General features: G+C 71.8%; 85 protein-coding genes and 1 riboswitch (1 of these 86 only partly in view). Of the genes, 21 read left to right on the top strand and 64 right to left on the bottom strand.

Annotated elements, in window-relative coordinates; genetic code table 11:
- Window positions 1-212: 212 nt before the first annotated feature.
- The 7 genes from hemB to J2X46_RS19450 all read right to left on the bottom strand — a co-directional run bounded on the left by hemB (window position 213) and on the right by J2X46_RS19450 (window position 7,926).
- Window positions 213-1,208, bottom strand: a complete 996-nt coding sequence (gene hemB, locus J2X46_RS19480; protein ID WP_397215296.1) for a porphobilinogen synthase — start codon at window positions 1,206-1,208, stop codon at window positions 213-215.
- A 187-nt stretch (window positions 1,209-1,395) separates the two neighbouring features.
- The gene (locus J2X46_RS19475; RefSeq protein WP_310253494.1) at window positions 1,396-3,030 is read right to left on the bottom strand and encodes a uroporphyrinogen-III synthase; all 1,635 of its coding nucleotides are present in this window, start codon (window positions 3,028-3,030) and stop codon (window positions 1,396-1,398) included.
- Window positions 3,027-3,974 carry a hydroxymethylbilane synthase gene (hemC, locus tag J2X46_RS19470; protein WP_310253492.1) on the bottom strand — a complete coding sequence of 316 codons (948 nt, stop codon included), beginning with the start codon at window positions 3,972-3,974 and terminating at the stop codon, window positions 3,027-3,029. The genes J2X46_RS19475 and hemC overlap by 4 nt, the downstream gene beginning before the upstream one ends.
- On the bottom strand, window positions 3,971-5,257 hold the full coding sequence (locus J2X46_RS19465; protein WP_310253490.1) for a glutamyl-tRNA reductase: 1,287 nt from the start codon (window positions 5,255-5,257) through the stop codon (window positions 3,971-3,973). Before J2X46_RS19465 ends, hemC begins: the two co-directional genes overlap by 4 nt.
- Window positions 5,254-5,928: a redox-sensing transcriptional repressor Rex gene (locus J2X46_RS19460; RefSeq protein ID WP_310253488.1), complete on the bottom strand. Its 675-nt coding sequence runs from the start codon at window positions 5,926-5,928 to the stop codon at window positions 5,254-5,256. The genes J2X46_RS19465 and J2X46_RS19460 overlap by 4 nt, the downstream gene beginning before the upstream one ends.
- Before the next feature lie 173 nt (window positions 5,929-6,101).
- On the bottom strand, window positions 6,102-6,344 hold the full coding sequence (locus tag J2X46_RS19455; protein WP_310253486.1) for a glutaredoxin family protein: 243 nt from the start codon (window positions 6,342-6,344) through the stop codon (window positions 6,102-6,104).
- A 7-nt stretch (window positions 6,345-6,351) separates the two neighbouring features.
- Window positions 6,352-7,926 (bottom strand): AMP-binding protein, encoded by a 1,575-nt coding sequence (locus J2X46_RS19450; RefSeq protein ID WP_310253484.1) that lies wholly within the window; start codon window positions 7,924-7,926, stop codon window positions 6,352-6,354.
- 86 nt (window positions 7,927-8,012) lie between these two features.
- Here J2X46_RS19450 and J2X46_RS19445 point away from each other — a divergent pair, with 86 nt between their 5' ends.
- The 3 genes from J2X46_RS19445 to J2X46_RS19435 all read left to right on the top strand — a co-directional run bounded on the left by J2X46_RS19445 (window position 8,013) and on the right by J2X46_RS19435 (window position 11,041).
- The gene (locus J2X46_RS19445) at window positions 8,013-8,900 is read left to right on the top strand and encodes an HAD-IB family hydrolase (RefSeq protein ID WP_310253482.1); all 888 of its coding nucleotides are present in this window, start codon (window positions 8,013-8,015) and stop codon (window positions 8,898-8,900) included.
- Window positions 8,901-8,988: 88 nt separating this feature from the next.
- On the top strand, window positions 8,989-9,741 hold the full coding sequence (locus J2X46_RS19440; protein WP_310253480.1) for a sigma-70 family RNA polymerase sigma factor: 753 nt from the start codon (window positions 8,989-8,991) through the stop codon (window positions 9,739-9,741).
- Between the two features lie 79 nt (window positions 9,742-9,820).
- On the top strand, window positions 9,821-11,041 hold the full coding sequence (locus J2X46_RS19435) for a DUF5667 domain-containing protein (RefSeq protein ID WP_310253478.1): 1,221 nt from the start codon (window positions 9,821-9,823) through the stop codon (window positions 11,039-11,041).
- Between the two features lie 6 nt (window positions 11,042-11,047).
- Here the strand turns inward: J2X46_RS19435 and J2X46_RS19430 are convergent, their stop codons facing one another.
- The 5 genes from J2X46_RS19430 to J2X46_RS19410 form a co-directional block, all read right to left on the bottom strand.
- The gene (locus J2X46_RS19430; protein ID WP_310253476.1) at window positions 11,048-12,205 is read right to left on the bottom strand and encodes a lysophospholipid acyltransferase family protein; all 1,158 of its coding nucleotides are present in this window, start codon (window positions 12,203-12,205) and stop codon (window positions 11,048-11,050) included.
- Window positions 12,198-13,175, bottom strand: coding sequence for an SDR family oxidoreductase (locus J2X46_RS19425; protein WP_310253474.1), 978 nt, complete (start codon window positions 13,173-13,175; stop codon window positions 12,198-12,200). Before J2X46_RS19425 ends, J2X46_RS19430 begins: the two co-directional genes overlap by 8 nt.
- 12 nt (window positions 13,176-13,187) lie before the next feature.
- Window positions 13,188-13,289, bottom strand: a complete 102-nt coding sequence (locus J2X46_RS19420) for a 30S ribosomal protein bS22 (protein ID WP_008356322.1) — start codon at window positions 13,287-13,289, stop codon at window positions 13,188-13,190.
- A 93-nt stretch (window positions 13,290-13,382) separates the two neighbouring features.
- Window positions 13,383-13,589, bottom strand: a complete 207-nt coding sequence (locus J2X46_RS19415) for a helix-turn-helix domain-containing protein (RefSeq protein ID WP_156385092.1) — start codon at window positions 13,587-13,589, stop codon at window positions 13,383-13,385.
- A 183-nt stretch (window positions 13,590-13,772) separates the two neighbouring features.
- Window positions 13,773-14,954 carry an acetoin utilization protein AcuC gene (locus tag J2X46_RS19410; protein WP_397215285.1) on the bottom strand — a complete coding sequence of 394 codons (1,182 nt, stop codon included), beginning with the start codon at window positions 14,952-14,954 and terminating at the stop codon, window positions 13,773-13,775.
- 114 nt (window positions 14,955-15,068) lie between these two features.
- Here J2X46_RS19410 and J2X46_RS19405 point away from each other — a divergent pair, with 114 nt between their 5' ends.
- Window positions 15,069-15,554 carry a hypothetical protein gene (locus tag J2X46_RS19405; RefSeq protein WP_310253469.1) on the top strand — a complete coding sequence of 162 codons (486 nt, stop codon included), beginning with the start codon at window positions 15,069-15,071 and terminating at the stop codon, window positions 15,552-15,554.
- A 10-nt stretch (window positions 15,555-15,564) separates the two neighbouring features.
- Window positions 15,565-16,233, top strand: coding sequence for a TetR family transcriptional regulator (locus J2X46_RS19400; protein ID WP_310253468.1), 669 nt, complete (start codon window positions 15,565-15,567; stop codon window positions 16,231-16,233).
- 2 nt (window positions 16,234-16,235) lie between these two features.
- On the opposite strand, the gene J2X46_RS19395 is transcribed toward J2X46_RS19400, so the two are convergent.
- The 9 genes from J2X46_RS19395 to J2X46_RS19355 all read right to left on the bottom strand — a co-directional run bounded on the left by J2X46_RS19395 (window position 16,236) and on the right by J2X46_RS19355 (window position 25,015).
- Complete coding sequence (locus tag J2X46_RS19395) at window positions 16,236-17,402, bottom strand: hypothetical protein (protein ID WP_310253466.1); 1,167 nt, start codon at window positions 17,400-17,402, stop codon at window positions 16,236-16,238.
- Window positions 17,403-17,450: 48 nt separating this feature from the next.
- The gene (proC, locus tag J2X46_RS19390) at window positions 17,451-18,251 is read right to left on the bottom strand and encodes a pyrroline-5-carboxylate reductase (protein WP_310253464.1); all 801 of its coding nucleotides are present in this window, start codon (window positions 18,249-18,251) and stop codon (window positions 17,451-17,453) included.
- 116 nt (window positions 18,252-18,367) lie between these two features.
- Window positions 18,368-19,297, bottom strand: a complete 930-nt coding sequence (locus J2X46_RS19385; RefSeq protein ID WP_310253506.1) for a proline dehydrogenase family protein — start codon at window positions 19,295-19,297, stop codon at window positions 18,368-18,370.
- A 108-nt stretch (window positions 19,298-19,405) separates the two neighbouring features.
- A complete protein-coding gene (locus J2X46_RS19380) occupies window positions 19,406-20,143 on the bottom strand; it encodes an ABC transporter permease (RefSeq protein ID WP_310253463.1) in 738 nt (245 codons plus the stop codon).
- Window positions 20,140-20,859 (bottom strand): ABC transporter ATP-binding protein, encoded by a 720-nt coding sequence (locus J2X46_RS19375; RefSeq protein ID WP_310253461.1) that lies wholly within the window; start codon window positions 20,857-20,859, stop codon window positions 20,140-20,142. Before J2X46_RS19375 ends, J2X46_RS19380 begins: the two co-directional genes overlap by 4 nt.
- Before the next feature lie 114 nt (window positions 20,860-20,973).
- A complete protein-coding gene (locus tag J2X46_RS19370) occupies window positions 20,974-22,599 on the bottom strand; it encodes a heme peroxidase family protein (protein ID WP_310253459.1) in 1,626 nt (541 codons plus the stop codon).
- 65 nt (window positions 22,600-22,664) lie between these two features.
- Window positions 22,665-23,279 carry a TetR family transcriptional regulator gene (locus J2X46_RS19365; protein WP_310253458.1) on the bottom strand — a complete coding sequence of 205 codons (615 nt, stop codon included), beginning with the start codon at window positions 23,277-23,279 and terminating at the stop codon, window positions 22,665-22,667.
- Complete coding sequence (locus J2X46_RS19360; protein ID WP_310253457.1) at window positions 23,276-24,067, bottom strand: sugar phosphate isomerase/epimerase; 792 nt, start codon at window positions 24,065-24,067, stop codon at window positions 23,276-23,278. The genes J2X46_RS19365 and J2X46_RS19360 overlap by 4 nt, the downstream gene beginning before the upstream one ends.
- Window positions 24,068-24,070: 3 nt before the next feature.
- The gene (locus J2X46_RS19355; protein WP_310253455.1) at window positions 24,071-25,015 is read right to left on the bottom strand and encodes a Ppx/GppA phosphatase family protein; all 945 of its coding nucleotides are present in this window, start codon (window positions 25,013-25,015) and stop codon (window positions 24,071-24,073) included.
- Between the two features lie 26 nt (window positions 25,016-25,041).
- On the opposite strand from J2X46_RS19355, the gene J2X46_RS19350 reads away from it, so the two are divergent.
- From J2X46_RS19350 to J2X46_RS19340, 3 genes are all read left to right on the top strand, one after another.
- Window positions 25,042-25,803, top strand: coding sequence for a hypothetical protein (locus J2X46_RS19350; protein ID WP_310253452.1), 762 nt, complete (start codon window positions 25,042-25,044; stop codon window positions 25,801-25,803).
- A gap of 80 nt (window positions 25,804-25,883) precedes the next feature.
- Window positions 25,884-26,522: a VOC family protein gene (locus J2X46_RS19345; RefSeq protein WP_310253450.1), complete on the top strand. Its 639-nt coding sequence runs from the start codon at window positions 25,884-25,886 to the stop codon at window positions 26,520-26,522.
- Between the two features lie 107 nt (window positions 26,523-26,629).
- Entirely contained in the window at window positions 26,630-27,313 is a 684-nt protein-coding gene (locus J2X46_RS19340) for a class I SAM-dependent methyltransferase (protein ID WP_310253448.1), read from the top strand.
- Here J2X46_RS19340 and J2X46_RS19335 read toward each other — a convergent pair.
- The 3 genes from J2X46_RS19335 to J2X46_RS19325 form a co-directional block, all read right to left on the bottom strand.
- Window positions 27,310-28,575: a hypothetical protein gene (locus J2X46_RS19335; protein ID WP_310253446.1), complete on the bottom strand. Its 1,266-nt coding sequence runs from the start codon at window positions 28,573-28,575 to the stop codon at window positions 27,310-27,312. The genes J2X46_RS19340 and J2X46_RS19335 overlap by 4 nt on opposite strands.
- Window positions 28,572-29,078 carry a SigE family RNA polymerase sigma factor gene (locus tag J2X46_RS19330; RefSeq protein ID WP_310253444.1) on the bottom strand — a complete coding sequence of 169 codons (507 nt, stop codon included), beginning with the start codon at window positions 29,076-29,078 and terminating at the stop codon, window positions 28,572-28,574. The genes J2X46_RS19335 and J2X46_RS19330 overlap by 4 nt, the downstream gene beginning before the upstream one ends.
- 68 nt (window positions 29,079-29,146) lie before the next feature.
- Window positions 29,147-30,187: a LacI family DNA-binding transcriptional regulator gene (locus tag J2X46_RS19325; protein WP_310253442.1), complete on the bottom strand. Its 1,041-nt coding sequence runs from the start codon at window positions 30,185-30,187 to the stop codon at window positions 29,147-29,149.
- Between the two features lie 683 nt (window positions 30,188-30,870).
- Between J2X46_RS19325 and radA the strand changes: the two genes are divergently transcribed.
- On the top strand, window positions 30,871-32,265 hold the full coding sequence (radA, locus tag J2X46_RS19320) for a DNA repair protein RadA (RefSeq protein ID WP_310253441.1): 1,395 nt from the start codon (window positions 30,871-30,873) through the stop codon (window positions 32,263-32,265).
- A gap of 67 nt (window positions 32,266-32,332) precedes the next feature.
- Window positions 32,333-33,415, top strand: coding sequence for a DNA integrity scanning diadenylate cyclase DisA (gene disA, locus J2X46_RS19315; protein ID WP_310253440.1), 1,083 nt, complete (start codon window positions 32,333-32,335; stop codon window positions 33,413-33,415).
- Window positions 33,416-33,756: 341 nt separating this feature from the next.
- Here disA and J2X46_RS19310 read toward each other — a convergent pair whose 3' ends face one another.
- On the bottom strand, window positions 33,757-34,560 hold the full coding sequence (locus tag J2X46_RS19310; RefSeq protein ID WP_310253438.1) for a hypothetical protein: 804 nt from the start codon (window positions 34,558-34,560) through the stop codon (window positions 33,757-33,759).
- Between the two features lie 227 nt (window positions 34,561-34,787).
- Between J2X46_RS19310 and J2X46_RS19305 the strand changes: the two genes are divergently transcribed.
- Window positions 34,788-35,669 (top strand): A/G-specific adenine glycosylase, encoded by an 882-nt coding sequence (locus tag J2X46_RS19305; protein ID WP_310253437.1) that lies wholly within the window; start codon window positions 34,788-34,790, stop codon window positions 35,667-35,669.
- Window positions 35,670-35,868: 199 nt separating this feature from the next.
- Here J2X46_RS19305 and J2X46_RS19300 read toward each other — a convergent pair whose 3' ends face one another.
- From J2X46_RS19300 to J2X46_RS19255, 10 genes are all read right to left on the bottom strand, one after another.
- On the bottom strand, window positions 35,869-38,466 hold the full coding sequence (locus J2X46_RS19300; RefSeq protein WP_310253436.1) for an ATP-dependent Clp protease ATP-binding subunit: 2,598 nt from the start codon (window positions 38,464-38,466) through the stop codon (window positions 35,869-35,871).
- A gap of 249 nt (window positions 38,467-38,715) precedes the next feature.
- Window positions 38,716-39,039, bottom strand: a complete 324-nt coding sequence (locus tag J2X46_RS19295) for an Lsr2 family protein (RefSeq protein ID WP_310253434.1) — start codon at window positions 39,037-39,039, stop codon at window positions 38,716-38,718.
- Window positions 39,040-39,147: 108 nt separating this feature from the next.
- Complete coding sequence (locus tag J2X46_RS19290) at window positions 39,148-39,921, bottom strand: type III pantothenate kinase (protein WP_310253432.1); 774 nt, start codon at window positions 39,919-39,921, stop codon at window positions 39,148-39,150.
- A complete protein-coding gene (gene nadC / locus J2X46_RS19285; protein WP_310253430.1) occupies window positions 39,918-40,826 on the bottom strand; it encodes a carboxylating nicotinate-nucleotide diphosphorylase in 909 nt (302 codons plus the stop codon). Before nadC ends, J2X46_RS19290 begins: the two co-directional genes overlap by 4 nt.
- The gene (locus tag J2X46_RS19280) at window positions 40,823-42,556 is read right to left on the bottom strand and encodes an L-aspartate oxidase (protein ID WP_310253428.1); all 1,734 of its coding nucleotides are present in this window, start codon (window positions 42,554-42,556) and stop codon (window positions 40,823-40,825) included. Before J2X46_RS19280 ends, nadC begins: the two co-directional genes overlap by 4 nt.
- 9 nt (window positions 42,557-42,565) lie before the next feature.
- On the bottom strand, window positions 42,566-42,982 hold the full coding sequence (gene panD / locus J2X46_RS19275) for an aspartate 1-decarboxylase (protein WP_310253427.1): 417 nt from the start codon (window positions 42,980-42,982) through the stop codon (window positions 42,566-42,568).
- A 12-nt stretch (window positions 42,983-42,994) separates the two neighbouring features.
- Complete coding sequence (gene panC / locus J2X46_RS19270; protein WP_310253425.1) at window positions 42,995-43,912, bottom strand: pantoate--beta-alanine ligase; 918 nt, start codon at window positions 43,910-43,912, stop codon at window positions 42,995-42,997.
- Window positions 43,909-44,817: a DUF2520 domain-containing protein gene (locus J2X46_RS19265; RefSeq protein ID WP_310253424.1), complete on the bottom strand. Its 909-nt coding sequence runs from the start codon at window positions 44,815-44,817 to the stop codon at window positions 43,909-43,911. Before J2X46_RS19265 ends, panC begins: the two co-directional genes overlap by 4 nt.
- Before the next feature lie 146 nt (window positions 44,818-44,963).
- Window positions 44,964-45,914 carry a glycosyltransferase gene (locus tag J2X46_RS19260; protein WP_310253422.1) on the bottom strand — a complete coding sequence of 317 codons (951 nt, stop codon included), beginning with the start codon at window positions 45,912-45,914 and terminating at the stop codon, window positions 44,964-44,966.
- Window positions 45,911-47,005, bottom strand: a complete 1,095-nt coding sequence (locus tag J2X46_RS19255; protein WP_310253420.1) for a sulfotransferase family protein — start codon at window positions 47,003-47,005, stop codon at window positions 45,911-45,913. Before J2X46_RS19255 ends, J2X46_RS19260 begins: the two co-directional genes overlap by 4 nt.
- 35 nt (window positions 47,006-47,040) lie before the next feature.
- On the opposite strand from J2X46_RS19255, the gene J2X46_RS19250 reads away from it, so the two are divergent.
- A complete protein-coding gene (locus J2X46_RS19250; protein WP_310253418.1) occupies window positions 47,041-48,174 on the top strand; it encodes a glycosyltransferase family 2 protein in 1,134 nt (377 codons plus the stop codon).
- Between the two features lie 130 nt (window positions 48,175-48,304).
- On the opposite strand, the gene J2X46_RS19245 is transcribed toward J2X46_RS19250, so the two are convergent.
- From J2X46_RS19245 to J2X46_RS19235, 3 genes are read right to left on the bottom strand one after another with little or no spacing between them, the layout of a single operon-like run.
- Window positions 48,305-49,255, bottom strand: a complete 951-nt coding sequence (locus tag J2X46_RS19245; RefSeq protein ID WP_310253416.1) for an ABC transporter substrate-binding protein — start codon at window positions 49,253-49,255, stop codon at window positions 48,305-48,307.
- A gap of 53 nt (window positions 49,256-49,308) precedes the next feature.
- Window positions 49,309-50,073: an ABC transporter permease gene (locus tag J2X46_RS19240; protein ID WP_310253415.1), complete on the bottom strand. Its 765-nt coding sequence runs from the start codon at window positions 50,071-50,073 to the stop codon at window positions 49,309-49,311.
- Window positions 50,070-50,768, bottom strand: coding sequence for an ABC transporter permease (locus J2X46_RS19235; protein ID WP_310253413.1), 699 nt, complete (start codon window positions 50,766-50,768; stop codon window positions 50,070-50,072). The genes J2X46_RS19240 and J2X46_RS19235 overlap by 4 nt, the downstream gene beginning before the upstream one ends.
- 4 nt (window positions 50,769-50,772) lie before the next feature.
- On the opposite strand from J2X46_RS19235, the gene J2X46_RS19230 reads away from it, so the two are divergent.
- Window positions 50,773-51,756, top strand: coding sequence for an ATP-binding cassette domain-containing protein (locus tag J2X46_RS19230; protein WP_310253411.1), 984 nt, complete (start codon window positions 50,773-50,775; stop codon window positions 51,754-51,756).
- Between the two features lie 108 nt (window positions 51,757-51,864).
- Here J2X46_RS19230 and J2X46_RS19225 read toward each other — a convergent pair whose 3' ends face one another.
- From J2X46_RS19225 to dacB, 14 genes are all read right to left on the bottom strand, one after another.
- Window positions 51,865-52,947 carry a GNAT family N-acetyltransferase gene (locus J2X46_RS19225; protein ID WP_310253410.1) on the bottom strand — a complete coding sequence of 361 codons (1,083 nt, stop codon included), beginning with the start codon at window positions 52,945-52,947 and terminating at the stop codon, window positions 51,865-51,867.
- Window positions 52,948-53,125: 178 nt separating this feature from the next.
- On the bottom strand, window positions 53,126-53,722 hold the full coding sequence (locus tag J2X46_RS19220) for a hypothetical protein (RefSeq protein ID WP_310253409.1): 597 nt from the start codon (window positions 53,720-53,722) through the stop codon (window positions 53,126-53,128).
- Window positions 53,723-53,732: 10 nt separating this feature from the next.
- The gene (locus J2X46_RS19215; protein WP_310253408.1) at window positions 53,733-54,224 is read right to left on the bottom strand and encodes a DUF3180 domain-containing protein; all 492 of its coding nucleotides are present in this window, start codon (window positions 54,222-54,224) and stop codon (window positions 53,733-53,735) included.
- Between the two features lie 10 nt (window positions 54,225-54,234).
- Window positions 54,235-54,804 carry a 2-amino-4-hydroxy-6-hydroxymethyldihydropteridine diphosphokinase gene (gene folK, locus J2X46_RS19210; RefSeq protein WP_310253407.1) on the bottom strand — a complete coding sequence of 190 codons (570 nt, stop codon included), beginning with the start codon at window positions 54,802-54,804 and terminating at the stop codon, window positions 54,235-54,237.
- The gene (gene folB / locus J2X46_RS19205; RefSeq protein WP_310253406.1) at window positions 54,797-55,171 is read right to left on the bottom strand and encodes a dihydroneopterin aldolase; all 375 of its coding nucleotides are present in this window, start codon (window positions 55,169-55,171) and stop codon (window positions 54,797-54,799) included. Before folB ends, folK begins: the two co-directional genes overlap by 8 nt.
- Window positions 55,168-55,968, bottom strand: coding sequence for a dihydropteroate synthase (folP, locus tag J2X46_RS19200; protein WP_310253504.1), 801 nt, complete (start codon window positions 55,966-55,968; stop codon window positions 55,168-55,170). Before folP ends, folB begins: the two co-directional genes overlap by 4 nt.
- Before the next feature lie 32 nt (window positions 55,969-56,000).
- Window positions 56,001-56,609, bottom strand: coding sequence for a GTP cyclohydrolase I FolE (folE, locus tag J2X46_RS19195; protein WP_397215301.1), 609 nt, complete (start codon window positions 56,607-56,609; stop codon window positions 56,001-56,003).
- Window positions 56,610-56,617: 8 nt separating this feature from the next.
- Window positions 56,618-58,675 carry an ATP-dependent zinc metalloprotease FtsH gene (gene ftsH / locus J2X46_RS19190; RefSeq protein WP_397215253.1) on the bottom strand — a complete coding sequence of 686 codons (2,058 nt, stop codon included), beginning with the start codon at window positions 58,673-58,675 and terminating at the stop codon, window positions 56,618-56,620.
- 102 nt (window positions 58,676-58,777) lie between these two features.
- Window positions 58,778-59,329: a hypoxanthine phosphoribosyltransferase gene (gene hpt, locus J2X46_RS19185; protein WP_310253403.1), complete on the bottom strand. Its 552-nt coding sequence runs from the start codon at window positions 59,327-59,329 to the stop codon at window positions 58,778-58,780.
- A gap of 55 nt (window positions 59,330-59,384) precedes the next feature.
- On the bottom strand, window positions 59,385-61,136 hold the full coding sequence (locus J2X46_RS19180; RefSeq protein WP_310253401.1) for an ATP-binding protein: 1,752 nt from the start codon (window positions 61,134-61,136) through the stop codon (window positions 59,385-59,387).
- 44 nt (window positions 61,137-61,180) lie between these two features.
- Window positions 61,181-61,552 (bottom strand): response regulator, encoded by a 372-nt coding sequence (locus J2X46_RS19175; protein WP_310253400.1) that lies wholly within the window; start codon window positions 61,550-61,552, stop codon window positions 61,181-61,183.
- 28 nt (window positions 61,553-61,580) lie between these two features.
- Window positions 61,581-62,564, bottom strand: coding sequence for a tRNA lysidine(34) synthetase TilS (gene tilS, locus J2X46_RS19170; protein ID WP_310253398.1), 984 nt, complete (start codon window positions 62,562-62,564; stop codon window positions 61,581-61,583).
- The gene (locus tag J2X46_RS19165; protein ID WP_310253396.1) at window positions 62,561-63,574 is read right to left on the bottom strand and encodes a zinc-dependent metalloprotease; all 1,014 of its coding nucleotides are present in this window, start codon (window positions 63,572-63,574) and stop codon (window positions 62,561-62,563) included. Before J2X46_RS19165 ends, tilS begins: the two co-directional genes overlap by 4 nt.
- A 602-nt stretch (window positions 63,575-64,176) precedes the next feature.
- The gene (gene dacB / locus J2X46_RS19160; RefSeq protein WP_310253394.1) at window positions 64,177-65,664 is read right to left on the bottom strand and encodes a D-alanyl-D-alanine carboxypeptidase/D-alanyl-D-alanine-endopeptidase; all 1,488 of its coding nucleotides are present in this window, start codon (window positions 65,662-65,664) and stop codon (window positions 64,177-64,179) included.
- 115 nt (window positions 65,665-65,779) lie between these two features.
- On the opposite strand from dacB, the gene J2X46_RS19155 reads away from it, so the two are divergent.
- Window positions 65,780-66,316 (top strand): inorganic diphosphatase, encoded by a 537-nt coding sequence (locus J2X46_RS19155; protein ID WP_310253500.1) that lies wholly within the window; start codon window positions 65,780-65,782, stop codon window positions 66,314-66,316.
- A 102-nt stretch (window positions 66,317-66,418) separates the two neighbouring features.
- On the opposite strand, the gene lon is transcribed toward J2X46_RS19155, so the two are convergent.
- From lon to J2X46_RS19125, 6 genes are all read right to left on the bottom strand, one after another.
- Window positions 66,419-68,764: an endopeptidase La gene (lon, locus tag J2X46_RS19150; protein WP_310253392.1), complete on the bottom strand. Its 2,346-nt coding sequence runs from the start codon at window positions 68,762-68,764 to the stop codon at window positions 66,419-66,421.
- Between the two features lie 142 nt (window positions 68,765-68,906).
- On the bottom strand, window positions 68,907-69,791 hold the full coding sequence (locus J2X46_RS19145; RefSeq protein WP_310253390.1) for an RNA polymerase sigma-70 factor: 885 nt from the start codon (window positions 69,789-69,791) through the stop codon (window positions 68,907-68,909).
- Window positions 69,788-70,369 carry a carboxymuconolactone decarboxylase family protein gene (locus tag J2X46_RS19140; protein ID WP_310253389.1) on the bottom strand — a complete coding sequence of 194 codons (582 nt, stop codon included), beginning with the start codon at window positions 70,367-70,369 and terminating at the stop codon, window positions 69,788-69,790. Before J2X46_RS19140 ends, J2X46_RS19145 begins: the two co-directional genes overlap by 4 nt.
- Before the next feature lie 66 nt (window positions 70,370-70,435).
- On the bottom strand, window positions 70,436-71,122 hold the full coding sequence (locus J2X46_RS19135; protein ID WP_310253388.1) for a class I SAM-dependent methyltransferase: 687 nt from the start codon (window positions 71,120-71,122) through the stop codon (window positions 70,436-70,438).
- A 1-nt stretch (window position 71,123) separates the two neighbouring features.
- Window positions 71,124-71,714 (bottom strand): hypothetical protein, encoded by a 591-nt coding sequence (locus J2X46_RS19130; RefSeq protein WP_310253387.1) that lies wholly within the window; start codon window positions 71,712-71,714, stop codon window positions 71,124-71,126.
- A 1-nt stretch (window position 71,715) separates the two neighbouring features.
- Entirely contained in the window at window positions 71,716-73,773 is a 2,058-nt protein-coding gene (locus tag J2X46_RS19125) for an acyl-CoA dehydrogenase (protein ID WP_310253385.1), read from the bottom strand.
- Window positions 73,774-73,809: 36 nt separating this feature from the next.
- On the opposite strand from J2X46_RS19125, the gene J2X46_RS19120 reads away from it, so the two are divergent.
- On the top strand, window positions 73,810-74,688 hold the full coding sequence (locus J2X46_RS19120; protein ID WP_310253383.1) for a sulfotransferase domain-containing protein: 879 nt from the start codon (window positions 73,810-73,812) through the stop codon (window positions 74,686-74,688).
- Window positions 74,689-74,711: 23 nt separating this feature from the next.
- Here the strand turns inward: J2X46_RS19120 and J2X46_RS19115 are convergent, their stop codons facing one another.
- Window positions 74,712-76,145 (bottom strand): C40 family peptidase, encoded by a 1,434-nt coding sequence (locus J2X46_RS19115; protein ID WP_310253381.1) that lies wholly within the window; start codon window positions 76,143-76,145, stop codon window positions 74,712-74,714.
- 336 nt (window positions 76,146-76,481) lie between these two features.
- Between J2X46_RS19115 and J2X46_RS19110 the strand changes: the two genes are divergently transcribed.
- Window positions 76,482-77,444: a type IV toxin-antitoxin system AbiEi family antitoxin domain-containing protein gene (locus J2X46_RS19110; protein WP_310253379.1), complete on the top strand. Its 963-nt coding sequence runs from the start codon at window positions 76,482-76,484 to the stop codon at window positions 77,442-77,444.
- An 87-nt stretch (window positions 77,445-77,531) separates the two neighbouring features.
- Here the strand turns inward: J2X46_RS19110 and J2X46_RS19105 are convergent, their stop codons facing one another.
- The 4 genes from J2X46_RS19105 to J2X46_RS19090 form a co-directional block, all read right to left on the bottom strand.
- Window positions 77,532-78,578, bottom strand: a complete 1,047-nt coding sequence (locus J2X46_RS19105; RefSeq protein ID WP_310253378.1) for a phosphatase PAP2 family protein — start codon at window positions 78,576-78,578, stop codon at window positions 77,532-77,534.
- A 21-nt stretch (window positions 78,579-78,599) separates the two neighbouring features.
- Window positions 78,600-79,604 carry an ABC transporter ATP-binding protein gene (locus J2X46_RS19100; protein ID WP_310253376.1) on the bottom strand — a complete coding sequence of 335 codons (1,005 nt, stop codon included), beginning with the start codon at window positions 79,602-79,604 and terminating at the stop codon, window positions 78,600-78,602.
- Window positions 79,604-81,238, bottom strand: a complete 1,635-nt coding sequence (locus J2X46_RS19095) for an iron ABC transporter permease (protein ID WP_310253374.1) — start codon at window positions 81,236-81,238, stop codon at window positions 79,604-79,606. The genes J2X46_RS19100 and J2X46_RS19095 overlap by 1 nt, the downstream gene beginning before the upstream one ends.
- Window positions 81,239-81,248: 10 nt before the next feature.
- Window positions 81,249-82,328, bottom strand: a complete 1,080-nt coding sequence (locus tag J2X46_RS19090; RefSeq protein WP_310253372.1) for a thiamine ABC transporter substrate-binding protein — start codon at window positions 82,326-82,328, stop codon at window positions 81,249-81,251.
- Window positions 82,320-82,429: riboswitch (TPP riboswitch) on the bottom strand. It overlaps the preceding gene by 9 nt.
- Window positions 82,430-82,483: 54 nt before the next feature.
- Here J2X46_RS19090 and J2X46_RS19085 point away from each other — a divergent pair.
- Together J2X46_RS19085 and J2X46_RS19080 are read left to right on the top strand one after the other, a co-directional pair.
- Window positions 82,484-83,386 carry an alpha/beta hydrolase fold domain-containing protein gene (locus J2X46_RS19085; RefSeq protein WP_310253370.1) on the top strand — a complete coding sequence of 301 codons (903 nt, stop codon included), beginning with the start codon at window positions 82,484-82,486 and terminating at the stop codon, window positions 83,384-83,386.
- The gene (locus J2X46_RS19080; protein ID WP_310253368.1) at window positions 83,383-83,832 is read left to right on the top strand and encodes a GNAT family N-acetyltransferase; all 450 of its coding nucleotides are present in this window, start codon (window positions 83,383-83,385) and stop codon (window positions 83,830-83,832) included. The genes J2X46_RS19085 and J2X46_RS19080 overlap by 4 nt, the downstream gene beginning before the upstream one ends.
- On the opposite strand, the gene J2X46_RS19075 is transcribed toward J2X46_RS19080, so the two are convergent.
- Entirely contained in the window at window positions 83,786-84,931 is a 1,146-nt protein-coding gene (locus J2X46_RS19075) for an aldehyde dehydrogenase family protein (RefSeq protein WP_310253367.1), read from the bottom strand. The genes J2X46_RS19080 and J2X46_RS19075 overlap by 47 nt on opposite strands.
- 96 nt (window positions 84,932-85,027) lie before the next feature.
- On the opposite strand from J2X46_RS19075, the gene J2X46_RS19070 reads away from it, so the two are divergent.
- The 3 genes from J2X46_RS19070 to icmF all read left to right on the top strand — a co-directional run.
- Entirely contained in the window at window positions 85,028-85,774 is a 747-nt protein-coding gene (locus J2X46_RS19070; RefSeq protein ID WP_310253366.1) for a helical backbone metal receptor, read from the top strand.
- Window positions 85,771-86,262, top strand: a complete 492-nt coding sequence (locus tag J2X46_RS19065) for a MarR family transcriptional regulator (protein WP_310253365.1) — start codon at window positions 85,771-85,773, stop codon at window positions 86,260-86,262. The genes J2X46_RS19070 and J2X46_RS19065 overlap by 4 nt, the downstream gene beginning before the upstream one ends.
- Before the next feature lie 148 nt (window positions 86,263-86,410).
- Window positions 86,411-87,724, top strand: partial view of a fused isobutyryl-CoA mutase/GTPase IcmF gene (gene icmF, locus J2X46_RS19060; RefSeq protein ID WP_310253364.1) — the beginning only. 1,941 nt of this gene lie beyond the right edge of the window; 1,314 of the gene's 3,255 nt are visible here — the first part of the coding sequence; the start codon lies at window positions 86,411-86,413; the stop codon falls past the right edge of the window.

Here is an 87,724-nt window from a genome sequence, read left to right as displayed (position 1 = left end):
GAAGCGGTTACTAGACATCTCCACTTCACAACCGGAGGCCTTCGCCATCCAGCAACTCAGGGCCGTGTCACGAAACAACGTCCCTGGACATCACACCTAGGTGTCCCACCGCCGGTTGAGCAGCGAGCGAAGCGAGCGTGTCGAAACCAAGCCCTTGGTTTCGACACGGGCCTGGCGGCCCTGCTCAACCAGCGGGCGCGGAGCGAGCGCCATCAAGCACGGAGCATGCGCGCGGCCTCGGCGGCCCAGTAGGTCAGCACCACGTCGGCGCCGGCGCGGCGGATCGAGGTGAGGGTCTCCAGGATGGCGGCCTCGCGGTCGATCCAGCCGTTGGCGGCGGCCGCCTCGACCATGGCGTACTCGCCGGAGATGTTGTAGGCCGCGACCGGCACGTCGACGGCGTCGCGCACACGACGTACGACGTCGAGGTAGGCCAGGGCGGGCTTGACCATCACGATGTCGGCGCCCTGCTCGACGTCGAGGAGCACCTCGCGCACGCCCTCGACCGCGTTGGCGGGGTCCTGCTGGTAGGTGCGGCGGTCGCCCTCGAGCGAGGAGTCGACGGCCTCGCGGAAGGGGCCGAAGAAGGCGGAGGCGTACTTCGCGGAGTAGGCGAGGATCGAGACGTGGCTGTGCCCGCCGTCGTCGAGCGCCTGGCGCACGACACCGACCTGGCCGTCCATCATCCCGCTCGGGCCGACCATGTCGACACCCGCGGCCGCCTGCGCGAGCGCCATCTCGGCGTACGCCGCCAGCGTCTGGTCGTTGTCGACCTCGCCGTCAGGCGTGAGCAGGCCGCAGTGGCCGTGGTCGGTGAACTCGTCGAGGCAGAGGTCCGACATGACCGTCAGCTGGTCGCCGACCTCGGCGACCACGTCGGTGATCGCGAGGTTGAGCACGCCGCCCGGGTCGATGCCGCCCGAGCCGGTGGCGTCCTTGTGCTCGGGGATGCCGAACAGCATCACGCCGCCCAGCCCCAGCTCGGCCGCCTCGAAGACGGCCTTCTTCAGCGAGTCGCGTGAGTGCTGGACGACGCCGGGCATCGAGGAGATCGGCCGCGGCTCGTCGATCCCCTCGCGGACGAACACCGGCAGCACGAGCGAGCTGGGGTGGACGTGCGTCTCGGCGACCATCCGGCGCAGCGCCGGCGTACGACGTAGCCGCCGGGGTCGGACGAGCGGGCCCTGGACGTTGATCTCCTCGGTCACGGCTCCATCCTCCCCCAGCGCTGGTCAGAGCGGTGGCCCACCCACATTCGGGACACCCGGACTGCAGGTTCACCACCGCCGACCGGCGCGTCGCCGCCGACATGCCGAATGAGCGGTGGCCCACCCACATTCGACAGGCTCGGAATGTAGGTGGACCACCGCTCGGCAGGTGGTGCTGCGGGTCGTACTACTTGGCGCGGGCCTTGCGGCGACCCGACGCGGTGCGCTCGCTCGGGCGGGTGACGGGCTCGCCCGCCTCCAGCATCGACAGGCGGCGCGCGGCGCCGAAGTCGGCGAGGGCGTCCACCAGGACCTCCACGTCGGGCGTGGGGGCCAGTACGTCGACGCGCAGGCCGTGCTCCTCGGCGGTCTTGGCGGTCGCCGGGCCGATCACCGCGATGATCGTCGACGGGTGCGGCTTGCCGGCGATGCCGACGAGGTTGCGCACCGTCGAGGACGAGGTGAAGACGACGGCGTCGAACTTGCCGGTCTTGATCGCGTCGCGCACCGGCGCCGGCGGCGGGGTGGCGCGCACGGTGCGGTAGGCGGTGACGTCGTCGCACTCCCAGCCCAGGTCGATCAGGCCGGCGACCAGGGTCTCGGTGGCGATGTCGGCGCGCGGCAGGAAGACCCGGTTGATCGGGTCGAGCACGTCGTCGAAGGGCGGCCACTCCTCGAGCAGGCCGGCCGCGGACTGCTCGCCGGTGGGCACCAGGTCGGCACGCAGGCCCCAGGCCGCGATCGCCTCGGCGGTCTTGTCGCCGACCGCGGCGATCTTGAGGCCGGAGAAGGCGCGGGCGTCGAGGCCGTACTCCTCGAACTTCTCGCGGACGGCCTTGACGGCGTTGACCGAGGTGAAGGCGATCCACTCGTAGCGGCCCTCGACGAGTCCGCGGACGGCCTTGTCCATCTGGAGCGGGTTGCGCGGGGGCTCGACCGAGATGGTCGGCACCTCCTCCGGCACGGCGCCGTAGTCGCGCAGGCGGCGCGACAGCGAGCCGGCCTGCTCCTTGGTGCGGGGCACCAGCGCGCGCCAGCCGAAGAGCGGCTTGGTCTCGAACCAGGACAGCGTCTGGCGCAGGTCGACGACGTCACCGATGACGATGATCGCCGGCGGGGCGATGCGGGCGGCGCGGATGTCGGCGGCGACGGTGGCGAGCGTGGAGGTGAGGGTCTGCTGCTCGGTCGTGGTGCCGACGCGAGTGACGGCGACGGGCGTCTGGGGCGAGCGGCCGGCCTCGACGAGGGCGGCGGCGGTCTCGCCGATGCTGCCCACGCCGGACAGCAGCACGAGGGTGCGGTCGTCGGCGTACGCGCTCCAGTCGACCTTGTCGCCGCAGGTGACGACGGCCATCTCCTTGTGGCGCTTGGTCGTCAGCGGGATGCCGGCGTAGGCCGGGACGGCGCTGACCGAGGAGACACCGGGCACGACCTCGAAGCCGACGCCGGCCTTCACGCAGGCCTGCGCCTCCTCCGGGCCGGAGGCGTAGAGGAACGGGTCGCCGGTCATCAGGCGGACCACGCGCTGCTTCTTGCCGTGGCGTACGACGACCTTGGCGCGCGCGGCGTGGGTGAGCGGCTGGCCGTCCTCGCCGAAGCCGCCGTCGACGATCTCCGGGCCTCCCTCGGCGTCCGCGGTGAGGCCGAGGACGGAGCGGACCAGGTCGACGTGCTCCGGGGCCTCGGTCACGATGACCTCGGCGCTGCGGAGGAGCTCCACCGCGCGCACGGTCAGCAGGCCCGGGTCACCGGGTCCACTGCCGACGAACGACACCCAGCCCGGGGTCGCGCTGCTGGCCTGCGGGGTCTGTACTCGCGTCATGCGTGCTGCTTCCTCACTGGTGCTTCCATCAGGTCTGCTGCTCCCTCGTCGAGCATCTCGCTCGCGAGGCGTGTTCCGAGTGCTGCTGCGTCGGCGACCGGGCCGGTCGCGCTCATCCGCACGGAGAGGCCGCCGTCCTCGCTGAGGGCGACCGCCCGCAGCCACAGCTCCTCGCCGTCCTCCCCCTCGACCACCTCGGCCAACGCGCCCAGCGGGGCCGAGCAGCCGGCCTCGAGGGTGGCGAGGACCGCGCGCTCGGCGGTGACCGCCGCGCGGGTCGCGACGTCGTCGAGCTGCGCCAGCGCGGCCACCAGGTCGGTGTCGTCCGAGCGGCACTCGACCGCGAGGGCGCCCTGCCCGGGGGCCGGCAGCATCTGGAGGGGGTCGAGGACCTCGGTCGCCTCGTCGAGGCGGCCCAGGCGGGCCAGTCCGGCGCGGGCCAGGACGATCGCGTCGACCTCGCCCTCGCGGACCTTGCGGATGCGGGTGTCGACGTTGCCGCGGATGCCCTGGAGCTCGAGGCCCAGGCCGAGCGCGGCGAGCTGGCTGACGCGGCGCGGCGAGCCGGTGCCGAGCCTGCTGCCGACGGGCAGCTCGCCGAGGGTGAGCCCGTCGCGGGCGACCACGACGTCGCGGGGGTCCTCGCGCGGCGGGATCGCAGCCAGCGCGATGCCCTCGGCGGGCGTGGTCGGCAGGTCCTTGAGCGAGTGCACGGCGAAGTCGACGCGGCCGTCGAGCAGGGCGTCGCGCAGGGCGCTGACGAAGACGCCGGTGCCGCCGAGCGAGGCGAGCGGGGCAGCGCTGCGGTCGCCCTCGGTCGAGACCTCGACGAGCTCGACCTCGCGGCCCAGGCGCTCGCGGACCAGGTCGGCGACGTGGCCGGACTGGGTCGTGGCGAGCGCGGAGGCGCGGGTGCCCAGGCGCAGTGCGGGGAGGGTGTTCACTGCTTGCCCTCCGCCCGCGTCATCGCGCCGACGGCGTCGGGGTCGAGGCGGAACAGCTCGGCCAGCGCAGCCGTGTAGGACACCGCGGGCTCGGCGTCGGCGAGCTCCTTGACCCGGACGGTGGGCTCGTGGAGCAGCTTGTCGGCGACGCGGCGCACGGTCTGGAGCACCTCGGCGCGGGTGGCCTCGTCGAGGCCGGGCAGTCGCGCGGACAGGCGCTCCATCTCGGCGTCGACCACGGCGGTGGCCATCGAGCGCAGCGCCACGACGGTCGGGGTGACGCTCGCCTGGCGTCGTACGGCGAGGAAGGCGGCGATCTCCTGCCCCACGATGGTGCGTACGTCGTCGACGCCGGCCGTCGCCTCGAGGCCGCGCAGCTCGTCGGCGAGCCCGGCGAGGCTGATCAGCCCGACGCCGGGGAGCTGGCCCACGGCGGGGTCCACATCGTGCGGCAGCGCGAGGTCGATGACGGTCAGCGGGCGGTCGCTGCCGCCGCGGGCGGTGACGACGTCGGCGAGCCGGACCAGCGGCTCGGGAGCGCCGGTGCACGACACCACGATGTCGGCGTCGGCGAGCTCGTCGGCGAGGCGGTCGAGCGGCACGGCGCTCGCGCCGTACTCGTCGGCGAGGCGGTCGGCGTTGGCCGCGGTGCGGTTGAGCACGGCGATCCGGCCGGCGCCACCGCGCGAGAGGTGGGCGACGGCGAGCGAGGCCATCGCGCCGGCGCCGATCACGACCGTGCGCGCACCGGCGACGGGCACCTGGCTGCGCTCGAGGGCGGCACTGACCAGCGAGGGTGCCGCCCGGTCGATGTCGGTCTCGGCGTGGGCGCGCTTGCCGACGCGCAGCGCCTGCTGGAAGAGGGTGTTGAGGGCCGGGCCGACGGTGCCGTGCTCCTGGCCCATCCGCAGCGCGTCGCGGGTCTGGCCGAGGATCTGCCCCTCGCCGACGACCATCGAGTCGAGGCCGGACGCCACCTGGAAGAGGTGCGAGACGGCGCCCTCGTCGTAGTGGATGTAGAGGTGCGGGAGCAGCGCCTCGGTGGACTGCTCGGCGCGGGCGACGAGGAGGCCGGAGACGTCCTCGACGCTGCCGTGGAAGCGGTCGACCTCGGCGTAGACCTCGAGCCGGTTGCAGGTGACGATCGCGGTCGCCTCGCTGACGTGCTCACCGCCCATCACGTCGGTGATCAGCTTGATCGTGCTGTCGCCGTCGAGGGCGAGCTTCTCGAGGAGCTCGACCGGGGCCGACTTGTGGGAGATCCCCACGACCAGAACGCTCACGACGCATCCTCCGATCCGGGCGAGACCGCCTTGCGCTGCTCGTGGTAGGCGAGGATCTGCAGCTCGATGGACAGGTCCACCTTGCGTACGCCGACCCCCTCGGGCACCGAGAGCACGGACGGGGCGAAGTTCAGGATGCTCGTGATGCCGGTCGCCACCATCCGGTCGGCCACGTCCTGGGCGGCGACAGCTGGCGTCGCGATCACGCCGATGGAGACGTCGTGCTCGGCGACGATCGCCTCGAGGTCGTCGAAGGAGCGGACGTCGAGCCCGGCGACCTTCTCGTCCTTGCGGCTCGGGTCGGCGTCGAGCAGCGCGACCACCCGGAAGCCGCGGCTGCGGAAGCCGGAGTAGTTGGCGAGCGCGTGGCCGAGGTTTCCGATGCCGACGATGACCACGGGCCAGTCCTGGGTCACGCCGATCTCACGCGCGATCTGGTAGCGGAGGTACTCCACGTCGTAGCCGACGCCGCGGGTGCCGTAGCTGCCGAGGTAGGAGAGGTCCTTGCGGAGCTTGGCGCTGTTGACCCCGGCCGACGCTGCGAGCTCCTCGCTCGAGCAGGTCGTCGTGCCGTCCTCGGCCAGGCCGGTCAGGGCACGCAGGTACACGGGAAGCCTGGCGACAGTTGCCTCGGGAATGTCCCGGGCAGAGTCGGGGGTCCGTGCGGTCACAGCGTTGCTTCTCTCCAGCCAGGTGACGGGGATCGCCTGACCCGGCCACTGTAGGAGTTTGTGAACGGGAGAACAAAACGCCGACGAGCGGGCTAGCACATGTGAGCAGTCACACCCGCGTCGGGGTCCGCCACGACTTGCGCACGGGGCCTCGGAGGGCGTAGACGCGCGACTCAGTCGTGCGCGAGCGCGGCCCGCAGCCGCGCCTCGTCGACCCGCCAGAAGTCGTGCTGGCGGCCGTCGACGAAGGTCACCGGGATCTCCTCGCCGAAGCGGTCCTCGAGGTCGGGGTCGGACTCGATGTCGACCTCGTCGAAGGACTCCCCCAGGTCGTCGCACACCGCCGCGATCACGGCCCGGGCGTCGTCGCAGAGGTGGCAGCCCGGCCGGGAGTAGAGCGTGACCCGCGCAGTCATCCGGCGCTCATTCCAGGAGTCCCAGCGTGCGGCGCCGCTCGATGCCCCGCAGCCGCCCCTTCTGCACCTTGCCGGTGACGGTGAGGGGCAGGGCGTCGACGACCTCGATCCGGGTGGGTTGCTTGAAGCGGGCCAGCCGGATGACCGCGTGGGCGCGGACCGCGTCCTCGAGGTGGGGGCGGGCGTGCTCGACGCCCCCGACCGGGACGACGTACGCCACCACGGCCTCGCCGGTCGCCTCGTCGGGCACGCCGATGACCGCCGCGTCGGCGACGCCCTCGACCTCGCGGACGACGTCCTCGACCTCGGTCGGGTAGACGTTGAAGCCGCTGACGATGACCAGCTCCTTGACCCGGTCGACGAGGAACAGGTCGCCGGCGGCGTCGAGGAACCCGACGTCGCCGGTGCCGAACCAGCCCTCGGCGTCGGGACCGTCGGCGCCGTCGGGCCAGTAGCCGCTGAAGAGGTTCGCGCCGCGGACCTGGATCTCGCCGGGGTCCTCGCCCTCGACCTGCCGCCAGGTCTCGTCGACCAGCCGGAGCTCGATCCCGGGCAGCGCGGCACCGACCGACCCGGGGTGGTTCTCGGTGCTGCACAACGTGCTGGTCACGACCGGCGACGCCTCGGTGAGGCCGTAGCCCTGGTGCACCGGGATGCCGGTGACGGAGGTGAACTCCTCGATCACTTCTGGCTCGAGCGGCGCCGAGCCCGACAGCACGAGCCGGACCGGTCCGAGCCTCTCGCGCAGGTGCTCGTCGGGCAGCCAGTGGGCGAAGACCGGCGGCGCGATCGGCACCACGCTGCACGCCTCGTCGTCGATCAGGTCGAGCACGGCCTGCGCCTCGAACTGCTCGACGAGCAGCAGGCGCGCGCGGTGGCGCAGCACGCCGCCGAGGACCGCGTTGAGGCCGTAGACGTGGAAGAGCGGGAGCACCCCGAGCACGACGTCGTCGCCGTGCATCATCGGCGGCTCGACGGCGGCGACCTGCTCGATGTTGGCCAGCAGCGCGCGGTGCGTGAGCATCGCGCCGCGCGGACGCCCCGAGGTGCCGCTGGTGTAGAGGATGGCGGCGAGCTTCTCCGGGTCGGGCAGCGGCGGCACCGGTCGTACGACGTCGGCGCGCAGCGCACCGAAGGCGAGCTCACCGGGACCGGGCTCGGCGCCGGTCACCACCACGACCGGGGCGGCGGTCGACTGGTCGGGGAGCCCGGCCAGCTCGACCAGCGCAGCACGTACGACGTCGACCGCGGTGTCGTCGACGACGACGAGCCGGGTGCCGGAGTCGGCGATCATCCGGGCGACCTCGCCGGGGGTCGAGCGCGGGTTGACCGGGACGGCGACGACCTGCGCACGGAGCACGCCGAGGTAGGCCGTCACGAACTCGATCCGGTTGCTCACCACGATCATGACCCGCTGGCCGGCGCGGATGCCCTGCGCCCCCAGCCCGGTCGCGATGCGGGCCACCTCGTCCTCCAGGACCGACCAGGTGAGGGTGCGACCGGCGGACTCCACGAGGGCCTGTCGGTCGGGTACGTCAGCGGCGGCCTCGGCCACGAAGGCGGAGATGTCGTTGCGCTGCATGCGCCGATCCTTCCACAGCACGACGCGACGGACCGGTGGCTTCGCGAGCATCATCAGGTCGGTGTAGTGACGGCTACGCTGACCGCGTGACCCCGTCCGAGCGGCCTCGTCGGCTCAACCTGAAGCAGCGTTCGGTCCTCGCAGGCGAGGCTGCGGCGGCCGCTGCGGAGGTGGAGAACGCCCTCATCACGCCGAGCGACTCGGCGGCTGCGGCGTTCTTCGACGTCGACAACACCGTCATGCAGGGCGCCAGCATCTTCCACCTCGCGCGCGGGCTGCACCGCCGCAAGTTCTTCAGCACCCGCGACATCGCGTCGGCGGCCTGGAAGCAGGCCTACTTCCGCATCGTCGGGGTCGAGGATCCCGAGCACGTGGCCCAGGCCCGCAGCTCGGCGCTCTCCTTCATCGCCGGGCACACCACGACCGAGCTCGAGGAGCTGGGCGAGGAGATCTTCGACGAGGCGATGGCCCACCGGATCTGGCCGGGCACGCGAGCCCTGGCCCAGCTCCACCTCGACGAGGGCCAGCGGGTCTGGCTGGTCACGGCCGCGCCGATCGAGATCGCCAGCATCATCGCCCGCCGCCTCGGGCTGACCGGCGCGATGGGCACGGTCGCCGAGCACGTCGACGGCGTCTACACCGGTCAGCTCGTCGGCGACCTGCTCCACGGCCCGGCGAAGGCCGAGGCGATCCGCGCCCTGGCCGAGCGCGAGGGGCTCGACCTCGCGCTGTGCTCGGCGTACTCCGACTCCAGCAACGACCTGCCGATGCTCTCCATGGTCGGCGACCCGTGCGCGATCAACCCCGATGCGAAGCTGCGCGCGCACGCCCGGGCCCACGGCTGGCGCGTCCACGACTACCGCACCGGCCGCAAGGCGGCCCGCGCCGGGCTGATGGCCGCGGCCGTCGCGGGGGCGGTCTCCGGCGCCGTCGCGGCCGGGGTGAGCGTGAAGGCGCGCGGCCGCGCCTCCTGAGACGTTGTAACTCCTAGTTACTCACGGGTTCACAAGGACCGCGCGGGCACTTATCGTGGAGACTGCAGTATCTGGGAGGGGCTACCGCATGCCACGAGAACAGCTCGGGCGGACGCTCGATGAAGGACTCGACGCGCTCCGGCGCGCGGTCCTCGCTGCCCTCTCCCCCCAAGGCCTGCTGCTCATGGCCGAGGCCGCCACGAGCGGCGGCGGATCGACCGGCACCTTCGGCTCCGGCCCGGTCGGCGACGAGGACTTCGCCGCGTCGTCCGAGGGCGACGAGGCCGAGCGGGAGCGGCTCATCGCGCTCGTCGAGCTGGCCCGCGCCGGCGACAAGGAGGCGTTCGGCCTCCTCTACGACCACTACCAGGCCTCGGTCTACCGCTTCCTCTACTACCGCACGCGCTCCCAGACGCTCGCCGAGGACCTCACCTCGGAGACCTTCTTCCGGGCGCTGCGGAGCATGAACAACTTCCGGTGGCAGGGCAAGGACTTCGGCGCCTGGCTGATGACCATCGCGCGCAACCTCACGACCGACCACTTCAAGGCCGGTCGCACGCGCCTCGAGATGACGACCGAGGACATGACGCCGCACGACGACGCGACCGAGGGTCCGGAGAACGCCGTCATCACCGGGCTCACCAACGAGGTGCTGCTCAAGGCGCTCACCGAGCTGCCCACCGAGCAGCGCGAGTGCCTCATCATGCGCTTCCTCCAGGGGCTCTCGATCGCCGAGACGGCGCTGGCCCTCGACAAGAGCGACGGCGCCGTGAAGCAGCTCCAGCTGCGCGGCGTACGCAACCTGGCGAAGCTGTTGCCCGAGGGGATGAGGGACTCATGACCTCACCCGTAACTCGTGCCCGGTCTTCTTCGTTCATCTGCGTGGGAGGACCCACCAGATGTGAGACAGGACGAGCACGATGACACCCGCGTTCTCGGCACGCCGTGCCGATGAGTTCGAGGACCTCCTCTCCCGAGGCCCCGACGCACCGCTCAGCGAGCGTGATGCGGCACGCTTCGCTGCCCTCCTCGAGGTGGTCGCCGACCTCCGCGCCGTGCCCGAGGTCGCACCCCGCCCCGAGTTCGTGAGCTCGCTGCGCGAGAGCCTGATGGCCGAGGCCGACACGGTCCTGGTCCGCCAGCCGCCCACCCCGTCGCGGCTCGCGATGCCGGTCACCTCACGCAAGCGCGACCGGCGGCTCGCGGTGCTCCTCGGCGGTGCCGCGATGGTGGGTGCGGCCGCCACGATGGCCGTCGCCGCGCAGACCGCGCTGCCGGGCGAGTCCCTCTACGGCGTCAAGCGCGGCCTGGAGTCGGCGGAGGTCCGCTTCGCCGGCGACGACGCCGCGCGCGGTCGCGTCCTGCTGGCCCAGGCCGGCACCCGCCTGTCCGAGCTCGAGCAGATCGCGGGCGGCGACGCCCCCGAGCAGGCGATCCCCGACACCCTCGAGACCTTCACCCGCCAGTCCGGCGACGGCGTCCGCAGCCTGCTCGCGTCGTACGACGCCACCGGCCAGACCGCCGACGCCCAGGCTGCGCGCGACTTCACCGCCGCCAGCATGGACCGCCTCGAGGAGCTCCAGACCCAGCTGCCCGAGAGTGCCCGCGACGACCTGCTCGCGGCCGGCCGGACGCTGACCGACCTCGACATCGAGGCCAGCAACGCGTGCGCCACGTGCGACGGCGGGATTACCACCACCCCCGAGTTCCTGCTGAGCAGCGCGCAGACCAACGACCTCCTCAGCGGCCTCGACTCCGACGCGCTCACGCTCGAAGCGGCGGCGGCGCCGATCTCGGGCCAGGACCTCACCGGCATCACCGTCCCCGAGGTGCTCCAGTCCCCCACGGCCCAGCCGACGTCCTCGCTGCCGACCCAGACGCCGTCGGTGGTCCCCGACCCGACCAAGGTCAAGCCCGAGCCCGACAAGGTGAAGGACACCGTCGACAACACCGTGGACACCGTCACCGACACCACGAGCAACGTCGCGACCCAGCTCGACGGCGTCACCGGGGGCGCGCTGGGCGGGCTGACCAGCACCGTCGACGACGCGACGGGCGGCCTGATCACCGAGGTCACCGGCACCCTCGACGGGCTCACCGGCAACACGGTCACCAACGCGACCGGCGGCCTGCTGCCCTGACCGGGCTCAGCTGAAGACGCCGTCGCGCTCGCGCAGCAGGTCGAAGAGGGTGTGCTGGATGGTCTCGCGCACCTGGTCGGTCACGTTGAAGACCAGCATCGGGTCGTCGGCCTCGGCCGGGTCGTAGGCGTCGGTGCGGATCGGCTCGCCGAACTCCAGGATCCACTTCGACGGCAGCGGCACCATCCCGAGCGGGCCGAGCCACGGGAAGAACGGCGTGATCGGGATGTAGGGCACGCCGAGCAGCCGCGCCAGCGACGGCACGTTGCCGACGAGCGGGTAGATCTCCTCGGCGCCCACCACGGAGAGCGGGACGATGGGTACGCCGGTGCGCAGCGCGGCCGACACGAAGCCGCCGCGGCCGAAGCGCTGGAGCTTGTAGCGCTCGCTGAACGGCTTGCCGATCCCCTTGAAGCCCTCGGGCCACACGCCGACCAGGTCGCCGCCCGACAGCATCCGCTCGGCGTCCTCCACGCAGGCGAGGGTCGCCCCGCCCTTGCGGGCCAGCGAGCTGACCACGGGCATCTTGAAGACCAGGTCGGCGCCGAGCGGGCGCAGGAACCGGTGGGCGTGGTCGTGGACGGTGAGCATCGTCATCAGGCCGTCGAGCGGCACCGTGCCGGAGTGGTTGGACACCACGAGCGCGCCGCCCTCAGTGGGGATGTTCTCCAGCCCGCGCACCTCGAGGCGGAACCACTTCTCCGCGACCGGACGCAGCGCGGCCATGAAGAAGCGCTCGGTGAGCTCGCGGTCGAAGCCGTAGTCGTCGACCTCGTAGTCGCCCTCGAGCCGGCGTCGTACGAACGCGAGGAGCTCGGCGAGGCGTCGCTCCCAGTCGTCACCGAAGACCTCCAGCGCGGCGCCCTGGGCGGCGGCGAGCCAGTCGCCGACCGGGATCCCGGACAGCGGACCGCGGTCGGAGGTGCGGGCCGCCTCGCGCGGGACCGCCTCCTCCGCTGCCGGCTGCTCGGGGGCGGCGGGGGCGGGGCGGGGCGCCGCCTTCTTCGCCGGGGCCTTCTTCGCCGCGGGCTTGCGGGCGGGCGCGAGGTTGCGGGCGGCCGACGACGGGCGCGCCTTGCCGGTGCCGCGGCCCGGGCGTCCGCCCGTGCCGATCGGGATCACCACGGCGTCCTCGCGGGCGCTCTCCTGCGCTTCCTCAGCCACGACCCGCTCCCTCCAGCTCAGCGGGCGCGAACTCGCGGCAGAAGTCGGCGAAGGCCTCGGCCGTGGTGAACTTCGGCTCGAACTCCAGCTGGGTGCGCATCCGCGTGGTGTCCACGCCTCGACCGTAGGTCAGGAAGCCCAGCTGCTCGGGCGAGAAGTCCGACAGGCGAGCCTGGCGCATGGTGGCGCCGAGGCGGCCGACCGCGAAGCGGGGCATCGCCACCGACGGCTTGCCGAGGCGGCGTACGGCCTGGCTCAGGGTCAGCAACCCGTCGCCGGCGACGTTGAAGGTGCCGGGCGTCCCGGTGATCACGGCGTGGCGCAGCACGCGCAGCAGGTCGTCCTCGTGGAGGAACTGCAGGCGCGGGTCGAAGCCCAGCACCCGCGGGATGACCGGCAGGCGGAAGTAGTTGGTGAGCGGGCTCGAGACGTGGGGGCCGATCACGTTGGCCGCGCGGACCATCGTCACGCCGACGTCGGGGCGCCGGCGGGCGAAGCCGCGGACGTAGCCCTCGATCTCGTAGACGTCCTTGGCGTAGCCGGAGGACGGCAGGCGCTTGGGCCCCATGTCCTCGGTGAACATCGCGGGGTCGCGCGGGCTCGAGCCGTAGACCGTGGTGGTCGACTTCACGACGAGGCGCCGGACCGTCGAGGACTTCTGGCACGCAGCGAGCAGCTGCATGGAGCCGATGACGTTGAGCTCCTTCATCGTCCCGCGACCGCCCGCCGACCCCGGCGTCGCGATCACGCTCATGTGGACGACGGTGTCGACGTCCTCCTTGGCGAGGACCTTGGCGATGACGGGGTTGCGGATGTCAGCGCGGACGAAGGAGACGTCCCCGATGTCACCGCGCGGGGGGACGACATCCACCCCGATGACTCGCTCGATGGACGGGTCGCCGGCCGCGGCGCGCGCGAAGCGTCGCCCGATGTCCCGGGAGATCCCGGTGACCAGCACGACCCGACCCATGGGCGAGAGGTGTTACTTGCCGAGCTTGCGGCGCTGGACGCGCGTCTTCTTGAGCAGCTTGCGGTGCTTCTTCTTGGCCATGCGCTTGCGCCGCTTCTTGATGACAGAACCCACGGTGAGACCTTTCCTTTCGGCCGACGCTCGTCGGCCGGACCCGCACACCCTACTTGGAGGGTGTGCGGAGCGCGGAATCGAGTCTCGCGGGCCTCAGCCGGCGTTGTAGAAGCTCTTGCGGAGGTACTCGTTCACGTCGTCCTCGGTCACCCGGAACGAGCGGCCCACGCGGACCGCGGGCAGCTCCCCACCGTGGACGAGGCGGTAGACGGTCATCTTCGAGACGCGCATCTTGGCAGCGACCTCGGCGATGGTCAGGAAGTGGGCCTCGGACATGTCGCCAGGGGTGTTCTCAGCCATGGGTGTGCACCGATCCTTCTCGCGGCGACGGCGCCGGCTTCCGCGCCGGCGTCACAGGCGTGCCGCTAACGACTGAGATTAGGGCTCGCGTGACGCATGGGGAAGAGGAATGCCAGAGAAACTTGTGGGACTGGCGGCGTGTCGGTTTGATTCTTTACCGTCCGACGCCCCTTGCCTGCGCGCTCAGGGGAGCGGGTCGAGGCCGTGCAGCGGGAAGACCTCCATGCGCGTGGCGTGGATCGCCCGGTCCAGCCAGGTCTCGGGGTCGTAGCCGCCCAACCAGTCGCGGAAGGCCGGCGTGCGGCCGTCGGTCATCCGGTGGGGGGCCGTCGCGCCCAGCACCTGCTCGACGTACTCCCTCCACCCCGGAGGGGTCGGCGTGGTCGGGTCGAGCGGGCGACCCGAGGCGATCGCCAGGAGGTGGGTCCAGGCGCGCGGCACCACGTCGACGACGGAGTAGCCGCCGCCCCCGGTGACGACCCAGCGCCCGTCGGTGACCTCGTGGGCGAGGTCGTGGAGGGCGAGGTAGGCCGCGCGCTGGCCGTCGACGCTGAGCATCATGTGGGCGAGCGGGTCGTTCATGTGGGAGTCGCAGCCGTGCTGGCTCACCAGCACCTCGGGGTCGAACTCCCGCAGCAGCGGGGGTACGACGGCGTGGAAGGCGCGCAGCCATCCCGCGTCGGCCGTGCCGGGCGGGAGCGCCACGTTGACCGCGCTGCCCTCGGCGCCGGGGCCGCCGGTGTCGGTCGGGAAGCCGGTGCCGGGGAAGAGCATCTGCCCGGTCTCGTGGAGCGAGATCGTGAGCACGCGCGGGTCGTCCCAGAAGATCTTCTCCACTCCGTCGCCGTGGTGGACGTCGATGTCGACGTAGGCCACCCGCTCGGCGCCGTCGGCCAGCAGCTGCTTGATGCCGACCGCGACGTCGTTGTAGATGCAGAAGCCGCTCGCGCGGTCGGGCATCGCGTGGTGGAGGCCGCCGGCGATGTTGACCGAGTGGAGCGACTCGCCGCTCCACACCTGGCGGAACGCCTCGAGGCTGGCGCCGACGACGTGCGCGCTGGCGAGGTGCATGTCCTTGAAGACCGGGTCGTCGTCGGTGCCGAGCCCGCGCGAGGCGTCCTCGAAGCCGGGCGTCTCGCCGGCGCGGGTCACCGCCTCGATCAGTCCCTGCTCGTGCACGGTGGCGATCTGCTCGTCGGTGGCCACCGGCGCGTCGACCCGCTTGATGCTGTCGAGGACGCCGAGCTCCTCCGCGAGCCGCATCGTCAGGTCGACGCGGATCGGCGACATCGGGTGAGTGGGCCCGAAGTTGTACTCGGTGAGCGTCTGGTCGAACACGACTGACGTGGGACCGGCGCACTCCATGTGGCGGACGTTACTCCCGCCCCAGACGCAGTCCGGCTGGCGGACCGTATTGAACACGTTCAATTCTTCTGCCATCCTCAGTTTTGAACATGTTCAACAACGCGGGAGGGGTCCATGACCGAACGGCACGAGGTGGTCCAGCGGGTGCTGTGGGTCCCGATGGGAGGACTGCTGGGCGCGTTCTCGGGGGCGATCGCCGGCAGCGTCCTGCTGCTCGGGACCGTGGTGATCGACACCGGCTTCGTCGACGGCGGCCCGGCGGCCCAGCTTGTCGGCTCGGCGGTCATGGGTGCGGTCTACGGCGGCATCGCGGGCTTCGTGGTGGGGCTGTTCGTGGGCGCCGAGATGATGTTCGCAATAGGCCCCCAGCTGCCCCGCGACGTCGCCCGGAGGCGGGCGTACGCCCTCGGCTTCGTCCTGCCGCCGGCGACGATGGTGGCGCTGGTGCAGCTGATGGCGTTGATGGACGACGGGACGTGGGTCGGCTTCGGGGGCGTCGACCTCGGGACCCTCGTACTGCTGGTGGGCGCGTCCCTCATGGGCGGACCTCTGGCGCGGTGGCTCGCCGGCTGGCAGCGGCCCGAGCGACCTGTCTCCTAGGGTGGCGCCCGTGGCGGACAAGCGATCAGCGAAGGCCGAGCAGACGCGCGCCGGCATCGTCGGCGCCGCGATGACGCTGTTCCGCGCGAACGGGTACGACGCCACCACGATGCGGGCGATCGCCGACGAGGCCGGCGTCTCGCTCGGCAGCGCCTACTACTACTTCTCCGGCAAGGAGGAGCTGGTCCAGGCGTTCTACGACCAGCTCCAGTCCGAGCACGCGGTCGCGGCCGAGTCGTCGTACGACACCGCGGTGTTCGCCGAACGCCTGCGCGGGGTGATGGAGTCGTTCCTCGACGTGGCCGAGCCGTTCCACGACTTCGGCGGCCAGTTCTTCCGCAACGCCGCCGACCCGCGCTCGCCGCTGTCGCCCTTCTCGACGGAGTCGACGCCGGCGCGCGAGGCGAGCACCGCACTGTTCCGCCGCGCCGTCGAGGACTCCGACCTCAAGGTCGCACCCGCGCTGCGCGAGGAGCTGCCCGAGCTGTTGTGGCTGCTGCACATGGGCGTCGTCCTCTTCTGGGTGTACGACGACAGCCCGGGGCAACGGCGCACCCGCACCCTCGTCGCCGGCCTCGTGCCGCTCGTGGACCGGTCGGTCCGGCTGACGCGCCTGCCGCTGGTCCGCGGCCTGGTCGACGATGGGCTGGGTGTCGTTCGTTCCCTGCGTGAACGCTGAGCTCAGCTCACCGGCGGGGTCCAGAGCCAGAGCTCGGGTGCCACGAGCTGGTAGCGGTCGCCCCGCGTGGTGGTGCCGCCGAGAACCGCGAGACGGTCGCCGGCCCAGGTCGCCGCGAGGTTCCCGCCGGACACGTCGGTGTCCGGGCGGCCGGTGCGGAGCCACCGACCCGAGGAGTCGGCCAGGTCACGGAAGTGGCCGCTCGTGACGACCTCGGTGTCGCCGAACACCTGCGGGCGCCAGTCGTCGGTGGACCATCCGGTTCCGTCCGGTACGTCGAGCGCGCGCCAGTCACCCGTCCGCGGATCGAGGACTCCGCCCTGGGGGTACCACCGGCCCCAGCCGTTGACCTCCCCGCCGTCCGCACCACCGGGCTCGGAGCCGACGACCAGGCCGGCGACCTCGGCGTAGAACCACCCGATCTGCCCGGTGGTCACCCGCCGCCAGCCGTCGCCGTCGGGGAGGTCGACCTGCGCCAGGGTGGGCTCGTCGGGCGCCGGATCGTCATAGCGCACCCCGGTCACGACCGGGCCGACATCGGTCAGGACGAGGCGGGGATCGTCGAGCCGGGGCGTCTCGGCGTACGTCCGCTCGGTGCGTACCTCACCCGTGCGTGGGTCCCAGGAGACGACCGCGTCGCGCCGCAGTCCCCAGATCCGGCTCCCGTCGTGCTGGCTGAGGTCGAGGAACCCCGGGCCGGGTGGCTCGAGGACCGTCCAACGGTCCGCGGCGACGTCGTACGACAGCCAGACGTCCTGCTGCCGGTCGTAGAGGACGACCACCCCGTCGAGGACGGCCGCGTCGACGGAGCCGAAGCCCCACCCGCTCCACACCGCGGCCGGCGCCGGCGTGATCGGGCGCCAGGTGTCGGTGGCCGGGTCCCACGCCGCGCCGTCAGCGACGAAGGCGCCTGGGTCGGGCTCGACGCAGTCGGCGTTCGGACCGCAGATGGTGCCGGTGGTGCCGCCGACGACGAGCACCTCCTCGCCGGTCCACGTGACGAACGGGTCGGAGCGCGGTGACAACGGCGGGGCGCTCGCGCGCTCCCACCCGCCGGTCGCCGGGATGGTCGACCCGTCCGTCCCGGCCCGGTCGGTGGGTGCGTCGGCGCACGAGCTGAGCGCGAGCGCGAGGGTGCCGGCGATGAAGGCGGCGCAGCGGCGGTTCATGACGGGTGGACGGACGCGGTGCCGGCTGCGTTCCTCGGGAACCGTTCCTCAGGAACCTTCGGCCAGCTCCCGCGAGCGGTTGCGGGCGGCCTCCATCGCGGCGAGGAAGGCGGCGCGGACCTTGTAGGTCTCGAGCTCACGCAGCGCCGAGGCGGTCGTGCCGCTGGGCGAGGTGACCTGCTCGCGCAGCACGACGGGGTGGGTGCCGGTCTCGCGGAGCATCGTGGCCGAGCCGACCAGGGTCTGCACGACGAGCTCCGTCGCGGTGGCACGCGGCAGGCCGAGGTGCACGCCCGCCTCGATCATCGACTCGACGACGAAGAAGATGTAGGCCGGGCCGGAGCCGGAGATCGCGGTGACCGCGTCCATCTGCTTCTCCGGGATCCTGAGCACCTTGCCGGTGGAGGCCATCAGCGACTCGACCTCCGCCAGGTGGGCCTCGTCGCAGTGCGAGCCGGGCGAGATGGCGGCCATCCCCTGGTCGACGAGAGCGGGGGTGTTGGGCATGACCCGGACGACCGCGACGCCCTCGGGCACGTGCGACTCGATGAAGGCGGTGGTGATGCCGGCGGCCAGCGAGACCACCAGCTGGCCGGCGCGGAGGTCGGGCGCGATCTCGGTGAGCACGTCACCCATGTCCTGCGGCTTGACCACCAGCGCGACCGTGTCGGCCTTCGCGGCAGCCTCGCGGTTGGAGACCACGGCCACGCCGTAGCGCTCCTCGAGCTCCCGTGCCCGCTCGGCGCGCTTCTCGCCGACCATCAGCTGGTCGACCCGGCGCCCGGCGCGCACCAGCCCGGACAGCAGGGTCTCCCCCATGACGCCGGCGCCGATGATCGCTGTGCTCATGGCAGCAATCTACTGCTGGGATTTCGACACGCACGTCGCGATCTCGTGCCTCGATCGCGGTGCTTGCTCAATCTGGCCCCCGACGCGCCCGCTCCTGCATCACGGACGCTGTGGTCTCACTTCTTCGAGACGAGCGACCGGAGGAAGAACGCGAGGTTCTGGGGCTTCTCGGCCAGGCGGCGCATCAGGTAGCCGTACCACTCGGTGCCGTAGGGGATGTAGACGCGCATGGTCTCGCCGGCGGCGGCGAGGCGCTTCTGCTCCTCGGGGCGGATGCCGTAGAGCATCTGGAACTCGTAGGTGCCCGGGCGGCGGCCGAAGCGGCTCGCGAGCGACGACGCGATCTGGATCATCCGCGGGTCGTGGGTGGCGATCATCGGGTAGCCCTGGCCGCCGAGCAGCACCTTGAGGCAGCGGACGTAGGACTTGTCGATCTCGACCTTGTCCTGGAAGGCGACGTGCTCGGGCTCCATGTAGGCGCCCTTGCACAGCCGCACGCGCGAGCCCTCGTAGGCCAGCGCCCGGCAGTCGGCCTCGGTGCGGTGGAGCATCGCCTGGAGGACCGCGCCCGTCTCGGGGAAGTCCTTGCGGAGCTCGCGCAGGATCGTGAGCGTGGAGTCGGTGGTGGTGTGGTCCTCCATGTCGAGGGTCACCGTGGTGCCGGCGTTGCGGGCGGCGCGGCAGATGTCGCGGGCGTTCTCCAGGGCGACCTTGTGGCCGTTGTCGGGGAGGAACTGGCCGATCGCGCTCAGCTTGACCGAGACCTCGGCATGGGGGGCCAGGCCCTTGGCGGAGAGGTCGGCCAGCACGTCCTTGTAGGCCGCGACGGTCGCGTCGGCCTGCGCGGCGTCGGTGGTGTCCTCGCCGAGGTAGTCCAGCGTCACCCGGAGGCCGTCCTGCACCAGCCCGGCGGTCGCGCCGACCGCGTCGGCGGTTGACTCGCCGGGGACGTAGCTGGTCACGATGCCGCTGGAGACGGGCATCGTCGAGACGAGCTTCTTGACCCCCTGGCTGCGAGCGAGGAGCAGGATGGGCTGGCGGAGCAACGACATGCAGCGAAGGCTACGCCCGGCTCCTCCCCCGACATATCTGAGGACGTCGTGAACGTGGATCCGGGAGGATCCCGTCCACCACGTCCTCAGATGTCCGGGGGGTCAGGGGGTACGACGGCGCAGCGTCGCGGCACCCAGCCCGAGCGCGGCCAGCGCGAAGCAGGCGACGATCGCCACCGAGCGCCAGATCGCGGCGGTGTCGGCCGCCCCGACGAGCTCCTGCATGGCGTCGACGGCGTACGACATCGGCAGGACGTTGCTGATCGCCTCGAGCACGCCGGGCATCGCGTCGCGCGGCACGAACAGGCCGCACAGCAGGATCTGCGGGAGCACGAAGGCCGGCATGAACTGGACGGCCTGGAACTCCGTGGTGGCGAAGGCGCTGACCAGCAGCCCGAGCGCGGTGCCGAGGACGGCGTCGGCCACCGCCACGACGCCGAGCAGCCAGACCGAGCCCTGGACGTCGAGCCCGAGCAGCCCGACGCTGACCGCGACGGCCAGCGCGGACTGCACGGCGGCGAGGAGGCCGAAGGCGAGGGCGTAACCGAGCAGGAAGTCGAGCTTGCCCATCGGCATCGTCAGCAGCCGCTCGAGGGTGCCCGAGGAGCGCTCGCGCAGCGTGGTCACGCTGGTCACGAGGAACATCACGATGAAGGGGAACATCGCGAGCAGCCCCGGTCCGAAGCGGTCGAAGAGGTCGCCCGGCAGGTCCTGGAACATCCACCAGAGCAGGCTGATCAGGACGCACGGCACCACGAGCAGCATGGCGAGGGTGCGGTGGTCGCGGCGGACCTGGGTCAGGACGCGGCCGGCGACCGCGAGGGTGATGCGCGGGTTCATGACGCCGCCTCCTTGTCCTCGACGAGGTGCAGGAACGCGGCCTCGATGTCGGTGGTCCCGGTGCGCTCGCGGATCTCGTCGGGCGACCCGTCGGCGATGATCCGGCCCTCGCGCATCAGCAGCAGGCGGTGGCAGCGCTCGGCCTCGTCCATGACGTGGCTCGAGACGAGCACCGCAGCCCCGGCGTCGGCGATCCGGTGGAACAGCTCCCACAGGTCCCGGCGCAGGACGGGGTCGAGGCCGACCGTGGGCTCGTCGAGCACGAGCAGGTCGGGCTTGCCGAGCAGCGCGACTGCGAGGCCGGCGCGGCTGCGCTGGCCGCCGGAGAGCCGGCCGACGACCTGGTCACGGTGGTCGCCCAGCGCCACGGCGTCGACGGCCTCGTCGACGGCCTCGCGGCCGACGCCGAGCACCCGGGCGAAGAACCCGAGGTTCTCCGCCACCGTCAGGTCGTCGTACACGCTCGCGGCCTGGGTGACGTAGCCGATCCGGTCGCGCAGCGGCGCGCTCCCTGCCGGCTCGCCGAGCACCTCGACGGTGCCCGAGCGCACCTGCTGGGCGCCGACGATGCTGCGCATCAGCGTGGTCTTGCCGCAGCCGCTCGGGCCGAGCAGGCCGGTGACCCCCGCGGGGACGTCCAAGGAGATGCCGGGCAGCACCTCGCGCACACCTCGTACGACGACCAGGTCGCGCACCTCGATGACGTTTTTCATCATGTGTTGAATTATGCGCCCGAGATTCGGCGTCCGTCAACCGCCATGTCTACGAGCGGTGCGTAGGACACGTTCTCGCCCTGCAGAACGTGTCCCACGCACCGCTCCCCCCGAGCCTCAGTCCCCCAGCGGGGCGAGCAGGGCCTTCTGGCCCTCGAAGGCGAAGAAGAGCAGGTCGGCCATCCGGAAGCGCCCGTCCTTCTCGCCCAGGTCGGGCTTGAAGTTGGGGCTGCGGACGATCGAGTGGGTGCTGCCCTCCATCGCCCGGTGGAAGGTCTCGACCACCAGTCGCGCGCCGACACCGGTGAGGGTGCCGCCGTTGAGCTCGGCCTCGCGCAGGACGTAGAACCACAGCGGGGTGTCCTTGAGGAACGCCTCGCGCTGGGCGTCGGTGAGCCCGTCGAGCCTGGCCGAGCTCGGGCCGGAGCCGTCGCGGATCTGCGCCTTGGTCAGCGTCGTGACCGGGACGCCCTTCGACCGCAGCAACGCAGCCATCTGCTGGCCGCTCGCCAGCTTGAGCATCCGCGCCCGCACCAGGTTGCGGAAGGCGAGGTTGGCCTTGATCGTGTTGGCGTCGGCGTTCGTCCCGCCAAAGGATCCGATGGGAAGCCGCGCGAGCGGGTCGACGAGCCGGGTGTCGATCCGTCGGGCGAGGTTGAACTCCCCCGCCGGCGGCTTGAGCTCGCCGTGCCCGATCTGGGCGAAGCGGTACATCCGACGCCAGTCGGCGATCCAGTTCGAGGGCAGCGTCTTGTTGCCGCCCAGGTCGCCGCTGGTGCGCGAGAAGATGAAGAGGAAGTCGAGCGTGCCCGACCCGTTCTCGAAGCGGGCGTTCCAGTCGTAGCCCTCCCGGATCATCGAGTGCCCGAGCCGGAAGGCGGCGATCGAGAACTCGATCGGCATGGTCGGCATGGTCAGCGGATCGGCACCGGGGTCGACGACCTTGCGGCCGTTGGTGAAGACGTCGGTGACGACGCTGCCCTCGCAGATCCGCGGCAGGTAGTCGGTCTTGAGCATCCACTGGTAGTGGAGGACGACCTTGCGCCGCGCCTTCTCGAACCGGTCGGCCGGCAGCGTGCCCGGCCCGAGCCCGGCGACGACCCGGTTGTGGAAGCGGATCATCGCGGTGTGGGTCTGCGCGACGACGAGGTTCTCGTCGTTGCGGAAGTCCGGGATGTTGGCCTTCTGCGGCGCGTTCGTGCCGTCGTCGAGGCGCGGCAGGTCGAAGCCGACACGGGCCCCGTCGCCGGCGAACTTGGTCGTCTTGCCGATCTTCAACCGGGTCCGGTCGGCCTCGTAGAACGCGGACGAGACCGGGTCGAGCGGCCCGAAGCCGTAGACGCTGTCGAGGTCGAGCGTCGGCGAGCGCCCCTGCAGCAGGGCAGCCGGCGAGATGTTGTCGCCGAAGGCGACGTTGGTGTCGTCGAAGGTCAGGTCGTGGTCGACGAACTGGCCGAGGTAGGTGTAGCCGGCGGGGATGGTGCCGTCGACCTCGGACCCGCCGGTCATGGCGAGGGCGACCTTCTTCAGGGTGGCCTCGGGAAGTCGTACTCCCTGGGGGCCGAGACGGGAGAAGCGGAACGTGGGGGCTGCCTTCAAGGCGGGGCCGCTGGCGGCCGTGGTGTTGGCACGGGCAGTGACGGGCGGTACGGCGGCGGAGTCGGGTCCCACCACCCCTTCGCCCTCGATGAAGAAGCTCTCGCGCCCGTGGCGAGGCGTCCTTCCCTCCGGGATTGCTGGCATGCCCTCCACAGTGGTGCGGCGGGTCCCGCGGCGCATCGGTAGGACTGCGGATTCCTCCGAGCGGACTAGACGGGCTTGACGTCGCCCGCTTCCAGGTCGCCGGTCAGGTAGTGCTGGAGGACGGGTCCGACCCGGGCGACGACGTCCTCGGCCGGCATGAGGGCCATCGGTGGCAGCGCGAGCACGTAGCGCGCGACGATGAGGCCGATCACCTGGCTGACGACCAGCGGCACCCGCACCTCGGGCTGGTCCACCACGAGCTGGCCGACCACCGGCCCGACCACCACGGGGATGAAGCCCTCCTTGAGCAGTGTCCCCCCGTCCTCGTTGAGCACGGAGCGGACCACCGCGAGGAGCTGGCCCTGGATCTCGGGGTCGTCCCACACCGACAGGAACGTGCGCAGCAGCCGCTCACCGGCGCCGTCGGGCCCCATCTGCACGACGGGCGCGAGGAGCTCACGAGGGTCGACCGGCATCTCGAGGGCGGCGAGGAAGAGCTGGTCCTTGGAGCCGAAGTAGTGGTGGACGAGCGCCGGGTCGACGCCGGCGGAGGCCGCCACCGCGCGGATCGTGGTGGCACGGAAGCCCTTCTCGGCGAACGACGTCCGCGCCGCGTCGAGCACCTCGGCGCGGGTGTCCGGGGCGCCGGGGCGCCGGCCCCGGGACGTACGGGTGCTCACCGCGCGGTCACCCCGAGGTGGGCGCGGGCGAACTCCAGCGACTCGGCGAGGTCGGCCTCGCGCTCGGCGCGGTTGGCGGCGCGGCGGGTGTTGATCTCGAGGACGACGTGGCCGGAGAAGTCCGAGCGCGCGAGGTGCTTCAGGAACTCCTCGGCCTTCATCACGCCGCGCCCCGGCACGAGGTGCTCGTCCTTGGCCGATCCGGTGCCGTCGGTGAGGTGGATGTGCCGCAGGCTCTGGCCCATCCGCTCGGCCATCTCGATCACGTCGCTGCGCGCGATCGCGGCGTGCGAGAGGTCGATGGTGGTGTTGGCGTAGTCCTCCTCGCTGGGGTCCCAGCCGGGGACGTACATCTGCATGCCGCGGCGCGAGGACGCCCGCCACGGGTACATGTTCTCGACCGCGAACGCGATGCCGGTGCGCGCCTCGAGGGAGGCGACGCCCTCCACGAATCCGGCGGCGTAGTCCTTCTGCCACCGGAACGGCGGATGTACGACGACCACGTCGGCACCGACGGCCTCGGCCATCTCGGCGGACCGCTCGAGCTTGCCCCAGGGGTCGGTGCCCCAGACGCGCTGGGTGAAGAGCAGGCAGGGCGCGTGGACCGCGCAGATCGGCACGCCGTGGTGGTCGCTGAGCTTCTTCACGGCGTCGACCTGCTGGCTGAGGGAGTCGATGCCGACCATCACCTCCACGGCGTCGTACCCGAGCGAGGCGGCCCACCCGAAGGCGTGCGCGGTCGACTCGGGGTAGACCGAGGCGGTCGAGAGTCCGATCAGGGGGGCCATGGCTCAGCGGCGCCTGGCCACGACCGAGATCTGGTCGAGTCGTTCGAGGATGACGCCCTCACGCAGCGCCCACGGGCAGATCTCGAGCTCGGTGAGGTCGAAGATGTCCATGCACGCCTCGGCGACGAGGGCGCCCGGCACGATCTGGTGGGTGCGGCTCGGGGAGACGCCCGGCAGCTCGGCGAGCTCGTCGTCGGAGAGCTCCATGAGCTTCGGGATCCAGCTCGACAGCTCCTCGAGCTCGAGCACGCGCGGCACGAGCGGGCCGTCGCCGCTCGGCGCGGCACCGCAGATGCGGGCGAGCGATCGGAAGGTCTTCGACGTCGCCGCCGCCTTGTCGGGCACGCCGGGTCGCAGCAGGTGGCCGGCGTCGCGGGCGATCTCGGCACGGATCTGCTTGCGCAGCTCGCGGATGTCGTCGTCCGAGGGGCGACCGCCGTGGAACCACATCCGCGCCATCCGCGCAGCACCGAGCGGGAGCGACCAGGCCACGTCGGGCGCCTCGTCGGTGCCGCCGGCGATCTCCAGCGAGCCGCCGCCGATGTCGAAGACGGCCAGCCGGCCGGCCGACCAGCCGAACCAGCGGCGTACGGCCAGGAACGTCAGGCGCGCCTCGTCCTCGCCGGAGAGCACCTCCAGCGTGACGCCGCTGTGCTTCTCGACGTGCTCGAGGACCTCGTCGGAGTTGACCGAGTCGCGCACCGCGGAGGTCGCGAAGCCGAGCATCTCCTCGCAGCCCTTGTCCTCGGCGATCTCGGTCGCCGAGGCGCAGAAGTCGGTGAGGGCCTTGATGCCCTTCTTGGTGACCGCGCCGTCCTCGTCGAGGTGCTCGGCCAGGCGCAGCGGCTGCTTGTGCGACGACGCCGGGAGCGGGGCGGCGCCACCGTGCGCGTCCACCACCAGCAGGTGGCCGGTGTTGGATCCGATGTCGAGGACGCCCAGGCGCATACCCGCCACGCTACTAGGCTTTGGGTGTGCCCGAAGTCGACCTCGTGTTCCCCCGCGCATTCGTGGAGTTCGCCGATCCGGCCGACGAGACCCAGGTGTTCAAGTGCGACCTGACCTGGCTGACGTCGTCCTATCAGTGCATCTTCGGCCAGGGGTGCCAGGGCATCTACGCCGACGCCCCCGACGTGGGGTGCTGCACGCTCGGCGCGCACTTCGCCGACAAGGACGACGAGAAGCGGGTCGCCGGCTTCGTCGCGCAGCTCACCCCGGAGGACTGGCAGTTCCACCCCGGGCGCGCGGTGAAGAAGGCCGACTGGGTCGAGACCGACGACGAGGGTGAGCGCAAGACCCTCGCCATCGAGCACGACGGCCAGCAGGCGTGCGTGTTCCACAACCGCACCGACTTCGGCAGCGGCGCCGGCTGCGCGTTGCACGGGCTCGCCCTGCGTCAGGGCCGCAACCCCCTCGAGACCAAGCCCGACGTGTGCTGGCAGCTGCCGATCCGCCGGCAGTTCCGCACCGTCGAGGTACAGGACGGGACGTCGTACACCGAGGTCTCGATCGGCGAGTACGACCGACGCGGCTGGGGTCCGGGCGGCCACGACCTGGACTGGTACTGCTCGGGCAACACCGAGGCGCACGTGGCGCTCGAGCCGGTCTACGTGACCCACGAGGCCGAGCTGGTCGAGCTGATGGGGCGCGGAGGATACGCCGAATTGACCCGTCACTGCGAGGCCCATGTCAGGTCCCGGTCGGCCCTCGCGCTGCACCCCGCAGACCCTGGCTGAGGGCGCGTCTCAGAGTCTCGACGTCAAGAGAACACGACCCCGATGTCGCGATCGGGAGGTACCCGGCTCACAATCTCTGCATGCGCCTGGACCACGTCAGCTTCGCCGCCGGACCTGATGGACTTGCCAGCACCGCCCAGCGGCTTGGGGGGCTGCTCGGCACCGACTTCGTCGACGGTGGAGTCCACCCCCGCTTCGGCACCCGCAACATGATCCTTCCGCTGGCCGACGACACCTACATGGAGATCGTCGAGGTGCTCGACCACCCCGCCAGCGACAAGGCTCCCTTCGGACAGGCCGTGCGTGCGCGCTCGGCACTCGGCGGCGGCTGGATGGGATGGGTCGTCTCCGTCGGCGACATCGCCCCCATCGAGGCGCGACTGGGCCGCGAGTCGGTCAAGGGCAACCGCCACCGCCCCGACGGCACCGAGCTGCTCTGGAAGCAGATCGGCGTCAACGGCCTGATCTCCGACCCGCAGCTGCCCTTCTTCATCCAGTGGCAGTCGCCCACCGCGATGCACCCGAGCAACGGCGCCACCGGTGACTTCTCCCTGGCCTGCCTGGAGATCGCCGGCGACCCGCAGCGCGTCAGCGAGTGGCTCGGCGAGACCGTCGAGGCCCCGCTGGAGGACGTGAAGGTCGAGTGGGTCGCCCCCAACGGCACCCCCGGCATCGTCGCCGTCCAGCTCCAGACTCCCAACGGGCTCGTGCGCCTCTGACGTCTCCAGTGATCCCCGGTTGACCGGGGATTCCTGAAGTTGTCGGCCCTTGCAACGCCTGACAAGTTCAGCGATCCCCGGTTGACCGGGGATCACGAAAGCGTGAGATGAAGCCGCGGCCTTCACCGAACATCTGGAACACCCCCGAGCTCTACGAGCTCGAGAACCGGGCCGCCGACCCGCACGACCGCATCGTCGCCGCGATGCGCGAGCTCGGTGACTGGTCGGGCCGCACCCTGCTCGACATCGGCTGCGGCAGCGGCTTCCACCTGCCCCGGTGGGCGGAGGCGGCCGCGCAGGTCGTCGGCGTCGAGCCCCATCCGCCGCTGGCGGCGCTCGCCCGTCGTCGTACGCGCTCCCGGGCGAACGTGACGGTCCTCGACGGCATCGCGCAGGCGCTGCCGCTGCCCGACGCCTCCGTCGACATCGCGCACGCGCGGTGGGCCTACTTCTTCGGGCCCGGTTCCGAGCCCGGCCTGCGCGAGCTCGGCCGGGTCGTACGACGTGGGGGCACGGCGTTCGTCATCGACAACGACCCGACGCGGTCGACGTTCGGTGCGTGGTTCCGGCGCGGCTTCCCCGAGGTCGACCCCGAGGCGGTCGAGCGGTTCTGGTCGCTGCAGGGCTGGCGGCGCCGGCCCATCGACATGGGCTGGTCGTTCGCGACGCGCGCGGACCTCGAGGCCGTCGTCCGGATCGAGCTGCCGCCCGAGGCCGCCGAGGAGGCGCTGGCGTCGCACACCGGCACCGAGGTGGACTACGCCGTCAACCTCTGGTGGCGCGACTTCTAGGGCGCGGCGAACATCGACTCGGTAGTGCCCCACATCGTGGTCGTCACCCGCACGTCCTGCTCGTCACCGGCTCGCTCGCACGCGCCGGTCGACATCGTGCACCGCACCATCTGCACCGACTGGTCGAGGTGCTCGCCGATCGGGACCTGGTCGTCCCACTGGTCGACCACCGGCAGCAGGAAGCTGTCGGCGTCCTCCCACACCGCGCGACCGAGCCAGCGCTCGCCCCACGTCTCGACGACCTGCCGTGGCACGGAGATGCTGTGCCAGCTGCCGTCGTGGAGGTTCCACACCTCGGGGAGGTCGTCGGTGAGCAGCCACTGGTGGTCGGGTGACACGGCGAGGGCCTCGCCGAGGTAGCGGCCCATGCAGCCGGCGCCGTCGGACTGCCACTGCTCGTCGCGCAGCACCCACGACTGCACGCACGTGTCGGAGTTGTCGTCGGCGTAGTCGAAGTCGACGGCCAGGTCGGCCGGGTCGTCCTGGCTGATGTGGCCCTCGGGCGGGTCGACCTGCACGGTCGAGCCGTCTGCCCGGAGCAGCCAGCTCGTGCCGAACCCGCGGGTGAACGGCGCGCCCTCGTAGACCAGCCCGTCGGGCGTGAAGCCCACGACGCGGATCTCGGTGGCGTAGCCGTGCTCCACGTCGCCCGAGGGTGTGTGCGGGAGGTCGGTCACCGCCATCGTGGTGAGGTCCACTAGCCAGTCGCCGAGGGCGACCCGGGTGCCGTCGGCGGACACCGAGACCGCGGACGGCATGAAGCCTCCCGACGAGGTCCGGCTCACCGGCACCGTCCGCAGGCTGCCGTCAGCACCGAGCAGCGAGAGCGCGAGCCCGGTCTCGTCGTCGCCGGTCATCACCAGCCAGCCGTCGGCCACCGTGCGGGGTGGGACGGTGCGGTTCACCGAAGCGGGTACGTCGACGCGCCGCCCGTCGCTCCACAGCGCACCACCCTGGCCGAAGAACGGCAGCCCGGGGGCCGCGCCCTCGGGGAGCGAGCGCGCCCAGCTGATGCCGACCCGCCCGTTGGCTATGCCGGCGCCGTCGTCAGCGACGTGGCCGTCGGATCCTCGGGGTCCGTCGCCGGGCAGGAGCATCGCTCCCCCGACGACCGCGGCGACGGCCAACGCCACCCCCGCAGCCGTACGACGACGACGCCGGGCGCGGCCGCCGGAAAGGGCGGCGGCGGAGAGGCCGGGCGGGACGGTGGTGCCGTCCACTGCAGCGGTGAGCCGCTCGCGGAGCTGCGTGTCGTGGGTCATCGGGTCACTCCAGGAGTCTGGGAGGCGTCGGAGAGCTCGCGCAGCACGGCGAGGGCGCGGGAGGCGTGCGCCTTCACCGAGCCGGTGCTGCAGCCGAGCGCCTCGGCGATCTGCGCCTCGCTGAGGTCGTCGTAGTAGCGGAGCACCATCACCGCGCGCTGCCGCGGGGACAGCGACCGCAGCAGGGCGAAGACGTGGTCGCGGTCCTCGGGGCCGGCGTGGTGGACGGGCACGTCGGGGACCTCGTCGGTGACGACCTCGCCGCGGCGGGTGCGCTGCCGGGTGCGGTCGATCGCCGCGCGGGTCATGATCGAGCGGACGTAGGCCTCCTGCGCGTGCTTGCGCTGGATCCGCGGCCAGGCGACGTAGGCCTTCTCCAGGGCGGTCTGGAGGAGGTCCTCGGCGGCGTGCTGGTCACCCGCCGTCAGCAGCCGCGCGGTGCGCAGCAGCGCCGCGGACCGGGCGTCCACGAAGGCGACGAAGTCGTCGTCGCGTCGAGCCACGGCATCTCCTCGGGTCGGTGGGGCCTTCTGCCAGTGATGACGACGGCCGGCCCGGCTCGGTTGACCCGCTAGCTGGACTCGCGGATCGCGAGCGTCGGCTCGAGGAGCACGCCCCGCTCCTCCACGACCTGGTGCGACAGCAGCGCACGCAGGGCCTTGACGATCTCGACCGCCACGTCCTCGAGCGGTTGGCGTACGGACGTGAGGCCGACCGGGAAGACCTGCGCCACCTGGGAGTCGTCGAAGCCGACGACCGCGATGTCGGTGCCGGGCGCGAGCTGGCGGATCCAGAGCGTGTGGAGCACGCCCATCGCGAGGGTGTCGGACGCACAGACGAAGGCGGTGGGCTGCGACTCGTCGAGGAGGACGGCTGCGGCCTCGGCGCCGCTGTGCACGACATCCTCCACGCGCGAGGCGAGCCCGGTCGTGGAGAGGCCGTTGGCGTGCATGGTCTGCAGCCAGCCGGAGCGCCGGTCCTCGCCGATCGGGGAGTCCTTGCGCCAGCCGATCCAGGCGATGCGGGTGTGGCCGCGGTCGATGAGGTGCTGGGTGGCCAGCCGGATGCCGGCGGCTCCGTCGACGTCGACCCAGACGTGGCGGGCCTCCTCGTCGTCCCACGGGCGGCCGAAGGCGACGAAGGGGGCGCGCTGCTGGCTCAGCCAGGCCGCCTGCGGGTTGCCGAGGTAGGTGTCGGTGACGACGAAGGCGTCGACCGCGGTCGAGCGGAGCAGGTTGTCGTAGCCCCCGACCGGGTCCTCGTCGTCACCGGGGAAGAGCAGCACGTGGTAGCCGACCTCCTCGCTGGCCTCCACCAGCGAGTGGACGAACCGGTCCATCGCGGCGTTGGCGGTGCCCTCCTGGGCGGGGGCGAAGCGCAGGCCGATGAGGGAGGACGTGCGGGTGCGGAGGTTGCGTGCCGCGCGGTTGGGCGAGTAGCCGAGCTCGGCGATGGTCTGGCGGACCCGCTCCAGGGTGTCGGGGCGGAGCAGGTCGGGGTTGTTGACCGCGTTGGAGACCGTCTGGCGGGAGACGCCGGCGCGCTCGGCAACGTCCGCGAGCGTCGGAGGAGTGACCGGCAGCTGGCTGCCGACCCTCTCGTTGCGCCCCATGCCGGCACCCCCTTGATCGATCCAAGGCCGTCAGCATAAGCCGACGCCTGCGCGGCAAATGGACGAAGGGCCCTCGCGAGTATGAGTCGCAAGGGCCCTCCAGGTGACCGGATCATGTGACGACCTCCGGTCGATGCCTCTTCCTCGTTGGTCCCCGCGCCTGCGTCACCCAGTCACGGCGGCCGGTCGGCCGAAGCCTCCCGCCCGGATGGACCCTCGTCTCCGAGCCATCCCGCCTCCCCTTGCGGGGCGACGTGGGAGAAGTTCTACGTGGTCGGCGAGGGGCCGCGCAAGGGGTCCGGCGGCTCGATCTGCGGCGGTCTCGCTGTCCACGGGTCCGTCCACGGATGGGACGTCCTCGTCCCCAGCTGGACGGCGTACCGTCCACAGGTTCTGGCGGTGATCCACAGCCTGGGCGACTGCCTGTGGAGAAATGGTCCAGACCGGTTGGTGGGTCGGGACTGGGAGGATCCGGGTCATGAGGAGCACGTCCCGCGCCGTCCGGCTCGCCGGCCTGCTGGGGGTCCTCAGCACGGCGTCGTGCTCGGCAACGGCGCCGACCCCGCGATCCCCGACGGGAATGGTGTGAGCGCACGCGCGCACGCGTTTCGTCGAGATCGCGGCCCTGCTGTCCCGGAGACGCCTCCCCGGCGTTGTCGGTGCGGTCGCCTAGCGTGACGACCATGTCGACCAAGGCCAAGACGCGCTCCTCCTACCGCTGCTCCGAGTGCGGGTGGGAGACCGCGAAGTGGGTCGGCCGCTGCGGCGAGTGCCAGGCCTGGGGGTCCGTCGCCGAGGCCGGCACGCCGACGCTGCGCGCCGCAGCCGGTCCCGTCTCCACGCCCGCCGTGCCGATCGGCCAGGTCGCCATCACCGAGTCGGTGGCGCGCTCCAGCGGCGTGCCCGAGCTCGACCGCGTCCTCGGCGGCGGACTGGTGCCCGGCGCGGCGATCCTGCTCGCGGGCGAGCCCGGCGTCGGCAAGAGCACCCTGCTGCTCGAGGTGGCAGCGCAGACCGCCCGCACCCGGCAGCGCACCCTCTACGTCACCGGCGAGGAGTCCGCGGCCCAGGTGCGGCTGCGCGCCGACCGCACCGGCGGCGTCCACGACGAGCTGTTCCTCGCCGCGGAGACCGACCTCGGCGCCGTGCTGACCCACATCGAGGAAGTGCGACCGACGCTCCTGGTGGTCGACTCGGTCCAGACGATCGGCGCCTCCGGCATCGACGGCGTCCCCGGTGGCGTGACCCAGGTCAAGGAGGTCGCCGCCGCGCTGATCCGGGTCGCCAAGACGCGCAACATCACCACGATGCTCGTCGGCCACGTGACCAAGGACGGCTCGATCGCCGGCCCGCGCGTGCTCGAGCACCTCGTCGACGTCGTCCTCCACTTCGAGGGCGACCGCAACTCCCGTTTCCGCATGGTCCGCGCGATGAAGAACCGCTACGGCCCGGTCGACGAGGTCGGCTGCTTCGACCTCTCCTCCGAGGGCATCCAGGCCGTCACCGACCCCACCGGGCTCTTCGTCGAGCACCACACGCAGGACGTCGCCGGCACGTGCGTGGCCGTGACGATGGAGGGGCGCCGGCCGCTGCTGGCCGAGGTGCAGGCGCTCCTCACGCCGTCGCCGCTCGAGCGCCCACGTCGTACGGTCTCGGGGGTGGAGTCCTCCCGGGTCGACATCGTCATCGCGGTGCTCCAGCGCCACGCCCGGCTGCGGATCGCCGGCAGCGACACCTTCGTCGCCACGGTCGGCGGCGCGAAGCTGCACGACCCGGCCGCCGACCTGGCCATCGCGGTCGCCGTGGCGAGCTCCCACCTCGGCGTCCCGGCGCCGCGCGGAGCCGTCGCGATCGGGGAGATCGGTCTCGCCGGCGAGCTGCGCCGGGTGCGCGACCTCCCGCAGCGCATCTCGGAGGCCGCCCGGCTGGGGTTCAAGGTGGCGGTGGTCCCCCGCGGGCGCAGGCTGGCCAGCGAGCGCGGCATCCCCAGCCACCGCACGGTCGACGGGCTGCGGGTGATCGAGGTCGACGACGTGTTCGGAGCGCTCCTGACTCTCGAACTCACCCCGCCTCTCTGACCTCGGGCCCCTACACTTCACCCCGGACGGTGCACGGGGGTGCGCCGAGACGACTCGTGGAGGACCGGTGGCAGAGCGCATCGACGACCAGCTGCGGCTGCGCGCGACCCTGGCCTCGATCGCACCCGGCACTCCGCTGCGCGACGGGCTCGAGCGGATCCTCCGCGGCCGCACCGGCGCCCTGATCGTGCTGGGGCAGGACAAGACGGTCGACTCGATCTCCACGGGTGGGTTCACCCTCGACGTACCCTTCACCGCCACCGGCCTGCGCGAGCTGGCCAAGATGGACGGCGCGATCGTGGTCGACAAGGACATCACCCGCATCCACCGCGCCGCCGTCCACCTGATGCCCGACCACACCATCCCGTCGGAGGAGACCGGCACCCGGCACCGTACGGCGGAGCGGGTCGCCAAGCAGACCGGGCACCCGGTCATCTCGGTCTCGCAGTCCATGCAGATCATCGCGGCCTACGTCGGCGACATCCGTCACGTCCTCGAGGACTCCGGCAAGATCCTCTCCCGCGCCAACCAGGCCCTGGCCACGCTCGAGCGCTACAAGCTGCGCCTCGACGAGGTGTCCGCGACCCTGTCGGCACTCGAGATCGAGGACCTGGTCACCGTCCGTGACGTGGCCGTGGTCGCGCAGCGCCTCGAGATGGTCATCCGGATCGCCCGTGAGATCGAGGACTACGTCCTCGAGCTCGGCACCGACGGCCGCCTGCTCTCCCTCCAGCTCGAGGAGCTCGTCACCGGCGTCGACGCCGAGCGCGAGCTCGTGGTCCGCGACTACCTCCCCGGCGGTCGCCGCCGCCCGACCAACCCCGAGACCCAGCTCGCCGAGCTCGAGGCACTCTCGCCGACCGAGCTCGTCGACCCCGCGGCCGTGGCCCGCGCCATCGGTCTCGGCGGGGCCGAGCACCTCGACGCCGCGGTGGCCCCGCGCGGCTACCGCCTCCTCGCCAAGGTCCCGCGCCTCCCCGCCTCCGTCGTCGACCGGCTCGTCGAGCACTTCGGCGGCCTCCAGCAGCTGCTCTCCGCCGGCATCGACGACCTCCAGGCCGTCGAGGGCGTCGGCGAGCTCCGCGCTCGCAGCGTTCGCGAGGGCCTCTCCCGCCTCGCCGAGTCCAGCATCACCGAGCGCTACATCTGATGAGACGAGCAGCCGCGAGCGACGAAGAAGCTCGGGGCGTGGGCTCGGCCAGATTGAGCAAGCCCCGCCGCTGAGGCACGAAGCGGCGACGGGCGCGTCGAAATCCCTTGGGGAGGCAGAGGCTTTCGGAGGTTCGACGCCCGCCTCGCCGACGTACCCCTCCATCCACACGTGTCCGAGGAACTGCCCTCGAACCGTGGCGCGAAGGGCGGCATCTCGGACACGTGTCCGCCGCGAGCAAGGCGGCGGTGCGTTGAGACACGTTCTGACGGGCGAAGACCTGCGCCACGCATCGCTCGACCGACCGACGTACGCCGAGTCGGCGCAAACTTTGCGCCGAGTCAGCCCTCGCCGTTGCCCGTCCCGTCCTCGCCGGGGGTGTGGGTGGTGTCGCCGTTCTTGCCCTTCTTGCCACCCTGCTGCGGGTCGGCGGTCTTGGTGATCACCCCGGGCTGGGGGGCGACCAGCTCGAACTGCACGTCGGTCCCGTCGCCGCCGAGGGCGGCCGCCTCGACGTGGTAGAACCCCAGCTTCGCCCACTCCGTACGACCCGAGCAGGTCTCGTCCGAGCGCTTGGCGTCCTTCCAGGTGACGATGACCGGGGTGTCGACCGCCTGGCGGACCACCACGTCCTGGACCGGGATCGCGGCGGGGCACTCGCGGGTGCTCCAGATGAAGTCGCTGCCGCTGGTGATCGTCAGGGTGAGCGTCTGCGGGGACACCTGCCAGGTGCACGCCTCGCTGACGACGGTGCGCAGGTTGATCGTGATCGGTACGTCGACCCCGCCGGCGGCCGAGGTGATGGCCGGGGTCGCGACGATGTCGGAGTCGGTGCACGGCCCGCTGGGTTCGGCCAGGACGGGCGCGGGAGGCGTCGTCTCCTGGTTCCTGCGCTTGCCCTTCTTGCCCTTCTTCCCGGTCGCGCCGGGGTCGGCCGTCGGGCCGGCGACCGGTGCGTCGGACGTCTCGATCGCGGCGCCGGCCTGCGTGGCGGTGCCCTCATCGGCGTCCTTGCCGTCGGACGAGCCGCCGAGCACCCGCGCGAGCACGAAGACCAGCAGGAGCGGCACGGCGAGCACGACGAGGCGCCGGATCCAGTAGACCCGGGCCGGCAGCGGCCCCCGCGGTCGCACTGTCGTCGCCATGGGCTCAGGGTAGGGAGCCGACGGCCCGTCTCCGCGGAGGCGCACCGGCTCACCTGGGAACCCACTGAGCAATAGCGCCGTCGCGAGCGTCGTGAGGCGAGTGCGCTGGCAAGCCAGGTGCGCGAAGGCAGGCTGGGTGCCTTTCGAGCGCTCCTGGGGCCGCCAGCGTGCCGCATCACGGCGCGCAGCAGGCGGGATTGCTCAGTGGGTCCCTAGGATCGCCGACGATGGACGCCCCCTCGACCCGTGCGCTGCACGACGCCGTGCTCGACTGGTACGACGACCACGCCCGCGAGCTGCCCTGGCGCGGCGTCGGCGCGTCCCCGTGGTCGGTGATGGTCAGCGAGTTCATGCTCCAGCAGACGCCCGTCGCCCGGGTGCTGCCGATGCACGCCGCCTGGCTCGAGCGCTGGCCGTCGCCGGCCGACCTCGCCGCCGACTCCACGGGCGAGGCAGTGCGGATGTGGGGCCGCCTCGGCTACCCGCGCCGAGCCCTGCGCCTCCACGCCGCGGCAGTCGCGATCGTGGAGCGCCACGACGGCGAGGTCCCGGCGTCGTACGACGACCTCCTGGCGCTGCCCGGCGTGGGTGACTACACCGCCTCGGCCATCGCCAGCTTCGCCTTCGGCCAGCGCCACGTGGTGCTGGACACCAACGTCCGGCGGGTGTTCACCCGCGCCGTGGCGGGCGAGGAGTTCCCCGCGGCCGCGGTGACCCGCGCCGAACGTGACCTCGCCACCTCGCTCCTCCCCGACGACGAGGCCACCGCCGCGACCTGGGCGGTGGCGACGATGGAGCTCGGCGCGCTCGTCTGCACGGCCCGCCAGCCGTCCTGCGAGGCGTGCCCGGTCGCGACGCTCTGCGCGTGGCGCGGCGCCGGCTTCCCGGCGTACGACGGCCCGCCCCGCCGCGGGCAGGCCTGGGCCGGCACCGACCGGCAGTGCCGCGGTCGGATCATGGCTCTGGCCCGCGACCTCGACGTGGTCACCGACACCCAGGTCGAGGCGGCGTGGCCGCAGGCCGAGCAGCGCGAGCGCTGCCTCGAAGGCCTCGTCGCCGACGGCCTGCTGACGCAGGTCGGCGCTGGCCGCTGGTCCCTCCCCACCTGACCGAGTCGGCTCATCTGCACACCCAGAGAAGATCCAGTCGGCTCATCTGCACACCCAGAGAAGACCCAGTCGGCGCATCCGCACACGTCCGCCGTGCAGATGAGCCGACTCGACGCCCGTAGCGCGTGCAGATGCGCCGACTCAGACGCAGATCACCCCCGGGGCGCTGGGCGCTCCGGGGGTGATCAGGTGAAGCAGGTCAGGCTTCGTTGGACTTCGGCACGTCCGTCGGGCCGGCGGTGTCGTCCGGGCCCTCGAGGTTGCCCTCGTCGTCACGCTGCGGCTCGATCGCCAGGTCGGCGGTCTCGAACGGCGGCATGTCGGGCACGGCCGAGTTCTTCTGGCCCTTGAAGGTGAACTTCGCCTCCGGGCCCTGGCCCTCGACGTCCACCAGCACGATCTGGCCGGGGCCGACCTCACCGAAGAGCATCTTCTCGGCGAGCACGTCCTCGATCTCGCGCTGCACCGTGCGGCGCAGCGGCCGGGCACCGAGGACCGGGTCGAAGCCCCGCTCGGCCAGCAGCGCCTTGGCGTCCTGGGTGAGCTCGAGCGACATGTCGCGGTCCTTCATGCGCAGCTCGACGGCGGAGATCATGTTGTCGACCATCGCCACGATCTGCTCCTGCGACAGCGGCGGGAACACGACGATCTCGTCGACACGGTTGAGGAACTCGGGGCGGAAGTGCTGCTTGAGCTCCTCCGACACCTTGCTCTTCATCCGCTCGTAGGAGCCCGCGGCGTCGGCGCTCTGGCCGAAACCGAGGTTGACGCTCTTGGAGATGTCACGCGTGCCGAGGTTCGTGGTCATGATGATCACGGTGTTCTTGAAGTCGACCACGCGACCCTGGGAATCGGTCAGGCGACCCTCTTCGAGAATCTGCAGCAGGCTGTTGAAGATGTCGGGGTGAGCCTTTTCGACCTCGTCGAAGAGCACCACCGAGAACGGCTTGCGGCGCACCTTCTCGGTGAGCTGGCCGCCCTCTTCGTAACCGACATATCCGGGCGGCGAACCGAACAGGCGCGACACGGTGTGCTTCTCGGAGAATTCACTCATGTCGAGCTGGATCAGCGCGTCCTCGTCACCGAAGAGGAATTCGGCGAGCGTCTTGGACAGCCAGGTCTTTCCGACGCCGGACGGGCCGGCGAAGATGAACGAACCACCGGGACGCTTGGGGTCCTTCAGACCCGCACGCGTACGACGGATCGCCCGGCTGAGCGCCTTGACGGCCTCTTCCTGGCCGATGACCCGCTTGTGGAGCTCGTCCTCCATCTTGAGCAGACGGGTGGACTCCTCCTCCGAAAGCTTCACGATCGGGATGCCCGTCGCGACGGCCAGCACCTCGGCGATGAGCTCCTCGTCGACCTCGGCGATCTCGTCGAGGTCACCGGCGCGCCACTGCTTCTCGCGCTCGGCACGGCGGGCGGTGAGCTGCTTCTCCTCGTCGCGCAGGCGGGCCGCGGCCTCGAAGTCCTGCCCGTCGATGGCGGCCTCCTTGCGCTGCCGCACGTCGCCGATCTTGTCGTCGTACTCGCGCAGGTCCGGCGGAGCGGTCATCCGGCGGATGCGCAGTCGCGAACCGGCCTCGTCGATGAGGTCGATGGCCTTGTCCGGCAGGAACCGGTCGGAGATGTAGCGGTCGGCCAGCGTGGCCGCGGAGACCAGGGCCTCGTCGGTGATGGTGACGCGGTGGTGTGCCTCGTAGCGGTCGCGGAGACCCTTGAGCATCTCGATGGTGTGCGCGATCGAGGGCTCCTGCACCTGGATCGGCTGGAAGCGGCGCTCGAGCGCGGCGTCCTTCTCGAGGTACTTGCGGTACTCGTCCAGGGTGGTGGCACCGATGGTCTGGAGCTCACCACGCGCCAGCATCGGCTTGAGGATCGACGCGGCGTCGATCGCGCCCTCGGCCGCGCCGGCGCCGACGAGGGTGTGGATCTCGTCGATGAACAGCACGATGTCGCCGCGGGTGCGGATCTCCTTGAGGACCTTCTTGAGGCGCTCCTCGAAGTCACCGCGGTAGCGCGAGCCGGCGACCAGGGCGCCGAGGTCGAGGGTGTAGATCTGCTTGTCCTTCAGCGTCTCGGGCACGTTGCCCTTGACGATGTCCTGCGCCAGGCCGGCCACGATCGTGGTCTTGCCGACGCCGGGCTCGCCGATCAGGACGGGGTTGTTCTTCGTGCGGCGCGACAGGATCTGCATCACGCGCTCGATCTCCTGCTCGCGACCGATGACCGGGTCGAGCTTGCCCTCGCGGGCGGCCTGGGTGAGGTTCTGGCCGAACTGGTCGAGGACCAGCGAGCTCGAGGGAGCCTCGCCACCGGAGCCGGAGGTCTGGGCGCCGGCCGTGGCCGACTCCTTGCCCTGGAAGCCGCTGAGCAGCTGGATGACCTGCTGGCGGACCCGGTTGAGGTCGGCGCCGAGCTTCTGCAGCACCTGGGCGGCGACGCCCTCGCCCTCGCGGATCAGGCCGAGCAGGATGTGCTCGGTGCCGATGTAGGAGTGGCCGAGCTGGAGCGCCTCGCGGAGCGAGAGCTCGAGCACCTTCTTGGCGCGCGGCGTGAACGGGATGTGGCCGGACGGGGCCTGCTGGCCCTGGCCGATGATCTCCTCCACCTGGGCGCGCACGGCCTCCAGGGAGATGTCGAGGGACTCCAGCGCCTTGGCAGCGACGCCTTCACCCTCGTGGATGAGGCCGAGCAGGATGTGCTCGGTCCCGATGTAGTTGTGGGAGAGCATGCGGGCCTCTTCCTGGGCCAGCACGACAACTCGCCGGGCTCGGTCGGTGAACCGCTCGAACATGTGCGCTCCTCTACGTCTGCGTGGTCCGCGGGTCCGGCTCAGGGCCGGGGTGCGAACACTGGGCTCAACGCCCGACATCAGCCTACGTGTTCCCGCCCCATGCACGAGAGCGTCCGCTATCAGCGAACGAAATCGCTGCCCCCGAAATCACACGTGTCCGGGATGTCGCCCCTGCGGCAGGCTGCCGAGGGCGACGTCCCGGACACGTGTAGCGGTGCCTGAGGTGGTGCCTGGAGGTGATGTCGTACGTCAGTGGGCGGCGTCGTAGGCCTGCTGCACGTCGGCGGAGATGCGGCCGCGCTCGGAGACCTCCATGCCCTGCGCCTTGGCCCACTCGCGGACGTCCTTGGTGTTGGACGAGGAGCTGCTCGCGGCCTTGCGACCGCGCCGCGACGCGCCCGTGACCTTGCGGGCGTGGCCGACGTAGCCGCTGAGCGCCTCGCGAAGAGCCGACGCATTCGCATCGTTGAGGTCGATCTCGTAGTTGCTGCCGTCGAGACCGAAGGACACCGTCTCGGTGGCCTCGGTTCCGTCGAGGTCGTCCACGAGAACGATGTTGACCTTCTGTGCCATTTCGAATTCCTTTGCTTTCGCATTCAGGGGTAAATGCAGTGTGGCAGCAAAGAGTGCCGAGCACAAAGAAGTCGCCAATGCCGGTCAGGAACGTCCTGACGATTCAATTCAGGAATTGCGCTCGAATACGAGGCGGAGACCCTGGAGCGTCAGCCACGGGGAATGCACGGTGAAACAAGCGCAATCATCGACGAGAAGAGCCGCGAGATGTCCCGTCGAAATGACGGTGACGTCCTCGGTCGGCACGCCGAGCTCGGCGATCATCCGCGCCACGAGTCCCTCGACCTGGGCGGCGACGCCGAACACCATGCCGCTCTGCAGCGCCTCGACGGTGTTCTTGGCGATCACCGAGCGCGGGCGCGCCAGCTCGACCTTGCGCAGCTGGGCGCCGCGGCGGCCGAGCGCCTCGAGGGAGATCTCGATGCCCGGCGAGATCGCGCCGCCGACGTACTGGCCCTTGGCGTTGACCACGTCGAACGTCGTCGCGGTGCCGAAGTCGACCACGATCGCCGGACCGCCGCCGTGCAGCGTCGCGGCGGCCAGCGAGTTCACGATCCGGTCGGAGCCGACCTCGCGCGGGTTGTCCATCAGAACGGAGATGCCGGTCTTCACGCCGGGTTCGACGACGATCGCGGTGACCTCGCCGAAGTGGCGGTCGAGCATCTCGCGCCACTCGTGCAGCACGGCCGGGACGGTCGCGCATACCGCGATGCCGTCGACGTCGTCGAGGCGGTCGGCCAGCAGGCCGCGGATCAGCACCGACCACTCGTCGGCCGTGCGGCGCTCGTCGGTGTTGACCCGCCAGTGGGCGGTGACCTCGTCGCCGTCGAGCAGGCCGAGGAACGTGTGGCTGTTGCCGATGTCGGCGCAGAGGAGCGTCATGGCTGCTCCACGAGATCCATGCCGAGGTCGAAGACGGTCACGGAGTGGGTGAGCGCGCCGACCGAGACGAAGTCGACACCGGTGGCGCCGATGCGCGTGGCACGCTCGAGGGTGATCCCGCCGCTGGCCTCGAGCGGCACCCGCCCAGCCGTACGACGGACGGCATCGGCCATCAGCTCGTCGGACATGTTGTCGAGCAGGATCCGCTCCGGCGGCTCGGGCAGCGCGAGCAGGTCGTCGAGCTGGTCGAGCGTCGTCACCTCGACCTCGACCGGCAGGCCCGGGTGGCGGCCGCGGATGGCGTCGAGCGCCGGCAGCACTCCCCCGGCGGCAATCACGTGGTTGTCCTTGATCATCGCCATGTCCTGGAGGCTGGAGCGGTGGTTGACGCCGCCGCCGCAGCGGACGGCGTACTTCTGCAGGGCGCGCAGGCCGGGCAGCGTCTTGCGCGTGTCGAGGACGCGGGTGGGCGAGCCGGCCAGCGCGTCGACCCAGTGCGCCGTCGCGGTCGCGACGCCCGAGAGGTGCGAGGCGAGGTTGAGCGCCGTGCGCTCGGCGACCAGCATCCGCTGGGTCAGGCCGGTGATCCGCATGACGACGTCGCCCTTCGCGACACGGGTGCCGTCGGGCACGCGGTCGGTGATCGTGGCGTCGGCGCCGAGCATGAAGAAGGCGACCGCGCCGACGCCGAGGCCGGCGACCACACCGGGCTCGCGCGCGGCGAACACTGCCTCGCCACGGGCGTCGGGCGAGATGGTCGACGAGCTCGTCGGGTCGTCCGTCGCGAGGTCCGGCAGGTCCTCGCGGACGGCGCGCGCGACCAGGTCCCAGATGTGGTCGGGGTCGAGTTCGGCCGCGGTCAGCTCGTCCCGGAGCTCGAGGGGTACGTCGTCGAGGCTCGTCATGCGTGCACGCCTGTCGTCGAGGGGTCGGTCGACGGCGCATGGGTCCACTCGACCCGGATGGCGCCGTCGTCGAGCCAGGAGTCGATGTGCCCGGCCTTCGTGTCGTCGCGGTCGGGGAAGTCCTCGCGCCAGTGGGAGCCGCGGGTCTCGGTGCGCAGGGCGGCGGCCTCGGCGAGGGCGGTGCTGATCGCGAGCAGGTTGGTGGTCTCCCACGCAGCGGGCTCGACCTCGGGCGTGCCCGGGTCGAGCGTGGCGAGGAGGGCGAGCGCCTCGGCGAGCCCGTCGGCCTGCCGCAGCACGCCGACGCGGGAGGTCATCACGTCCTGCATCGACCGGCGCCGCTGGCCGTCGACGAGACCCTCGGGACGGTCGTCGGGGGCGGGCTCGGCCCAGTCGCGCAGCTCGCCCGGCAGCACCTCGGCGATCCGGCGGGAGAACACCAGGCCCTCGAGCAGGGAGTTGGACGCGAGCCGGTTGGCGCCGTGGACGCCGGAGCAGGCGACCTCGCCGGTGGCGTACAGGCCGGGGACGCTCGTGCGGCCCCACAGGTCGGTCGCGACGCCGCCGGAGGCGTAGTGCTGCGCGGGCGCGACCGGGATCAGGTCGGTGACCGGGTCGACGCCGTGCTCGCGGCAGACGCCGAGGATGGTCGGGAAGCGGCGCTCCCAGAATCTCGATACGGCGGCTCGTTCCTCACCGCCTACTCGATCACCGTCGTGGCTCGCTCCGCTCGCGCCCAGCCCGAGGTGGCGGGCGTCGAGCCACATGTGCGGCTGGCCGGTCTCGATCATCCGGCGGGTGATCGCCTTGGCGACCACGTCGCGCGGGGCGAGGTCGGCGAGCTCGTGCTGCCCCTGCATGAAGCGCTGGCCCTCGAAGTCGACGAGGAAGGCGCCCTCGCCGCGGACCGCCTCGGAGATCAGCGGCTGCTGGCCCTGCGAGTCGGGCCCGAGCCACATCACGGTCGGGTGGAACTGGACGAACTCGAGGTCGCGCAGCCGGGCGCCCGCGCGCAGGGCGACCGCCATGCCGTCGCCGGTGGAGACCGACGGGTTGGTGGACTGGCTGAACACCTGGCCGAGCCCGCCGGAGGCGAGCACCACCGCGCGGCAGTGGACCGCGCCGACGCCGTCGCGCTGGCCCTCGCCGAGCACGTGGACGGTCAGCCCGGCGACGCCGCCGTCGGCGGCGCGCAGCAGGTCGACGGCGAGCGCGTGCTGGATGACCTCGATCTCCGGCGCCCGCTCGACGGCGGCGATCAGGGCGCGCTGGATCTCCGCACCGGTCGCGTCGCCGCCGGCGTGCGCGATGCGGTCGCGGTGGTGGCCGCCCTCGCGGGTCAGCGACAGCTCGCCGTCAGGGTGGTGATCGAACTGGGTGCCGAGGGCGATCAGCTCGCGCACGGCCTCGGGCCCCTCGGTCACCAGGACCCGGACGGCCTCGACGTCGCACGCACCCGCTCCGGCGACGAGGGTGTCGCGCTCGTGCTGCTCGGGAGTGTCACCGGGCCCGAGGGCGGCGGCGATGCCGCCCTGCGCCCACTGGGTCGAGCCCGCGGCGAGCACGTCCTTGGTGACGACGGTGAGGTGCAGCGTCGGGTCGGCGGCGTGGATCCGCAGGGCTGCGGTGAGCCCGGCGATGCCGGAGCCGACCACGACGACGTCGGCACGGGTGGTCCATCCGGGCGCCGGCGCGCGCAGGCGCGCCGGGACCGGCCGGTGGGAGGTCATTCGCGCAGGTTATCGAGTGATCAGGTCGCCGCGGCTCAGCGACTTGTCGCCGAACGTCTCGGCGGGGTCGAAGCCGGTGGCCAGGATCTTGTTGTCGTTGTCGACGAACACCACGTGCGGCTGGTGCTCCTTGGCCTCCGCGGTCTCCATCTGGCCGTAGCCGATGAGGATCACCGTGTCGCCGGGGTGCACCAGGCGGGCGGCAGCGCCGTTGATCCCGATGACGCCCGAGCCGCGCTCGCCGGCGATGGTGTACGTCTCGAGGCGGGCGCCGTTGGTCACGTCGACGATGTGGACGAGCTCGCCGGCCAGCAGGTCCGCGGCGTCGAGGAGGTCCTCGTCGACGGTCACCGAACCGACGTAGTGGAGATCGGCCTGGGTCACGGTGGCCCGGTGGATCTTGGACTTCATCATCGTGCGCAGCATCAGCTGTTCCCTTCAGGTGGTGGTCGAGGCCGCGGTCGCGGTCCCCGCCGGGGCGACGATCCGGTCGAAGTGGATCGCCATGTTGTCGATGAGCCTCGTCGTGCCGACCTTCGCCGCGACGAGGATGCGCCCCTCGCCGACCTCGGGGGCGTCGCCCAGGTCGGTCGAGGTGAGGGCGAGGTAGTCGAGCTCGATGCCCGGCTCGTCCTTGAGGACCGCCATGGCAGCCCACCGCGCAGCAGGTACGCCGTACGGGGCGCGCTCCTGGGCGGCCCGCAGCGCGCGGCTGAGGGCCAGCGCGGCGCGACGCTGCTCGGGGTCGAGGTAGCGGTTGCGGCTGGAGAGCGCGAGCCCGTCGGCCTCGCGGACGGTCTCAGCGCCGACGACGTCGATGCCCATGCAGAGGTCGCGCACCATCCGGCGGATCAGGGCGAGCTGTTGGTAGTCCTTCTGGCCGAAGACCGCGACGTCGGGCCGCACCAGGCCGAACAGCTTGGCCACGACAGTGAGCACGCCGTCGAAGTGCCCGGGCCGCGACTCACCGTCGAGGATCGTGGCGAGGACGCCCGGCGCGACCGTCACGCCGTCGTGGACGGAGTCGTGGCTGAAGCCGCCGGGGTACATCTCCTCCACGCTCGGCGCGAAGACGATGTCGACGCCCTCGGCCGCGCAGACCTCGAGGTCGGCGTCGAGGGTGCGCGGATAGCGGTCGAGGTCTTCCGTCGGCCCGAACTGCATCGGGTTCACGAAGATGCTCACCACCACGGGGCCGGAGGTCGCCTGCCGGGCCACGCGCATCAGGCTGGCGTGGCCGTCGTGCAGCGCGCCCATGGTGGGCACGAACGCGACCCGCTCACCGGCGCGACGGGCCTCGGCGAGCAGGGCGACGAGCTCCTCGCGAGTGCTCGCGAGGACGGGGCTCGGGGTCATCGAGGCTGCCGGTGGAGGATCGCGGACGCCTCGGCGTCGGCGAGGACGCGGAGCATCTTGGTGGCGCGGATCGGCAGCAGCCGGCCGTCGGTGACGGCGCGGTCGAGCGTGGCGCGCGCCATGGCGACGTACGACGACAGCGTCTGCGGCGCGTTGGCCGCGAGGTCGGTGACGTGGGCGCGGACCGTCTCGACGTCGCCGCGCACGATCGGGCCGGTCAGCGCGGCGTCGCCGTGCTCGAGAGCGTTGTCGAGGGCGGCGGTCAGGAGCGGGCGCAGGGTGGCGGCCGGGTCGGCGGCACCGGCGGCGGAAAGGATCTCCATCGCCTCGGTGATGAGGGTGACGAGGTGGTTGGCGCCGTGCGCGAGACCGGCGTGGTACATCGTGCGGCGGTCCTCGGGCACCCACATCGCGCGGCCGCCCAGGTCGGCGACGAGGGCCTCGGCGAGCTCGCGGTCATCGTCGTCGGCCGTGACGCCGAAGACGCAGCCGGCCAGGCGCGGCAGGTCGACCTCGGTGCCGGTGAAGGTCATGGCGGGGTGCATCGCGATCGTGCGGGCGCCGACCTCGCGGGCGGGCTCGAGCACGGCGAGGCCGTGGCGGCCGCTGGTGTGCACGACGACCATGCCCTCACGGATCGCGCCGCTGTGGCTGAGCACGGTGACGACGTTGGACAGCATGTCGTCGGGGACGGTGAGGAGCAGCAGCTCGCTCGCCCGCGCGACGTCGGTTGGCTTGGCGACCCGGACCCCCGGCAGCAGCGCGTCGATGCGCCGGCGCGAGGCGTCGGACTCACCGGCGGTGGCGACGATCTCGTGGCCTGCGGTGCGGAGCGCGGCGGCGAGGACGGCGCCGACACGGCCGGCTCCGATCACGCCCACGCGGAAGGTGGGGTCGTACGTCATGGTGTGACCTCTTCGTTTCAGTCCCTCGCGGGTACCGATCTACTGCGATCAACATCGAGCCTACGCCCGCGGATTCCGCGGTGGGAACCGATCGGGCACGTGACGAGTGCCACCCGATTCCCTACCGGCCGGTAACCATCCGGCCTTTAGGCGCGCAGGTGCAGCTTGGCGTGGTCGGGGTCGTCGACGACGAACGGCCGGGGCGCGCGCGGCAGCCAGGTGTGGGTCACGTGGTCGACCACGTGGACGCCCTCGGGCGACTCGATCTCGACGACGCCCTCGGGCACCTCGCCGTCGTGGAGCGCGTTCCAGACCAGCCACTCGCGACGCTTGCGCCGGTTGCGGATCGACGTCGCGAACGACTCGGGGTTGGTCCAGTGGGCGAACTCGTCGCCGTCGAGCCACTTGAGCTCGACGCACAGCCCCTGCGGCAGGGCGAACATCTCGATCCGGTCGGGCGTCGTGCGGATCTCCCACTCCGGCGCCTTCGTGTAGACGTAGTCGGGGCTCATCGGGAAGCCCCACTCCTCGATGTTGCGCAGGCCCAGGTCGAGGTACGCCTTGCGGTCCGACTCGATGTAGAGCCCGTGGCGCGGGAAGCGGATCACCGCCTCCGCCATCCCGACCTGCCACGACAGGTCGGACATGGACACCTCGCCCTCGGTGGTGAGGACCATGTCACCGTCCCACTTCCACGAGTAGCGGGTGCGGACGTGGGAGAAGCACCAGTTGTAGAAGTACGCCAGGGAGTGCACCGAGCGCTCGTTGACCGAGAGGTGCTCGGCGCCCGCGCGGGCGACCTGGAAGGGGTACTCCTTCAGGGTGAAGCGGTCCGACAGTCCGTGCTCGGCGGCGACGCGGAGCGCCTCCTCGCCGGTGCCGTCGTCGGAGCCGTTGTCGACCAGCAGCACGTGGTCGCACGCCCGGAGCAGCGGCGGCAGCACGAACCTCAGTCCGGGCGCCTCGTTCTTGACGCGCAGCACGGCCGTCGAGCCGCGGCTCAGCCCGCCGGGCTGGTTCCACGGCCAGACGATGTCGAAGTCGGTGTGGCCCTCGAGGTTGGTCAGCCCGTGGCCGGAGCCGATCGGGATCGTCACGGCTGGTCGTCCCTGCTCCGACCGAGGGCCTTGCGCATGCCGCGGCGCACCGACGGCGGGATCGCGGCACGTACGTCGTGGGGGACGCGGTCGGCGAGGGAACGCTGGCCCTCCGCCGCCTCCGCGCGGGCCCGGCGGCGAGCCTGGTGGCGCGCGTGCTCGGCGGTCGAGCGGCTGATCGCCTCGGCCTCCTCGTAGAGGTCGACGTACTCCTGGCGGAGCTGGTCGAAGGTGGCGTGGGCCTGGGTCGTGTCGCCGCCCTCGTCGGCGAGCTTGTTGAGCTCCTCCCACGTCTGGCCGGTGAGGTCGTGCAGGCGCTTGGGCAGACCGAGGTCGTCGAGGGTGGAGGTGACGCGCCGCAGGTTGGGGTCGATGAAGCGGTGCACCTCGCGGATCTGGTCGCTGCGCGTGTGGATGATCGTCTGGAGGTCGAGCGCGTGGCCCAGCGCGGTCGTGGTCTTCACCCAGTCGGTGAGGAGGTCCTCGTAGCGGACGAACACGCGGCCGCCGTCGCCCTCGGCCGGGCGGGTGGCGCGCTCGGTGTGGAGCAGCATGTTGACCCAGCTGGCGGCCAGGTGCGAGGAGCCGAGCTTGTTGGCGTAGTACTTCTGCTTCGAGCCGACGACCTCGGCCGGCGGGCGGAGCATGGTCGCGAAGACCGGCGTGGCGCCGGTGCGGATCGCGGCGACGCGCCACAGGCCGAGGAACCAGCTCAGCCGCGGGTCCTTGATGACCAGCTCGGGGTGCTCGGCGAAGTGCGGCTCGAGCCACTCGCTGACCCGGATGCGGGCGGGCTCGCGGCTGCAGATGCGGCCGGTGTCGAACCACGCGTTGGGGCGCGAGTCGCTGACCTGCACGAGCGCCTCGGCGAGCCACTCGTCGTGGACGTCGACGACCCACTGGGGCTCGCTGAAGCCGCGCGGGTTGGAGTCGTCCGGCGGGACCTCGGGCAGCGGGACGTGCATGCCCAGCTTGGAGACGATGCCGGCGAGCGTGCTGGTGCCGCTGCGTCCGGCGCCGGCGACGAAGAGGACCTTCCGCGGGACTCCGTCGGGGTTCATCTCGTCGATCGCTCTGGGCTGCTCGGTCACGGCGGGCAGCCTACCGGTGGCTAGAGTCACGGCCCGTGAGGCGTTGGCTGTCCCGGGGACCCCTGATCGGCGTGGTGATCCCTGCCTACGGCGTGGAGCGCTACCTCGACGAGTGCCTGCGCTCGCTCGTCGCCCAGCGCCACAAGCGCTGGGAGGCCGTGATCGTCGACGACGGCTCGACCGACCGCAGCGGCGAGATCGCCGACGCGTGGGCGAAGCGCGACCACCGGATCTCGGTGGTCCACCAGGCCAACGCCGGCCTCGGCGCCGCCCGCAACGCCGGCGCCGCGCACGTGCGTGGCGACTACCTCGCCTTCTTCGACTCCGACGACCTGCTGCAGCCCGGGGCCTTCGAGATGCTCGCCGGCTCCCTCGAGGAGTCGGGCTCGGACTTCGCGACGGGCTCGATCCTCCAATGGATCTCGAAGGACAACAGTGACTTCGACGGGCCGTTCCACGAGCCGCCGTGGATGAAGCGGCTGCACTACCCGCCCCTGCGGACGGCCCGGATCCAGGACCGGCCCGAGATCCTCGGCGACGTCTTCGCGTGGAACAAGCTCTTCCGCCGCTCGTGGTGGGACGCGCAGGGGCTCATTTGGCCCGAGGGCGTGCGCTACGAGGACCAGCCCACCACCACCCGCGCCTTCCTCGACGGGACCTTCGACGTGCTGTCAGAGACGACGTACGTCTGGCGGATCCGCGAGGGCTCCATCACCCAGACCCGCGCCTCGTCGGTGCCCGACCTCGCCGACCGCTGGGAGACCAAGCGGATGGCGCTGGCCTCAGTGCGCGCGCACGGCGACGCGGCGGTGGAGCAGGTCTTCGTCGACCGGGTGCTGGCCGGCGACCTGTGGCGCTACTTCCTGCTCGTCCCGGGATGTACGCCGGAGTGGTGGCGGCTGCTGCGCTCGGGCGTGCTCGAGCTCTGGGGCACCCGTCTGGTCGAGAGCGGGCTGCCGCCGGTGCACCGGCTGGCTGGCTGGCTGGTCGCCGAGGACCGCCGCGCCGACGTCACCGCGCTGATGGAGTGGGTCGCTACCCTCGACGGCCCCGCCCCCCGGGCGCAGGACGTGGCCACCGGCGCCTGGCGGCTGGCGATCCCGCCCTCCGTGCTCGACGAGACCACGGTCCCGGCCGAGGCGCTCGCGCTCCGCGACCACGAGGTCTGATCGTCGCTGCTTCACCATGGGATGTGGGCGAATGGGCACTCCCCCGGGGTCACGTGACCTGGGGAAGTGCCCATTCAGCAACGCACCATGGTGAACAGTCACCGGTGGATGGGATTTCGACGCGCCCGTCTCAGAGGAGGCCCTCGGACTCCAGGAACTCCTTGGCCACGTCTTCGGGCTTGGCCCGGTCGACGGCCATCTTGCCGTTCATCTCGGTGAGGTTCTCCGTCGTCAGCGCCGCCATCAGCGGGTTGAGGATGTCGGCGACGTCCTCGTGCTCGGCGAGGAAGTCGGCGGAGACGGCCGGCACGAGGTTCTGGGCCGGCTGGATCGCCTTGTCGTCCTCGAGCACCACGAGGCCCTGGGACTCCAGGGTGCCGTCGGTGGTCGAGGTCTCGCCGAGCTGGGACTCGCCGCTGATCACGGACTGGTAGGTCTGGTCGGAGGCGTAGCCGAGCTCGAGCACCTTGGTGACGTCGATGCCGTAGTCGTCGGAGAGGCCGCCCTCGCAGTCGAGCCGGCCCTCGCAGTCGGGGGCCGCGGCGAGCACGACGCTCTTGCCCTCGAGGTCGGACAACGTGGTCACGCCCTCGGAGTCGGAGTAGTCCTGGGTGACGAAGAAGGCGTTGGTGTCGGTGGCCGGCGAGATGTCGAGCAGCGTGATGCCCGCGTCGTCGAGCAGGCTCTTGCCGTCGTCGGCGAGCTGCTGGCCGTCACCGGCCTCGAACGGCTTGGCCTTGTCGCCGTTGGCCTGGGTGTTGAGGAAGTTGACGATGCCGCCGACGTATTCCGGGACGATGTCGACGTCACCGGGGAAGGTGGGCATGTAGGCGTCGCGCGAGTCGACGAGCTTGGTCTCGACGGTGTAGCCGGCTCCCTCGAGGAGCTGCTCGTACATCGAGGCGACGAGCGTGGCCTCGGGGAAGTTCTGGCCGGCGATGGTCAGCGACCCCTTGTCGGCGCTCCCGGAGGCGCCGGAGTCGTCGGAGGCGTTGTCGTTGGACAGGTCGTCACCGGCACAGCCGGTGAGCGCGAGGGCGCTGGCGGCGAGAACCACCGCGAGCGAGCGAACGATGTGCATGGCGTTCCTTCTGTGTCCCGCAGCGGCTGCTGCGCGTGTCCGGAGGTGCGGCGTCAGCCGACGGATTCGGCGGGCTGCTCCACCGTAGCGCCGGTCACCGACAGCGCATCCGTGTGACCACCTGAAGGGGTGCCGCGACGGGACGGGTCGACCGCCCGCTGCACCAGCGCCGCGACGAGCTCGAGGACCAGCGCGACCGCGGCGACGACCAGCGCGCCGGCGATGCCCTTGCCGTAGTTGGAGCGGAAGAAGCCGTCGGTGATGACCTGTCCGAGCCCCGGCCCGGCGACCAGCGCGGCGATCGTCGCGGTCGCCCAGACCTGCACCAGCGCGAGGCGCAGACCGGACACGACCAGCGGGAGCCCGAGCGGGAGCTCGACCCGCCAGAACTGCTGCACCCCCGTCATCCCCATCCCCCGGGCCGCCTCCCGCACCTCCGGCGCGACCTCGCGCATGGCGACGTACGAGTTGGTGATGATCGGTGGCAGCGCGAACAGGGTGAGCGCGATGAGGGTGGCGAGGCCCGCGCGGCCGTAGGGGCCGAGCTCACCGGTGCCGGGCCAGGGCGCGACGACGAGCAGCGCGAGGAGCGCGAAGGTCGGTATCGCGCGGCCGACGTTGGAGATGTTGATCGCCAGGAAGCCGCCCCGACCGAGGTGGCCGAGCCACAGCGCGACCGGGAGCCCCACGACCATCGCCATCAGCAGAGCGGTGAGGGTGAGCAGCAGCTGCTGGCCCAGGAGCGCGGCGATGCCGTCGCTGCCGGCCCAGTTGGCCCCGTCGGAGAGGTAGGCCCACATGTCGGCGAAGACCCTCATGCGCGCACTCCTCTCGTCCACGGGGTGAGGAGCCGTTGCAGCAGCACCAGCACGATGTCGAGCACCACGGCGAGGACCACGCACAGGACCGAGGCGGTGAAGAGCTCCGCGCGGAAGTTGGTGAGCACGCCGTCCTTGATCAGGTTGCCGAGCCCGCCGTAGGCCACCAGCGAGCCGACCGTCGTCAGGGCGACGGTGGAGACGGTGGCGACCCGGAGGCCGGCCATCACGACGGGCAGCGCGAGCGGAAGCTCCACCTTGAGCAGCAGCTGGCCGCGGCCGTAGCCGAGCCCCGTGGCCGACTCACGTACGTCGTCGGGCACCGAGCGCAGCCCCTCGAGCAGGCTGCGGACCAGGATCGTGAGGGCGTAGAGCGCGAGGCCGATCACCACCGTCGTCGCGCTCAGGCCGGTGAACGGCACCAGCAGCGGGAAGAGCGCGAGCGAGGGCACGGTGTAGATGCCGGTGGTGATCGCGAGGATCGCCGACTCTAGCTTCGGGAGGCGCCGGGCGAGCAGCGCGAGGGGGAAGGCGATGGCCAGGCCGAGCACGACGGAGACCACCGTGATGCCGATGTGCTGGATCGTCGCGTCGACGATCTCCTGCTGGCGGTCGGACACGTAGTCCATGCAGACCCAGTCGTTGACGAGCCTGCTGTAGCAGCTCGGGTCGTCGGCGGCTCCCAGTAAGGTCACACGCATGGACGCTACACGGAGCGGCGACTCGATGATCCGGCTCGAGGGCGTGGGCAAGACCTACCCCGACGGCACCGTGGCGGTCCACAAGCTCGACCTCGACGTCGCCCGGGGCGAGATGGTCTGCCTGGTCGGTCCGTCGGGCTGCGGCAAGTCCACGACGCTGAAGATGATCAACCGGCTGATCGAGCCGACGACCGGCCGCATCTGGCTCGACGGCCAGGACGTCACCGACGCCGACCCGGTCGAGCTGCGCCGCGGCGTCGGCTACGTCATCCAGCAGATCGGGCTCTTCCCCCACCAGCGCATCGAGCAGAACGTGATGACCGTGCCGCTGCTCTACGGCGAGTCGAAGGCGACCGCGCGCGAGCGCGCCCACGAGCTCCTGAGCACCGTCGGCCTCGAGCCGGCGCAGTACGCCAGGAAGTACCCCCACGAGCTCTCCGGCGGTCAGCGCCAGCGCGTCGGCGTGGCGCGGGCGCTGGCCGCGAACCCGCCCGTGCTGCTGATGGACGAGCCCTTCGGTGCCGTCGACCCGGTCGTGCGCCACCGGCTCCAGGACGAGTTCCGCCGGCTCCAGGACGAGCTCGGCAAGACCGTCGTGCTCGTCACCCACGACATCGACGAGGCGATCCGGATGGGCGACCGGGTGGCGGTGTTCGCCGCCGGCGGCCGCCTCGCCCAGTACGCCACCCCCGGCGAGCTGCTCGCCCACCCGGCCGACGAGCAGGTGGCCGACTTCGTCGGCGCGGGCGGCCTGCGCACCCTCACCGTGACGCGGCTGCGCGAGGAGCACCTCGAGCCGCTCGACGGCGTCGCCACCGGCGACCTCGGCTCGGCGATCGACCTCGACTCCTCGCTCGAGGAGGCGCTCGCCACGATGCTGCGCGACGACAAGCCGATGATCGGCGTGCGGCGCGGCGCCCAGTTCGTCGGCGTACTGACTCCGGCGGGGGTGCACCGCGCGCTGCGCGAGTCGCTGAAGTGATCAGCCGCGACCGTCGTGGTTTCGACGCGTCGGTCCCGGCTTCGCAAGCTCAGCCGGGCGACTTGCTCAACCTGGCCGGTTGTGCGCAGGACGCTCGTGCCTCGCGCCCTACGCGACCGTCACATCCCGGTGCCAGGACTCGGTGACGTACTTCGTGCCCCAGCCCATCGAGGTGTAGAGGCCGTCGGCGCCGGTCGGTGAGTCGGCGTCGACCTCGAGCCCGACGCGGTCGCGGCCCCGGGAGGCGGCGTCGGCGATGATCGTGCGCAGCAGGCCGGTCGCGACGCCGCGACCGCGGGCGGACTCGAGGACGCCGAGGTAGGAGACGTACGACCCGTCGGGGCCGGTCGCGGACTCGCTGACCGTGCCGACCAGGGCGCCGGCCGGCTCGGCCTCGCCCCCGTCGACGATCTCGGCGAGCCACCAGTGGTCCCAGCGGTGGCCGGGGTCCTCCCGCAGCCGGTGGATGAACTCCTGGAAGGTCTCCTCGGCGGAGTTGAAGTGGTCGGTGAACGCGCCCTCGAGCACGTCGTGCACGGCCCGGAGGTCGGCGACGTCGGGCAGGCCGTCGCCCTGCCGCTCCACCAGGCGGAAGACCACGCCCTTGCGCTCCCACCGCGACGGGTCGGGGACCAGTTCTGCCTCCGCGGCCTCGACGGAGCGGCTCATCTGCCACCAGGTGCGCACGCGGGTGAAGCCGGCGTCCTCGAGCCAGCCGTGCTGCCGGTCGTCGTCGGCGAAGGCGCCGGTGTCGATCTGCTGCTCGGCGAGGCCGCGCGCCGCGCCCACGGACCGTGCCTGTGACTCGGCCCATTCGAACAGGACATCGCTGCACCGGTCCGCGACCCGCTCGTCGATCTCGCGGTCGACGATGTGGACGAAGAGCATCCGGCCCTCGGCCCGGTCGTGCACGCTCCCCCACGCCTGGATCCGGCCCTCGGGGTCGCGGACCACGAGGTTCTCGCGCATGGCCAGGCCGTGCTCCGAGACCTCGACGAGCACGTCGTCCTCGCCCGAGCCGGCCCATCCGCGGGCCGCGCGCTCGTGGCCGCGCAGCAGCTCGGTGAGCCGCTCGACGGTCGCGGGGTCGGTCCCGTCCGGGGTGTCGGCGACCCAACCCGCGGGCAGTCCCGGGTCGTCGGGCAGTGCGTCGGCGGGGTCGCTCTCGAACCTGTTGTCCTCGGGGATCACGGGCGACCATTCTTCCGCACCCCGGTCAGCGGTGGTCCACCCACCTTTTCGTCGTACGGAATGTGGGTGGACCACCGCCCACGTCCACGACACGTACGACGCTCCAGAACGGCGGTGGCCCAGCCACATTCCCGAGGTCAGGAATGTGGCTGGGCCACCGCTCGAACCGGAGCTGGGGTCAGGCGCTCTTGTGGGCCTGGCGCGCAGCGGCGACGCGGAGCGAGTCGAGCTCGGCGCGGAGGACGTCGATCTCGGCCTCGAGCTCGGCGACCTGGACGATCGCCTCGGCAGCGCGGCCCTCGGCGTCGTCGCGGCCCCGCTCGGCGGCGTCGGCGCGACGGGCCTCCTGGCCACGCTTCAGGGTCTGCTCGGCAGCGCTCTTCTGGGCGGTCGAGAGGGCGCGCTCGAGCACGTCGATGGCGTGCTCGCGCTCCTCGATCTTGCGGCGCATGTCGGCGGCGAACACCGCCGCCTCGGCCGTACGACGCTCGGTGAGCGCGCGGTACTCCTGCGCCTGGCGAGCACGGTCCTCGGCCGCCTCGCGGCGGGCCTGCATCAGCTCGGAGTGGGTGATCCGGGTGGCGGCGGCGCCGGCCAGCACGGCCACGACCGCAGCGACAGCGGTCAGGGCGGCGGACGACGAGGCCAGGGCGCCGATCACGACCGCGGCGGCGGCGGCGAGGAGCGCGACGGCGACGACCAGGCGCGTGCTGCGCTGGCGCCGGCGAGCGGGCGTACGGGACGCCTGTGACTGCTGGGGCTGCTGGGAAGGCATGGGGCCCAGACTAGGGCCGGCGCTCGCCCCCGTCCGTGCGACACGCACGCTCCAGCGCGAGCGAGGCGAGCGTCACCACGGCCGCTCCGGCCGCCGCGACGAGGGAGCGGAGGATCCAGCGGTCGGCGGGCTCGGCATGGTCACCCAGCCAGCTGATCGCGTAGCCGACGTAGCCGGCGGCCACCAGCGCGCCGCCGAGGGCACACGCCCGTGCGAGCACGAGCCGGTTGACGGCCTGGTGCACCTCGAGCCGCTCACCGCGCACCTGCACGGTCTGCCAGGTGTGCCAGGCCAGGAAGGACATGATCGCCGCGACCAGCACGAGGGCCAGCGCCTGCGCCCACGACACCGTCGGCGCGTGGCCGGTGAGGCCGGACATCAGCGGGTGGACGCCCCACCCGCCCACGAGCCCGAGCACCACGCAGACGGTCAGCGCGCGCGCCGACGTCGGGCGCAGCGTGCCGCTCGGCTCCGGGGGCTCGTCCGGGTCGGGCTCGTTCACTCGGTGGTGCTCACTGGACCTCGAGGGAGAGGTCCTCGCGCTTGCGGACACCCGAGGCGTCGGTCGCCTCGAGCAGGTCAGCGATCGGGCCGCGCTCGGGGAAGACGGCGTCGGGCTCGAGGTCGTGCCAGGGCTGCAGCACGAACGCCCGCTCGTGGGCGCGGGGGTGCGGCAGGCGCAGGAAGTCCTCGTTGGAGCGGCGGTCGCCCACCACGATCAGGTCGACATCGAGGGTGCGGGGCGCGTTGCGGATGTCGCTGCGCTCGCGCTCGAAGGCGTCCTCGATGGCGAGGGCGCGCTCCATCAGGCGAGCCGCGGGGAGGGTCGTGTCGGCGAGGACGACCGCGTTGAGGAACGGGCCGGCCTCCTCAGGGGAGTCGACCGGGTCGGTCTCGTAGACCGGGGAGATCCCGGTGACGAAGAAGTCCGGGGTGTCGGCCAGGGCCTCGACCGCCCCCTGCAGCGCGGCGAGCCGCTCGCCGAGGTTGCTCCCCAGCGCGACCACCACCCGGCGGATCGGGTGCATCTCCCCGGTGAGGGAGTCGGCGTCCACGATGTTGGGGTTGGGGGTCTCAGTCATGAGCGTTGCCTCGCGTTCTGGTGATCGTCAGCGCGACGTCCGAGTACGTCGCGTCGATGGGCGCATCAGGTTTGTGGAGCGTGACTCGCGCCCATTCAACACGACGGTCCAACAGGCACACATCGGCGATGCGTTGAGCGACGGTTTCTATCAGGTCGACCGGGTCGCGCTCCACGGCGGCCTTCACGTCGGTGGTCAGCGAGCCGTAGTTCACGGTGTCCTCGAGGTCGTCCGACGCGGCCGCCGGACGGGTGTCGATGCCGAGCACGAGGTCGACCACGAACACCTGTCCCTCGCGCTTCTCGAAGTCGAAGACGCCGTGGTGCGCGAAGCACTCGATGCCGCTGACGGCGAGCTCGTCGCTCATGCAGGTCCCTTCATGGCGGCGGCGACGGCGAGCGCGTCCCGCGTGGCGCGTACGTCGTGCACGCGCAGGATGTCGACCCCGCGGTCGGCGAGCAGGGCGACCAGCGCCGCGTGCGCGTGCTCGCGCTCACCGACCGGCCGCGGGACGCCGTCGTGGCGCAGCAGGGTGCCGAGGAACGACTTGCGGCTGGCGCCGACGAGCAGCGGGCAGCCGAGCCCGGCCAGCACGTCGAGCTGCTGCAGGAGCTCCCAGTTGTGGTGGGGCTCCTTGGCGAAGCCCAGCCCGGGATCGAGGACGATCCGCGCTCGCGGGATGCCGGCGGCCTCGGCGGCCTCGAGGCGCTCGCCGAGCTCACGTCGTACGGTCTCGACGACGCCGTCCGGTGAGTAGTCGGTGAAGTCGCGCATGCGGTCGGCATGGGCGCGCCAGTGCATCGCGACGTAGGCCGCCTCGCTGCCGGCGACCACGTCGAGGATCCGGGGGTCGGCCAGCCCGCCGGAGACGTCGTTGACGATCCGGGCGCCGGCCTCGAGAGCCGCCTCGGCGACCTCGGCCCGCATCGTGTCGACCGACACGAGGGCCCCGCCGGCGGCGAGCTCGCGGATCACCGGCACGACACGGTCGAGCTCCTCGGCGACGAACGGCCGGGTGGCCCCGGGACGGGTCGACTCGCCGCCGATGTCGAGGATGTCGGCACCGGCGTCGAGGAGCTCGCGGCCGTGCTCGACGGCGGACTCGAGGGTGTCGTAGCGGCCGCCGTCGGAGAAGCTGTCGGGGGTGACGTTGACGATCCCCATCACCCGGGGCAGACGGACCTCGGCCGCCCCGGTCACCTGGTTCCCGAGCGGATCAGCGCCATCGCCTCGGCGCGGGTGGCCTGGTTGGTGAGCATGGTGCCGCGCACGGCCGAGGTGATGGTGCGGGCGCCGGCCTTGCGCACGCCGCGCATCGTCATGCAGAGGTGCTCGGCCTCGATCACCACGATCACGCCGCGGGCCTCGAGGATCTCCATCAGCGAGTCGGCGACCTGCGTGGTGAGCCGCTCCTGCACCTGGGGACGCTTGGCGTAGACGTCGACGAGCCGCGCGAGCTTGGACAGCCCGGTGATCTTGCCGGTCTCGGCCGGGATGTAGCCGACGTGCGCGACGCCTGTGAAGGGCACGAGGTGGTGCTCGCACATCGACCACAGCTCGATGTCGCGGACCAGCACCATCTCCTCGTGGCCGAGGTCGAACGTCGTGGTCAGCACGTCGGCGGCGGTCTGGCGCAGGCCCTGCGTCAGCTCGGCGTAGGCCCGCGCGACGCGGGCCGGCGTCTCGAGCAGCCCCTCGCGGTCGGGGTCCTCGCCGATCGCGTGGAGGAGCTCCCGAACCGCTGCCTCCGCCCGCGCCTGGTCGAACGCGGGCACGTCCTCCGGCGCGACCTCCGGCACCGTGATCGGGTCGGTCACGGTGCGCCCGGCGCCGGCGGGGTGGGCGTGTCGGGACCGACCTCGGGCCCGCCGTGGACGTCGCCGCCGGCGCCCGGGGGCGTCAGGACGGCACCGGCCTCCTGCTCCTCGGGCACGGAGTTGGCGTGGGCGCGGTCGCGGATCTCCTGCGGGATGTCGACCGGCGGGATCGTCGAGGGCACCCGCTCCGGGGAGCCGGTCCACGCCGGTCGCGCGGGGCGCTTGGTGAGCGGCTCGAAGATCTCGGCGATCTCACCTTTGTCGAGCGTCTCCTTGTCGAGGAGGGCCAGCACCAGGGCGTCGAGGACGTCGCGGTTCTCCTCCAGGATCTCGAAGGCCTCCTGGTGGGCGTGACCCAGCAGCGCCTTGACCTCGTCGTCGACCTTGGCAGCGGTCTCCTCGGAGTAGTTGCGCGTGTGGCCCATGTCGCGGCCCAGGAACGGCTCGGAGTTGCTGTCGCCGAGCTTGACCGCGCCGAGGCGCTCGGTCATGCCGTACTGGGTCACCATCGCCCGTGCCAGGCCGGTGGCCTTCTCGATGTCGTTGCCGGCACCGGAGGTGACGTCGTGGAAGATCAGCGCCTCCGCGGCCATGCCGCCCAGCATGTAGGCGAGGGAGTCGAGCATCTCGCTGCGCGTCTGGGAGTACTTGTCGCGGTCGGGCAGCACCATCGTGTAGCCCAGCGCCCGGCCGCGCGGCAGGATCGTCACCTTGTGCACCGGGTCGGTGCCGGGCAGCGCCGCGGCGACGAGGGCGTGGCCGCCCTCGTGGTAGGCGGTGATGAGCTTCTCGCGCTCGCTCATCAGGCGAGTACGACGCTGGGGGCCGGCGATGACACGGTCGATCGCCTCGTCGAGGGCCTCGTTGTTGATCAGCTTGGCGTTGCCGCGCGCGGTGAGCAGCGCGGCCTCGTTGAGCACGTTGGCCAGGTCGGCGCCGGTGAAGCCGGGCGTGCGGCGCGCGATGCTCAGCAGGTCGATGTCGGGCGCGATCGGCTTGCCGCGCGAGTGGACCTTGAGGATCTGGTGGCGACCGTTGAGGTCGGGGGCGTCGACCTGCACCTGGCGGTCGAAGCGGCCCGGGCGCAGCAGCGCCGGGTCGAGCACGTCGGGCCGGTTGGTGGCCGCGATCAGGATGACCCCGCCACGGACGTCGAAGCCGTCCATCTCGACGAGCAGCTGGTTGAGCGTCTGCTCGCGCTCGTCGTGGCCGCCGCCCATGCCGGCGCCACGGTGGCGGCCGACGGCATCGATCTCGTCGATGAACACGATGGCGGGCGGGTTCTCCTTGGCCTGCTCGAACAGGTCGCGCACGCGGCTGGCGCCGACGCCGACGAACATCTCGACGAAGTCGGAGCCGGAGATCGAGTAGAACGGCACGCCCGCCTCACCCGCGACGGCGCGGGCGAGCAGGGTCTTGCCCGTGCCGGGCGGGCCGTAGAGCAGCACGCCCTTGGGGATCTTCGCGCCGACGGCCTGGAACTTGGCCGGGTCGGTGAGGAACTCCTTGATCTCGCCGAGCTCCTCGATCGCCTCCTCGCAGCCGGCGACGTCGCTGAACGTCGTCTTCGGCATGTCCTTGGTGATCAGCTTGGCCTTGGACTTGGCGAACTGCATGACGCCGCGGCCGCCACCGCCCTGGGCCTGGTTCATCAAGAAGATGAAGAGCAGGATGATCAGCGCGAAGGGCAGCAGCGTGGCGAGCAGCGAGCCGAGGAAGCTCGGCTGCGGCACCGTCGAGTTGTACGAGTCGAGCGTGCCGGCGGCCTTCTGCTCCTTGACCGACGCGAGGAGCTCCTGCTGCTGGCCGTCGACGTACTGGGCCACGACCTTGTCGCCGGCGTCGCGGGTGCCCGAGTCGAGCGTCGCCTGGATCTCGAAGTCGGCGCCGTTGAACTCGATCTCCTTGACCTTGCCGTCATCGATGTAGCTCTGCAGGGTCGAGGTGTCGACCTCGTCGTAGCCGTCGTTGGGCACGAGGAACTGGATGGCCAGCATGACCGCGAGGGCGGACAGGGCGATCCAGAGCCAGGGACCCTTGAATATGCGCTTCACAGGCAACTTTCACCGGTTCGGAGGTGGGATCGCGACGGTACACGTCGCTCGGACGTCCATTCTTTCAGGCGGGGTGAAGCGTGGCGACCGCTCACGGCCCGATCACGAGTAGACGTGGGGCGCGAGCGTGCCGATGTCGCGGAGGTTGCGGTAGCGCTCGCGGTAGTCCAGGCCGTAGCCGACGACGAACTCGTTGGGGATGTCCCAGCCGACGTACTTGGGCTCCACGGGCATCGACAGCGCCTCCGGCTTGCGCAGCAGCGTGGCGATCTCGACGCTGGCCGGGCTGCGGCTGGAGAGGTTGTTGACCAGCCAGCTCAGGGTCAGCCCGGTGTCGATGATCTCGTCGACGATGAGCACGTCGCGGCCGCTGATGTCGGTGTCGAGGTCCTTGAGGATCCGCACCACGCCGCTGGACTTGGTGCCGGAGCCGTAGGAGCTGACCGCCATCCAGTCCATCTCCAGGTGGCGCGGCATCGCCCGCGCGAGGTCGGCCATCACCATGACCGCGCCGCGCAGCACGCCGACGACGAGCAGGTCCCGGCCCTCGTAGTCCTCGGTGATCTGGTTGGCCATCTCGGCCAGCCGCTGCTGGATCTGGGCCTCGGTGAAGAGGACGTTGACCAGGTCGTGCTCCACGTGGGACGAGTCCATGGGCTGCAGCCTAGGGCGCGAGGTCGCCGGTGGTCAGCCCGAGGTCAGCCCGAGGTCAGCCCGAGGTGGTCGCGGTGCGCCGCGCCCCGTCGTCGTACGACGTCAGGGGGGCGTCGTCGGGCGGCCCGTCGGGCGCGACCGGGTCGGCTGACGGCAGCGGCACGCGGGCCACGAAGACCGTGCCCACGCCCTCGGTGCTCGTCACGTCGAGCGTCCCGCCCATCGCGGTGGCCAGCTGCGTGCAGATCGCCAGGCCGAGGCCAGCGCCGCCGTAGCGCCGGGTCGAGGACCCGTCGACCTGCTTGAACGACTCGAAGACGGACGCGAGGTGCGCTTCGGGGATGCCGATGCCGGTGTCGGAGACGGCGAGCTCGATGCGTCCGTCGCCGCTGGGAGCCGGACGCACGTCGAGGCGCACGTGGCCGCTGTGCGTGAACTTCACCGCGTTGTCGAGCAGGTTGCCGATCACCTGGGCGAGGCGGTCGGGGTCTCCGACGATCCGCTGGGGCAGGTCGGGGTCGAGGAACGACTCGTAGGCAATGCCTGCGGCCTCGGCGCGCGGCCGGCAGACCTCGGCCAGGCGGGCCACGAGCTCCGGCAGTTCGAACGGCACCCGGGCGACCTCGACCTCACCGGCCTCGATGCGGGAGAAGTCGAGGACGTCGTCCACGAGCGAGCGCAGCGCCTGCCCCGAACGCCGCATCCGGCGCACCAGCTCGAGCTGGAGGTCGTCGAGCTCGGTGTCCTCGAGGATCTCCCCTGCGCCGAGCACCATCGTCAGGGGCGTGCGGATCTCGTGGCTCATCGTCGCCAGGAACATCGACTTGGCGCGGGAGGCCTCCAGCGCCGCATCGCGCGCGGCCTCGAGCTCGTGCACCGCACGCTCCTCCGAGCGCACGAGCCTGGCCATCCGGGCGAACGCGAGCACGGTCAGGACGGTGGCGCCGACCATGAGGGCGAGCGGCCGGTGCGGCTGGCCGCGCAGGTCGGCCAGCAGCTCGAGCGCCGGCGGGACCAGGAGCGGGCCGATGGCGATCACGAGCTGGAACACCGGGTGGCCGTGGCCGGCCGGTGCCGGGGACTCCGCCGGGATCGCGCGGAGGCGCCACACGCTCCGCGCGATGAGGACCGGCGCGACCATCCACGCCACGTTCATCACGACCTCGGTGGTGCTGCCGTAGGGCTGCAGGTAGGCGATGTCGGCGGCCAGCCAGAGGCCGGCACCGACCGCGAACGACGGGTCGAGGCAGCGGCGCGCCGTGCGACTGGTGAGCACCCGCACGACCAGGGCGAGCAGCACGGCGTCGGCGACCGGGTAGGCCGCCCACACCACGCGGACGTGGACCGGGAGCGTCTCGTCGGCCGCGATCGTGTCGATCCCGGCACTCCAGAGCACCAGGAAGCTCACGGCGACGATCGTGATCGCGTCGATGGTGAAGTCGACGTCGTGCCGACCGGCACCGCTGCGGTGGAGCACGACGGAGAGCGCCACGCACAGCACCACGTAGGAGGCGAACCACGGCGGGTCGGCGATCGACACGTCCGTGGCCCGGCCCGTCGCGTCGAGGAGCTCCCACAGCGAGTCGCCCACGGCGGTGAGGGTGATGCCGGCGGCGATCAGCATGCCGACCAGGCGCTGCTCGGCCGGTGCGCGCAGCGCTCCCACCCACGCCGCGGCCCCCGCGACGGCGATCATGCCGACGTAGAGCACGCGGTCCAGGACGACGTCGTCGGAGACGGCGTACAGCAGCACCGCCGCGACCACCAGCGTTGCGACGGCGACGTCGATCCCCCGACGCACTGCCATGGAGCGACGATACGTCCGTCGACCGGGTCCGGCACCCGATTCGGTCAGGCCGCCGGATCGACCAGGGTCGCCACCTTGCCGACGAGCTCCTTGATGGTGAATGGCTTGGACATGTAGTCCGTCGCGCCGGCCTCGAAGGCGCGGTCGCGGGTGGCCGCGTCGGCGTGGGCGGTGAGCATCAGGATGGGCAGCTCGCCCAGGCCGGGAGCGGCGCGGAGCTGCGCACACAGGTCGCCGCCGTCCAGCTTCGGCATGCTCCAGTCGAGGACGGCGAGGGCAAAGTCGCCGTCCGTGGCGACGTCGACGGCGGCGAGCGGGTCGGCCACCTCGACCACGTCGTGCCCGGCGCGGCGGAGCACGAACACGATCAGGTCGCGCATGTCGTGGTCGTCATCGACCACCAGCACCTTCGCCATCACTCCCCCTGCATCCGAGGACGCGACCCTATCCGTCGCCCGGGAGCTCGATCGCCAGAAGTCCACCGCGGCGGACGGCTCGGCGGGACCCGGGCAGGTCGATCCAGCGCTGGCCGCGCCAGTCGACGAGCAGCCGGTCGACCTCGAGCACGTGCGCGCGGGTGAGCTCGGAGGCGGGCACGCCCGACTCCAGCGCGGCCCGGTGGAGCGCCCGGTGGCGCAGCGACGGTGGCTGCCCGCGCAGGGCCTCGACGTCCAGCCCGCCCTCGCGCCGCGCATCCGCCAGCACGCGGTCGGCCAGGTCGTCGAGGAGCGCGGTGTCGTCACGGAGCTGGTCGGCGGTGCGGGCGAGGGTCGCCGCGATGCCGGGGCCGAGCTCGTCCTCCAGCAGCGGGAGCACCCGCTCGCGCACCCGGACGCGGGTGTAGCCGGGGTCGTGGTTGTGCGGGTCGTCCCACACCTCGAGCCCCTCGACCTGGCAGGCGGTGACGGTGTCGTCACGTCGTACGCCGAGCAGGGGGCGCGCGAAGACCCCGAAGCCCGGCCGCATCCCCTGCAGCGACCGCCCGCCCGAGCCGCGGGCCAGGCCGAGGAGGACGGTCTCGGCCTGGTCGTCGAGCGTGTGGCCGAGCAGCACCGTCGCGGCGCCGAGGTGGGCGGCGACCTCCTCCAGGACGGCGTACCTCGCCTCCCGTGCGGCCGCTTCAGGACCCATCCGGGAGCCGGCGTCGACCTGCACGCGCGCGGTCAGCGTCTCGTCGACCCCCATCGCCGCGAGCTGCGCGACGACGCGGTCGGCCTGGTCGGCGGAGCCGGGCTGGAGCGCGTGGTCGACGGTGACGCCGACCACGCGGAGCCCGAGCTTGTGGCCCTCGAAGACCGCTGCCGAGGCCAGCGCCAGCGAGTCGGCGCCTCCGCTGCAGGCAACCGCGACGACGTCACCGGGAGCGAGCTGGGCGAGCAGCGCCCGGACCGGCACGCGGACCGCGGCGACCGAGGGGTGGAGCGTCACAGCACCCGGGCGATCCAGGTGTCGGGGTCCTCGATCTCGGCCTTGGAGGGCAACGTGTCGGGGCCGGTCCAGATGGAGTTGAAGTCCTCCATCCCGGTCTTGTCGACGACGTGCCGGACGAAGGTGGCGCCGTCGCGGTACTGCGCCATCTTGGCGTCCATCCCGAGCACCCGGCGCAGCAGCTTGTCGAGGGCGCCGACGCCCTGGCGGCGCTGGTTGAACTTCTTGCGGATCCGCTCGACCGACGGGATGACGGTGGGTCCGACGCCGTCCATGACCACGTCGGCGTGGCCCTCCAGCAGGGACATGACGCCGGTGACGCGGTCGAGGATCTCGCGTTGCTCCGGCGAGGAGACGAGGTCGAGGATGCTGCCGCCGCTGCGGATCGACTCGGCGCCGCGACGCAGCCCCTCGAGGACGGCCGTCGGCTCGATGGTGTCGGCGATCGCGTTCATCTGCGAGAGCAGGTGCTCGGCGAGCCACGGGTTGGCCGTGAACTGCACCCGGTGGGTCTCCTCGTGGAGGCACACCCACAACCGGAAGTCGTGCGGGTCGGCGTCGATCTCGCGCTCGACGTGGACGATGTTGGGCGCCACCAGCAGCAGCCGCCCGCGCGGGGCGTGGAACGGGTCGAACTGCCCGAGCACCTTCGACCCGAGGAAGCCGAGCATCAGGCCGACCTCGGCCCCGGTGACCCGCGACCCGATCGCCGCCGAGATGCCCGTCGGCGGGCCCTTCTTCTCGGTGATCTTGTCGACGATCGGTGACAGGACCCTCGCGAAGCCGTCGGCGTTGGCCTGCACCCATCCCGGCCGGTCGACGACGAGCACCGGCGCCGTGCCGGCAGCGGCGTGGAGGCCCGTGTAGTCGCTGACCAGCGGCGTCGACCGGTCGGCCAGCTCGCGCAGCTCGACCACGGCAGCCGACGCCTCCTCAGCGCTGACCTCGGGCCCGGGGCCGGACAGCCGCGACCCCACGGTGACGGCGAAGTCCCAGTCGACGAGGCTCATGTCACGACACTAGCCGGGAGCGCGAAGGCGCACCCCGCGATGAGGTGCCGGATCAGGTGGCTGGCGCGGTCGCGCACATCGATCCTGTGCTTTTTGGCGCCTCCGCTTCGCTTCGGCGCGTGTCCGCGGCGCTTTCGGGGCAGCGCCTTCGTCGTCGTTGCCCGACCCTCCTCCGCAACGCTTCACCCCACGAGCTTCTGACTCCCCCGCTGCGCTCCTCCGTCAGAACCCCGCGGGGACCCCAAGCGCGCTCCAGCTCGACCCCTCCTCCTGCAGGCGCCGCCGCGCCGCGGACGGCACCACCGGACGGGGATCGACGGCCCTGAGCGGGGATTGAATTGATCTCAATTCAATCCGGAAGGGGCCGGGTCGTTCCGCTGGTGAGTGGCCGGTGCTTCGTCGCGGCGCGCCCGGGAGTGCAGGAGGAGGGTTGCGGCCGGAGGAGCGCGCTTGGGGTCCCCGCGGGGTTCTGACGGAGGAGCGCAGCGGGGGAGTCAGAAGCTCGTGGGGTGAAGCGTTGCGGGGGAGGGTGCGGGCGCGACGACGAACGAGCGGGTTACGAGCGCCGCGACACGCGCCGAAGCGAAGCGGAGGCGCCCTGCTCAACCAGCGGCTGGGGTTGAACACCTGCACGCCGCCAGCTCGGCGGCGGCGCGATCGAGGGCTTCCTGGGCGTCGTACCTGTCCGCGTCCTTGACCTTGTCGGCGGCGAGGACGAAGGCCATCGGGAGGCCGTCGCGGCCGACGGCGATGCCCGCGAGGGCGTGGACTCCGGTGAGGGTCCCGGTCTTGGCGCGGACCAGGCCGCGGCCGACGGCGGGGCCCTCGTCGAAGCGGTAGGTGAGCGAGCCGGTGAAGCCGGCGACCGGCATGCCCGTCACCAGGCTGCGGAGGTCGGTGTCGGACCCGGCGGCCTCCTGGAGCAGCGCCAGGACCGCGGACGTGGTGACCCGGTTGCGTCGCGACAGCCCCGAGCCGTCGTACAGCTCGGTGCCGGTCATGTCGATGCCCAGCCCCTGGAGCGTGCTGGTGACGCCCGCGGCGCCGGCCTCGAACGAGCCTGTGTCGGACACCGCGAGGCCGACGTGGTGACCGACGACCTCGGCGCCCTCGTTGTCGCTCACGTCGAGGATCCGCTCGGCGACCTCCGACAGCGGGGCGCTCTCGACGGAGGCCAGCTCCTCCGTCGCAGGAGGTACGACGACCCGCTGCGGCGGACCGGTGACCGTGAGCCCGGCCGAGGCGAGGGCCGCGGCGAAGGCCTGGGCCGCGGCGAGGGACGGGTCGTCGGAGCGCTCCTGGCCGTCGGGGGTGATCCCGCTGTCGACCATCAGCGAGGTGATCGGGCTGACGATGTCGTCCGGGACGTAGTCGCGCCGCCAGGCCGGGTTGTCGGTGGGACCGGTGAACAGGCTGTCGTCGAAGGACACCTTCACGCGGCCCTTGCCGCCGAGCGCCTCGGCGGCCCGGACGGCGAGGGTGGCGACGTCGGCGCGGGCGGGATAGGTGCCGGCGGCCTCGGCGACGGTGAGCGGCTTGCTCGCCAGCAGCGGGTCACCGCCGCCGACGAGCACGACCTCACGAGCCCCCTCGCCGCGCACCACGCGGGTGGTGAAGGTGTGGTCGGGACCGAGGGTGGCGAGGGCCGCGCCGATCGTGAGGAGCTTGGTGGTCGAGGCCGGGACGTAGGTGCCGTCGCCGGACGTCCAGGTCTCCGAGCCGGGCGTCAGCGAGGTGACGGCGCCGACGACGTGGCGGCCGAGGTCGGGGTCGGCCAGGTCCTTGCCGACGGCCCGCGCGACCTTGTCGACGGCGAGGGCGGCCGAGGTGTCGGCCGGCTGCACCTCTGGGGTGGGCGTGCTCCAGGCCGGCAGCTCGAGACCGGCGGGGAGGAGCACCTGCTCGGGCTCCGTGGCGGGGTCGGCGGCCAGCCACGGGAGATAGCGCTGGCCCCACTCGAAGCGGTAGGCGCCGACGCCGGCGCCGAGCAGCGCGAGGACCAGCACCACGGGCAGCCATGCGCCGACGACGCGGAGCACGGGGTGGCGTACCTCACGTCCTCGACGTTTCGACCCTCTCGCTTCGCGCATCGGGGCCATTGTGCGCGACACTGCCCCCAGGACTTCGCGCCGGGCTCCCGGTCGGGCGCAGCGGAACGTGAACTGAAGACGGCCCGATGACGTGCCGAGAGTGGAGGAAGACGTGCTGAGCTTCGACGTGCTGGTGGAGATCCCCAAGGGCGAGCGCAACAAGTACGAGGTCGACCACGAGACCGGGCGGATCCGCCTGGACCGCATGCTCTTCACCTCGACCGCCTACCCGGCCGACTACGGATACATCGAGAACACCCTCGGCCAGGACGGCGACCCGCTCGACGCGCTCGTCATCCTCCAGTCGCCGACCTTCCCGGGCTGCCTCATCGAGTGCCGCGCGATCGGCATGTTCCGCATGACCGACGAGGCCGGCGGCGACGACAAGGTCCTCTGCGTGCCGAGCCACGACCCGCGCCTGGAGCACCTGCGCGACATCAACCACGTCTCCAAGTACGACCGCCTGGAGATCCAGCACTTCTTCGAGGTCTACAAGGACCTCGAGCCCGGCAAGTCCGTCGAAGGCGCCGACTGGGTCGGCCGCACCGAGGCCGAGGCCGAGGTCCGGGCCTCCTTCGAGCGCTTCAAGAACGAGGGCCACGGCAACGACGTCGACAACCTCGCCGACGACAGCCTGGGCGAGGACGCCTGACTTCCGGCTCCCTGCAGCCGCTGTAACGCCGGGTTAGTGCACCTACCCACCCCCTTGCATCAGGGTGGGTAGTGCCACTAACCCGGCGTTACATGTTTCCGATCAGGCGGCGGCAGACGCGGCGGGCGCCACTCCTTCCAGGGCCTCGGCGAGGATCTCCGTGACCCGACCGACCGGGCGCACGTCGAGCTCGCTGAGCAGCTCGGCAGGTACGTCGTCGAGGTCGGGGCGGTTGCGCTCGGGGATGAACACCGTCGACAGCCCGGCGCGCTGGGCGGCCAGCAGCTTCTGCTTGAGGCCGCCGATCGGCAGCACCCGGCCCGCGAGCGAGACCTCGCCGGTCATGCCGACGTCGGAGCGCACAGGACGCCCGGTCAGCAGCGAGACCAGCGCGGTCACCATCGTCACGCCCGCGGACGGGCCGTCCTTGGGGACGGCGCCGGCCGGGAAGTGCACGTGGATCGACCGCTCGAAGGCGGCCGGGTCGATGCCGAGCTCGCCCGCGTGCGCACGTACCCAGGACAGCGCGATCGAGGCCGACTCCTTCATCACGTCGCCGAGCTGGCCAGTGACGGTCAGCCCCGCGGTGCCCTCGGCCACGGAGGTCTCGACGTAGAGCACGTCACCGCCGAGGCCGGTCACGGCCAGGCCGGTGGCGACACCCGGCACGTCGGTGCGCTCGTGGCTGTCGGGCGTGAAGCGCGGGCGGCCGATCAGGTCGACGAGGCCGTCGCGGTCCACCTCGATCCGCTCCACGTCACCCGTCGCGAGCTTCGTCGCCGCCTTGCGGAAGGCCTTGGCCAGCAACCGCTCCATCTGTCGTACGCCGGCCTCGCGGGTGTAGTTGGCCGCGATCTCGCCGAGCGCGTCGTCGGAGATCGTGACCTCCTCCGGCGTCAGGGCAGCCCGCTCCAGCTGCCGCGGGACCAGGAAGTCGCGGGCGATGGCGACCTTGTCGTCCTCGGTGTAGCCGTCGATGGTGACGAGCTCCATGCGGTCGAGCAGGGCCGACGGGATCTGCTCGACGACGTTGGCCGTCGCGATGAACAGCACGTCGGACAGGTCGAGGTCGAGCTCGAGGTAGTGGTCGCGGAAGGTGTGGTTCTGTGCCGGGTCGAGCACCTCGAGCAGGGCCGCGGCCGGGTCGCCGCGGTAGTCGGCACCGACCTTGTCGACCTCGTCGAGCAGGACGACCGGGTTCATCGAGCCGGCCTCCTTGATGGCGCGCACGGTGCGGCCCGGGAGGGCACCGACGTACGTCCTGCGGTGGCCGCGGACCTCGGCCTCGTCGCGCACGCCACCGAGGGCGACGCGGACGAACTTGCGGCCCAGCGTGCGGGCGACGGACTCGCCCAGCGAGGTCTTGCCGACGCCGGGAGGGCCGGCGAGCAGGATCACCGCACCGGAGCCGCGGCCGCCGATCACCTCGAGGCCACGCTCGGCCCGGCGGGCCCGGACGGCGAGGTACTCGGTGATGCGGTCCTTGACCTCGTCGAGGCCGTGGTGGTCGGCGTCGAGCACCGCGCGGGCGGCGGCGACGTCGTTGGTGTCGTGGGTGCGGACGTTCCACGGCAGCTCGAGGACGGTGTCGAGCCAGGTGCGGATCCAGCCGGCCTCCGGGTTCTGCTCGCTGGAGCGCTCGAGCTTGTCGACCTCGCGCAGCGCGGCCTCACGGACCGCCTCGGGCAGGTCGGCGGCCTCGACGCGGGCGCGGTAGTCGTCCGAGCCGTCGGGCTCGCCCTCGCCGAGCTCCTTGCGGATCGCGGCGAGCTGCTGGCGCAGCACGAACTCGCGCTGGGTCTTCTCCAGGCCCTCGCGCACGTCGGTGCTGATCTTGTCGGTGACCTCGTCCTCGGTGTCGTACGACCGCGTCCACTCGACGAGCAGCCGCAGCCGGTCGCCGACGTCGGGCGTCTCGAGCACCTGGCGCTTCTGGTCGTCGCTGAGGTACGGCGCGTACCCGGACATGTCGGCGAGCGCGTCGGGGTCGGTGATGCGACGGACGTTGTCGATGACCTGCCACGCCTCGCGGCGCTCGAGGATCGAGATCACGACCGCGCGGTAGTCCTCGGCGAGGGCACGCAGCTCGTCGGTGACGGGTGTCTCGGGTACGGCCTCGGCCTCGACCCAGAGGGCGGCACCGGGGCCGGCGACACCGGCGCCGATGGCGACGCGGCGCTCGGCCCGGAGGACGGCGGCGGGCTTGCCGCCGGCGAAGCGACCGACGCGGTCGACGACGGCGACGACGCCGTGGGTGGCGTAGCGGTCCTCGAGGCGCGGGGCCACGAGGACGCGGGTGGGCTCGTTGTCGGGGTCTGCATCGTGCGCTAGGCGCGCGGCGTCGATCGCCGCGCGGGCCTGGTCGTCGAGCTCGATGGGCACGACCATGCCGGGGAGCACGACCGTGTCGTGGAGGAACACCACGGGAAGCGACAGGTTGTTCGTCATACCGGCTTCAACGCCCGGGAACCGGAGGCATGTTCCGGTTCGGGGTTCGCCCACCGCGAACGCGCGGCGGCCGGCTGTAACGCCGGGTTGGTGCTTGTAGGGACCCCCGCAGACGATGGGTAGAACAAGCAGCAACCCGGCGTTACATGCGGGCGAGGTCGACGGGGTCGAGCACCCGGCCGAGCTTGTCGGGGTTGCGGACGAGGAACAGCCGGGTGACCACGCCGTCCTCGACGAGCATGGTGCCGACGCCGTCGCGCTGGCCGGCGATGACGAACTGGATCGCGGGCGAGCCGTTGAGCCAGACCGGGACCAGCTCCAGGGCGTCGGGGGTGACCGCGGTGAGGAAACGGAAGACCTTGTCGCGGCCGTAGATCGGGTTGAGCGCGGCCTGGACCTTGCCGCCGCCGTCGGTCATCAGCACCACGTCGGGGGCCAGCACGTCCATCAGCGACTGGAGGTCGCCACCCTCCGTCGCGGCCCGGAACTTCTCGATGACCGCGTCGCGCTCGGCCGCGCTCACCGAGGTCCGCGGGCGGCGCTCGGCCACGTGCCCGCGGGCGCGGCTGGCGATCTGCCGCACCGCCGGCTCGGACTTCTCGACCGCCTCGGCGATCTCGTCGTACGCCATGTCGAAGACCTCGCGCAGGACGAAGACCGCCCGCTCAGTGGGCGGCAGCGTCTCCAGCACCAGCAGCATCGCGGTCGAGACGCTGTCGGCCAGCTCGACGTCGTCGGCGACGTCGGGCGCGGTGAGCACCGGCTCCGGGAGCCAGGTGCCGACGTAGTCCTCGCGGCGGCGCGACACCGTCCGCATCCGGTTCAGCGAGAGGCGGGTGGTCATCCGGACGAGGTACGCACGGGGGTCGCGCACCTCCTCGACCACCACGTCGGCCCACCGCAGCCAGACCTCCTGGATCACGTCCTCGGCGTCGGCGGCGGAGCCGAGCATCTCGTAGGAGACGGTGAAGAGGAGGCTGCGGTGGGCGGCCCAGTGCTCGACCAAGGGCGACTCGCGGTGCGTCACGTCGTGATCGTCCCAGCCTGGGCCAGCGGGAGCTCGCAGACCTCGCTGAAGCCCTGCGAGGCCAGGCCCATCGCGGAGTTGAAGCGCGAGCGCTCGTTCTCGACGGCGACCATCATCGTCAGCTCGACGACGGCTGCGTGGCCGAGCTGCCGGTCGAGGCTGGCGACCATCTCGTCGGTGACCTCGGGCGGGGTCGCGGTCATCGCCTCGGCGTAGGCCATCACCTCGCGCTCGAGGTCGGTGAAGACCTCCGACTCGCGCCAGCGCGGCACCTCGCGGACCTTCGCCTCGTCGAGGCCCTTGGTGTGGGCCATGAAGTAGCCGAAGTCCATGCACCACGAGCAGCCGATCGCGCCGGCGCTCGCCATCTCGGCGTACGTCTTCAGGTGCGGGTCGAGGGCCTTCCACTTCGCGAGCTTCTGCTCGAAGCCGAAGACCGCCTTCATCACGGGCTTGTTGTGCCACAGCACGTAGGCGTTGTCGGGGATCTTGCCCCACATGCGCTGCGCGACGCGGGTCATGAGCGCTCCGTAGGCGCCGTCCAGGGTGGCCTTCGGGATGCGGAACTGGCTGGGCATGTCATCTCCATCTCTCGGTCGGTGACATGGAGACACCGCCCGGCACGGATCTGTGACAAGCCGCCTTCAGACCGGTCGCGCGGTCGCCCGGAAGTAGCCGAGGCCACCGCTCATCTCGAGGCGTACGTCGACCGCGCCCGCCTCCCCCAGCCACTGCACGGCCTCGGCCGAGGAGCACATCGGCCCGAGCACGTGGGCGGCCCGGCCGGCGGCGTGCACGAGCCCGTAGCGCCGCTCGACGCCGTGGAACTCGTCGGCGAAGAGCGCGCTGCCGCTAATCACGCCACCGGGGGCGAGCACGCGGACCATCTCGCCGATCGCCCGGTGCGGGTCGGGGAAGACGTGCAGGCCGGTGAACGAGACGACCAGGTGGAACGTGCCGTCCGCGAAGGGCAGCTCGCCGACGTCGGCGATCGTGGTGGTGACCTGGTCGGCGACGCCCCACCGGCGGGCGGCGTCGACGGACCGCTCGAGCATGCGCGGCGAGATGTCGGCGGCCACGAGGTCGACGTGGCCACCCGGGCGGAGGCCGCGCAGGGCGACTCCGCTGCCGGTGGGCACGTCGAGCACACGAGCACCGTCGGGCAGCTCGCCGATCTCCCGGGTGGCCGCGTAGAGCCGCCCGATGTCGGTGCCGAGACCGAGGCGCCACAGCGGCGCCCCGACGACCGGGTTGTCGACGAGCCGTGGGTAGACCCTCGCCCACAGTGGGTCCTCGCTCCAGGCCCCGACCAGCCGACGCGGGCGGCGCACGTCAGATCCCGGAGAGGAAGGTGTCGACGGCCCGGGCGACCTCGACGTGGACCTCCGCGGTGCGGACCGCGTCGTCGGTGCCCATGGAGTGGTCCGCGTCGGCCACGGCGAGCACGTCGCACCCGTTGTCGGCGAGCTCGTGCGCGACGGCGGGGTCCCAGAGCTCGTCTGCCAGGCCCCCGACGAGGAGCTGCCGCCCGGCGTTGGAGGCGATCGCCTCGGCGACCACCGGGTCGGTGAGGAGCGGGGTGAGCCAGACCGCTTCGAGCCCGCGCTCGGCGGCGTACGACGCTGCGCGGGTGCCGAGCGACTTGGCGACGACCAGCACGTGGTCGCCCCCTCCTCGATGATGCTGCTCCGCGGCGTGGGCGGCGGCCACGTGGCGGCGTACCCACTGCTCGCCGTCCTCGTCGCCCCGGGACTCCGCGTCCCACCACAGCTGCTGGACGGTGAACCCGTGCTGGAGCAACGCCCTGCGCGCGAACTCGAGCAGTGGCGCGCTCGGCGAGTAGGCACGGCCCGGGAGGACCAGCGCCACGCCTCGGCTGTCGCCTGCGGGCTCCCAGCGCGTCGGCAGTCCCCCGAACGTCATGTCACTCGCCCCACGCCAGGAGCTCGGGGCTGCGCAGCATCTCGTCCGGCACCCCGAAGGCGTCGACGAGGTCCACCGCGAGCGGCCGGACCTTGCGGCACAGCGCGTTGACCTCGCGGCTGATCGCCTTGGACCGTGCGCTGGAGAGGCGGCCGTGCTCCATGAACCAGGCGCGATCGGCCTCGATGGTCGACAAGGCGTGCAGGTCGCACAGCAGGTTGAGCGCGACCTTGAGGTCGCCGTCGGGGAGCTCGGCGGTCTTCGCGACGAACGCCTCGAGCACGAGGCGCTCGGTGTGGGCGCGGGCCGCGGCGATGACGTGGTCCTGCACGCGGGAGAAGACGGCGCCGGGGTTGTCGCCCTGGTCGATGCCGCGCTTGAGCCGCCTCGCGACGCCGCCGATCATGTGCTCCTCGCGGAAGCGCAGCATGGCGAGCTGGTAGTTCGGGTCGAGCAGCCCGGCCTCCTGGTCCCACCTGTCCCCGCCGGGCAGCAGGTCGCGGACCGACTGCACGAGCTTGTGCACCGAGGTGCGCTCGACGACCGTCTCGACCGCGAGGCCGGCGACGAACCGGGCCATGCCGAGCTGGTCCATGTCCTCGAACTCGCCGGCGTAGTCGGTGAGCAGGCCCTTGGCCACGAGCTGCAGCAGGACGTGGTTGTCGCCCTCGAAGGTGGTGAAGACGTCGGTGTCGGCCTTGAGCGCGGCGAACCGGTTCTCGCTGAGGTAGCCGGCACCGCCGCACGCCTCGCGGCACTCCTGGATGGTGCGGGTCGCGTGCCACGTGCCGAGCGCCTTGGTGCCGGCGGCCCGCGACTCCAACATCCGGCGGGCGTGCTCGTCGTTGCCCTGCTCGGTCGGGCCCGGGCCGGTGAAGACGTCGTGCAGCTGGCCGGCGACGACCTCCTGCGCGAAGTGCAGCGCGTAGGTCCGCGCGATGAGCGGGAGGAGCCTGCGCTGGTGCATCCCGTAGTCGAGCAGCACCTGCTCCTCGTCGGGGGAGGTCGCCTCGAACTGGCGACGTCGTACGGCATAGCGGGTGGCGATGGTCAGCGCGACCTTGGCCGCGTTGATGCCGGCACCACCGACGCAGACCCGGCCCTGGACGAGGGTGCCGAGCATCGTGAAGAAGCGCTTGTTGGGGTTGTCGATCGGTGAGAGGTAGCGGCCCTCGGGCGTCACCTCGGCGAACTGGTTGAGCAGCGCGGTGCGCGGCACCCGCACGCCGTCGAACCAGATCCGGCCGTTGTCGACGCCGTTGAGGCCCATCTTGGGGCCGTCGTCCTCGATGCGTACGCCGTCGACGACCGCGCCGTCCTCGCGGATCCGTACGACGAAGGCGTGCACGCCGTGCCGCTCCCCCGCCACGTCGAGCTGGGCGAAGACGACGGCCAGCTCGGCGTGGGCCGCGGCGTTGCCGATGTAGTCCTTGCGGCTCGCGTCGTCGGGGGTGGTGATCACGAACTCCTGCGCCTCGACGTCGTACGTCGCCACGGTGCCGAGGGCCTGCACGTTGGACCCGTGGCCGCTCTCGGTCATCGCGAAGCAGCCCATCGTGCGGCCGCTGACGAGGTCGGCGAGGTGGGCGTCGTGGTGGGTCTTCGTGCCGAGCTGGAGGATCGCTCCGCCGAAGAGGCCGAACTGGACGCCGACCTTGACCAGCACCGAGAGGTCGCCGAGGGCGAGGGTCTCGAAGGCCGCGATGGACGCGCCGATGTCGCCGCCACCGCCGTACTCGGTCGGGAAGCCCATGCCCGTCTGGCCGGTCTCGGCCATCATCACGACGACCTCCTTGACCCGCTCGCGGAAGTCCGCGCGGGTCATCTCCTCCTCGTCGAGGAGGATCTGCGCGTGCTCGGCGAGGTTGGCACGCACCAGGTCGCGGACCTCGCGGTAGCGGCCGTCGAGGAGGGTGCGGAGCGCGTCGACGTCGACCTCGGGCTGGCGGTAGCCGGGGTCGGCGGCGTGGACGGCTGCGTCGTCCCCCGCGACGGTCGGGGTCTCGGGCTCCACGGTGGGCATCTCGTCCGCGACGGGCGGGACCTGCTCGGTGGCCATGGCTCACAAAGTAGTCCGGCAGGTAGGTTCACCGCGATGAACGTGTCAGATGCCACGCCTCCAGGCCCTCTGGGGGTGATGGCCTACAACTACGCCGTGGTCGGCGTGCAGAAGGGCGGCACGTCCACCCTCGCGGTGACGCTCAACCAGCACCGGTTGATCTGCCAGCCGCCCGACAAGGAGCGCCACTACTTCGACGACGAGACCGTCGACTGGTCGGCGCCCGACTACGCGCGTGACTACTCCGCGCCCCGTCGCGCCCCGATCCACCGGCTGGTCGGCGACGCCTCGCCGACCTACCTCTACTGGCCGCACGCGCTCGAGCGGATGCGGGCGTACGACGCCTCGATGCCGCTCGTCGCGGTGTTCCGCGATCCGCTCGAGCGGCTCTTCTCCCACTGGGTGATGCTCCGCTCGCGCAACCTCGCTTGGCCCGACTGGCCCGACTTCCTCACCGAGTGGCCGCACACCTCGCTGCCCGACGAGGTGCCCGATCCCGCTGAGGTGCGCACGATGCGGTGGCGGCACATGACGGGGATTGCCCGCGGGTTCTACGGCGAGCAGCTGCAGCGCGGCTTCGAGCTGTTCCCGCGCCACCAGTGGCTGTTGCTCGAGCTGCGCTCGATGCTGGGCGACTTCGAGGAGACCGTGCACCGCACGACCGACTTCCTCGAGCTGCCGCGGTTCGACCGGGTGCCGCCGTTGAAGAACTGGCACGCCGGCGCGGACGTCGTACCCGGCACGGCGCCGACGGCCGACGACGTGTCGCGCCTGGCCGAGGTCTACGCCAAGGACCTCGCGGTCTTCGAGGAGCTCTCCGGCATCGACACGTCGGCCTGGCCGACGCGTCTCGTCCTCGACGGCGGGATGGACCCCGGCGAGCTGGCGGCCCGCTTCGCGCGCAAGGTGCGCTGAGGGCCCGGCCCGGTCAGGCCCGGTCAGGGGCGGGCGAAGAAGGTGGGTGCCCGCCAGTAGTACATCGACTCCTGGCTGACGTTCCGGCCCGTCCGCGGCGCGTGGATGATCTGGCCGTCGCCGACGTAGATCGCGACGTGGTAGATCGAGCTCGGGCTGCTCGACGAGCCCCAGAAGACCAGGTCGCCGGGCACGAGCTGGCTGGCGGTGATCTTCGTCGACTGGGTGTACTGCGCGACGGAGTAGTGCGGCAGCGTCCTGCCGCCCCGGGCCCAGGCGGCCGAGGTAAGGCCCGAGCAGTCCCACGCGTCGGGGCCGGCGGCGCCGTAGCGGTAGGGCTTGCCGAGCTGGCCCTGCGCGAACGCGATGGCGGCCGAGGCGTCGCCGGTCGGTGCCGGCGGCGGCGTGGGGACCGGGGTCGGGGTGAGTGTCGGGGTGGGTGTCGGGGTAGGTGTCGGCGTGGGCGTCGGGGTCTCGGTCGGGGTGGGGGTGGCGGTCGGCGTCTCGGTCGGCGTCGGCTTGCTGGTCGGCGTCGGCTTCGTCGGGGTCGGGGTCGGCGTGGCCTGCGCCTCCGCCTCCGCCTCCGCCTGCGCCTCGGCTTCCGCCTGGGCCTGCGCCTCCGCCTGGGCCTGCGCCTGGGCGGCGGCCGCGGCAGCCTCGGCGGCGGCCTGCTCCAGCGCGCGCTGGCGCTTCTCGGCCATCCGCACGCTGACGCCCTGGAGGTCCGCGAGCTCGGCGATGAGCTCCGACTTCTTGGCGGCGATGGCCTCAGCCTGCGCCCCGGCGTCGGCCTCGGCGGAGGCCGCGGCGTCGCGTGCCTGCTCGGCGTCGGCCTCCGCAGTGGCCGCCCGCTCGGACGCCTGCGCGGCGGTGGCGGCGGTGACATCTGCGACGGCCGACGCGGCGGTGAAGGCGTCGTACTGGTTGTCGAGGGCGTCGGAGGTGTTGCCCATGGTGACGCTGCGATCGATCATCGACTCGATGCCGTCGGACTCGACCACCGCAGCGAGGCCCTGGACCTCCGAGGCCTCCTCGTAGGACCGGACCACGGTGTCGGCGTAGAGGTCACGCATAGCGTCGACCTCCTCGCGGGCCGCCGTCGCGGCGGCCTCGGCGTCGGTCGCGTCCTGCCGTGCCTGCTCGGCCCGCCACCGGGCGCCGTTGTAGGCCTCGGCGGCCTGCGCGGCGGTGTCGCCGGCGCTCTCGAGGGCGAGGTTGGCGCGGATCAGGTCGGCCTTCACGGCCGCCACGTCACGCCCCTTGTCGGCCGCCTCCTGCTGCGCCGCCGCGATGTCGGCCTCGGACGGTACGTCGGCCCGGCCGGCGCCCTCGTCCGCGAACGCGGCGCCGTGCCCACCCCCCATCGCCAGTCCGGCGACGAGCACGATGGCGCTCGCCCAGCGCGACGTCGTACGACGCGGCGCAGCCGTCGGGTCCTGCGGTGGTGCGAAGGGCACGGGGGTTCCCCTTGGGTCTCGGAGGCCCGTGCGGCTTCCCCACCGCATGGGCAACGCGAGGCACGCTAATCAACTTTCGTCACACAAGGAACACTTTCCCCAACTTTTTCACCTTCACCCGGCGTGTCGGCTTGCAAACTACATGAATGTCATTTCAACCCCCAATCGCAACGGAATCCCCGGATATCCGGGGAACCTCACGCCTTGTAGCGAATACATCCACTACAAAGCGTGAGATCTGGGCGCAAGGCCACGGTCACGTCGTGGCGCGAACGGCTTGTCCACAGGCACAGATCGGGAGGCATGCGCGCGACGTGAGGCGGGGAGATCGTCGACATGGATCCCGACGTTCTCGACCTCAACGGCCTCGTGCGGCTTCGCCGCGAACTGATCGACGACGGCCTGACGGACAACCAGATCGCCCGCCTGGTCAGGTCGAAGGTGCTCCACCGCATCCGGCACGGCGCCTACGTGTCGTACGAGCGTTGGGACTCGTGCACGCCGGAGGAGCAGCACCGACTGTTGTGCCGCGCGGTGCTGGCCACCGCGCACGAATCGACCGTCCTGACCCACGGATCCTCGATCGTGGAGCGCCAGGTGCCGATCTGGGGATTCCCGCTCCAGGTGGCACACACGACTCGCACCATTCCCGAACGCGCAGGCAGACGGATCGCCGACTGGGTCCCGCACCGGGGGATGCTCGAGAGCAGCGACGTCGAGATCGTCAACGGGGTCCCGATCAGCAAGGCTGCGCGCTCCGCCTTCGAGATGACCACGATCGCCGGCGTGGAGGTGGCGCTCGTCGCGACCAACCGCCTGCTCCACGCCAGGGCCATGACGATCGAGGACTTCGCAGCCGAGGTGGAGAGCCACCCGTTGTGGCCGCGAAGCCTGACTGCGGACCTCGTCGTCCGGCTCGCCGACCACCGCCTGGAGTCCGTCGCCGAGGACCGGTTCAGCTACCTGACGTACATCCAGGGGCTGCCGCGACCGGAGCCGCAGTTCGAGGTGTATGACGAGCACGGCGACCTGGTCGCTCGACTGGACTTCGCCTGGCCGGACCTCGGGGTGTTCGTCGAGGTCGACGGACGGGCGAAGTACGAGAAGCACAGGCGCGAGGGCGAGACGCTCGAGGAGTTCCTGATGCGGGAGAAGAAGCGAGAGGAGCTGGTCTGCCAGCTCACCGGGTGGACCTGTATCCGCGTGACGTGGGCCGACCTGGGCCGGCCGGAACTCCTCGCCACGCGCATCCGCAAGGTGATGAGCTCGCGCAAGGGAGCGGCCCGGCTCACCAGCTGAGCACCCGGTTCTCACGCTTTGTAGCGAATGCATTGGCCACGAAGCGTGAGGATCACCGGATATCCGGGGATTCTGGAAGTACGGCGGTCAGTCGGCGTCGACGGGGACCTGGGAGGTGGTCGACGTCGGGTGGGAGGCCAACCCGTGCCTGTCGAACTTCTGCCCGGAGGCGAGACCACCGAGCCAGAAGGAGAAGAGCGCGATGACGACGCCGGCGAGGTCGTCGGCGATGTAGTGCCAGCCGAAGTAGAGGGTGGCGACCACGGTGATCGAGAAGTTGGCCCAGAACACGATGCGGATCAGCTTGTTGCGCAGGGTGTACTGCACCATCAGCGCGACGAGCAGGGTGATCCCGACGTGCAGGGACGCGAAGCCCGCGACCGATTGCACCGCTCCCTCCGCGCCGTCACGGATGACGCTCGATCTGCCGTAGGACAACGCTTCCATCAGCTGGCTGGACCCGGTGTCGGGGAGGTCGGCGTAGAGGTAGGAGTACTGGAAGCCCGGGCCGAGGGTCGGCAGCGCGTAGTAGGACGCGGTGCCGAGCGCCCATGCGAGGCACTGCGAGGTGGCGAACCAGTAGCCGAAGGTGATGTTGCGCGACCACACCAGCCAGGCGGCGAGCGCCAGCGGCACCAGCGGCAGGAACCACAGGTAGATGGTCGAGAGGAAGTGGGCCAGGATCCCGGTGCCGAAGATGGTGTGCAGGATCGTCGCCGGCTCGTGGCCGAACATCAGCGCCCGGTCGATCAGGTGGAGCTCACGGTCGTACTTGTCCTCGCCCATGATGAAGGGCAGGAACGACTTGAGGTTCCGGTAGCAGACGTAGGTGATGTAGAAGCTCACGAGCCCGAGCACGACGAGGATGATCCGCTCGCGGTCCCAGTGCGTGCGGATCCGCTCCCGCACGATCTCCGGCATCAGCGCCGGCTTGAGCCGGGACTCCCACAGCGTCCTCGGGAGCATGTCGAGGAGGAACGCCCCGAGCACCAGCAGCGGCAGCCGCAGCCAGGACGGGCCGAGGAACCCTTCCGGGTCGACCAGCGGACGGTCGAGCGTGATCGCGGCCGTCACCGCCAGGGCGCCCATGAGGGCGGCGACTCCGACGAGGAGGGCATAGGCCGGTCGATACACGCAGGTCAGTCTAGGGACGGGTCAAGGACGGGCCGTGATCGGCAGGACCGCGAGACGTGTCACATCGACCCGCAGCGTCACCTCGTCGCCCGGCGCCACCCGGCTGCCGAGCGGGGCGACCGCGTCGAGCGTGCCGATGCCCGCGGCGTCGACCACTAGGCGCACCTGCTCGGGCGTCACGCGGGCCGAGTCGACGCGCGCCTCGATGCCGTCCGACCCGGAGACCACCAGCGCAGAACGGCGCAGTGCGACGGCCGGCGCGGGCGGGAGCCCGGCGACGGCGAGCACGGCCACGGCGGCGTCGTCGCGCACCACTCGCGCGTAGCCCAGGAACAGTGCGGTGTCCTCGTCGACCGGCGCGCGCCAGACCTCGTCGATCGCGCCGTCCTGCACGACGCGCCCTCCGCGCATGACCGCGAGGCGGTCGGCCAGCGCGAAGGCCTCCTCGTGGTCGTGCGTCACCAGCAGCGCCGTCGTCCCGGCCGCGTGCAGGATCGACCGCAGGTCGGTCGCCAGCCGCTCGCGCAACGTCGCGTCGAGTGCCGAGAGCGGCTCGTCGAGCAGGATCAGGCGCGGCTCGACGGCCAGGGCGCGTGCGAGGGCGACCCGCTGCCGCTCACCTCCCGAGAGCGTCCCGGGGAGCCGGTCGTCGTACCCCTCCAGGCCGACCAGCGCGAGCAGCTCGCGCAACCGCGACGCGACCCGCGCGGACGGCACCCGCCGCAGGCGCAGGGCGTACGCGACGTTGCGCGCGACGCTGAGGTGGGCGAAGAGCTGGCCGTCCTGGAACATCAGCGCGAAGCCACGCTTGTGGGTGGGTACGCCGGCGAGGTCGGCGCCGTCCCACGAGATCGACCCGCCCGAGAGCGGCTCGAGCCCGGCGACCGCGCGCAGCAGCGTCGACTTGCCGCAGCCCGAGGGGCCGAGCACCGCGAGCACCTGGCCGGTCTCGAGCTCGAGCGACACGTCGTCGACCGCGACGGTGTCGCCGTAGCGCACGGTGACGTCGGAGAGCTGCAGCACCATCAGAACGCTCCCACACCCGGCACGCGGAGCCGCTCGACGGCGAGCATGACGACAGCGGTGGTGACCGCGAGCACGACGGAGGCGGCGAGAGCCATGCCGTAGTTCATCTCACCGGGGTGCCCGATCAGCCGGAAGATCACGACGGGCAGCGTCGGACTGGTGTCGCGGGCGAGGAACGAGGTCGCCCCGAACTCCCCCAACGACGCGGCGAACGCGAACCCGCTCGCCGCGAGCATCGGCTTCCAGACGACGGGCACGTCGACGGTCAGGAGAGTACGCAGCGGCGAGGCTCCCAGCGACGCGGCGGCCTGGCGCTGCCGGTCGTCGATGCCGCCGAGCACCGGCGTCAGCGTGCGCACGACCAGCGGCAGGGCGACGAGCGCCTGCGCCATCGGCACGAGGAGCGGCGAGTCGCGCAGGTCGAGCGGCGGGTGGTCGAGGGTGATCAGGAAGCCGAAGCCCAGCGTCACCGCGCTGACGCCCAGGGGCAGCATGAAGAACCCGTCGAGGGTCGAGCGGACCCGCCGCTCGGCGACCGAGTGCGAGCGCCGGGTGACGATGGTGGCGACCATGACGCCCAGCAGGAGCGACATCCACGTCGCGTCGACGGCGGTGCGCAGGCTGGTGGCCAGCGCGCTGGTCACCGGCACGAGCAGCACCTGGTCGTCGCCGGGGGTGGTCAGTGCGCGGTAGTTGGCCAGCCCCCACCCGTCGCCGACCGACAGCGAGCCGACCACGAGGGTGAGGATCGGCAGCAGCACCGCGAGCAGCACCAGCGTCGTCGCGACGACCACGGGCACGTCTGCGCGTCGTACGGCGCGGGGCGGGGTGACGGTCCGCTGGGCCGTCGGGTCGGGCACCGCGCGCAGCCGCGCGGCGAGGGCGAGCAGGCCCACCACCACGACGATCTGGAGCACCGACAGCGCTGACGCCGCCCGCAGGTCGAAGATCGTCGTGGTCAGCAGGTAGATCTCGGTCTCGACGGTCGCGTGCCGCACCCCACCGAGGGTCAGCACGATCCCGAACGCCGTCGCGCAGAAGAGGAAGACCACGCTGGCCGCGCCGACGATCGCGGGCCGCAGCGCCGGCAGGGTCACCGTGCGCAGCACCTGCCACGGCGAGGCGCCGAGGGCGGCCGCGGCCTGGCCGGGGCGCGGGTCGAGCGACTCCCACGCGACGCCGACGGTGCGGATGACGACGGCGACGTTGAAGAAGACCAGGCCGCAGATGATGGCGACCGGGGTGCCGTCGAGGCCGAGGAAGCCGAGCGGCCCGCCCTCCCCCAGCAGCTGGCGGAACGCGACGCCGACCACCACGGTCGGCAGCACGAACGGCACCAGCATCGCCGCGCGCACCGCGGCGCGACCGGGCAGCGCCAGCCGGTGCAGGGCGTACGCCGCCGGCAGCCCGAGCACGACGGCGACCAGCGTCGCGACTGCCGAGGACCACACCGTGAACCACGCGACCCGGTGCACCCGTGGCCGCGCCAGCACCTCGAGCACCTCACCGGGCGCGAACCGCCCGTCGACCACGAAGCCCTCGGAGACCATGCCGGTCACCGGCAGGACGAAGAGCACGCCGAGCACCAGCACCGGCCCGGCGGCCAGGAGCAGGAGGGCGGCGATGCGCCTCATGGGAGGGGCCTCACCGCGAGACGACGTCCGTCCAGTCGGTCAGCCACTGCTCGCGGTTGGCCGAGATCTCGGCGGGGTCGACCGTGTAGGGGTCGCTCGGCTGCTGGGCGAACTCCGCCCAGTCCGACGGGATGGTGGCGCCGGGCATGACCGGGAAGACGTACATCGACTCCGGCAGGGCGCTCTGCACCTCGTCGCTCAGGAGCCAGTCGACCAGCGCCTCGGCACCCTTCGGGTTGTCGGCGCCCGCGAGCACACCGGCGTACTCCACCTGGCGGAAGCAGGTGTCGAGCAGCGCCGCGGTCGTGGTCTTGCCGCCGGAGACGGTGAAGGCCGGCGAGGAGTCGTACGACACCACGATCGGGCGGGTGCCGGTGTCGGAGCCGGCGGTGAAGTCGCCGTAGTAGGCGTCCTCCCAGCCGTCGACGACCTTCGCGCCGTTGGCCAGCAGGTCGGTCCAGTAGTCCTTCCAGTCGTCGCCGTACTCCGCCACGGTGGCGAGGAAGAAGGCCATGCCCGGGCTGCTGGTCGAGGCGCCGGGGGTGACGAAGAGGTCGGCGTAGGCCGGGTCGGTGAGGTCGGCGAGCGTCTTCGGCGGCTCGAGGCCCTCCTGGTCGAACCAGGAGCTGTCGACGTTGACGCACACGCTGGCCGAGTCGACCGGGACGAGCTGGTCGCCGCCGTCGGCGAGGGCGTACTCGGCCGGCGGCTCCGTCGTCGGCGTGAAGTCGGCGAAGGCGCCCTCGCCGAGCGGGCGCGAGGCGAAGGTGTTGTCGACGCCGAAGGCGGCGTCGGCGATCGGGTTGTCGGCGGTCAGGCTGAGCTTGGTGGCCAGCGTGCCGGCATCACCGGCGGCGCGGACCTCGAGGGTGTAGCCGGACTCGGCCTCGAACTCCTTCACCAGCTTCTTCGGCAGGTGGAACGACTCGTGCGTGGCCAGCACGACGGTGCCGCCGGGCTCGCCGGCCGAGCCGCTGGGACTGGTCGGTTCGGAGGCGGTCTCGCCCGAGCCGCCGCCGGCGAGGCTGCAGCCTGCGAGCGTCAGCACCCCCGTCGCGGTGATGAGTGCAGCGCGAACACGTCTGTGCATCTGGTGACTCCCTATCGCCGGTGCTAGCCGGATCAGGTTCGGAGGGTCTGCGGCTGGTCCGCACTCTCAGCACGCCTGCACGTGCTCCCCTGTCTGTGTGGTGCAAGCGTACTGGTCGTACGCCGTGGCCGCTCGACCAGCCGTACGCTGCGGGCATGCCGAGCCGCCGCCACGACCTGCTGGCCACCTTGGTCCCGAAGGTCCGCAAGTCGCGCGACCTCGACAACGAGCCCGCCGAGCGTGCGCGGGTCGAGAGGTGGCACGGCACCCTCGACCGTTCGCTGCCGACCCGCGCGACCCCCGGCTTCGCGAGGCGGTGGGACACCGAGGTGGTCGACATCGGGTTCCCCTGCCACGTCCTCACGCCGCGCAGGCGCCGGCCGACCCGCACCCTCTACTACGTCCACGGCGGCGGGTTCATGGCGCCGATCGACGGCTTCCATGTCAGGTACGCCACCCGTCTGGCCGACGCGATCGGCGCGCGGGTCGTGATGCCCGACTATCCGCTCGCCCCCGAGCACACGTGGAAGGACTCCCACGACGCGCTCGTCGACGACGCGGCGCGCTGGGCCGGCGAGGAGGGCGGCATCGTGCTCGCCGGCGACTCCGCCGGCGGCGGCCTGGCCCTGTCGGTCGCCCTGTCCATGCGCGACCGCGGCCTCACCCCCGCCACCCACCTGGTCATGCACGCACCGTGGGCCGACCTCACCACCTCGACGATCGAGGAGACGCGGGCGGCCGACGCGATCGACCCGTGGCTGTTCTTCGGCAAGCTCCAGGCGTACGCCCTGTGGTGGGCGGGCTCGCCCGACGACCTCGGCCGCCCCGAGGTCTCGCCGGCGCTGGCCGACCTCGCCGGACTGCCGCGGGCGATGGTGCTCTACGGCACCCGCGACCTGCTGCACCCGGGCTGCCGCCTGCTCGTACGCCGCGCGGCGGAGGCCGGCTGGGACCTGACCGCGGTCGAGGAGCACGACCTGATCCACGTCTACGGCCTGCTGCCGTTCGTGCCCGAGTCCCGGCGGGCGTTCGCGCAGGTCGTGGGGTTCGCGAGATGAGCACCAACGTGCGCTGCGTCGGCTTCGACGAGCTCGCGCCGCGACTGGCGTACGCCCTGTGGCGGCTGCGCCAGCAGGTCTTCGTCGTCGAGCAGCAGTCGCCCTACCCCGACCTCGACGGCCGCGACCTCGAGGACACGACGCGGCACGTCCTGCTGGTCGAGGACGAGGAGCTGGTCGGCTGCCTGCGCCTCCTCGACGACGGGGAGTGGGCGCGCATCGGACGCGTCGTCGTGGCGCCTACTGCGCGCAGGCGCGGACTTGCGGGCGTCCTGATGGACCGGGCGATGGCGGAGTGCGGCGACCGCGAGGTGCGGCTGGACGCCCAGACCGGGCTGACGGGGTTCTACCGCGGCTACGGCTTCGAGGTGACGGGACCGGAGTTCGACGAGGACGGCGTCATGCACGTGCCGATGCGCCGCGCCGGGAGTCGGCCACCAGCATGAGCACCGGGCCGAGGACCTCTTCGGTCACCAGCCGCGAGTCGCGGGACACACCGCCGATGACGGTGGGCGCCACCCACCAGCCGCCGCGGTCGAGCGCGTGCCCGCCGGCGGCGATGTCGGCACCCTCGGACTGCGCCAGCGCGACGTAGCGCAGCACGCGGTCGCGGGCGACCGGCGAGCGGAGCGGCCCGCACACGGTGGCGGGGTCGAGCGGGTCGCCGACGGCGACCGCGGCCATGGCCTCCTTGGCGGCCTCCCGGGCCTCCATGAAGCGGAAGGCCGGGACGACCACGCTCGTCGGGATGCGGCACGCCTGGCCGGCGTTGGTCGCCACCGTCACCGCGGCCCGGGCGACGACCTCCGCGAGGTCGCGGTTGTCGCGCGCGCGGATCATCTGGGGAGCGCCGGTGTCGACCCGGACCCGCTTGCGGGCGTGGGTGGCGGCGTCCTTCACGCGCTCGGCGACGATCGCGGAGCCGGTGAACGACACGTCGTCCACGCGCCGGTCGGTCGTGAGCCCGATCGCCACGTCGACGTCGCGGGTGGCCACCACGTTGAGCACCCCGCGCGGCAGGAAGTCCAGCCCGATGCGACCGATCTCGATCGCGGCCCGCGCCGCCTCGGGGGCCGGCTTGAGGACGACCGCCCCACCGGCGACCAGCGTGCGGCCGATCTCGTCGAGGGCGACGGCGATCGGCGACGTCGCCGGCGTGATCACGGCGGTGACCTTCGGGTTGGCCCGGCCGGGACCGGTGCGCAGCGCGGCCACGGGGGCGTCGACGTAGGTCTCGCGCAGGGCGATCGGCACGCCCGTCTCGGTGGCGAGCAGCTCGGCGAGACGGTCGGACTCCGCGACCAGCGCCTCCTGGAAGCCGAGCAGTGCTTTGACCCGCATCGCACCGTCGGTGCTCCAGCCCGTCGCGTGCACGGCCCGCCAGGCGGCCTCGACCGCGTCGTCGGCGTCGGCCGGACCGGCGTCGGGGAGGTCCCAGAGCGGCTCACCGGTGGCGGGGCTGCGGACAGGACGGGTCCACCCCTCGCGCGCAGCCCGCTCCCTGCCGTCGATCGGCAGGCCCACGGGGCCGACGTGCGTGCTCATGGGGAACACCTCACCACGAAGCACCACCCGCCGACCAAAAACGCCTCCACCCGTGGACTGGTCCGGACCGGGTCGGTGACCGCCTAGGGTCGCGGCATGGCTCGCGACGACCTCGGTGCCGAGGTGCCCCTGGCCGGACCCGCGGTCCGGGTGGTCTCGCTGGTGCCCTCGCTGACCGAGGCGATCGTCGCGACCGCACCCTCGGTCCTGGTCGGCGCCACCGACTGGTGCACCCACCCGGCCGACCTCGCCGTGCCGCGCGTGCGCGGGACCAAGAACCCCGACCTGGCTGCGATCCGGGCCCTGTCCCCCGACCTCGTGGTCGCCAACATGGAGGAGAACCGGGAGCTCGACGTACGCCGCCTCCGCGACGCCGGCGTCGCCGTGTGGGTCACCCGGATCGAGACCGTCGAGCAGTCCCTCACCTCGATGTCGCGGCTCTTCGCCGAGGCCCTCGGGCTCACGGACCCGCCGTGGCTGGAGGCTGCCCGCGCGCTGTGGTCGTCGCCGACGGCGCCACGGCTGCGGGTTGCGGTGCCGATCTGGCGCGACCCCTGGATGGTGGTCGGGTCCGGGACCTACACCGACGACCTGCTCGCCCGGGCCGGGCTGGTCAACGTGCTCGCCGACCAGGAGGGGCGCTATCCGACCGTCACTCCCGACGACATCGACCGCGCCGGCGCGGACGTCGTACTGCTGCCGGACGAGCCGTACGTCTTCACCGCCGACGACGGGCCCGAGGCCCTCACGACCCCGACGCGACTGGTCTCGGGGCGGCTGCTCACCTGGTACGGCCCCGCGATGGTCGAGGCGCACGCGCTGCTGACTACCCTCCAGCCATGACGCGCGACCCGATCTCCGAGGCCCACCGCCAGTGGGTGGCGCACGGCTGGGCAGACGCCGCCGACGGCATGGCGATGGTGACCTCGGTGGTGCGCGCCCAGCAGCTGCTGATGGAGCGGATCGACGCGGTGCTGCGCCCCCGCGGGCTGACCTTCGCCCGCTACGAGGTGCTGCGACTGCTGTCGTTCGCGCGCGAGGCGGCGATGCCGATGTCGCGGCTCGGCTCGCTGCTCCAGGTCCACCCGACCAGCGTCACCAGCGCGGTGGACCGCCTCGTCGCGCAGGGGTACGTCGAGCGCGAGCGCGGCGACGAGGACAAGCGGGTCGTGCTGGCCGTGCTCACCGCCGCCGGGCGCGACGCCGTCGAGGGGGCCACCTCCGCGCTCAACCGGGAGGTCTTCGAGACCCCCGGCCTGCCGGAGGGCGACGTACGCGCCCTCACCGATCGGCTCACGGCCCTGCGGACGGGCCTCGGCGACTCGTTCTGACCGCCGGGCGCGGGCTTCGCACCCGGACCTCCCGCTTTGTAGCCGATGCATTCGCTACTAAGCGGGAGGATCCCCGGATATCCGGGGATCCTCATCCGCCTCGGCTGGTAACTCGCGGGTAATTAGTTGGATGTCCTACTATCTTTCCATGGCTGACCTGCACACCCCGAAGAACCCGATCCGCCTCGTCACCGCCTCGAGCCTCTTCGACGGCCACGACGCGTCGATCAACATCATGCGGCGGATCTTCATGAGCCAGGGCTGCGAGGTCATCCACCTCGGCCACAACCGGTCCGTGCAGGAGGTCGTCGACGCGGCGCTGGAGGAGGACGTGCAGGGCGTCGCCGTGTCGTCCTACCAGGGCGGGCACGTGGAGTACTTCGAGTACCTCGTCGAGTCACTGCGTGCAGCCGGTGCCGGCCACGTGAAGGTCGTCGGCGGCGGTGGCGGCGTCATCGTGCCGTCCGAGATCACCCGGCTCCGTGAGTCGGGCGTCACCATCTTCTCCCCCGAGGACGGCCAGAAGATGGGCCTCGTCGGGATGATCAACTCCGTGGTCGAGGCCTGCGACATCGACCTCTGGTCCGACCAGGCGGTCACCGTCGAGCAGGTGCTGAGCGGCGACCGGTTCGCCGTCGCGCGCGCGATCACCGGCGCCGAGGAGGGTCGCCTCGACGAGGCGATGCTCGCCGAGATCCGTACGGCGGCAGCCCGCCGCGTCGTGCCCGTGCTCGGCATCACCGGCACCGGCGGCTCCGGCAAGTCATCGCTGACCGACGAGGTCGTGCGCCGCTTCCGCACCGACCAGCAGGACAAGCTCCGCATCGCCGTGATCGCGGTCGACCCGACGCGGCGCAAGGGCGGCGGCGCGCTGCTCGGCGACCGGATCCGCGCCAACTCCCTCGACGGCGACCGCGTCTTCTTCCGCTCGCTCGCCACCCGCGGCGCCCACGAGGTGCCCGACCACCTCGCCGACGTGATCGACGTGATGAAGGCCGCCGGCCACGACCTGGTGATCGTCGAGACGCCCGGCATCGGCCAGGGCGACGCCGGCATCGTGCCGCTGGTCGACCACTCGCTCTACGTGATGACGCCGGAGTTCGGCGCCGCCTCGCAGCTGGAGAAGATCGACATGCTCGACTTCGCCGACAGCGTCGCGATCAACAAGTTCGAGCGCCGCGGCGCCAAGGACGCGTTGCGCGACGTCGGCCGCCAGCTGGTCCGCAACCGCGGGGCCTTCGGCAAGCAGCCCGACGACATGCCGGTCTTCGGCACCAGCGCCGCGACGTTCAACGACGACGGCGTGACCGCGCTCTACCAGCACCTGCGCGACGAGCTCGCGACCGCCGGGCTCGAGGTCCACGACGGCACGCTCCCCCACGTCGACGTACGTCACTCGTCGGGCATCCGGCAGGTCGTGCCGGCCGACCGGGTGCGCTACCTGTCCGAGATCACCGAGACG

The organism is Nocardioides sp. BE266, from assembly GCF_031457855.1.
Classification (GTDB): Bacteria; Actinomycetota; Actinomycetes; order Propionibacteriales; family Nocardioidaceae; genus Nocardioides.
This window is presented reverse-complemented; position numbering and strand designations above follow the sequence as displayed.

Excerpts from the sequence above, each read along its gene's own strand:
- J2X46_RS19435 (WP_310253478.1), top strand. The coding sequence starts at position 9,821 with ATGACACCCGCGTTCTCGGCACGCCGTGCCGATGAGTTCGAGGACCTC.
- J2X46_RS19425 (WP_310253474.1), bottom strand. The coding sequence starts at position 13,175 with ATGGGTCGGGTCGTGCTGGTCACCGGGATCTCCCGGGACATCGGGCGA.
- radA (WP_310253441.1), top strand. The coding sequence starts at position 30,871 with ATGTCGACCAAGGCCAAGACGCGCTCCTCCTACCGCTGCTCCGAGTGC.
- J2X46_RS19475 (WP_310253494.1), bottom strand. The coding sequence starts at position 3,030 with ATGACGCGAGTACAGACCCCGCAGGCCAGCAGCGCGACCCCGGGCTGG.
- proC (WP_310253464.1), bottom strand. The coding sequence starts at position 18,251 with ATGAGCACAGCGATCATCGGCGCCGGCGTCATGGGGGAGACCCTGCTG.
- J2X46_RS19325 (WP_310253442.1), bottom strand. The coding sequence starts at position 30,187 with ATGGGGCGCAACGAGAGGGTCGGCAGCCAGCTGCCGGTCACTCCTCCG.
- J2X46_RS19360 (WP_310253457.1), bottom strand. The coding sequence starts at position 24,067 with ATGGCCCCCCTGATCGGACTCTCGACCGCCTCGGTCTACCCCGAGTCG.
- folP (WP_310253504.1), bottom strand. The coding sequence starts at position 55,968 with ATGGGGATCGTCAACGTCACCCCCGACAGCTTCTCCGACGGCGGCCGC.
- panD (WP_310253427.1), bottom strand. The coding sequence starts at position 42,982 with ATGCTGCGCACGATGATGAAGTCCAAGATCCACCGGGCCACCGTGACC.
- J2X46_RS19415 (WP_156385092.1), bottom strand. The coding sequence starts at position 13,589 with ATGGCTGAGAACACCCCTGGCGACATGTCCGAGGCCCACTTCCTGACC.
- J2X46_RS19075 (WP_310253367.1), bottom strand. The coding sequence starts at position 84,931 with ATGAGCACGCACGTCGGCCCCGTGGGCCTGCCGATCGACGGCAGGGAG.
- J2X46_RS19280 (WP_310253428.1), bottom strand. The coding sequence starts at position 42,556 with ATGACCTCCCACCGGCCGGTCCCGGCGCGCCTGCGCGCGCCGGCGCCC.
- J2X46_RS19175 (WP_310253400.1), bottom strand. The coding sequence starts at position 61,552 with ATGGCGAAGGTGCTGGTGGTCGATGACGACCACGACATGCGCGACCTG.
- J2X46_RS19070 (WP_310253366.1), top strand. The coding sequence starts at position 85,028 with ATGGCTCGCGACGACCTCGGTGCCGAGGTGCCCCTGGCCGGACCCGCG.
- J2X46_RS19345 (WP_310253450.1), top strand. The coding sequence starts at position 25,884 with ATGCGCCTGGACCACGTCAGCTTCGCCGCCGGACCTGATGGACTTGCC.
- J2X46_RS19125 (WP_310253385.1), bottom strand. The coding sequence starts at position 73,773 with ATGGCCACCGAGCAGGTCCCGCCCGTCGCGGACGAGATGCCCACCGTG.
- J2X46_RS19080 (WP_310253368.1), top strand. The coding sequence starts at position 83,383 with ATGAGCACCAACGTGCGCTGCGTCGGCTTCGACGAGCTCGCGCCGCGA.
- J2X46_RS19110 (WP_310253379.1), top strand. The coding sequence starts at position 76,482 with ATGGATCCCGACGTTCTCGACCTCAACGGCCTCGTGCGGCTTCGCCGC.
- J2X46_RS19085 (WP_310253370.1), top strand. The coding sequence starts at position 82,484 with ATGCCGAGCCGCCGCCACGACCTGCTGGCCACCTTGGTCCCGAAGGTC.
- J2X46_RS19380 (WP_310253463.1), bottom strand. The coding sequence starts at position 20,143 with ATGAACCCGCGCATCACCCTCGCGGTCGCCGGCCGCGTCCTGACCCAG.
- J2X46_RS19290 (WP_310253432.1), bottom strand. The coding sequence starts at position 39,921 with ATGACGCTCCTCTGCGCCGACATCGGCAACAGCCACACGTTCCTCGGC.
- J2X46_RS19375 (WP_310253461.1), bottom strand. The coding sequence starts at position 20,859 with ATGATGAAAAACGTCATCGAGGTGCGCGACCTGGTCGTCGTACGAGGT.
- J2X46_RS19450 (WP_310253484.1), bottom strand. The coding sequence starts at position 7,926 with ATGCAGCGCAACGACATCTCCGCCTTCGTGGCCGAGGCCGCCGCTGAC.
- nadC (WP_310253430.1), bottom strand. The coding sequence starts at position 40,826 with ATGACGAGCCTCGACGACGTACCCCTCGAGCTCCGGGACGAGCTGACC.
- folB (WP_310253406.1), bottom strand. The coding sequence starts at position 55,171 with ATGAGCGACGAGCTCGCCGTCAGCGGCATCGAGTGCTTCGCGCACCAC.
- dacB (WP_310253394.1), bottom strand. The coding sequence starts at position 65,664 with ATGCGCGAAGCGAGAGGGTCGAAACGTCGAGGACGTGAGGTACGCCAC.
- J2X46_RS19065 (WP_310253365.1), top strand. The coding sequence starts at position 85,771 with ATGACGCGCGACCCGATCTCCGAGGCCCACCGCCAGTGGGTGGCGCAC.
- J2X46_RS19100 (WP_310253376.1), bottom strand. The coding sequence starts at position 79,604 with ATGGTGCTGCAGCTCTCCGACGTCACCGTGCGCTACGGCGACACCGTC.
- J2X46_RS19410 (WP_397215285.1), bottom strand. The coding sequence starts at position 14,954 with ATGGAGTGCGCCGGTCCCACGTCAGTCGTGTTCGACCAGACGCTCACC.
- J2X46_RS19340 (WP_310253448.1), top strand. The coding sequence starts at position 26,630 with ATGAAGCCGCGGCCTTCACCGAACATCTGGAACACCCCCGAGCTCTAC.
- J2X46_RS19455 (WP_310253486.1), bottom strand. The coding sequence starts at position 6,344 with ATGACTGCGCGGGTCACGCTCTACTCCCGGCCGGGCTGCCACCTCTGC.
- J2X46_RS19180 (WP_310253401.1), bottom strand. The coding sequence starts at position 61,136 with ATGGCAGTGCGTCGGGGGATCGACGTCGCCGTCGCAACGCTGGTGGTC.
- J2X46_RS19265 (WP_310253424.1), bottom strand. The coding sequence starts at position 44,817 with ATGACGTACGACCCCACCTTCCGCGTGGGCGTGATCGGAGCCGGCCGT.
- J2X46_RS19095 (WP_310253374.1), bottom strand. The coding sequence starts at position 81,238 with ATGAGGCGCATCGCCGCCCTCCTGCTCCTGGCCGCCGGGCCGGTGCTG.
- J2X46_RS19305 (WP_310253437.1), top strand. The coding sequence starts at position 34,788 with ATGGACGCCCCCTCGACCCGTGCGCTGCACGACGCCGTGCTCGACTGG.
- J2X46_RS19230 (WP_310253411.1), top strand. The coding sequence starts at position 50,773 with ATGGACGCTACACGGAGCGGCGACTCGATGATCCGGCTCGAGGGCGTG.
- J2X46_RS19140 (WP_310253389.1), bottom strand. The coding sequence starts at position 70,369 with ATGCCCAGCCAGTTCCGCATCCCGAAGGCCACCCTGGACGGCGCCTAC.
- J2X46_RS19295 (WP_310253434.1), bottom strand. The coding sequence starts at position 39,039 with ATGGCACAGAAGGTCAACATCGTTCTCGTGGACGACCTCGACGGAACC.
- J2X46_RS19405 (WP_310253469.1), top strand. The coding sequence starts at position 15,069 with ATGACCGAACGGCACGAGGTGGTCCAGCGGGTGCTGTGGGTCCCGATG.
- J2X46_RS19165 (WP_310253396.1), bottom strand. The coding sequence starts at position 63,574 with ATGAGCCTCGTCGACTGGGACTTCGCCGTCACCGTGGGGTCGCGGCTG.
- J2X46_RS19355 (WP_310253455.1), bottom strand. The coding sequence starts at position 25,015 with ATGCGCCTGGGCGTCCTCGACATCGGATCCAACACCGGCCACCTGCTG.
- J2X46_RS19370 (WP_310253459.1), bottom strand. The coding sequence starts at position 22,599 with ATGCCAGCAATCCCGGAGGGAAGGACGCCTCGCCACGGGCGCGAGAGC.
- J2X46_RS19335 (WP_310253446.1), bottom strand. The coding sequence starts at position 28,575 with ATGACCCACGACACGCAGCTCCGCGAGCGGCTCACCGCTGCAGTGGAC.
- J2X46_RS19395 (WP_310253466.1), bottom strand. The coding sequence starts at position 17,402 with ATGAACCGCCGCTGCGCCGCCTTCATCGCCGGCACCCTCGCGCTCGCG.
- J2X46_RS19310 (WP_310253438.1), bottom strand. The coding sequence starts at position 34,560 with ATGGCGACGACAGTGCGACCGCGGGGGCCGCTGCCGGCCCGGGTCTAC.
- J2X46_RS19300 (WP_310253436.1), bottom strand. The coding sequence starts at position 38,466 with ATGTTCGAGCGGTTCACCGACCGAGCCCGGCGAGTTGTCGTGCTGGCC.
- J2X46_RS19220 (WP_310253409.1), bottom strand. The coding sequence starts at position 53,722 with ATGCCTTCCCAGCAGCCCCAGCAGTCACAGGCGTCCCGTACGCCCGCT.
- panC (WP_310253425.1), bottom strand. The coding sequence starts at position 43,912 with ATGACCCCGAGCCCCGTCCTCGCGAGCACTCGCGAGGAGCTCGTCGCC.
- folK (WP_310253407.1), bottom strand. The coding sequence starts at position 54,804 with ATGACTGAGACCCCCAACCCCAACATCGTGGACGCCGACTCCCTCACC.
- J2X46_RS19440 (WP_310253480.1), top strand. The coding sequence starts at position 8,989 with ATGCCACGAGAACAGCTCGGGCGGACGCTCGATGAAGGACTCGACGCG.
- J2X46_RS19130 (WP_310253387.1), bottom strand. The coding sequence starts at position 71,714 with ATGACGTTCGGGGGACTGCCGACGCGCTGGGAGCCCGCAGGCGACAGC.
- J2X46_RS19090 (WP_310253372.1), bottom strand. The coding sequence starts at position 82,328 with ATGCACAGACGTGTTCGCGCTGCACTCATCACCGCGACGGGGGTGCTG.
- J2X46_RS19240 (WP_310253415.1), bottom strand. The coding sequence starts at position 50,073 with ATGAGGGTCTTCGCCGACATGTGGGCCTACCTCTCCGACGGGGCCAAC.
- J2X46_RS19120 (WP_310253383.1), top strand. The coding sequence starts at position 73,810 with ATGAACGTGTCAGATGCCACGCCTCCAGGCCCTCTGGGGGTGATGGCC.
- lon (WP_310253392.1), bottom strand. The coding sequence starts at position 68,764 with ATGACGAACAACCTGTCGCTTCCCGTGGTGTTCCTCCACGACACGGTC.
- J2X46_RS19245 (WP_310253416.1), bottom strand. The coding sequence starts at position 49,255 with ATGCACATCGTTCGCTCGCTCGCGGTGGTTCTCGCCGCCAGCGCCCTC.
- hpt (WP_310253403.1), bottom strand. The coding sequence starts at position 59,329 with ATGGACTCGTCCCACGTGGAGCACGACCTGGTCAACGTCCTCTTCACC.